This window comes from Pseudomonas sp. HY2-MNA-CIBAN-0224 (genome assembly GCF_040310285.1).
GTDB lineage: Bacteria > Pseudomonadota > Gammaproteobacteria > Pseudomonadales > Pseudomonadaceae > Aquipseudomonas > Aquipseudomonas helleri.
This window is the reverse complement of record NZ_JBEOPQ010000003.1, coordinates 1-115,343: the sequence shown is the minus strand read 5'-3', so window position 1 is coordinate 115,343 and position 115,343 is coordinate 1. Positions and strand designations below refer to the sequence as shown.

Genomic DNA, 115,343 nt, shown 5'->3' with positions numbered 1-115,343 from the left:
GCCGAAGGGCAATGGGTGTTGCTCGACTATTACGCCGACTGGTGCGTTTCGTGCAAAGTCATGGAAAAACAGGTGTTCGCCAAACCTGAGGTGCAATCGGCTTTGCAAGGTGTGCGGCTGTTGCGTCTTGATGTGACCGCCGATAATGTCGCCAGCCGCGAATTGCTCAGCCGTTACCAGGTGCCCGGCCCGCCCAGTTTTGTCTGGATAGGTCCCAATGGGGTTGAGCGTCGTGGGCAGCGGATCACCGGCGAAGTCAACGCCGAGACTTTTTTGAACAATTGGAACGCCACTCGGGAAACCCCATAAATGCTCACCCTGACCATCGGTTCGTTTGCCTTGGCAATTAACCACCTGCTGCTGATCCTGGCACTCGCCCTGGCGACCCTGGTCGGTTGGCGGGTGGCCAAACGTGGCGGCGAGAACCCTGAGTCAGTGTTGTTTGCCCTGTTTTTGCTGGGCTTGCTCGTGGCGCGTATCGGTTTTGTGCTCGCTTTCTGGCCGCACTTCCAGATCAGCCCGTTGAAAATGCTCGATTTGCGTGACGGCGGGTTTATGGTCTGGCCCGGCCTGGTGGCCGTGGTGGCGGGTGCGGTGCTCTGGGGTTGGCGCCGTGCGGGCTTGCGCCGCCCATTAGCTTGGGGGTTGAGTACTGGCCTGACCTTCTGGATTTTGGCCAGCCTGTCTTCCAGCCTCTATGAGCAGGGTTCGCGCCTGCCTGAATTGACCTTGCGCACAGCCAATGGCGAATCAGTGCAACTGAGCAGTTACCAGGGCGGCCCGCTGGTCATCAACTTGTGGGCCACGTGGTGCCCGCCGTGCCGCCGGGAAATGCCGGTGCTGCAGAACGCGCAAAAACAGCATCAAGACGTGACGTTTTTATTCGTCAATCAGGGCGAAAGCATGCAGAGCGTCAGTACGTTCCTCGAAACCCAGGGTCTGAGCCTGAGCAACATCTTGTTCGACAGCAGCGGGCAACTGGCCCAGAAAGTCGGCTCCATGGCGCTGCCGACTACGCTCTTCTACAGCGCTGACGGGCGTTTGCTGCGCAGCCACTTGGGAGAACTGTCCGATGCCAGCCTGGCGCAGGCCATGCAAGGCTTTACCAAAGAACATTCAAAGTCGGCCCAACAGGTCGACCCTGCAAGGAATACGCAAACATGCTTAACCGCAAACTGTTAACCCTTAGCCTGACCTCTCTGTTTGGCGCTGCCCTGCTGCAGTCGCCTGTGCTGCAAGCTGAAGAACTGCCTCCAGCCATCAAGAAAATCGAAGCCAAGGGCGCGAAAATCGTCGGCAGCTTTGATGCGCCCAGCGGTTTGAAAGGCTATGCCGCGCAGTACCAGAACCGTGGCATGGCCTTGTACCTGACCGCTGACGGCAATGTGCTGGTCGGTAACCTGTATGACGCCGACGGCAAAGACCTGAGCCTGGCGCCGCTGCAAAAGCTGGTATATGCGCCGATGGCCAAAGAGGTCTGGGCCAACATGGAGAAGAGCAACTGGATCCAGGATGGTAAAAAGGATGCGCCGCGCATCGTTTACCTGTTCAGCGACCCGAACTGCCCGTATTGCAACATGTTCTGGGAACAGGCCCGCCCGTGGGTTGACTCCGGGAAAGTGCAATTGCGCCACATCATGGTGGGCATTATCCGCGAAGACAGCCCGGGCAAGTCTGCCGCCCTGCTGTCCGCCAAAGACCCACAGCAAGCCCTGCAGGCACACGAAAAAGCCGGCAAGGCCAGCACCCTCAAGGCCTTGAGCAAAATCCCGGCTGACGTTCAGGCCAAGCTCGACGCCAACGCCCAGCTCATGAACGACCTGGAACTGTCGGCAACCCCGGCAATTTTCTACCTGGACGACCAAGGCAACCTGCAACAGCAGCAAGGTGCGCCGTCGCCAGACAAGCTGGTGCAGATTTTGGGGCCCAAGTAACTATCGCAGCCTCGTACCTCGGCAGCGACTACGGGGTTAATGGCGTCAAACACCGCCAACGTGGTCGGATATCCTCGAACGAGTGGTACAACGGCGCCAGCTCGGCGTCGTTATTGTCATCAAAACAGCCAATCAGCAATGCAATCGTTGGCTCATCATCGATTGCGCCAATCGAACTTCCGCACGTTGGGCAAAAGGCCCTGCTGGAGTAATCCGAGGTTCTGAAGACCGAAGGAGCACCCCCGGCCCCTACCCACTTGACCCCTTCTTGCGCAAACTCCACCCACACGACGGTCGGTGAGCCTGTATGCCGCTGGCAGGTTTTGCATGAGCAGGTATGAGCATTTTCTGCAGGGCCCAAGGCTTCATAACGGATCGAGCCACAAACGCATCCGCCACTGTAATGAGTGTGTTCCATGCACAATTCCGTTGGCTTGCTGTCGAGATGCCAAGCGTAGCGAGAAGCGAACAACTTGCAACGTGCAGTTCACCCTGGAGCTGCCGCAGGCTGCGATCTGTTGATGGTTAAGATCAACAGATCGCGAGGCAAGCTCGGCCCCTACAGGGGGTGCGGTTACAGCCCTTCGAGTTCGGCCATCAGGTCGCTCAGGCGATCGACTTTTTCCTCGTTTATTTCGCTGCTTTCCAGCCCTTCGATGTACACCGCCAACTCGGCCACGCAACTGCATTCAAACATCGCCCGTAACGGCACGTTGCGTTGCAGTACTTTCTGTACCCGCGAGGCGATTTGTGTCGCCAGCAAGGAGTGGCCCCCCAGCTCGAAGAAGTTGTCGTTGACCCCTACCCGCTCGACGCCCAGGACTTCACGCCAGATGCCCGCCAAGGTGTGTTCCAGCTCAGTGCGTGGCGCCAGGTAGTCCTCACGCTGCAACTGGCCGATGTCTACCGCCGGCAGCGCCTTGCGGTCGAGTTTGCCGTTGGCGTTGAGGGGCAGTCGCTCCATCCACAGCCAATGCAGCGGCACCATGTAGTCCGGCAGTTCAGCGCGCAGGCGCTGTTTGATCCGGTCCAGCCGCTCGCTCAGGCCGAGGGCTGCTTGAGCGGCCACCAGATAGCCGACCAGGTATTTGCCATTGGGCCCTTCCTGCACACTGACCGCCGCGTCACGCAGCTCAGGTTGCTCGTGCAGGCGCGCTTCGATTTCGCCCAGTTCGATCCGATAACCGCGAATTTTCACTTGATGGTCGATGCGCCCGACGTACTCCAGCACCCCGTCGCTGCGCCGCCGCGCTAGGTCGCCGGTGCGGTACAAACGCTCACCCGGAGCGCCGAACGGGTTCGGCACAAAGGCCAGCGCAGTGCGCAGCGGGTCGCTGACATAACCCCGGCCCACGCCAGTGCCTGCCACGCACAACTCACCCACCGCGCCGAGTGCGACCAGTTGCAGCGCGTCGTCGAGCAGGTACAGACGGTTGTTGTCGGTCGGCGTGCCAATCGGCAAGTAGCTGCCTTGAATCGCCCCATGATCAACGCGGAAGAACGCCACGTCATCCGAACATTCGGCCGGGCCATAAGCATTGACCAGGCCAATCTCGGGGTAACGCAACAGCCATTGCTGCGCCAGTTCTGGCGGCATGGCCTCGCCGGTGGGCAGCATCCAGCGCAAGCCGTTCAGTGCAACAGGGGCCTCGGCCAGCATGCCTTGAATCAGCGACGGCACGCTTTCCAGCACGCTGATGCCTTGGGCATTGACCTGCGCCAGCAAGGCTTGCGGGTCGTGGGCGATGGTGTTCGGCACAATCTCGACCCGCGCACCGAACAAGGGTGCTGCGAGGAACTGCCACACCGAAATATCGAAGCTTTGCGAGGCAGTCTGCGCGATCACATCATCCTCGTTCAGTTGCAGGTACGGCACTTTGCTCAACTGGTTGTTGAGCATGCCGCGTTGCTCGACCATCACGCCTTTGGGCAACCCGGTGGAACCCGAGGTGTAGATGACGTAGGCGAGGTTGTCCGGGCCGCTGTAGACCTGCGGGTTGTGATCCGCCCACGTCCCGGCTTGCACGTCTTCCCATACCAGTAACCGTGGACGCACGGCGCAACCTGACTCATCGAGCAAGGCTTGCGCCTGCTCGCGACAGGCCTGGGTGCAGACCAGCACAGGCGTGCGGCTCAATTCCAAAATGCGGCTCAGACGCGGCCCCGGCAGCGCCGGATCCAGCGGCAAATAGCCCGCCCCGGCCTTGAAGCTGCCAATGATCATGCCCAGCATATCCAGCCCGCGCTCCGCCAGCAGCGCCACCGCCTGATCCATACGCACACCGCCTGCGATCAAGGCATGGCCCAGGCGGTTACTGCGCTGGTTCAGCTCGTGGTAACTCCACTGCTGCTCCAGACAACCGGCCGCGATGCGCTGCGGATGCGCTGCCACCTGGGCTTCAAACAGTTCGGCATAGCTGTGCTGCAACGGGTACTCGCGCTGGCTTTGGTTGCAGCCTTCGATGAGGAACTGCTGCTCGGCCTCGCCCAGCAAGGGCACGTCGGCCATGTCGCCATTGACGCCGTCCATCAAAGCCAACAACAAGCGCTTGAACTCACTGAGCAGGCGCTCAACGCTGCTGCGCTCAAAAAAGCGCTGGTCGTAAGACAGGTGCAAGCCCAGGTCATCGCCGGGGTAGCACACGGCGGTGAGCGGGAAGTTGGTGTGGGTGCGGCCCGAATCTGAGGTGGCATTCAGGCTCTGGGCCCGGTCCAGCACCGACATATCGACCGGCGCGTTCTCGAACACAAACAGGCTGTCGAACAGCGGCTGGCCTTTGGGCAGTTCACTGCGCTCCTGAATCGTCACCAGCGGCAAGTACTCGTACTCGCGCAACTCCATATTGTGCTCCAGCAAGGCGCTCAACCATTGCCGAACGCTCAGCACCCGACCGTCTTCAGGCATCTGTACGCGCAGGGCCACACTGTTGATAAACAGCCCGACCGTCTGCTGCATCTGCGGCAGTTGCACCGGGCGCCCGGCCACGGTAACGCCAAACACCACGTCGCGCTCACCGCTAAAGCGCCGCAGCACCAACGCCCATGCCGCCTGGGCAAAGGTGTTGATGGTCAATTGGTGCTGCTGCGCCAGCTCACGCAACCGCACGCCATCTTTGACCTCAAGCCGGGTGTAACAATCGCCCACCAGCATGCCGCCGCTATCGCCCGCATGTTCGCGCAGCAAAGGCCGGTCGGTGGGGATGTAAGTGGTCCGTTCAAAGCCTTGCAGGTTGCGTTGCCACCAGGCATTGGCCTGCTGCAGGTCTTGCTGTTGTAGCCAGTTGATGTACTCGCGATAACGCGGCGGCGTGGCCAGTTGTGGGGCGCGACCTTCGCCCAGCGCGCTGTAAATTTCAAAAAAGTCGCTCATCAGCAGCGAGCGGCACCAGGCATCGATGAGGATGTGGTGATTGCTCATCATGAACCAGTAACGCGCCTCACCCACACGGATCAGGCGCAGGTGGAACGGCGCCTGATTGAGCAGATCAAAACCGGCTTCGCGCTCGCGCTTGAGCAGCGCCTGCAGACGCTCTTCATGGCTCTCTTGTGGCTCGCGGCTCCAGTCGAGGTAGTCGACTTCAGTGTTGCCGGGGCGATGGATGATTTGCAGCATGCCTTCGCCCGCGTTCCAACAGAACGACGCGCGCAAGGCCTCATGCCGCGCCACCACCGCCTGCCAGGCCTGGGCGAAACGTTGCGGGTCTAGGGCGCTGTCAATCCGGTAGCGGTCCTGCATGTAGTACAGCCCGGTGCCCGGTTCGAGCAAGGTGTGCAGCAACATGCCCTCTTGCATCGGGGTCATGGGGTACACATCTTCAATCAGGCCTGCCGCCACCGGCAAGCTGTCGAGTTGTGCCTGGGTGAGTTTGGCCAGCGGGAAGTCCGATGGCGTCAACCCGCCCGCATCGCTGCTCAGGCAGTGGGCAATCAGGCTTTCAAGCTCCGCGAGGTAGTCCCGGGCCAGCGTTTCAATGGCTAGGGGCTGATAGCGCTCGGCGCTGAAAGCCCAACGCAAAACCAACTCGCCGCCATACACCTGGCTGTCGATGCTCAACTCGTTGGGTAACGGCGCCTGCGGGTCGTGGGCTGCGCCGGTCGGCTCGTCCAGCGGGTGGAACAGCGCATCGCTGGCAAAACTCTGGTCAAACTGGCCAAGGTAGTTAAAGGTGATCGGCGCCTCGGGCAACGCGGCCAGGGCTTGCCCCCTGGCCGGGTCGCTCAGGTAGCGCAATACGCCGTAACCCAGGCCTTTGTGCGGTATGTGTCGCAATTGCTCCTTGATAGCCTTTATCGAAGCGCCCTGCCCCAGGTGGCTGCTCGGCGTCAGTCGCAGCGGATAAGCGCTGGTGAACCAGCCCACGGTGCGGCTCAAGTCGATGTCATCGAACAGGGTTTCGCGGCCGTGACCTTCAAGTTGCACCAGGGTCGATGGCTGGCCGGTCCAGCGGCAGATCACCCGCGCCAGCGCGGTCAGCAGCACATCGTTGATCTGCGTGCGATAGGCGCTGGGCACCTGTTGCAGCAGTTGCCGGGTGCGCGTCTCGTCGAGCCGCACACTGAGCGTTTGCCCGTGCAGATGTTGCCGCCCGCCATGGTGGTTAACGCCCGGTAGCTCCACCGCTGGCCCCTTGAGGTGCTCTTGCCACACACCCAGCTCTTCACGCAGCGAATCACTGCTGGCATAAGCGTGCAAACGATTGGTCCACGCCCTGAATGCGCTGGTTTTCGCGGGCAGTGGCTGCTGGCGATACAGCGCCTGCAAGTCTTCCAGCAAGACCCGCCAGGACACCCCGTCGACGGCCAGATGGTGGACCGCCAGCAACAGGCGTTGCTCCCCGTGCGGGCCATCGACGAGTACCGCGCGCAGCAGAGGCCCTGCGTGCAGATCGAGGCTGCGTTGCGCGTCGTTAAACAGCCCGGCGCAGTCTTGCAGGTCCGCCACGCTGGCTTGCCACAGCAACGGTTGCTGTGCAGCGCCCAGGTACTGCGCCTGCCATTGCCCGTTGCGCTGCTCAAAGCTCAGGCGCAAGGCGTCGTGATGCATCACCAGGGCCAGCAGCGCCCGCTCCAGCAAGGCGGGCTCAAGAGGTTCGGCAGGTTGCAACAGCACGCACTGGTTCCAGTGCCCGCGTTGCGGCATGTCGGTATCAAAGAACCACTGCTGAATCGGTGTCAGTGCCGATTCGCCAGTGACTACGCCCTGTTCAGCGGTCACTTGCTCGGTCTGGGTCGCAACGCTCGCCAGCGCTTGTACTGTTTGATGCTGGAACAGGTCACGGGGGCTGAAGTGAATCCCCAATTGCCGGGCGCGGCTGACCACTTGAATCGACAGGATCGAGTCGCCGCCCAGCTCGAAAAAGTTGTCATTAAGACCGACATGTTCAAGGTTCAGCACCTCGCCCCACACCTTGGCCAAACTGGCTTGCAGTGCATTGCGCGGGGCCACGTAGAGTTGGCGATTGAGCTCAACATCGGGCGCTGGCAAGGCGCGGCGGTCGAGCTTGCCGTTGGCGGTCAACGGCATGCTGTCCAGCAGCATCAAGTGCGCGGGCACCATGTAATCCGGCAGTTGCGCCTTGAGCCGGGCCTTGAGTGCTTCGCGCAACGCCCCCGCCTCAGCCTGTTCATCACACACCAGCCAGGCCGCCAGTTGCTTGCCACCTGGCATGTCCAGCGCCAGCACCACGGCTTCACGTACCGCCGGATGCCCGAGCAAGTGGCTTTCGATCTCGCCCAGTTCGATGCGGAAACCCCGGATTTTGACCTGATGATCGACCCGCCCCAGGTATTCCACCAGACCGTCAGTGCGTTGGCGCACCAAGTCGCCGGTGCGGTACAAGCGTCCGCCATTACTCGCAAACGGGTCTGCCACAAAGCGTTCGGCCGTCAGCCCCGAACGCTTATGATAACCCTGCGCCAGCCCGGCGCCGCCGATGTACAGTTCGCCGGTGGCGCCTTGGGGGACCAGCGCCAGATGGCTGTCGAGAATGTAGGCTACCCGCGCACCGATGACCTCACCGATTGGCACACTGGCGGCACCATCGGCCAGCTGTTCCGGTGCCAGGCTGGCCAGCGGCATGACCACGGTTTCGGTCGGGCCGTAGGCATTGAAAAACACGCTGGGCTGGAAGGCCGAACGGATGCGCTGCAAGTGCTCGCCGGTCAGTGCTTCGCCGCCGGTGATGCACATGCGCACCGGCAATGTCTGCCCGCGGCTGGCCAACCACTGGGCCAATTGGCTGCCGTAGCTGGGGGTGAAGCCCAGAATACTGACCTGTTGCTCACGGATCAGTTGGCAGATCGCTTCGGCGTCCCACTGCCCTTGCGCCCTCAGCACCAGCCGCGCACCACTGAGCAGCGGCACCAGTAAACGCTCGGTGGCAGCGTCGAAGTTAATCGAATAAAAGTGCAGTTCACAGTCATCCGCACGCATGCCAAACCGTTCAATCACCGCCTGACAATGCATGGCGATCTCGCCGTGGGACACCACCACGCCTTTGGGCTGGCCGGTGGAGCCCGAGGTATAGATTAAATACGCCTGATGCTGTGGCAAATTGATAAACGGCAGTGCGCTGGACGGGTACGCGGCCAGTTGCGGGCCGTCGTCTTCGAGACTCCAGCGCACGACGCTTGAGGGCAATTCACCCAGCGCGGCAAACAGGCTGCGATGGCTCAACAACACGCTGATGCCGCTATCCTCGATCATGTACTGCAAGCGTTCCAGCGGGTATTCCGGGTCGAGCGGCACGTAGGCGCCGCCCGCCTTGAGGATCGCCAGCAGGCCGACGACCATGTCCAGCGAACGTTCCAGTGCCAGCCCCACTCGCACCTGCGGGCCTACGCCCAGCTCGCGCAGCTTCCAGGCCAGTTGATTGGCGCGGCCTTCAAGTTCGGCGTAGCTCACGTGTTGGCCGGCGAAGGTCAAGGCGATGGCCTCAGGGCGCGTACTGGCTTGCTCCGCAAACAGAACATGCACGCAGTGATCGAGATGCTGCTCACCCACCATAGGTGCCAGCCCATCCAGCAAGCGCTGTTGTTCAGCGCCATCCAACAGCGGCAACTCGCTCAGCCGTTGTTGCGGATCGGCCAGTAGCGCGTGTAGCAGATTGCGCCAGTGCTCGGCCATGCTGGCGATGCGCGGCTCATCAAACAAATCAGTGCTGTAGGTCAGGCAGCAGCCCAAACGGTGGTCGAGGTCAGTGACTTCCAGGTTGAGGTCGAACTTGGTCGCCCGCGCATCGTTGGGCAAAAACTCCACTGTCATGCCTGCCAGTGTCCGGCTTTGCTGGAACTCCCAGCGCTGTACGTTGCACATCACTTGAAACAGCGGGTTGTAAGCGGCGCTGCGCGGGGGTTGCAGGGCTTCGACCAGATGATCGAAGGGCAAGTCCTGATGCGACTGGCCTTCGATAACGGTCTGGCGCACCTGCTCCAGCAGTTCAGCCACGCGCATGTGGCCATCCAGTTCGCAGCGCAGTACCTGGGTGTTAAGAAAAGCCCCGATCAGCCCTTCGCTTTCCGGGCGGATGCGGTTGGCCACCGGCGCGCCGATGCGCAGGTCGGTCTGGCCGCTGTAGCGGTAGAGCAGCAGCGCCAGGGTGGCGGTCATGGTCATGAACAGGGTCAGGCCGTGTTCGGCATTGAACCCTCGCAGTTTTGCGGCCAACTCATCGCTGAGGTCAAAGCGGTACAACCCGCCCTGATGGCTCTGCACCGCAGGCCGAGGCCGGTCGCCGGGCAGTTCAAGCAACGGATGCTCGGTGCCGAGTTTGGCGGTCCAGTAATCGAGTTGGCGCTGACGCTCGCCCGACTCCAGCCACTGGCGCTGCCACACGCTGTAGTCGAGGTATTGCACGGCCAGCGGCAGCAACGGCGAGGCGCGATCATCCACAAACGCTTCGTACAACTCGCCCAGTTCGCGGGCAAAAATATCCATCGCCCAGCCTTCAGTGACGATGTGATGCAAGGTCAGGACAAAGTAGTGCTCGCGGGCGGCGGCCTTGACCATATGGGCGCTCAGTAACGGCCCGCGCTCCAGATCAAACGGCTGATGCGCCTCGCTGTCGGCCAGGGCCTGCAAACGCTGCTCACGGGCAGCGCCGTCAAGGGCGCTCAGGTCCAGCCAGCCCAGGCTCAGGCGCGTGTCGCGATGCACCTGCTGGTAAGGCACGCCATTGACGCTGGGGAACGTGGTGCGCAGGGTTTCGTGGCGCAGCAGCAAAGCCTGCAATGCCGCCTCGAAGCGCTCGACGTCCAGCAACCCGGTCAAACGCGCCATGCCGCCGACGTTGTAGGCCGGGCTGTCGGGCTCCATATGCCAGAGAAACCACATGCGCTGCTGAGAGTACGACAGCGCCACCGGCTGGCTGCGATCCGCCAACTGAATCGGCCGTTGCGTGTTGCGCTGGCCGCAGGCCTGGATTTGCGCAACCTGCTCGACAAATGCGCCCAGCTCACTGGCTTCAAACAGGATTCGCAAGGCCAGTTCAACGTCACAAGCCTGACGCACCCGGGCAACGATTTGTGTAGCCAGCAGCGAGTGCCCGCCCAGGGCGAAGAAGTCGTCATTGAGGCCAATTCGGGCCTGCCCCAGCACTTCGCGCCAGATTGCGGCGATGCGTTGTTGCAGTTCAGTCTGAGGCTCGACGTGCTCGCGCACGTGCCACACCGGCTCCGGCAACGCCCGGCGATCCAGCTTGCCACTCGGGCTCAGGGGCATGAGCTCAAGGCGCAACAACTGCGCGGGGACCATATAATCCGGCAGCTCGGCGGCCAGTGCGGCTTTGAGTTGCGCGCTGTGCTCGGCCTCGGGCAGCGCCCCGTCGAGCGCCGTGTAGTAACCGATCAGTTGCGGCCCGGCCTGGGTGTCGCGAATCAATACCGCCGCCTGCGCCACCTCAGGCTGGGCCAGCAAGCGCGCTTCGATCTCTTGCGGCTCGACGCGAAAACCGCGCAGTTTGACTTGCTGATCCAGACGCCCGAGGTAGTCGAGGGCGCCATCGCGGTTCCAGCGCACCTGATCACCGGTGCGGTACAGCCGCGCCCCCGGCTCGCCCAGCGGGTCAGCAATGAAGCGCTCAGCCGTCAGCCCCGGACGCTCCAGATACCCCCGCGCCATACCAATGCCGCCGATGCACAATTCCCCCGGCACACCCACCGGCAGCGGGTTCAATTCGCTATCGAGCACCCGGCACACCACGTTGCCCAAGGGTCGGCCGATGGGCGAGCGCTCGCCGTCATCGTGAGCACACTGCCAGTGGGTGACATTGATCGCGGTCTCCGTCGGGCCGTAACGGTTATGCAGTTGCACGGCGGGTAATTGTTGCAGCACGTGATTGCGCAGTTCAGCGGGCAAGGCTTCGCCGCCACTGAAAAGCCGACGCAACGTGCGGCACTGCAAGGCCTGCGGTTCATCGACAAACAGACGCAACAACGGCGGCACAAAGTGCAACGTGGTCACCCCGAACTGCTGCACCAACTGCGCGATGCGCTGCGGGTCGCGGTGCTCTCCCGGCCCGGCCAGCACCAGACGGCAACCGGTAATCAACGGCCAGAAGCACTCCCACACTGACACATCAAAACTGATCGGGGCCTTTTGCATCAGCACATCGTCGGCGCCCAGGCTGTAGGTGGCTTGCATCCACTGCAAACGCTCACTGAGGGCTGCATGGGTGTTGCCGACGCCTTTGGGCTGGCCGGTCGAGCCCGAGGTGTAAATCACGTAGGCCAGGTTGTCGCCATGCAGGTGCAGCCCCGGCGCATGGGCGGACCAGCTGTCGAGATTGAGGCCGTCCATGGCGATCACACTGAGGGCCTCGACACTCGGCAAGCGCGGCAGCAGATGGCTTTGAGTCAGCAACAGTGCCGCACCGCAATCCTGCAGCATGTAGGCCAGACGCTCGGGCGGGTAGTCCGGGTCGAGCGGCACATAGGCGCCGCCCGCCTTGAGAATCGCCAGCAGGCCGATCAGCAGTTGCGGCGAACGTTCAGCGGCAATCGCCACCGGCACATCCGGGCCCACGCCCTTGTCACGCAAGTAGTTGGCCAGGCGGTTGGCGTGCCCATGCAGATGGGCGTAATCGAGGCTGCCGCCGTCCCACAACAGGGCGATGTGGTCCGGGGTGAGCTGCGCTTGCTGTTCAAGCTGCTGTGGCAGCCATTGCTGCGCGGGAGCACACGGCGCTTCGCTCCAGCACGCCTGTTCAAGCAACTGCTGCGGGCTGAGCAGGTGCAGGTCAGCCAGGGCCTTATGGCTGTCGGCGCAAACTTGGCGCAAAAGGCTGACAAAATGCTCGGCCAGTTGCGCAATGGTGCTGGCCTCAAATCGCTCATCGGCGTAGTCGAACGACAGTTTCAGGCGGCCCTGGCGGTCTTCTTCGCTGTGCAACTGCAAGTCGAATTTGGCTTCGCGGCTGTGCCATTCCAGCTCTTCGGCGAGCAAGCCCGGCAAACGCCGCAAAGCACTCAGGTCGCGTTGCTGATGATTGAACAACACCTGGAACAGGCCGTGTTCGCGGGCCTGCGGGAAGGCTTCCAGCAGTTGCTCAAAGGGCAGGTCCTGATGCGCTTGGGCATCCAGCGTGGCAAGACGGGTTTGCTGGAGCAATTGGGCAAACGGCAGGCGCCCGTCCAGTTGCGCACGCAGCACCAGGGTATTGATAAAAAAGCCGATCAGGCCATGGGTTTCCTGACGCGGGCGGTTAGCGCTTGGCACGCCAATGCGGATATCGCGCTGGCCGGTATAGCGATACAACAAGGTCTGGAACGTCGCCAACAGCAGCATAAATGGCGTGCTGTCATGGGCCTTTGCTGTCTCACGCAAGGCCTCGGCAAGCGGTGCGTCCAGGCGCACGCTGTGGCGCGACGCGCTGTGTTGCTGCGCGGCCGAACGCGGGTAATCGGTGGCCAGTTGCAAGGTCGGCTGCTCGTCGCCCAGCTGTTGTTTCCAGTAACGGAGCTGGCGCTCGGCTTCGCCCTGGGCCAGCCATTGGCGCTGCCAACTGCCGTAGTCGGCGTAGTGCAAAGCCAGCGGCGCCAGCGCTAACGGTTGCTCCAGGCAGGCCGCCGCATACAGGCGCGAGAACTCGTCGATGAGCAGGTTGAGCGACCAGCCGTCCGCGATGATGTGGTGCAAGGTCAGCAGCAGTTGGTGCTCTTCATCATCGAGCTTGACCAAGGTGACCCAGAACAGCGGGCCGTTGCTCAGGTCAAACTGGGTGCGGGCTTCGTCTTCGCGGATCTGCTGCGCACGCGCTTCTCGCTCGGCGGCGGGCAAGTCGCTGATGTCGATAACTTGCAGGTCAAAATCCGCGGCGGCCTCAACCCGCTGCCAGGCTTGGCCATCGCGCTCATAAAAGCGCGTGCGCAGGGCTTCGTGGCGTTCGACCAAGTGCGCGAAGCTGCTGCACAGCGCGGTTTCGTTCAGCTCGCCGCGCAAGCGCAAGGCGCCGGGAATGGTGTAGGCGCTGCTCTGCGGATCAAGTTGCCACATAAACCACAAACGGTTTTGCGCCAGCGATTGTGGCAGCGCCTCATCGCGGCTCAAGCCGACGATGCTGCCTTGGGCCAGACCGCCATCCTGCTGCAACGCCGCGACCCGAGCCGTGAATGCGCTCAAGGTCGGGGCCTCGAACAACAGGCGCAGGTTGAGTTCCAGTTTCAGTTCTTCACGCAGGCGGGCGATGGTTTGCGTGGCCAGAATTGAGTTACCGCCCAACAGGAAGAAATGATCATCAGCGGCCACTTGCTCGACCTGCAAATGCTCGCACCAGATCCACGCAATCAGCGCCTCCAACTGATGGGCTGGCTGCGCCGGGACATGGTTGACCGGCTGAGCGTCGTCACACGGGAACTGCGCGTAGCTGTCGAGGCTGCCGTCGGCCAGACGGCTGCGGCAGGCCGAGCGTTGCAGTTTGCCGCTGGAGGTTTTTGGCAGCGCCCCCGGATTGAGCAGCACGACCACGCTCGGTGCTTGTTGGCAGGCTTCGGCCACGGCCTGGCGAATGGCCGTGATCAGGGCGTTGGCGGGCATGATTTTTTGCACGCTGCGGCTGATTTCGGCGGCAATGCCGATCCCCTCCTCGCCTTTGACATTGACCGCGAACGCCGCCACACGGCCTTTGCGCACCACTTCGACTTCACGCTCGAGGGTGGCTTCGATGTCTTGCGGGTAGAGGTTATGGCCGCGCACGATCAGCAGGTCTTTCAAGCGTCCGGTGATGTACAGCTGGCCTTCATGGATAAAACCCAGGTCGCCGGTGCGCAGCCATGTGGCGCCCTGATGTGCAACAAACGTTTGAGCGCTGGCGTGCGGGTTGCGCCAGTAGCCGTGGGCGATGCTCGGCCCGCAGGCCCAGACTTCACCGACACGGTTATCCGCCAAGGGCTCGAACGAGTGCGGGTCGACGATTTGCACCACATGTTGCGGCTGCTGAGTGCCGCAGCTCATCACCGCGCTGCCGTCGCCCGGCACGATGCGGTTGTTGGCCAGCTCCACCTCATTCAGGTTCAGGCCCGGAATGCCCTGCCCGCGCTGCCCGCCTGCGACAAACAAGGTGGCTTCGGCCAGGCCATAGGAGGCGAAATAGCTGGCAGAGTCAAAACCGCACAGAGCAAATTTTTCGGCGAAACGTACCAGGGTGTCCTGGCGGATCGGCTCAGAGCCTGAATAGGCCACGCGCCAACGGCTTAAATCCAGCCCGGCCAAAGCGCTTTCGCTGACTCGCTCGCTGCACAGCCGATAGGCAAAATCCGGCCCGCCGCTGATGGTCCCGCCGTATTCGCTGATGGCTTCGAGCCAACGCAGCGGGCGGGTCAAAAAGTACGCGGGCGACATCAGGATGCACGGCACACCGCTGAAAATCGGTTGCAGCAGGCCGCCGATCAAGCCCATGTCGTGGTACAGCGGCAACCAGCTGACAATCACGTCGTCGGGGTTGAGGTCGATGCCAAATCCACGGCGAATCAGCAACTCGTTAGCCACCAGATTGCCGTGGGTGACTTGCACGCCCTTGGGCATGGCGGTGGAGCCTGAGGTGTATTGCAAAAAGGCGATGTCATCGGCCTGCAACGCCACCGGCTGCCAGCCTTGCGCCAGGCTCGGTTCTAGGCTGTCGACGCACAGCAACGCGGGCGCCTCGGCACGGCTGAGTTCGGGCAGGGCCAGCAAGGACTCGCGCAAATGGCTGCTGGTCAGCAGCACGCGCGGTTCGGCGTCGCTCAGGATCGACAGCAAACGCTCCTGATGATGGCGGCGCGACGACTCCGGCGGATACGCCGGAACGGCGATCACTCCGGCATACAGGCAGGCAAAAAATGCCGCGACGTAGTCCGGGCCGCTGGGCAACAGCAAGACCGCGCGATCACCCACCGCTGCATTGGCCTGCAAGGCTGCGGCAAAGGTCCGCGCACGTAAATCCAGGTCAGCATAGGTCAGCACCTGGCTGGCACTCTGGTCATCGCCCAAAAAGCGTAATGCCAGTCGATCCGGGGTCTGGGCTGCACGTTGTTGCAGGGCTTGGGCCAAGGTGCCAGGGAGTTCGAACGCGTCCATCATGGGATTTCCTGCCTGAAGTCGGCTTTGCATAAATTCGGTGTGTTTGAGAGACGAGAAAGCACGGCGCTGCTTTAGCCGGGCACCCGCCGAGCCTGTTGCTGACGCCAGCGCAGCAGGTGTTCTTCGGCGTAGCGGCGCAGGCAACGCAACAAGGCGGTTTCTTGCTGGTGCAGAAAAAAGTGATGGCCTTCAAACATGTCCAGGGAAAACGCGCGGCTGATGTCGGCCTGCCAATCGAGCAGTTGCTCGGCGCGCACACTGTCTTGCTTGCCGCCAAACACGTGAATGGGCAGCGACAACGGCGCCCGCCGGTCGTGTCTGAAACTGCCGCACAACAGGAAGTCGGCGCGCAGTATCGGCAGCATCAGGTGCATGAGTTCGGCATTGGCCAGCACCTCTTCGGGGGTGCCGTTGAGTTCGCGCAAGCGCTCGATCAGTTGCGTGTTGGTCTTGGCCAGCGCGTACTCGCTGACATCTCGGCGGGCCGGGCCGGCCGTGGCAGATGCAAACAAGGCCAGTGGCAGGGGCAGCCCGCGCTCACGCAGGGCGTGGGCCAGTTCAAAGGCCAACAGACCGCCCAGGCTGTGGCCGAACAACGCGTAAGGGCGGTCCAGTTCCGGGCTGATTTCGTCGGCCAACTGGCCGGCCAATGCGCGAATATCGCTCTGCAAGGGCTCGTCCATACGCATCCCGCGCCCCGGTAATTCCAGCGGGCGCACCTGCAGCCAAGTGGGCAGCAAGCGGCGCCAACGGCTGTAAGCCATGGCGCTGGCGCCGGAGTAAGGCAGACAAAACAAGCGCAGCTGGATGACTTCAGTCATGGTCTGAACCACCGCCGTAAAACGCCGCCCGTGCACATGCAAACGCCATATCACCCTCCTGTGTTAACCGTTCATCGCAGGTCTGCAACACAGACCTTCGCCCCTTGTGAACGGTTGACCCGAGCAAATAATTAGCCCTTCCGGTAGTGGCCATTTGTAGCGAACTGCACGGGATGTGAGGCTTTTCTCAATCTCTTGAAGGGATCGGTATTAATTACCTTTCTCAATTGACAATCATTATCATTAAGCCTAGTTTGTTTCGCACTGTGACGGCGCCAACCGAGCAATGGCCCGCACGTTTTCACTAGCCACAGGTGATCTCCATGACGGAACAAATGTCCACAAGCAGGTGTGACTCACCCTTACTTCAAGCCTTTGTCGACAACCGATTAATCCTGGTCAAAATTGCAGCGCGGATCACCGGCTGCCGATCTCGGGCCGAAGACGTGGTGCAGGACGCTTTCTTCCGTTTGCAGTCCGCGCCGCAGATCACCTCGTCATTCAAGGCGCAACTGAGCTATCTGTTCCAGATCGTGCGCAACCTGGCGATTGATCACTACCGCAAGCAGGCACTGGAGCAGAAATACTCGGGTACAGAAGAGGAAGGCTTGAATGTGGTGATCAATGGCGCCTCGCCAGAAACCTCGCATATCAATTTTTCGACCCTGGAAAACATCGCTGACGCGCTGACCGAGCTGCCAAGTCGCACCCGTTATGCGTTTGAGATGTACCGCTTGCACGGTGTGCAGCAAAAGGACATCGCCAAAGAGCTGGGGGTGTCGCCAACGCTGGTCAATTTCATGATCCGCGACGCGCTGATTCACTGCCGCAAGGTTTCGGGCAGCCAGCCAGATACCTTTAGCCGTCGCTGAAATCAGCTTCTTTGTGAGGGGGCTCGCGATCTTTGAAGATCAAAAGATCGCGAGGCGAGCTCGCTCCTACAAAATGAACGTCGCTTTAGCGTTGGTTTTCGATTGTCCTTTCCAGCACCATCAAGGCCGCCCGTTTGTGCGGGAAGTCGAATTCCTTGATCCGCTTATAGCCTTGTGACTGCATGTAACCAATCATTTTGGCGTTGTCGGCGCGGGGCTCGGCCACGATGCGCCGAGTGCGCGGGTCGTCCTGCAACAGGTAGTCGGTCAAGGCGGATAACCAACTGGCAACCTTATGCGGCCCGCGATGGGCCTGCTCCCCCACCAGCATATGAATGCCACGGTCGTAGTCGTCTGCGTCGTAAAAGGGGGCGATGCGATCTTCTTTGGCCCAATAGGCTTCGAAATAGGCAAACGGTTGGTCGTCAAAGCAACCGATCAAGGTCAGGGTGTGCGGGTCGTCGGCCAGTTTTTCGAGGTACTGGCGATGGTCCTCAAGGCTGCCCCCTTCATCCCAGAAGGCCAACACTCGCGGGGTGTTTTGCCAGCGGTTGAAGCGTTCGAGGTCAAGCTCGATGTCCAGCGTACGCAAGGAGATCCAGGCGCCAAGCTGGGGGTCGAAGCGCCGATAAACTTCGCCTTGGGGTTTGGCCGGGCGCTGCGGGTGCGAAACGGTAGCAGTCATTTTGGACTCACGATTTTCGTCAACAGTTAGGCTGTGTGACGTTGGCCGCGGGGCAAAATTTAGGACTCAGTCTCGACGAGTTCAATATTGTAAGGGGCAAAAATCGCTTTTAACTGGCCATTGTCCTTGAGCGTTTTGATCAGCTTGGTCACTTCTTCGGCTTTGATCGGGCCATGGGGCCGAATGAAGGCGTAGTGATGGTAGCGCTGGTCGGCACGGTCAGATATCAGCACGCGGGATTTGTACTGCGGATTGTGTCTGAGCATGTCATTGAGGTTGGATCGGGTCATCAAGGTCATGTCTACCCGCCCGCGCAAGACCATCTGCAGGTTGCTTTCGTGGGAGTAGGTCAAGGTCGCGTCAAAGTGATTGAGCAAGTAGCTGGGGGCAGGATTGAAGTCTGCAAAGGCGTAGTGATAACCGGAAAAAAGCGCCAGCCGTTTCCCCTTTAAATCATCAAAGTAGGACTGATCACGCCCCGGTTGTTGCTTGGCGATAAACACTTCCGAGTCGACAAGGCCAAGGTCGACAGCATCGTAATCGACCCCCTGCCAGCCCCAGTTGGAGCTTTCAAAAAGGATCAGGTCAACGCGGCCCTGATCAAAGTCACGCACCCTTCGCGCCAGCGAGGTAGGGACGGCGGTGAATTTATAATCAGTTTGTAACTCATTCATCGCACTTAGCAATTTTTGCAGCAAGCCCGTGTCGGAGCCGCGTTCCGGGCGCACGATATACGGCGGAAAATGCGCCGCACCGACGCGAATTTCCTGCGCGGCCCACACCGGCGACATCAAGGTGACACTCAGCGCCAGCAACACACTGCGGACCATCCACATTGGCAAACACTTAAACGCTGTGCACATCGGGGACGCCCGCAACTGGAACTTATTAATGGGTACAGGACCTGAGATCGAGTACGACCGTAATTTAAGCGCGCCTAGACTAGCAAGCAAACGTGGTGTGGCCCACTACAAATTAAGTGCCCCGTGGCTGCGCATTAGCTACGCTGCATCCTCAATGCCGATGTTGTTTAAGGAAAGCTGCACATGCCTCACTGGCTGGTAATTGACTTGGAAGCCACCACCGATGACGGCGGCTGGCCTCTGGAAGAAATGGAAGTCATCGAAATCGGTGCCAGCGTGGTCACGCGTGCCGGACGCGAAATAGACCACTTTCAGCGTTTTGTACGGCCGCAACGGCGCCCGCTGCTGACCGCTTTTTGCCGTCAATTAACCCATATCACCCAAGCCAATATTGATAACGCCAGCCCGACCGGACAGGTTTGGGAGCAGTTCGAGCGCTGGCTGGGCCAGCATCTGCCCAAACTGGAAGGTTGGGCCAGTTGGGGTGAGTACGACCGCAAGCAACTGGAACAGGAATGGCAACAAAAGCAGCTGGACAGCGCCCTGGCACGTTTGCCGCATATGAACCTCAAGCAACAATTTGCCCAGGTCCGCCAGCTAAAACAGCCCCTGGGCCTTAACAGTGCCTTGCAACTGGCCGGCATGCAGTTCAGCGGGCAGCAGCACCGCGCCCTGGAAGATGCGCGCAATACAGCCCGTTTATTGCCCTTGGTGCTGCGGGTTTAGTGCAGCGCCGAGCCTCTACAAAAGGGCGTGACGGGATAAAACGGCTTCTGCATACTGGCCAGCCTTTTTAACCCATTCCGAGGAATCGCCATGTTTAAAGTCAACGAATACTTCGACGGCACCGTCAAGTCGATTGCGTTCACACAAGCTGAAGGCAAAGCCACTATTGGCGTCATGGCCCCGGGTAAATACGAGTTCGGCACCGCCGAGCGTGAAATCATGCACGTCGTCTCGGGCGAGCTGAAGGTCAAGCTGCCGGGCAGCAGCGAGTTTGAAACGTTCAAGACAGGCAGCCAGTTCAACGTACCGGCCAACAGCAAGTTTCAGCTTGAGGTCGCAGTAGATACCGCTTACCTGTGCGAGTACCGCTGAGTTAGCCCCGCGTAGAAGCGAGCTTGTCTCGCGATCTTTTGATGTTTAAAAGATCGCGAGGCAAGCTCGCTCCTACAGGGTTAGTCCGCTGTATTGAACTGCAACGCTGCCAACCGCGCATACAGCGGGTTACTGGCTATCAATTGGGCATGTGTGCCCACCGCCACCAGCTTGCCCTGATCCATCACGGCAATGCGATCGGCATTCTGCACCGTTGCCAGTCGATGGGCGATCACCAACGTGGTACGGCCTTTCATCAGGCTGGGCAACGCTTCCTGGATCAAGTGTTCACTTTGCGCATCCAGCGCGCTGGTGGCTTCGTCCAACAGTAAAATCGGCGCATCTACCAGCAGTGCACGGGCAATCGCCAGGCGTTGCCGCTGCCCGCCCGACAACCCCTGACCGCCATCGCCCAAGTGGGTTTTATAGCCCTGGGGCATTTGCAGGATGAAGTCATGGGCATGAGCAATGCGCGCCGCCGCCTCGACCTGAGCGTCTGTGGCCTGCAGGTTGCCATAGCGGATGTTGTCTTCGACCGAGCCAAAGAACAGCGCCGGGGTCTGCGAGACCAGGGCAAAGCAACGTCGCAAGTCGTGCGGGTCAAGTTGTTGAACAGGTCGGCCTTCCAACAGAATTTGCCCTTGCTGGGGGTCATAGAAACGCAACAGCAAGTCGAACAAGGTCGATTTACCGGCCCCGGACGGCCCAACCAGGGCCAGGGTTTCGCCTGCATTGATGGTCAGGCTCAGGCCCGCAATCGCGAAGCTTTCGGGACGCGACGGGTAAGAAAAATACACATCTTCGAGGCGCACGTTGCCTTCAACCCGCTCTGGCAACACTTGCAACCCGCTGTCCGGCACAACGATCTGGCTCTTGGACTGCAGCAGTTCGCTGATCCGCTCTGCCGCGCCTGCCGCCTGTTGCAGTTCGCCAATCACTTCGCTCAGGGTGCCGACGGCACTGCCGACCACCAGGCTATAGAACACAAACGCGGCCAGTTCACCGCCCGTGATACGCCCGGCAATAACATCCATGCCGCCCACCCAGAGCATGACGCCGACCGCGCCCAGCACCAGCGAGATCACCAGGGTGATCAGCCAGGCCCGTTGCAAGATACGTTTGCGCGCCGTGGCAAAGGCGCCTTCGACGGTTTGCGCAAAGCGCTGCTGGTCTTGTTGCTGATGGTTGTAGGCCTGGACGGTTTTAATCTGGGTCAGGGCCTCGGCCACGTAACTGCCAACATCGGCGATGCGGTCCTGGCTTTGACGCGACAAGCTGCGCACGCGGCGGCCAAAGATCAAGATCGGTGACAGCACCAGGGGCAAGGCGACCACGACGATGCTGGTGAGCTTGGGGTTGGTGATAAACAGCAGCACCACGCCGCCGATCACCATCAGGCTGTTGCGCAAAAACAACGACAGCGAAGAACCGATCACCGATTGCAGCAATGTTGTGTCGGTGGTTAGCCGGGACTGGATTTCTGAACTGCGGTTGTTTTCGTAGAAACCGGGGTGCAAACCGATGAGATGGTTGAAGACTTGCCGGCGAATGTCAGCCACCACCCGCTCGCCAATCCACGACACCAGATAGAAACGCACAAATGTGCCCACCGCCAAGCCCAGCACCAGCAGCAAAAACAGGCCAATGGACTGATTAAGCATATGCGGTGATTGGGTCATAAAGCCTTTGTCGACGAGCAAACGAATGCCCTGCCCCATCGACAGCGTGATCCCCGCCGTGACGATCAGGGCCAGCAACGCGCCGACCGCATGCCAGCGGTAAGGGGCTACAAAATGAATGACCAGACGAATGGCGCGGCGCTGACGGGAAGAGAGCATGAGGGTGTTCCGCAAAGGGGGTCGAGTGTTGAAAGCCGCACACAGCCTACAACGAACCGGGGTAACACTTGGTAAACCTTTCTCAGTCGTTTTGAATATGACCGGGTGCCACAAGCCCTAGGCGTTAAAGTTCTAAAGTGAGGGTAGAAGTTTCGAAGTATTTCTGTTGGACTGGGTTCCGCGGCCAAGTGTGTAACAGCTTGGTCATTTAACGGATCTAAAGTAGCGCTACACCCTGATGAGGAGACAGGCCATGGAATCAATCAACACTCAAGCACTTCCGGTAATTCGCACCCACCAGCAACCGTCGTTGGGGTGTGCCTTTATCGACGCTGAAGGTAATGAAGTTCTCATCACTGAAGAGATGATTCAGAACGCCTGCCAAGAACTGGAACAGCGTTTGGTCAAGCCTGTAAACAAAGACTGAACCTCAAAATCCCTGTAGGAGCGAGCTTGCTCGCGAGCTTTTTGAAAGATCAAAAGATCGCGAGCAAGCTCGCTCCTACAGTGACCGTATACCTACATACCTACACTGGCACTGCGCCCAGAGCTTTAACCATCTTCGTCAAACCCTGCGACTCACCCTCTATACGTACCTGTAAGCCTTCGATTTCGCGGCGTACCGGGTAGTGTTTGCGCAAGGCGTCAAACGCCAGCTTTTGCTCCTGAACCGTGCCCACCAGGCTGCGACGAAAGTCCGCATCGTCACGACGCGGGTCGTAAACCCCACGGCATACCATCGCCAGCGCCCACGCAGGGTCACTGTCGGCGCTCAGTTCAACCTTGGCCAGCCAGGGCGCGGGCAGTAAGTCGGCAAGTTTGATAACCGCTTCCTGCCCCAGAAAATCGCAGAACGCCTGGTAAATCTGCGCCGTGCCCCGCTGCTTGCCGTCCAGGCTGTAACCCGCGATGTGCGGCGTTGCCAGTACGCACAGATCGGCCAGTTCGACATCAACCTGCGGCTCGGCTTCCCACACGTCCAGCACCGCTTGCAGGTCTTCGCGCTGGGTCAGCACCTCACGCAAGGCGTTGTTGTCGATCACCGGACCTCGGCTGGCGTTGATCAGCCAGGTGCCGTGTTTGAGCTGGTTCAAGCGCTGCTGGTCGAGCAAATGCCAGGTCGCGTTCTCTGCGGATTTATCCAGAGGCGTGTGCAGGCTGATGACATCGCAACGTTCGATGATCTGCTCAAGGCTGACGTAATCACCGCCCTCTGCCGCCTGACGCGGCGGGTCGCACACCAGCACGTTGAAGCCCAGGCCCTTGAGCACATTGACCAGACGCCCGCCCACTTCGCCAGCACCGACCACACCATAGGTGCGCTGATTGAGGTCGGCGCCTTCGATTTCGGCCAGTGTCAGCAAGCTGCCGAGCACGTAGTCCACCACACCGCGAGCATTGCAGCCCGGCGCACTGGACCACTGAATGCCCTCTTGATGAAAGTAATCGAGCGCCAGGTGATCGGTGCCGATGGTGCACGTGCCGACAAAACGCACGGCGCTGCCTTCAAGCAGATCGCGGTCGACTTTGGTCACCGAACGCACCAGCAAGACATCCGCATCATACACATCGGCCCGGGTGATCTGGCGCCCCGGCAAACGGCGTATTTCACCGAATTCAGCAAAGAACGCATCGACCAACGGAATATTTTCATCAGCAACAATCAGCATGGCAGGCTCCTTTCAAGGACTGGCAGTGTAGGCGTTGTCGGCACGTTTGGGCCGATCAATCCTGCTTTTTGCGGATCCAGTACAGGTACTTGCCCGCTTCTTCGGCCTGGCCGACCAGTTCGTGGTCCAAAAATACGCAGAACTTGGGAATGTCACGGCGGGTCGACGGATCGGTCGCGATCACTTTCAGCAATCCACCCGGCACCAGATCGCGAATGTGTTGGTGCAGCATCATCACCGGCTCAGGGCAGTTCAGGCCGCTGGCGTCCAGAGTGCCGTCAAGCGGCAGGTCAGCAAAACTCATGGGGTACTCCTGAATCAGCGGGATTTAGGCTTTTTCACGTCCAGTCGACGCAAATGGCAGGTCACTTCTTCACGGTCGTGGTACAGCTGCTTGCAGCCGATTTCAACCTGGATACCGCGCGCCTTGAAGCCGTCGGCAATGCGGTCCAACAGGCGACGCACTTCGGCGTAGCGTTGTTTCATCGGCAACTTGAGGTTGACCACCGCCTCACGGCAATGCCCTTCGCCAATCCACTCTTCAAGCATCGCCGCATTGCGCGCAGGCTTCTCGACGATGTCGCAGACCATCCAGTCCACCGGCTGCTTGGGCTTGAAGGTAAAGCCATCGGCCATCAAGTGTTGCACCAGTCCGGTGTCCATCAGGCTTTCAGCCATGGGGCCGTTGTCGATGGCGATTACCAGCATGCCGCGATTGACCAGTTGCCAGGTCCAGCCACCGGGGGCAGCGCCAAGGTCAACGCCGGTCATGTCACTGTGCAAACGGTCATCCCACTGATCACGCGGGATGAAGTGGTGCCAGGCTTCTTCCAGCTTGAGGGTCGAGCGGCTCGGGGCTTCACGCGGGAACTTGAGACGCGGAATGCCCATTGGCCACATGGCCGAGTTGTTGGACTCGGCCAGGCCGAGGAACACTTCGCGGCCACTTTTGAAGGTCAGCAGCAGGCGCGGTTTGTCGTCGGCGTTTTCGACCAGCTTGCCCGCCTTGAGCAGCGCCTTGCGCAAATGCCCTTCGAACTTCTTGCAGAAGTTGGACAGTTCTTTGCCGTCGTTGGTGTCGACCACTTCCAGCCACAGGCTGCCACACACCGGAAAATCGGCCATGTGTTCAAGGATGACGCTGATCCGGTCGGTTTCCGGCAGCTCGACAAAACTGCCGCGTGCCCATTGGCGCGGGAAAATCAGCTCGGCGAAGCGCAGGCGCTGCATCAGGCGCTCAGCACCGCCTGCTTCGGTGCAGACAAACTCGGCACAGGCCGCGCTTGGCTTGGCCTTGGCGTAGCCGGAGACATTAAGACGGGCGGCATGCTCGGCGATTTCCGAGCAGACTTCGCCTTCAAAACCGGGCCGGCAATGCATAAAAACGGTGTTCATTGATTTACTCCTGGGCAGCGGCAAGACATTAAACCGCTGCGCTACCTTGTCCTGGAACAAGGTCTGTCACGAAAAGGCGGGCATGATAACTGAGTTCGGAACCTTGAAGCCTTATAGACAGTCCAGTTATTAGCCAGATCACTGAATCAGGGCTAGGTTTGAAGCTCTGCTCACTGTTCTGTTCGTATCACACGATCCGTGCCGTGCGGATCAAAAGGAGTCATTTCATGTCCTCCCTCGATAGCCTGAAAACCCTTTCTACCTTAAAAGTCGACGATAAGACTTATCACTACTTCAGCCTGCCGCTCGCCGCCAAAACCCTGGGCGATTTGAGCAAGCTGCCGATGTCTCTTAAAGTGCTGCTGGAAAACCTGCTGCGCTGGGAAGACGGCAAAACCGTCACCGAACCCGACCTCAAGGCTCTCGCCGCCTGGCTCAAGGAACGCCGCAGCGACCGTGAAATCCAGTACCGCCCGGCACGGGTGTTGATGCAGGATTTTACCGGCGTACCGGCGGTGGTCGACCTGGCCGCCATGCGCGCCGCCATGGCCAAGGCCGGAGGCGACCCGCAGCGCATCAACCCGTTGTCGCCGGTTGACCTGGTGATTGACCACTCGGTGATGGTCGACAAGTTCGGCAGCACCAGCGCCTTTGAGCAAAACGTCGACATCGAAATGGAACGCAACGGCGAACGCTATGCGTTTTTGCGCTGGGGCCAGGATGCCTTCGATAATTTCAGCGTGGTACCGCCCGGCACCGGGATTTGTCACCAGGTGAACCTCGAATACCTGGGCCGCACGGTCTGGACCAAAGACGAAGACGGCCGCACCTATGCCTTCCCCGACACTCTGGTAGGCACCGATTCGCACACCACCATGATCAACGGCCTTGGCGTTTTGGGCTGGGGCGTGGGCGGGATTGAAGCCGAAGCCGCCATGCTCGGCCAGCCCGTGTCGATGCTGATCCCTGAAGTGGTGGGTTTCAAGCTCAGTGGCAAGCTCAAAGAAGGCATCACCGCCACTGACCTGGTACTGACGGTCACGCAAATGCTGCGCAGCAAGGGCGTGGTCGGCAAGTTCGTCGAGTTTTACGGCGATGGCCTGGCCGATTTGCCCTTGGCGGACCGTGCCACCATTGCCAACATGGCTCCGGAATACGGCGCTACGTGCGGGTTTTTCCCGGTGGATGAAATCACCCTCGATTACCTGCGTTTATCCGGTCGCCCGGACGCCACGGTCAAGCTGGTCGAGGCTTACTGCAAAGCCCAGGGCCTGTGGCGCGAAGCGGGCCAAGAGCCGATTTTCACCGACACTCTGGCGCTCGACATGGGCACCGTCGAGGCCAGCCTCGCCGGGCCGAAACGCCCGCAAGACCGGGTTGCCCTGCCCAACGTGGCGCAAGCATTCAGCGACTTCTTGAGCCTGCAGTTCAAACCGGCCAGTAAAGAAGAAGGCCGCCTTGAAAGTGAAGGCGGTGGCGGCGTGGCCGTGGGGAGCGCAGAGTCGGTTGGTGAAGCGGATTACAGCCTCGACGGCAAAACCTGGCGCCTGAAAAACGGCGCAGTGGTGATTGCCGCCATCACCTCGTGCACCAACACCTCCAACCCCAGCGTGATGATGGCTGCCGGGTTGGTGGCGAAAAAAGCCGTGGAAAAAGGCCTGAAAAGCCAGCCTTGGGTGAAAACCTCATTGGCCCCCGGCTCAAAAGTAGTTACCGACTACTACAAGGCCGCTGGCCTTACCCCGTACCTCGATCAGTTAGGTTTTGACCTGGTGGGTTATGGCTGTACCACTTGTATTGGCAACTCCGGGCCGCTGCCCGATCCCATTGAAAAAGCCATCACCCAAGCGGACCTGACCGTGGCATCTGTGCTGTCGGGCAACCGTAACTTTGAAGGCCGCGTACACCCGCTGGTCAAAACCAACTGGCTGGCCTCGCCGCCGCTGGTGGTGGCCTATGCATTGGCCGGTACGGTGCGTATCGATATCAGCAGCGAGCCACTAGGCGTGAGCAAAGGCGGCCAGCCTGTGTACCTGCGCGATATCTGGCCGAGCCAGAAAGAAATCGCCGACGCCGTGGCGCAAGTCAGCACCGGCATGTTCCACAAGGAATACGCCGAAGTGTTTGCCGGTGACGAGCAATGGCAAGCCATCGAAGTGCCGCAGGCGGCGACATATGTCTGGCAAGACAGCTCGACGTACATCCAGCATCCGCCGTTCTTTGATGACATTGACGGGCCATTGCCGGTCATCGAAGACGTCAAGGGCGCGAACATTCTGGCGCTGCTGGGGGATTCGGTGACCACCGACCACATCTCCCCTGCCGGCAATATCAAGGCCGACAGCCCGGCCGGGCGCTACCTGCGCGAGAAAGGCGTCGAGCCCAAGGACTTCAACTCCTACGGTTCGCGACGCGGTAACCATGAAGTGATGATGCGTGGCACCTTCGCCAACATCCGTATTCGCAACGAAATGCTCGGCGGTGAAGAAGGAGGCAACACCCTGTACATCCCGACCGGCGAAAAACTGGCGATCTACGACGCGGCCATGCGTTATCAGGCCTCGGGTACGCCGCTGGTGGTGATTGCCGGTCAGGAATACGGCACCGGTTCGAGCCGCGACTGGGCGGCAAAGGGCACTAATCTGCTGGGCGTCAAAGCGGTGATTGCCGAGAGTTTTGAGCGTATCCACCGCTCCAATTTGGTGGGTATGGGCGTGTTGCCCTTGCAGTTCAAGCTGGACCAGAACCGCAAGAGCCTGAAGCTCACCGGCAAAGAGACCCTGGACATCCTCGGGCTGACCGGCGCCGACATTCAACCGCGAATGAACCTGACCCTGGTGATCACCCGTGAAGACGGCCAGCAGGAAAAGGTCCAGGTCCTGTGCCGGATCGACACCCTCAATGAAGTGGAATACTTCAAGGCGGGCGGGATCTTGCACTACGTGCTGCGTCAATTGATTGCTTCGTAACAGCCAAACCTGTGGGAGCGGGCTTGCTCGCGATGGTATCGACGCGGTCTAACAGAAAAACCGCATTGCCTGCATCGCGAGCAAGCCCGCTCCCACACCTTCATGTTCACAACATTTGCTTCATGCCGAATCGTTATACTCGTGCGCCCTTCTCCCCCTAGGATTCGCATGATCGCCCTGCCCTGGCCTTATCTCGCCCTCTTGACCCTCGGCTACGGCATTGCCCTGAGCTATGGCCAATTAGGCGTTCAAGCTGTTATTGCCCTGGCCGCCCTGGTGGTGAGCGGGCTGGCTGCCCACCAAACCCAACGCTTGTGGCTGCGCTATGCCGGACACGCTGTGTTTGTGTTGCTGGCCTTGGCTTTGGCCCTGCATTGGCTCCCCGGTTTTAACAACGGCCGTGCCATCAGCCCCGAGCGGCTGACCCCGGATGCCGTGCCCTTTTCGATGTACCTTAATCTGGACAAACCCCTGATCGGCTTTTGGCTGCTACTGGTGTGCCCGTGGATAGCACCGCGCTTTAACTGGCGTGCGTCAGTGGGCGCCGCATTGATGGGGCTGGTGCTGGCCGCCATGGCCGCGCTGGGTGGCGCGCTGTTGCTCGGCATCGTGGCCTGGGCGCCGAAGTGGCCCAGCCAGGGCTGGATTTGGCTATTGAATAACCTGCTGCTGGTGACGCTGGTCGAAGAAGCGCTGTTTCGCGGCTATTTGCAGGGCGGATTGAGCCGCTGGTTCAAGCAACTGCCGTACGGGCAAACCCTGGCCTTGGTGATTGCCTCGCTGTTGTTCGGCCTGGCGCATGTCGGTGCCGGTTGGCAGTGGGTCCTTTTGGCGGGGATTGCCGGGCTTTGTTACGGCCTGGCCTACCGCTTTGGCGGGTTAAGTGCAGCGATTGCCACGCACTTTGGCTTGAACGTGCTGCACTTGGCGTTCTTCACCTATCCCATGCTGGCGCCTTGAGTTCGGCCGTTGGCTGCAACAGCGTGGATGCACGCTGTTGCAGCAGAAATATTAATTAAACAATTCGTTGCACGTGCCGAAAGCCTATCAAAGTCTTGCGGATTGAAACGACATGCGTAACAACCAGCCCATCACCCAGCGCGAACGCACATTCCCCGCGCAGCAACGGTTGATCTCCACTACCGATACCAAAGGCGTGATCACCTACTGCAACGACGACTTCGTCGACATCAGCGGGTTTTCCCGTGATGAGCTGGTGCGCGCACCGCATAACCTTGTGCGCCATCCGGATGTGCCTTCGGCAGTGTTCGAACATATGTGGAGCACCCTGAAAAAGGGCATGCCGTGGATGGGCATCGTCAAAAACCGCTGCAAGTCCGGCGATCACTACTGGGTGAATGCGTACGTGACCCCGGTGTTTGAAAACGAACGCGTAGTGGGTTACGAGTCGGTGCGGGTCAAGCCAACGGCCGAGCAGATCCGCCGCGCCGAAGCCTTGTACCAGCGTATTAATCGCGGCAAGCCCGCCGTACCGCGCCGCGACAAGTGGCTGCCGGTGCTGCAGGACTGGCTGCCGTTCATTCTGGTCAGCCAACTGAGTTTTGTTATTGGTGCGCTGTTCAACTCCAGCTGGGGTTTTGCCTTGGCCGCGCTGTTGTCGATTCCGTTGGGGCTGCTGGGCCTGACCTGGCAGCAACGCGGGATCAAGCGCTTGCTGCGCCTGGCCGAACAGACCACTTCTGACCCTCTGATTGCCCAGATGTACACCGACAGCCGTGGCCCGCAAGCGCGTCTGGAAATGTCCATCCTGAGCCAGGAAGCGCGTCTTAAAACCTGCCTGACCCGTCTGCAAGACACCGCCGAGCACCTCAGCGAGCAAGCCCGTCAATCAGACGTGTTGGCGCACAAGAGCTCCACCGGGCTGGAGCGCCAGCGGGTTGAAACCGAGCAGGTTGCTACCGCCGTTAACCAGATGGCCGCGACGACCCAAGAGGTCGCCAGCCATGTACAGCGCACCGCCGATGCAACGCAAGAAGCCAATCGCCTGACCAGCCGCGGCCGCGACATTGCCGGTGAAACCCGCGAAGCCATTGAGCGCCTGTCGGTGGTCGTCGGTGAAACCGGCGCGACGGTGACCCAACTGGCGAAAGACAGTGACGAGATCGGCGGCGTCGTCGACGTGATCAAGGGTATTGCCGACCAGACCAACCTGTTGGCCTTGAACGCAGCCATTGAGGCCGCGCGAGCCGGTGAAATGGGCCGGGGCTTTGCCGTAGTGGCCGATGAAGTGCGCCAACTGGCACAACGCACCAGCACCTCGACCGGCCAGATTCACGGTTTGATTGCCAAACTGCAACAAACCGCCGCCACAGCCGTACAGACCATGGACGCTGGCCACCGCCAGGCACAAGAAGGCGTGGCGCGGGTATTGGAAGCCGATGCGGCACTGATCGGGATCAGCGAAGCGGTGGCCAATATCACCGACATGACCACCCAGATTGCCGCCGCCACCGAAGAGCAAAGTGCCGTGGCTGAAGAAGTCAGCCGTAACATCAGCACCATTGCCGACCTTGCCGACCAAACCTCCGAGCAGGCGCAGCATTCGGCCCTGCTGAGTGAGGAGCTCGCCCAGACCGTGAATATTCAATATTCGCTGGTGGAGCGGTTTAACCGCTAATTAAGGTCCGGTGATTTCTGTGCAGGAGCGAGCTTTTAAAGAGTTAAAGATCGCTCCTGCAGCGGGACTATTTAAGCCAACTGGCTATTTTGTCCGCCGCCGCATCCAGATGTTGCTCATGGGTGAAGCCCGAGGCTTTAAGCGGCTTCAAATCGTGATCCCCTGAGATCAACCAGAACACTTCAATGCTCGGTGCCAACGCGTAGGCATGTACGGCCTCGCGATTACCCAGCGCGTCGCGCTCGCCCTGCACAATCAGCGTCGGTGTGTGCAGTTCAGCCAGATGCGCGACCCGAGTTTTTTCCGGCTTGCCCACGGCATAGAACGGGTAACCCAGGCACACCAGCCGATCAACGCCCAGCTCATCAGCCACCAGGCTGGCCATGCGCCCGCCCATGGACTTGCCACCGATGGCTAATGGCCCAGTGACATGCCGTCGCACCTCGCTGTAAACCTCGCGCCAGCTTTCCAGCAATTTAGCCTGAGGATTGGGCGGCCTTTTGCCGCCATCCAGGCGCCGTTGCGCCATGTACGGGAACTCGAAGCGGAGCACGTTGATCCCGCGTGCAGCAAGGCGTTCAGCCATGCAGGTCATCCAGTCACTGTCCATTGGCGCACCTGCGCCGTGGGCCAGGATCAAGGTTGACGATAACGGTGTTTTTGCAGCGTTCCATAGCCAGCCCCGCGCCTGCAGGCACTTCGCCCATTGATCCTCGTCAATACCCACTTTGGCGCCTACGCCCATGCTTGCCTCGCTTTTAGTCTGCCTATAACTCCAGGCGTGCGTTGAACTCGCCTGATCCGTGGATGGGGAACCATGAACACTTCTATCAGTACCGCCTACAACTATAAGGTGGTCCGCCAATTTTCCATTATGACGGTGGTTTGGGGCATCGTCGGCATGGGGCTCGGCGTCTTGCTCGCCGCGCAATTGGTCTGGCCCGAACTTAACTTCGATTTGCCCTGGACCAGCTTTGGGCGGTTGCGCCCGCTGCACACCAATGCGGTGATCTTCGCCTTTGGCGGTTGCGCCTTATTTGCGTCCTCGTTCTACTCGGTGCAACGCACCTGCCAAACCACGCTGTTCGCGCCCAAAATTGCTGCGTTTACCTTTTGGGGCTGGCAACTGGTGATTCTGCTGGCGGCCATCAGCTTGCCATTGGGTTACACCAGTTCCAAGGAATACGCTGAACTGGAATGGCCGATCGACATTTTGATCACCATCGTCTGGGTCGCCTACGCCATCGTGTTCTTCGGCACGATCATGAAGCGTAAGACCAAGCACATTTACGTGGGCAACTGGTTCTTCGGTGCGTTTATCGTGACCGTGGCGATTTTGCACATCGTTAACAACCTGGAAATCCCGGTCAGTTTCACCAAGTCTTACTCGCTGTACGGTGGCGCTACTGACGCCATGGTGCAGTGGTGGTACGGCCACAACGCCGTGGGCTTTTTCCTGACAGCGGGCTTTTTGGGGATGATGTATTACTTCGTGCCCAAGCAGGCCGAACGCCCGATCTATTCCTACCGCCTGTCCATCGTGCACTTCTGGGCGCTGATCACCCTGTACATCTGGGCCGGTCCGCACCACTTGCACTACACCGCATTGCCGGACTGGGCGCAGTCGCTGGGCATGGTGATGTCGCTGATTCTGCTGGCACCAAGCTGGGGCGGGATGATCAACGGCATGATGACGCTCTCGGGCGCCTGGCATAAGTTGCGCAGCGACCCGATCCTGCGCTTTTTGGTGGTGTCGCTGGCGTTCTACGGCATGTCGACCTTCGAAGGCCCGATGATGGCCATCAAGACCGTCAACGCCCTCTCCCACTACACCGACTGGACCATCGGCCACGTACACGCCGGGGCACTGGGCTGGGTGGCGATGATTTCCATCGGCGCGATGTACCACATGATTCCTAAAGTCTTCGGCCGCCCGCAGATGTACAGCATCGGCCTGATCAACGCGCACTTCTGGCTGGCGACCATCGGCACCGTGCTGTACATCGCTTCGATGTGGGTCAACGGCATCGCCCAGGGCCTGATGTGGCGCGCGGTCAACGCCGACGGCACGCTGACGTACTCCTTCGTCGAAACCCTGGTGGCCAGCCATCCGGGCTACGTCGTGCGGTTGATCGGCGGGGCGATTTTCCTGAGTGGCATGTTGCTGATGGCTTACAACACGTGGCGCACCGTGCGTAATGCCGAGCCCGCTGACGTTGTCGCCGCTGCGCAGATGGCCTGAGGAGTCCGCCATGAAACACGAAATCATTGAAAAAAATATCGGCCTGATGCTCTTGCTGATGATTCTGTGCGTGAGCGTCGGCGGTCTGACGCAGATCGTCCCGCTGTTTTTCGAAGACGTGACCAACACCCCGGTAGAGGGCATGAAGCCCTACACCGCGTTGCAACTCGAAGGCCGCGACGTGTACATCCGCGAAGGCTGCGTGGGCTGTCACTCGCAGATGATTCGCCCGTTCCGCGCCGAGACCGAGCGTTATGGCCACTATTCGGTGGCGGGTGAAAGCGTCTGGGATCACCCGTTCCTGTGGGGCTCCAAACGTACCGGGCCGGACCTGGCCCGAGTGGGCGGGCGTTACTCGGATGACTGGCACCGCGCGCACTTGTACAACCCGCGCAACGTTGTGCCTGAATCGAAAATGCCCGCCTACCCATGGCTGGTATCAACACCCGTAGACAGCAGCCATACCGAGAAAAAGCTCGAAGTGATGCGCACGCTGGGTGTGCCTTACACCGACGAAGACATCGCCAATGCCAAGCAGTCGGTCAAGGGTAAAACCGAAATGGACGCGCTGGTCGCCTACCTGCAAGTGCTCGGCACTGCCATCAAGAGCAAGAGGTGAGCCATGGTGTTTGACATGAGTAGTGGAATGATTCGCGGGCTGGGCACTGTGGTGGTTGCAGTGGCTTTTATCGGTCTGGCGCTGTGGGTGTTCAGCCCGCGGCGCAAGGCAGAGTTCGACGATGCGACCTTGCTGCCGTTCAAGGACGACCCCGAGGCCATCAAACACGTCGAGCAAGAGCAAGCGTCCAGGAGTAAAAAGAATGTCTGAGTTCTGGAGTATTTACGTCAGCGTGCTGACCATTGGCACGCTGATCGGTCTGACCTGGCTGTTGTTCGGTACGCGCAAGGGCGAGAAAAAAAGCGAAACCACCGAAACCATGGGCCACAGTTTCGATGGCATCGAAGAATACGACAACCCGCTGCCACGCTGGTGGTTCATGCTGTTCATCGGCACGCTGGTGTTCGGGGTCGGCTATTTGATCCTTTACCCTGGCCTGGGCAACTGGAAAGGCCTGCTGCCAGGTTACGAGGATGGCTGGACCGGCGTTCACGAGTGGGAAAAGGAGATGAACAAGGCCGATGCCAAATTCGGTCCTATTTTCGCCAAATACGCGGCCATGCCGGTGCAGCAAGTGGCGCAAGACCCGGCAGCCCTGAAAATGGGCGGCCGCCTGTTTGCCTCCAACTGCTCGGTGTGCCACGGCTCGGACGCCAAGGGCGCGTTTGGCTTTCCCAACCTGACGGACGCGTCCTGGCGCTGGGGCGGCGATGCCGACACCATCAAGGCGACGATCATGGGCGGACGCATCGGCATGATGCCGGCCTGGGGCGAGGTGCTGGGCGAGGAAGGCGTGAAAAACGTCTCGGCTTATGTTCGCCACGACTTGGCGGGGCTACCGCTACCAAAAGGCGCAGCGTTCAATCTGGAGGCCGGCCAGCAGGCGTACGCCACCACCTGCGTGGCGTGCCACGGGCCTGAAGGTAAAGGTAACCCGCTACTGGGCGCGCCCGACCTGACAGCACCGGCAGCCTTTATTTACGGCACCAGCCTGGCGCAATTGCAGCAAACCATTCGCCATGGTCGCCAAGGCCATATGCCCGCGCAAAACGAATTGCTGGGCAACGACAAAGTGCAATTGGTCGCAGCTTACGTCTACAGCTTGTCCCATGGCACGCCAGAGGAGAAAACCGCCGAGTAACCCCTCTTCTTTACAGGAGCGACGGCGAGTCGCTCCTGTAAAGATGTATACACTCCTGTGAACAATATCTGGACATTCCTCGCCGCCTCTTTTACTTTCTCCCCCAGAGTCGACTCGCCAAAGCCCTTTGCGACAGCCTTCCACAGGGCGTTTTTTAACGGCCATTTTGACCTTGCTTAGCCTGTGGAAAAGCCGGAAAACAAGCGCTGAAGGGCATTGACCGAGGGCTGGCTTCGTTGCAATAGCCCTATGCTTTATCCATACTTGCGACCGTTTTTGCCTCTAATAACTATAAAACCGTGGAACCTTGCGATGAGCACAGCAATCAATCCGACTGCTTATAACTATAAGGTCGTCCGCCAGTTCGCCATCATGACGGTGGTCTGGGGGATCCTTGGCATGGGACTCGGGGTTTTTATCGCGTCACAACTTGTGTGGCCCGAACTTAACCTGGGTCTTGAATGGACAACCTTTGGTCGTCTGCGCCCCCTGCACACCAACCTTGTGATCTTTGCCTTCGGTGGCTGCGCCTTGTTTGGTACGTCTTACTACGTGGTGCAACGTACCTGCCAGACACGGCTGATTTCCGACAGCCTGGCCTCGTTTACGTTCTGGGGCTGGCAAGCCGTCATCCTCGGCGCAATCATCACCCTGCCGCTGGGCTACACCACCACTAAGGAATACGCCGAACTGGAATGGCCGTTGGCTATCCTGCTGGCCATCGTCTGGGTGGTCTACGGCATTGTCTTTTTCGGCACCATTACCCGGCGTAAAACCAAACACATCTATGTGGGCAACTGGTTCTATGGTGCGTTTATCGTGGTTACGGCGATGCTGCACATCGTCAACCACGCGTCTCTGCCGGTGAGCTTTTTCAAGTCTTACTCGGCGTATGCGGGTGCGACCGACGCCATGATCCAGTGGTGGTACGGCCATAACGCGGTCGGGTTTTTCCTGACCACGGGCTTTTTGGGGATGATGTATTACTTCGTGCCCAAGCAAGCTGAACGCCCGATTTACTCCTATCGCCTGTCCATCGTGCACTTCTGGGCCTTAATTACCCTGTACATCTGGGCCGGCCCGCACCACTTGCACTACACCGCATTGCCGGACTGGGCACAGTCGCTGGGCATGGCCATGTCGATCATCCTGCTGGCACCGAGCTGGGGCGGCATGATCAACGGCATGATGACCCTCTCGGGCGCCTGGCATAAGTTGCGCACTGACCCGATCCTGCGCTTTTTAGTGGTGTCTTTGGCGTTCTATGGCATGTCGACCTTTGAAGGCCCGATGATGGCCATCAAGACCGTCAACGCCCTCTCCCACTACACCGACTGGACCATCGGCCACGTACACGCCGGGGCACTGGGTTGGGTAGCGATGATTTCCATCGGCTCGATGTACCACATGATCCCGCGCCTCTATGGCCAAAAGCAGATGTACAGCGTTGGCCTGATCAACGTCCACTTCTGGTTGGCGACCATCGGCACCGTGCTGTACATCGCCTCGATGTGGGTCAACGGCATCACCCAGGGCCTGATGTGGCGCGCCATCAATGACGACGGCACGCTGACCTATTCGTTCGTTGAATCGCTGCAAGCCAGCCACCCGGGCTTTATTGTCCGCGCCATCGGCGGGGCCATTTTCGCCAGCGGCATGCTGTTTATGGCCTACAACGTGTGGCGCACCATTCGCGCCTCGAACCCGGCAGAAGCTGAAGCCGCAAGCACGATTGCAGTCGCGGGGGCCCACTGATGATCAAGCACGACAGTATTGAAAAGAACATCGGCCTGATGGCCTTCTTCATGGTCATCGCTGTGAGCATCGGTGGCCTGACACAAATCGTTCCGCTGTTTTTCCAGGACGTGACCAACAACCCGGTCGAGGGCATGAAGCCGCGCAACGCGCTGGAACTTGAAGGCCGCGACGTCTACATCGCCAACGGCTGCGTGGGCTGCCACTCGCAGATGATCCGCCCGTTCCGCGCCGAAACCGAGCGTTATGGCCACTATTCGGTGGCCGGTGAAAGCGTGTGGGATCACCCCTTCCTGTGGGGCTCCAAACGCACCGGCCCGGACCTGGCCCGCGTGGGCGGGCGTTACTCGGATGACTGGCACCGCGCGCACTTGTACAACCCGCGCAACGTGGTGCCGGAGTCGATCATGCCGGCTTACCCCTTCCTGGTTGAGCGCAAGCTGGACGGCAAGGAAACCGCTAAAAAGATGGAAGTCTTGCGCACCCTGGGCGTGCCTTACACCGATGCAGACATTGCCGGTGCCAAGGATGCCGTGAAGGGCAAGACAGAAATGGACGCACTGGTGGCTTACCTCCAGGGCTTGGGCACACTCATCAAGAGCAAACGGTGATCTGAATGGATATCGGGATGATTCGTGGCCTGGGCACCTTGCTGGTGATGGTGGCTTTTATCGGTTTGGCCTTGTGGGTGTTCAGCCCCAAGCGCAAGTCCGAGTTTGACGACGCAACGATGTTGCCGTTCAAGGACGACCCCGAAGCCATCAAGCACGTTGAGCAAGAACAAGCGTCCAGGAGTAAAAATAAATGACCGAGTTCTGGAGTCTGTACGTTACCGTCCTCACCCTGGGAACCATCTTCGCCCTGACCTGGTTGCTGTTTGCCACACGCAAAGGCCAACGCAGCGAGCAGACCGACGAAAAAGTCGGCCACGCCTATGACGGCATCGAAGAGTACGACAACCCCCTGCCCCGCTGGTGGTTCATGCTGTTTGTCGGCACCATCATCTTTGCCTTAGGCTATTTGGTGCTGTACCCAGGTTTGGGTAACTGGCGAGGCCTGCTACCGGGCTATGAGTATCTGGACACCAAAGACAAGACCCCTTTTGCCAATGGCCAGACCGGCTGGACGGGCGTGCATGAGTGGGAAAAGGAAATGGCCAAATCGGATGCCCGCTTTGGGCCGATTTTCGCCAAGTTCGCCGCCATGCCCATCGAAGAAGTGGCCAAAGACCCGCAAGCACTGAAAATGGGCGGCCGCCTGTTTGCCTCCAACTGCTCGGTGTGCCACGGCTCTGATGCCAAGGGCGCTTATGGCTTTCCGAACCTGACCGATGCCGACTGGCGCTGGGGCGGCACGCCAACCGACATTAAGAACAGCATCATGGCGGGACGACATGCGGTGATGCCGGGTTGGGGCGAAATCATCGGCGAGCAAGGTGTCAGTGACGTGGCAGCGTACGTGCTGACCAGTCTTGACGGGCGCAAATTGCCGGACACGGCAAAGGCCGACCCACTCAAGGGCCAGGCCATCTACGCCACCAACTGCGCGGTCTGCCACGGCCCAGAAGGCAAAGGCAACCCGTTGATGGGCGCCCCCAACCTGACCCATCCCGGCGCGTTTATCTACGGCTCAAGCTTTGCCCAGTTGCAGCAAACCATCCGCTACGGCCGTCAGGGCCAGATGCCTGCCCAGGCCGAGCTGCAAGGTAACGACAAGGTCCACCTGCTGGCCGCCTACGTGTACAGCCTGTCGCACCCTGATGAGGTCAAGCCTGCGGAGTAAACCCGCTGCCTCGGCACGACACAAATTGGCCCCCGCCAGCGCAGGTTGGCGGCGGCGTTTTGTTTCATCGTATTTTTGAGATGGTTAGCTTGCGCTTTAAGTAGTAACGTTACTACATTCGTTTTTTGGGGAGGAACCACTCCATGACCATCACCACTATTTCAAGCCGCGAATTCAATCAAGACACAAGCGGTGCCAAAAAAGCGTCACAACAAGGGCCTGTTTACATCACCGACCGTGGCCGCCCCGCCCATGTACTGCTATGCATGGAGGAGTACCAAAGACTGACCGGCCAAAACACCAGCATCGTCGACCTGCTCGTCATGCCCGACACACCACCGGTTGAATTCGAACCCGAACGCGCAATCATCGCGCCGCGCCCAGTGGACCTCTAATGTTCCTGCTCGATACCAACGTGGTTTCAGAACTTCGCAAACCCCAGGCGCACCCTGCCGTGGTGGCTTGGGCCGGCAGCGTACCGGCTTACAAGCTGTATATTTCGGCCATTACCCTGCTTGAAATTGAGACCGGCATTCTGCGTCTGGAACGCCAGGATCCGAGGCAAGCCGCGCCGTTGCGCAACTGGCTTGAGGCCCACGTAGTGCCGGCATTTGCCGGGCGCGTCCTGTCCATTGACGGCACTGTTGCCAGGCGCTGCGCGCGCCTGCATGTACCTGATCGCAGCAATGAGTGCGATGCCCTGATCGCCGCGACAGCTCTGGTCCATGGCATGACCATCGTGACCCGCAATACCCAGGATTTTGCGTTGAGCGGAGCCCCTTTACTCAACCCATCGGAGCCCTGATTCACAGTTTTGACACCGTAGTCAGCGCCTTAAGTCAATTGATCCACGTCATGACTCAGCGCAACTCCTATACCAAGTTTCAGATTTTCGGAACGCGACCAAAGGTCGCACCCTTGCGCTAGAGTCTCAGGGGTATCATTGCGCCATTGCAACACCTTCTGACCGCGGTTGGCACGTACTGGCCGTGGCACTTCACTGCCGTGGTAAGCCCTTATGAGCGATAAGATCCCAGTCCAAAACGTCACACCGCCTGCCTCAAAAAACACTGAAAGCATCGACCTTTACGCGGCGCGAGAAAAAATCTACACCCGCGCTTTCCACGGGTTTTTCCGAAATGTGCGCATGGTCGGCGGCGCCCTGCTGTTCTTGCTGTATTTCGGCACCGTCTGGCTCAACTGGGGCGGGCATCAGGCGGTGTGGTGGAACCTGCCTGAACGTAAATTCTTTATTTTTGGCGCTACCTTCTGGCCACAGGATTTCATCCTGCTCTCGGGCCTGCTGATCGTTGCGGCCTTCGGCCTGTTTTTTATTACTGTGTACGCAGGCCGCGTATGGTGCGGCTACACCTGCCCGCAAAGCGTCTGGACCTGGGTGTTCATGTGGTGCGAAAAAATCACCGAAGGTGACCGCAACCAGCGCATCAAGCTCGACAAGGCCCCCATGAGCGCCAACAAGTTTGTGCGCAAATTCAGCAAGCACACGCTGTGGCTGCTGATTGGCTTTGTCACCGGCCTGACCTTTGTTGGCTACTTCGCCCCGATCCGCGAACTGGTGGTGGATTTCTTCACCGGCCAGGCCGATGGCTGGGCTTACTTCTGGGTAGGCTTTTTCACCCTCGCCACCTACGGCAACGCGGGTTGGCTGCGTGAGCAAGTGTGCATTTACATGTGCCCGTACGCGCGCTTCCAGAGCGTGATGTTCGACAAAGACACGCTGATTGTTTCGTACGATCCGCGTCGTGGCGAAGTGCGCGGCCCGCGCAAAAAAGACAGCGACTACAAGGCCCAGGGCCTCGGTGACTGTATCGACTGCACGATGTGCGTTCAGGTGTGCCCGACCGGCATCGACATTCGTGACGGCTTGCAGATTGAATGCATTGGCTGCGCAGCCTGTATCGATGCCTGCGACGACATCATGGACAAGATGCACTACCCGCGCGGCTTGATCAGCTACACCACTGAGCACAACCTGTCGGGCCAGAAAACCCACACCCTGCGCCCGCGCCTGATTGGCTATGCCCTGGTGCTGCTGACCATGATGGGCCTGCTGGCGGCTGCTTTCTTCACGCGCTCGCTGGTGGGCTTTGACGTCAGCAAAGACCGCGTGCTGTATCGCGAAAACGCCGAGGGCCGGATCGAAAACGTGTACAGCCTGAAGATCATGAACAAGGACCAGCGCGACCATACCTACGTGCTGCAAGCCAGCGGTTTGCCGGACTTGCAGCTGCAAGGCAAACGCGAAATCAGGGTCGCGGCAGGGGATATTGTCAGCCTGCCGGTCGAGTTGTCGGTCGACCCGGAACAACTGCCGTCCAGCACCAACGAGGTGTATTTCATCCTTCAAGATGCCGACAACAACGACATCACTGTTAAAGCCAAGAGCCGATTCATCGGCCCTCATATTCGTTAAGAGAAACTGTCCATGCCCGCAGCAAACGCCTACAGCCCTTGGTACAAACACATTTGGCCATGGATCATCATTGCCATTCTCACCTGCTCGGTGACGCTGACCCTGTCGATGGTGACCATTGCGGTGAAGAACCCGGACAACCTGGTTAACGATAATTACTACGAGGCGGGCAAGGGCATAAACCGCTCGCTGGACCGCGAACTGCTGGGGCAAGCCTTGCAACTGAAGGCCAAGCTGCGGCTGGACGAGTTGACCGGCGAAGTGGTGCTGCTGCTTGAGGGCAACAGCCAGCCGAAAACCCTGGAGCTGAATCTGATTTCGCCGACTCAACCTGAAAAGGACCGCGGCCTTATCCTGATCCAAAGCCCATCAGAGCTTGGGCGCTACACCGGCCAACTGGATGACAAGGTAGAAGGTCGGCGCTTTGTGGAGTTGTTGGGGGTGGAAGATGGCAAGACCTGGCGCCTGTTTGAAGAAGAGCTGGTTGACCATGACAAAGACCTGATGCTGGGCGACGAGCCGATTCCAGGCGCGGAAGATCGCAAGCAGTAAAAGGTATACCCCATGATCACTCCCACGCCTTGCTACCACTGCGCCCTGCCCGTTCCGCCCGGCAGCCGCTTTACCGCCGATGTTCTGGGCCAGAGCCGTGAATTCTGCTGCCCGGGCTGTCAGTCGGTGGCGCAGGCCATCGTGGCAGGTGGCCTGGACCACTACTATCAGCACCGCAGCGAAACCTCGGCCAACCCACAGGCGTTACCGGTGCAACTGGCCGAAGAGCTGGCCCTGTATGACCGCCCCGACGTGCAAAAACCGTTTGTTCGCCACGAGGGTGAGCAGGCTGAAACCACACTGCTGATCGAGGGCATCAGTTGCGCCGCCTGTGGCTGGCTGATCGAGAAACACCTGCTGCACCTGCCCGCCGTCAGTGAGGCGCGGCTGAACTTGTCCAACCATCGCTTGCACATCCGCTGGGCTGACAGCCAGTTGCCCTTGAGTGACGTGTTGAACGAGTTGCGCCATATCGGCTACGCCGCCCACCCGTATCAAGCCGATAAAGCGGCAGAGCAATTGGCCAGCGAAAACCGCCTGGCTTTACGCCAGCTTGGAGTGGCCGGTTTGCTGTGGTTTCAGGCGATGATGGCAACCATGGCCACCTGGCCAGAATTCAATATCGACCTCAGCCCCGAGATGCACACCATCCTGCGCTGGGTCGCGCTGTTTCTGACCACTCCCATCGTGTTTTACAGCTGCGCGCCGTTTTTCAAAGGCGCAATGCGTGACCTGCGCACTCGCCACCTGACCATGGATGTCTCGGTATCGCTGGCCATTGGCGGTGCCTATGTCGCCGGTATCTGGACCGCGATCACCGGCGATGGCGAGCTGTATTTCGATGCAGTCGGCATGTTCGCCCTGTTTTTGCTGGCCGGGCGCTACCTGGAACGCCGCGCCCGCGAACGCACGGCGGCGGCCACCGCGCAACTGGTCAACGTGTTACCCGCTTCATGCTTGCGCCTGGGCGAAGACGGTCAAAGCGAACGTATTTTGCTGAACGAGCTGAAAGTAGGTGACAAGGTGCTGGTTCACCCCGGCGCCGTGCTCCCGGCCGACGGCAAGATTCTCGACGGCCAATCCAGCATTGATGAGTCCTTGCTGACCGGCGAGTACCTGCCGCAGCCGCGCACCGTGGGCGATGCAGTGACCGCTGGGACCTTGAACGTCGAGGGCGCATTGACGGTGCAGGTGCTGGCTCTGGGCCAGGACACGCGCCTGTCGGCCATCGTACGTTTGCTGGAGCGCGCCCAAAGCGAAAAGCCGCGACTGGCCGAAATTGCCGACAAGGCTGCGCAATGGTTCCTGCTGTTCTCCTTGATTGCGGCAATAGCAATTGGCCTGCTGTGGTGGCAGCTCGATCCGTCGCGAGCGTTCTGGATCGTGCTGGCGATGTTGGTAGCGACCTGCCCATGCGCGTTGTCGCTGGCGACCCCGACCGCCTTGACCGCCGCCACCGGCACCTTGCACAAATTGGGCTTGCTGCTCACCCGTGGCCACGTGCTCGAAGGGCTGAATCAAATCGACACGGTGATCTTCGACAAGACCGGCACCCTGACCGAAGGCCGCCTGGCCTTGCGAGCCATTCGCCCGCTGCGCGACCTGGACCCTGACCAGTGCCTGGCCCTGGCTGCCGCGCTCGAAAACCGCTCTGAACACCCGATTGCCCGCGCCTTTGGCCGCGCCCCGCACGCCGCCGAAGATGTGCAGAGCACACCGGGTCTGGGCCTTGAGGGCGTGGTGGGCGTGCAACGCTTGCGCATCGGTCAGCCAGGCTTTGTTTGCGCGCTCAGCCACTGCGCAACTCCGGGCCTGCCGGATGAACCCGGCCAATGGTTGCTGCTGGGTGACAGCGAAGGCGCGCTGGCCTGGCTGGTACTCGACGACCGCCTGCGCACTGACGCTGCGGCGCTGGTCGCCGCGTGCAAGGCGCGCGGCTGGCGTACGCTGCTGTTGTCCGGTGACAGCTCGCCAATGGTTGCCAGTGTGGCCGCAGAGTTGAACATTGACGAGGCCAGGGGCGGCATGCGACCGGATGACAAACTGCGGGTGCTGCAAGACCTGCACGCCCAAGGGCGCACAGTGTTGATGCTGGGTGACGGGGTCAATGACGTGCCGGTGCTGGCGGCGGCCGACATCAGCGTGGCGATGGGCTCGGCCACCGATCTGGCCAAAACCAGCGCCGACGCGGTGCTTCTGTCCAATCGCCTGGACGCTCTGGTACAAGCCTTTAGTCTGGCCCGGCGAACCCGCCGGGTGATCATCGAAAACCTGCTGTGGGCCGGTTTGTACAATGGCCTTATGCTGCCTTTTGCGGCGCTGGGCTGGATCACACCGATCTGGGCCGCAATCGGCATGTCGATCAGTTCGCTGACCGTGGTGCTTAACGCCTTGCGTCTGACCCGCATGCCGCGTCAGACGCCTACCCAGCCCACGCCTGACCTTCGCCCGCTACCGGCCTGAGCCGGTTGCCTGGAGCTTTTATGCCAGCGCTTTACATCATGATTCCCGCGGCGTTGCTGATTGTTGGTATCGCCATTTTCATCTTCTTCTGGGCCGTGGACAGCGGCCAGTACGACGATCTGGACAGCCCTGCACACAGCATTCTGTTCGACGACCAGGACCCGCAGCACACCGCTGCCGTGGAAGAGGCCAAAGGCTCTCACGGGCACGCCGTAAGCAAATCCGATCAGCACGTGCCACCCCATGCTTGAGTTGGCGCCACTGTTGGTCTCGGCGCTCATATTGGGCGTGCTGGGCGGCGGGCATTGCCTGGGCATGTGCGGCGGTCTGATGGGCGCGCTGACATTCGCCATTCCCAAAGAGCAACGCAGCCGACGCTTCAAGCTGTTACTGGCCTACAACCTGGGGCGAATTCTCAGCTATGCCACGGCGGGTTTGCTGCTGGGATTGGCAGGCTGGGCGGTCGCCAACAGCCCGGTCGCCATGCTGATGCGGGTACTGGCCGGGGTGTTGCTGATCATGATGGGCGTGTACCTGGCAGGCTGGTGGAGCGGCTTGACCCGTATCGAAAGCTTGGGGCGCGGGCTGTGGCGGCATATCCAACCGCTGGCAAGTCGCCTGCTCCCCGTATCGAGCCTGCCCCGCGCCCTGCTGTTGGGCGCCCTGTGGGGCTGGTTGCCGTGCGGATTGGTTTACAGCACCTTGATCTGGTCAGCCAGCCAGGGCAGTGCCCTGAACAGCGCTTTGCTGATGCTGGCTTTCGGCCTGGGTACATGGCCCGTGTTACTGGCCACAGGCCTCGCAGCCGAGCGTATGAGCGCCGTGCTGCGCAAGCGCAGCGTACGCATGGCCGGTGGGTTACTGGTGATGCTGTTCGGCCTCTGGACCCTGCCCGGCCCGCATCAGCATTGGTTGATGGGCCATTGAACCGTTAGTGCCTGGCGAGGCTAACGCATGGGCTGAGCCAGAGCTGGCGTTGATGCAAATCAAGGTGCGACAAATTCGCAGCCCCTAGACTCCTGAGCATTGCCAGCCATCCCAGGGGAATGCCCGCATGCTCGACGCCATTCGTTGGGACTCCGATTTAATTCGTCGTTACGACCTCGCCGGACCGCGCTACACCTCGTACCCCACGGCGATGCAGTTTCATGATCAGATCAGTCCATTCGACTTTCTGCACGCCCTGCGCGACAGCCGCAAAGCCATGCGCCCGCTGTCGCTGTATGTGCACGTGCCGTTTTGCGCCAATATTTGCTACTACTGCGCCTGCAACAAAGTCATCACCAAAGACCGTGGCCGCGCCCAGCCGTATTTAAAACGCCTGGAACAGGAAATCAGCCAGGTCGCCTGCCACCTCGATCCCAAACAAAAAGTTGAGCAATTGCATTTTGGCGGCGGCACACCGACGTTTTTAAGCCACGACGAACTGCGCCAGCTAATGGGCCACCTGCGCGAGCACTTCAATCTGCTGGACGATGACTCCGGCGATTACGGCATCGAGATCGACCCCCGTGAAGCCGACTGGTCGACCATGGGCTTGTTGCGCGAACTGGGCTTTAACCGCGTGAGTATCGGCCTGCAAGACCTCGACCCCGCCGTGCAACGAGCGGTCAACCGCCTGCAAAGCCTGGAAGAGACCCGCGCGGTAATTGATGCGGCGCGTACCTTGCAGTTTCGTTCGATCAACATCGACCTGATCTACGGCTTGCCCAAGCAAACCCCGATGGCTTTCGCGCGTACCGTTGAGGAAGTGATCAGCCTGCAGCCGGATCGTTTATCAGTGTTTAACTACGCGCACCTGCCGGAGCGCTTCAAACCGCAACGACGGATTAACACCAGTGACTTGCCTTCGCCTGCCGACAAACTGCAGATGCTTGAGCACACCATCGAGCAACTGACCGCTGCGGGTTATCGCTATATCGGCATGGACCACTTCGCCTTGCCCGACGATGAGCTGGCGATTGCCCAGGAAGAGTCCACCTTGCAGCGCAATTTTCAGGGGTATACCACCCACGGTCATTGCGATCTGATCGGCCTGGGCGTGTCGGCCATCAGCCAGATCGGCGAACTGTATTGCCAGAACAACAGCGACATTGCCCTTTACCAGCACACGCTGGCCAGCGAGCAACTGGCGACCAGCCGTGGCTTGCTGTGCAATCAGGACGACCGGATTCGCCGTGAAGTCATCCAGCAGATCATCTGCAATTTGCACCTACCGTTCGCGCGCATCGAACAGGCCTTCAACATCGATTTCAGGGGCTATTTTTCTGCGCAATGGCCTGAACTGGAGGCGATGGCGGCCGATGGCCTGATTGCACTGAACAACGACCAACTGACGGTCCTGCCCGCAGGGCGGTTGCTGGTGCGCTCGGTGTGCATGGCGTTCGACGCGTATCTGGCACAGCAGCCCCGGCAACGCTTCTCGCGGGTGATCTAAACCCGCGTCATCACTTCATGGCCAGGGACGCGGCTTTGACGATGCTCTCACTGCTCGCCCCGGACTCTTGCAACGCCTTGTTCAAGCTGTTGTTGGCCGACGTCAATGATGCGTTCAAACCGGCCACTTCGGCCTGCAACGCCATCGACTGTGACCGGGCCTGTTCCGGGCTCAGGCTGCGGTTGGTCATGATTGCTTGCAGCTTGGCCATTTGCTCTGCGATCTTCTTTTTGATCGCGCGGATCATCTTCAGAATGCTCTGGATGGTCTCCGGCAAACCACTGTCATCAATATCGCTGTTTTCACTCTTGCTGGCGCTGGCCGCCTTCAGGGCAGCCCCGGAGATCGTCACTTTGATCCCTTCAGCCGGTGGCGGCGCCTCTTCTTTATCGGCCTTGGTCGCCTTGTTGGCTGCGGGCCCCTCTTGCGTGTTTTTGGCCGGTTCAACACTGGGCGGTATGCCACTTTGACCAAACGTCATTGCACCTATCGACGACATGAATTCGCTCACAATGGATATCAATTACCACGCTATCGACCGTGCGTTTTGCAACTTGAGGCCGATTCGCGGCCCGGTGCGCCCTAGCCTCACCCATCGTGCTGAGTTACCCTTGCATCTTATGTGTGTTTTCCCACAAGGATTGAAGAAATGTCCGAGCCAGTAAAACTGCGCGCTCATAACCAGGCTCACTGCAAGGATTGCAGTCTTGCCCCTCTTTGTTTGCCACTTTCGTTGAATTTGGAAGACATGGATGCGTTAGAGGAAATCGTCAAGCGCGGTCGGCCACTGAAGAAAGGCGAGTTTCTGTTTCGCCAGGGTGACACCTTTGGTTCGGTCTACGCCGTACGTTCCGGAGCACTCAAAACATTCAGCCTAAGTGACAGCGGCGAAGAACAAATTACCGGCTTTCACTTGCCAAGCGAGCTGGTCGGCCTGTCAGGCATGGACACCGAAACGTATCCGGTTTCTGCTCAGGCACTGGAAACCACACCCGTTTGCGAAATCCCTTTCGAGCGCCTGGACGAACTGTCTGTGCAACTGCCGCAATTGCGTCGTCAGTTGATGCGCATCATGAGCCGCGAGATTCGCGACGATCAGCAAATGATGTTGCTGCTGTCGAAAAAGACCGCCGATGAGCGTATCGCCACGTTCCTGGTCAACCTGTCTGCTCGCTTCCGTGCCCGCGGCTTCTCGGCCAACCAGTTCCGCCTGAGCATGTCGCGCAACGAGATCGGCAACTACTTGGGCCTGGCCGTTGAAACCGTCTCCCGGGTGTTTACCCGCCTGCAAGAAAACCGTTTGATCACTGCTGAAGGCAAAGAAGTGCACATTCTTGACCCGATCAAGCTGTGCGCGCTGGCCGGTGGCTCGCTGGAGGCCTGATCAGGCCACATGAGGGGTATACTGGCGGCTCCGAAGCCCGCCAGGACACTCACCCCCATGGTCAACGACTTCTGCCTCAAATCCTTGATCCGTCCGGTGCTTGATTTCCCCAAGCCCGGCGTGATCTTTCGCGACATCACCCCGCTTTACCAGTCGCCCCGCGCCATGCGCGTAATTGCTGACGCCTTTATCGAGCGTTACGTCGAGGTTGAATTCAGCCACATCGGCGCCATGGATGCCCGTGGCTTTCTGATCGGCTCAGTGCTTGCGCATCAACTCAACAAACCATTGATTCTGTTTCGCAAGCAAGGCAAGTTACCCGCTGACGTATTGGCTGAAGGCTACCAGACGGAATACGGCGAAGCGTTTCTGGAGGTGCATGCCGACAGTTTGTGCGAAGGCGATTCGCTGCTGCTGGTCGACGACTTGATCGCCACGGGCGGGACGCTGGTGGCGGCGGTGAACCTGGTACGCCGCATGGGCGCGCAGGTGTTTGAAGCGGCGTCGATTATTGACTTGCCCGAATTGGGCGGCTCAACGCGCTTGCAGGAAGTGGGTGTGCCGACGTTTTGCCTGACTGAGTTTTCATTGACTGAATAATCCGTAGGAGCTGTCGAGGTACGAAGGCTGCGATCTTTGCGCCCAGAATCAAAAGATCGCAGCCTTCGGCGGCTCCTACAGGGGATTTGTCATCACAAAGCGATCGGTTTACGCCCGGCAAACGAATGCGCCAGGGTGCCGCCGTCGACCAGTTCCAGCTCGCCACCCAGCGGGACGCCGTGGGCGATGCGTGACGCGATCAGGCCTTTGCTGCTCAGCAACTGGGCAATGTAATGCGCTGTGGCTTCACCTTCCACGGTCGGGTTGGTCGCCAGGATCACTTCCTTGAAAGTGCCCTGCTCGGCAATGCGCGTCATCAGCTGCGGAATCCCGATGGCCTCAGGCCCAAGGCCATCCAGGGGCGACAAATGCCCCTTGAGCACAAAGTACCGCCCGCGATAGCCGGTCTGTTCGATGGCGTAGACATCCATCGGCCCTTCCACCACGCAGAGCAAGGTGTCGTCGCGGCGCACGTCGGCGCACTGCGGGCACAAGTCATCTTCGGTCAGGGTTCTGCACTGGCGGCAATGGCCCACACCGTCCATCGCCTGACTCAAGGCCAGCGCCAAACGCGAACCGCCACTGCGATCACGCTCGAGCAGTTGCAGGGCCATGCGCTGTGCAGTCTTTTGGCCGACACCGGGCAACGTGCGCAAGGCATCGATCAGTTGGCGAATAAGGGGGCTGAAGCTCATAGAGAAAGGTCCGACAAAACAACGAGAGGCGGTTTATACCCGTGGTCCGGGCCAGCGTCAAATGCCAACCGGCAGGCAAAAAAATGCCGGGCGCTGGGCCCGGCATTATCAAGCGCCTTAGAACGGCAGCTTCATGCCCGGTGGCAGTTGCATGCCAGCGGTTACGCCGGACATTTTGTCCTGGCTGTTGGCTTCGATCTTGCGCACAGCGTCGTTGACTGCAGCGGCGAACAAGTCTTCCAGCACTTCGCGGTCATCTTCGCTCACGCCTTCAAGCAGGCTTGGGTCAATGTTCACACGCTTGAGGTCGTGACGACCGGTCATGACCACCGTCACCATGTCGCCACCGGCCTTACCGGTGACTTCAGCGTTGGCCAGTTCTTCCTGCATCTTGGCCATTTTTTCCTGCATCTGCTGCGCCTGCTTCATCAGGCCGGCCATGCCACCTTTCATCATGGGAATCACCTCAAACGTTATTTGCACAATGCACCCACAGTCACAATGACTGCGGGCTGTCAGTATCTACCCGGCGTTACGAAGCTTGCGCCTCAATAACGTCGACAGGTTGAATCGTATCGTCACGCACGGCTGCGCCGAACTGTTCAATCATTTGCTGGACCAGCGGGTCTGCGTAGATTGACTCTTCAGCCAGGCGCTGACGCTCTGCACGCAAGCGCGAAGCGGCCTGGGCCGGGGTTTCCTGCTCTGGCTTGACCAGCTCAATGGTCACTTTGAGTGTGCGCTGATGAAACTGGTTCAACGCATCATTCAGGCGACGCTGCTGGGTCGAGTTAAACAGGGCGCTATGGGCCGGGTCCAGGTGCAACAGCCAGTCATCGCCATCAACCGCAATCAAGGTGCAGTTGGCGCCAATACTGGCTGTCATTCCTGATACCGGTAATTGGGGGAACATGTTCAGCCATTCAAGGGCCAGGCCCGTGGCAGGCATGGCTGCCGGTAATGGTTCGGGCTCGGGTTGCGGCTCGACGGCATGCTCGCTGGCCAACTCGTCCAGGTAACTATAGGCCGCAGAATCCATGTCCGGCTCTATGTAGTCTTCGTCCAGCGGCGGTTCGTCGTCGCGATCCATACCGGACAGCGCGGTGTCGACCTGCTCGGGCGTTGGCTCGTGAACCGGTGCGGCAACCCACTCCGGCGCGTCCGGCACCACGCTGTCCGGGGTCGGTAGCGGCATGGGCGGTAAATCCGGCTGCTCACTGACAGTCTCGAGTACAGGCTCTGGCGTGATCTGGTCTTCGATGACCGGCGCCGGGCGCTCATTCCAGGGCAAGTCGATTTCCGCTGCTGGCGGCGCTTCAGGAACCACCACAGGGGCCACCACTTCAGGTGCAGGAGCCACGACTTCAACCACCGGCGCAGCCACTGCCACCGCAGCGGGTTCTGCGCGCGGCGCAACAGCCGTCGAGCCCGCCACGGTGTTGGCGGAATCAACTGTGGCCTGGCTGATCCCCACTGGCTTTAGCGGCTGACTCGGCGCATCGCCGGTGTCCGCCGGGCGGAAGGCCAGCATTCGCAGCAAGACCATTTCAAAGCCACCACGCGGGTCTGGCGCCAACGGCAGATCGCGTCGGCCGATCAGGCCCATCTGGTAATAAAACTGTACGTCTTCGGCAGGCATCGCTTGCGCCAGCGACAGTACCCGGTCGCGGTCGCCGTGACCGTTGTCGACGCCTTCAGGCAACGCCTGGGCAATCGCCACGCGGTGGAAAACGTTAAGAATCTCCGAGAGCACACCATTCCAATCCGGGCCCTGCTCGGCCAAGTGCCGCACGGCCTCCAGCAGTGCCCGTGCATCGCCCTGGATCAAAGCGTGCAACAGATCAAATACCTGGCCGTGATCCAGCGTGCCGAGCATCGCCCGCACATCCGTCGCCAGCACTTTGCCTTCACCGAAGGCAATCGCTTGGTCGGTCAGGCTCATGGCGTCACGCATCGAGCCATCCGCGGCACGGCCCAGCAGCCACAGCGCATCGTCTTCGAACGGCACGTTCTCGACACTCAACACATGGGTCAAATGCTCGACAACACGCTCAGGGGTCATGTTTTTAAGCGAGAACTGCAGGCAGCGAGACAGGATGGTCGCCGGCAGCTTTTGCGGATCGGTGGTCGCCAAAATGAATTTGACGTAGGGCGGCGGCTCTTCAAGGGTTTTCAACAGCGCATTGAAGGAATGGCTGGAAAGCATGTGCACTTCGTCGATCAAGTAGACCTTGAAGCGCCCACGGCTTGGCGCGTACTGCACGTTGTCGAGCAGCTCACGCGTGTCCTCAACCTTGGTCCGGCTCGCGGCGTCGATCTCGATCAGGTCGACAAAACGCCCCTCATCGATCTCGCGGCACACCGAACACGTCCCGCACGGCGTCGAGGTGATACCTGTTTCACAGTTCAGGCATTTGGCGATGATCCGCGCAATGGTGGTCTTGCCGACGCCGCGCGTACCGGTAAACAGATAGGCGTGGTGCAGGCGCTGACTGTCCAGAGCGTTGATCAGAGCCTTGAGCACATGGGTCTGGCCGACCATTTCGCGGAACGAGCGCGGACGCCATTTACGTGCAAGAACCTGATAACTCATTGATAACCGTCGCGTCTGAAAAGCGGAAGGGGCTAATGCTAGCGGAGCAGGGGCAAAATTGCATCCGGTGCGCGCTTTTAACTGCTAAGGCACTCATGGCCAAGCATTTCAGGCAAACGTGAAAATACGTCGACCGGGCATTCAGCCGTCGAGATTTATAAAGGAGAAGATTTTTTCTGGACTAAGAACCCTGCGAATTGAGGATTCTTAAAATGGAGGCAACCCCACCAGCCACACCCCGGCACACAATGTTCCCGCTGTGGCTGCTGCCTTCCGGCTCTGACCAGGTTCACGGGTAATCGTTGCGGAGGGACCGATAGGGTCACCATAACAACATCCGCCTAGCAGCGAACGGCGCCATTGTACCTATCTGACGAAAACTTACAACCGCTGCTTCAAGAATAAAAAAATGAATGGGTTCAAGTACTTGGATTCGGGCATGTATTTGGCTCCGTAGTCGCTGCCGAAGGCTGCGATGAAGCTCGCGCAGGCTACGAGGCAACGGATTGCTTCGCAACCCTTCGCAGCCTGCGGCAGCGACTACAGATTTTGCAGCTGTTACAGGCTAATACCCTGCTCTTTGAGGAACGCTACAAACGCTTCTTCATCCAGCACCTTGAGACCCAGTTCATTGGCCTTGGTCAATTTGGACCCCGCCCCCGGCCCGGCCACGACGCAATGGGTTTTCCCGGACACCGAGCCCGAGACTTTGGCGCCTAGGTTTTCCAGCTTTTCTTTGGCGATATCGCGGCTCATCAATTCCAGCGAGCCAGTCAACACCCAGGTCTGCCCGGCCAGCGGCAAGCCTTCTACGGTTTTTTTCTCGCTCTGCCAGTGCATGCCGAAGTCACGCAGTTGCGCTTCGACTTCCAGCGCCAGTCGCGCATTGTCCGGGTTGTCGAAGAACTCGCGCACGGCCTTGGCTTGCTTTTCAGGCAAGGCCTGACGCATGTCCAGCCAATCGGCGTTGATCACGCGCTCAAGGGTGTCGAATTTGTCGGCCAGCTTCTGCGCACCGCCCGGCCCAACAGACGGAATGTGCAGCTTGTCGATCAACCCGCCCAAGGTTGCGCTGGCGGCAAATTCAGCGCCCAGCTCACCTTGATCCTGTAATTCCAGACCGCGCTCCAGCAATTGACCAATCACTTGGCGGTTGTGGTCATCGCTGAAGAAGCTGTGGATCTCGTGAGCCACTTCCAGGCCCACGTCCGGCAAGTACGTGAGCACTTGCGGCAACGCACGCTGCACGCGCTCCAGAGAGCCCAATGAGCGCGCCAAAACCTTGGCTGTCTCCTCACCTACATCTGGAATACCCAATGCGTAGATAAATCGCGCCAGTGTCGGACGCTTGCTGTCGGCAATGGCCGCCAACAAGTTGTTGCTCGACAGTTCGGCAAAGCCTTCCAGGTCAACGATTTGCTCAAATGACAGGGTGTACAGGTCGGCAGGCGAACTCACCAGACCTTCATCGACCAACTGCTCAACGCTCTTTTCACCCAGGCCTTCAATGTCCATGGCCCGTCGCGAGACAAAATGGATGATCGCCTGCTTCAATTGCGCACCGCAGGCCAGCCGCCCGACACAGCGGTACACCGCACCTTCGCTGACGGTTTCGCGGCCCTTGCTGCGCTTGATCAATTGCGTGCGCTCGACGTGGGAGCCGCACACCGGGCAGTTTTGCGGGATGTGCACCGGACGCGCGTTGTCAGGGCGCCGGTCGAGCACCACTTGCACCACCTGCGGGATCACATCTCCGGCACGGCGAATGATCACGGTGTCGTGAATCATCAGACCCAAGCGTGCCACTTCGTCCATGTTGTGCAACGTGGCATTAGACACGGTCACGCCCGCCACCTTGACTGGCTTCAGGCGTGCAACCGGAGTGACCGCCCCCGTACGCCCGACCTGGAACTCAACATCCAGCAGCTCAGTCAGCTCTTCCATTGCCGGGAATTTATGGGCGATTGCCCAGCGCGGTTCACGTGCGCGAAAGCCCAATTCGCGTTGCGAGGCCAGGCTGTTGACCTTGAACACCACGCCGTCGATTTCATACGCCAACGAGGCACGACGCTCACCAATGTCACGGTAGTAGTCCAGGCACTCGGCAATGCCTTTGGCCAGTTTCAACTCGTGACTGATGGGCATGCCCCACTGCTGCAACTGTTTGAGATTGCCAATGTGCGTATCGGCAAACTCTTCAGAAACTTGCCCCAGCCCATAGCAGCAAAACTCCAGCGGACGGCTGGCGGTGATTTTCGAATCCAGTTGGCGCAGACTGCCAGCCGCTGCGTTACGCGGGTTGGCAAAGGTTTTGCCACCCGCCGCAAGCTGGGCTTCATTGAGGCGGTCAAAACCCGCCTTGGACATAAACACTTCACCGCGCACTTCAAGCACCGCAGGCCAGCCGCTGCCCTGCAACTTAAGCGGGATGTTGCGCACAGTGCGCACGTTGACGCTGATGTCTTCACCGGTGGTGCCATCACCTCGAGTCGCGCCGCGCACCAGAACGCCATCCTGATACAGCAAGCTGACCGCCAGACCATCTAGCTTGGGTTCGCAGCTGTATTCAACTTCTGCACCGCCGCCGAACAGGTCGCCCGCCGGTAAATCCAGCCCCTCGCTGACACGCCGATCAAATTCGCGCATGTCGGTTTCATCAAACGCGTTACCCAGGCTCAGCATGGGCACTTCGTGGCGCACTTGAGTAAAGGCCGACAACGCCGCACTGCCCACGCGCTGGGTCGGCGAATCTGCCGTCACCAGTTCCGGGTGTTCCGCTTCCAGGGCTTTAAGCTCACGAAACAGCCGGTCGTACTCGGCGTCCGGGATGCTCGGCTCGTCGAGTACGTGGTAGCGGTAGTTATGCTGATCCAGTTCAGCGCGCAGCTCTAGAATGCGGGTGTTGGCGGCGGTCATGGGGTTTTCTCTCACAAAGCAAATGAGCAGCCGAGGCTGCTCATGTGTTAATTCATAGTTCACTCAGCGGGAGCGATCACACAGCCCCCACGGCTTTAGCGTTTTTGAGTCAGGGCACGACGCTCGAATTCGACGATGCGCTGGCGGTAATGCTCAATAGTCTGAGCCGTCAACACGCTGCGCTGGTCGTCTTTGAGTTCGCCGTTGAGTTCCTGGGACAACTTGCGCGCTGCTGCCACCATCACATCAAACGCCTGCTTGGGATGACGCGGGCCTGGCAAGCCGAGGAAGAAGCTCACCGCTGGCGTGCTGAACAGATCGATGTCGTCCAGATCGAACACGCCCGGTTTCACGGCGTTGGCCATGGAGAACAGGACTTCGCCGTTGCCGGCCATGCTTTCGTGACGGTGGAAAATATCCATTTCACCGAAACGCAAGCCGCTCTCAAGAATGTTTTGCAGAAGCGCCGGGCCTTTGAAGCCTGCAGGGTCACGGCTGATAACGCTGATGACCAGCACTTCTTCGGTTGCCGGTGCGGGCTCTTTGCTTTCTGCCGCAGCCACTGCTGGCGTCTGACGCCCGCGTGGCTTGGTTTCAACAGGAGCATCATCGTCACGCGCACTGAAGCTTGGACCGTCATCATCAAGATCGAGGTTGAGGTTCAAGTCACCCTGGCTTGGCTCACTGGCACGTTTACCGCGCTTGGAGGACTTCTCACGGGGCGGCATGCTTACCGATGGCAGGTCATGCTCATCGAGCTGCGGCTCTTTGTGATCCGGCGTATCCAGAACCCGTGACGGGCCTAACAGCTCGGCGCTGTTTTCCTCGTCGGGCACATTGGAAAAACTGCGGTCAAGACGAAACTTGAGCTTCCCTTTACCGCCACGCATACGACGCCAGCCGTCAAAAAGAATACCGGCGATGACCACTATGCCGATGACTATCAGCCACTCGCGCAGACCGATTTCCATGTAATCCCGTGCCCCTAAAAAAATGATTCTATGAAGAAGAGCCTAAAGCCCTTTAAAACGTGGCGCCAACTCTATGTTCTGAATGACGTTTTTCCACGTGCAAAAAAATTAGACGCTAAATTAACACGACCAAAGATAACTTTACACCGTCTGTCACCTTGAGTTAGGCCCATGTAGCCGATGACCTACACGTCTCATCAGCCAAATCTGTAGGGATTTTCTTACATGAAGAAAATTTTACCCCTACTTGCTTATAGCTCATGCATCGACCATTGCCATTGCTTCCTCAACATCAACCGCAACAAGACGTGAACAACCTGGCTCATGCATCGTCACCCCCATCAACTGATCAGCCATTTCCATGGCGATTTTGTTGTGGGTGATGTAGATGAATTGCACGGTCTGGGACATCTCTTTAACCAACCGCGCATAGCGCCCCACGTTCGCGTCATCAAGTGGTGCATCAACTTCGTCGAGCATGCAGAACGGCGCCGGATTGAGTTTAAAAATGGCAAAAACCAATGCCAGAGCCGTCAATGCCTTCTCACCACCGGACAGCAAATGAATCGTGCTGTTCTTTTTGCCCGGCGGCCTCGCCATGATCGTTACCCCTGTATCGAGTAAATCTTCGCCCGTCAGTTCCAAATAAGCGCTGCCGCCACCGAAAACTTTTGGGAAAAGTGCCTGTAATCCACCATTTATCTGATCAAAGGTGTCTTTGAAGCGACTGCGGGTTTCTTTATCAATCTTGCGAATAACGTTTTCCAGGGTGTCCAGTGCTTCGACCAGATCGGCATCCTGGGCATCCAGATAACGCTTACGCTCGGACTGCTGCTGGTATTCATCAATGGCCGCGAGGTTAATCGCACCCAAACGCTGAATGCGCGCAGCAATCCGCTCAAGTTCCTCTTCGGCCTGCTGCTCATTGAGTTCGTTACTCAATGTTGCCAGCACCCCGTGCAAGTCATAACCGTCTGCCAGCAACTGATCTTGCAAGGCCGTGCGCCGAACTGTCAGCGCCTGCCATTCCATACGCTGCTGCTCAAGCTGGCCACGAATCAGTTGAGACTGTTGCTCGGCCTGGTTGCGGCGCTTTTCAGCGTCGCGCAATTCACGGTCCGCATCTTCAAGAGCCAATTGCGCAACTTTAAGTTCCTCGTCAACGCTCAGGCGTTTATCCAGCAACTCTTCAAGTTTAAGGCGCAGCTCTTCAAGAGGGGCTTCGCCCTCCTCCAGATTGAGGGTGAGCTGCTCACGCTTTTCAGCGAGCCGCTCAGATTGCAGCTCCAGCCGCTCCAGCGCCTGACGGGTCGAATCGTGCTGCGCCCTGAGTGAGCCCAGGCGTACGGCCAATTGGTGGGCGTGATCCTTGTGCTGACGGGCTTCTTGACGCACCCGATCAAGGCGTTCGCGCAAGCTGTCGCGTTGAGCCAGTAGCAGTTCGCGCTGCTCGGTGTCAGTGGCCATCGCATCCAGCGCTTGCTGCAAGTTCAGGCGCGCCTCACCAACGTGCTCATGCTCCAGCGCACGTTGCTCGCTGAGCTCGGCCAGCTCTTCGTCAAGCCGCCGACGGCGCAAGGTCAACTGCTCGACCTTGGCTTTACTGGCAGACAGCTTGGCTTTGATCTCGCCTTGTTGGCGGGCTTCGTCCTGCAAGCGGCGACGAACTTGCTCACGCGCGTCTTCTTGAGCGACTTGCTGCTTACGCAAGCGTTGCAACTGATCCTCAAGGGTCGCCAAAGTCGCTTCACGCTCTTCGCGCTCAATCCCCAGACGCTGGATTTCCTGGCCGCGGGCCAACACGCCGCTTTCGGCTTCACTGGCGCGGCGCACACGCAAAAAGTTGCGCCCGACCCAATAACCGTCACGGCTGATCAGGCTTTGGCCGTCGGCCAGTTGCCCACGCGCTGCCAGTGCCTGCTCAAGGGTTTCAACCGGTTTGACCTGCCCCAGCCAAGGCGCCAAGTCAAAATCGGCTTCGACTTTGTCCAGCAAACTGCCCGCGATGCGGCTCGCGGTGGCGTCGGCGCTGAACAGGCGTAAATCACCTTGGGCAAAGCCCGCCAGATCCACTTGGGAAAAATCATCCACCAACACGGCCTGGAGGTCGGCACCCAGCACCGTTTCGACCGCAAGCTCCCATCCGGCTACAACCCGCAGGCCTTCCGCCAGACGTGGACGCTCAGCCAATTGCTGCTCACGCAGCCATTCGCCTGCACCGGCGCCAGGGTCCAGCGCGGCCTGCTGCAGTGCCTCAAGGGAAGCCAGACGACCGTTAAGCCGCTGCAACTCGCCCTGGGCCTGCTGCTGATTTTGCGTGGCTTGCTGCAAGTCGTGACGCACTTGCTCAAGGCGCTCGATCACCTGTTCTTCGCTGGCTTGCAGCTCTTCTTGGGTGAGTTCGCTGGTCGCCAGCAACTCACTCAGTTCAAGAATCGCTGCATCTTCCGGGTCTGCTGCGAGCAAGGCACGCTCTTCGGCCAAGCGACGCTGGCGTTCAGCCACGCGTTCCATACTGGTTTCCAGTTGCTGGATACGCGCTTGCAGGACTTCGGATTGGCGTTGCGGCTCAGCCGAGCGCAGGTTGAAGGCATCCCACTGCTCTTGCCAGGCATGCATGGTGACTTCGGACTCTTCGAGCGCGGCCGCCGACTCTTCAGCGGCGGCGCTGGTCAGTTCCTGTTCGGGCACCAACATTTCGAGCTCTTCACCCAGCGTCGCCAGCATTGTGCGGTCATGCCCCAGGTGCGACTCGGTTTCAAGGCGCGAGCGCTCGGCTTCGCGCAAGTCGTCTTGCAACTGACGCAAACGTTGCTGCCCGTGCTGGATGCTTTGTTCGACGCGGGCGATGTCGCCACCCACCGAATAGAAGCGCCCTTGCACCAAATTAAAGCGTTCTGACAGGTCGTGATGCCCGTCACGCAGGCGTTCGATGCTGGCATCGGCATTGCGCTGCTCAGCGACCAACGCTTCAAAGCTGACTTCCTGATCGCCAATGATCGTTTCGCGCTGGCCCACCTGCTCGTTCAGGGCTTGCCAGCGCAACGCGGACAACTGCGCCTTGAGCTGACGCTCTTCGGCTTTGTATTCCTGGTACTTCTCGGCGGCCTGGGCCTGACGGTGCAGACGCTCAAGCTGGCGACCCAGCTCTTCACGCAAGTCGGTCAGGCGCGCGAGGTTCTCGTGGGTGCGACGAATCCTGTTTTCGGTCTCGCGGCGTCGCTCCTTGTACTTGGAGATGCCGGCCGCTTCTTCGATAAAGTTGCGCAGGTCTTCGGGCTTGGACTCGATCAGCTTGGAGATCATGCCCTGCTCGATGATCGAGTAGCTGCGTGGCCCCAGGCCAGTGCCGAGGAAAATATCGGTGATGTCACGACGACGGCACTTGGTGCCGTTGAGGTAATAGGTGGTCTGGCTGTCGCGGGTCACTTTACGGCGGATGGAGATCTCGGCGTAGGCCGCATATTCGCCCAGCAGTGTGCCGTCGGAGTTATCAAACACCAGTTCAATGCTGGCCTGGCTCACGGGTTTACGGCTGGTGGAGCCGTTGAAGATGACGTCGGTCATCGACTCGCCGCGCAGGTTTTTGGCCGAGCTTTCGCCCATTACCCAGCGTACGGCGTCGATAATGTTCGACTTGCCGCAACCGTTGGGGCCAACCACGGCCGCCATATTGCTCGGAAAGTTAACCGTTGTCGGGTCAACGAAGGATTTGAAGCCCGCCAGTTTGATGCACTTGAGACGCACGCTTAGGCAACCGTCAAGGCAGACAACACCAGGTCACAACTGCGCTGAGCATATCGGCTCAGTACGACACGAATTTGCGATAAATCACGCGCTAGAACCGCCTCAAGCAACTCCGCGAACAGCGCCAGAAACTCGCTCATCTCGGCCTTGCGTTGTTCCAGTGCCAGGTAATAGGCACGGCTCATGGCCGGGTGCAGATTTTCGACGGTTTCTTGCAGGTACGGGTTATCGGCAAACGGGTAGGCAGCGCGCATCACGTTGAAGCTGTCTTCAACAAAGGCGCTGATGTCCTGGCGCTCGTAGCTGTCGACCAGACGCTGCTGGATTTGCAGGAAAGGCCCCAGGTCAGACGGCGCTGTCCAGCGCTGCGCAACGGCATTGCCGAGCAAAATGTACATCTCGCTCATCAACGTACACAGGCTTTGGACCTTGTGCGCAGTGAGCTCGGTGACATGTGCCCCACGCCGTGGAAGGATCGCGATCAAGTGTCGACGCTCCAGGATCAACAACGCTTCGCGCACAGAGCCGCGGCTGACATTGAGCGCCAGCGTTACCTTCTGTTCTTGAATGCGTTCTCCAGGCTTGAGCTCGCCACGAATAATCCGCTCAGCGAGGTGGTGAGCTATTTGCTCGGCGAGGCTATCCGGCGCCTTGAACGTCATGTTGTACCTTCAAAATCTTCGATCAGTGCAGGCGGCGGAGTGTAACGCACTTGCGCGGTGCAAGCAGAGTGTCTCGGGCGCCGAATGTGGCACGAAATAAGCAAATAAATCGTGTCGCGATCAATCACCGGGATGACTCACTGGCATTTCTTGACCCTGAAGTCAGCAATGACTAGATTCAATTCATCCCGCCCGATAAAAATAGTGCAGTGCGAGGCCGCCCGTGATCCAGTTTTTAGTTAATCAGACGCTACGCACTGAACATGCACTGGACCCCAACCTCACCGTACTTAATTACCTGCGTCAGCACCTGCACAAACCCGGCACCAAGGAAGGTTGTGCCAGCGGTGATTGCGGCGCCTGCACAGTGGTTATTGGTGAGTTGCATACCGACGAGCAAGGCACTGAAGGCCTGCGCTATCGCAGCCTGAATGCCTGCCTGACCTTCGTTTCGGCCTTGCATGGCAAGCAGTTAATCAGCGTCGAAGACCTCAAGCACCAGGGCCAGCTCCACAGCGTGCAGCAGGCGCTGGTCGACTGCCACGGCTCGCAATGCGGCTTTTGCACACCCGGCTTTGTCATGTCGTTGTTTGCCCTGCAAAAAAACAGCCCTGAGGCCAACCACCAGCAGGCCCACGAAGCACTGGCCGGCAACCTCTGCCGCTGCACCGGCTATCGACCGATTCTGGCCGCCGCGGCGCAAGCCTGCCACTCAGTGCCTGCGGACCAATTTGATGCACAACACGGCGCGACCTTGGCCAAGCTCAAGGCCATCCGCCCCGTCGGCGCCAGCGAACTGAATAACGGCGACAACCGTTGCCTGCTGCCGCTTACGCTTGACGAGCTGGCCCGCGCCTATGCAGCGCATCCCCAGGCGCGCCTGCTGGCGGGCGGGACCGACCTGGCGCTGGAGGTCACGCAACTTCACCGCAGCCTGCCGGTGATGATTGCTCTCGGGCAGATTGCCGAGCTAAAGCGCATCGAACGCTTTGCCGATCGCCTCGAAATCGGCGCTGCAGTGACGCTCGCGGATGTTTACCACACGCTCAACGCCGAATACCCGGACTTCGGTGAGCTGTTACAGCGTTTTGCTTCGCTGCAAATTCGCAACCAGGGCACCTTGGGCGGCAACATCGGCAACGCTTCGCCCATTGGTGATTCGCCACCTCTGCTGATTGCCCTCGGCTCACAACTGGTCTTACGCAAAGGGGCTACACGTCGCACGCTGGCGCTGGAAGATTACTTTATGGACTACCGGGTGATCGCCCAAGCTGAAGGCGAATTCATCGAGAAAATCGTCATCCCGCGCGCCAAGGCCAGCCATTTTTTTCGCGCCTATAAAATCTCCAAGCGTCTTGATGACGACATCAGCGCCGTGTGCGCTGCGTTCAATCTGCACATCGAAAACGGCGTGGTGATCGACGCCCGCATAGCCTTCGGCGGCATGGCAGGCACGCCCAAACGCGCCAGCGCCTGCGAGGCGGTCTTGCACAACGCGCCCTGGAACAGCGCAACGGTGGAGCGAGCCTGCAACGCCTTGTCGCAGGATTTCAGCCCGCTCTCGGACTTTCGCGCCAGCAAGGAATACCGCTTGCTGTGCGCGCAAAACCTGTTGCGCAAATACTTTATCGAACAGCAAACCCCGGACCTTCAAACGCGGGTAACGGCTTATGTCTAACTCTCACGCGATCGAAATGTCCCAGGCTGAACTGAGCGCCCTGTTTGCCCAGGATTTGAAAACCGGTGTGGGCCGCAGCGTCAAACATGACAGCGCAGATAAACATGTGTCGGGCGAGGCACAGTACATCGATGACCGGCTGGAATTCCCCAACCAGTTGCACGTGTACGCGCGTTTGTCTGACCGCGCCCACGCACGCATCATCCGCATCGTTACCGCGCCCTGCTATGCCTTTGCCGGTGTGCGACGGGTGATCACCCACGAGGACATCCCCGGCCTCAAAGACATCGGCCCGCTGTTGCCGGGCGATCCGTTATTGGCCATCGATACCGTGGAGTTTGTCGGGCAGCCGGTACTAGCGGTGGCCGCCAGCGACCTGGACACCGCCCGCAAGGCAGCAATGGCGGCCGTGATCGAGTACGAAGACCTTGAGCCAGTACTTGATGTCGTAGAAGCACTGCGCAAAAAACACTTTGTGCTCGACAGCCATACTCACCAACGTGGCGACGCCAGCACCGCGCTGAGACAGGCCACCCATCGGCTGCAAGGTCAACTGCACATCGGTGGGCAAGAGCATTTTTACCTTGAAACACAGATCTCTTCAGTCATGCCCACTGAAGACGGCGGCATGATCGTGTATTGCTCAACCCAGCACCCGACCGAGATCCAGAAGCTGGTGTCCGAAGTGCTGGGCGTACCGATGAATAAAGTCGCGGTAGACATGCGCCGCATGGGCGGCGGCTTTGGTGGCAAAGAGACCCAGGCGGCCAGCCCCGCGTGCTTGTGTGCGGTGGTTGCGCACCTGACCGGGCAACCAACCAAGATGCGCCTGCCACGAAGCGAAGACATGCAGATGACCGGCAAGCGTCACCCTTTTTATATCGAGTACGACGTCGGGTTCGATGACAACGGGCGGCTGCAAGGTATCCAACTAGACCTGGCGGCCAACTGCGGCTACTCGCCCGACTTGTCAGGGTCCATTGTTGACCGCGCCATGTTTCACGCCGACAACGCGTATTACTTGGGCGATGCCACAATCCATGGGCACCGCTGCAAAACCAACACGGCCTCCAATACGGCGTATCGCGGCTTCGGCGGCCCGCAAGGCATGGTCGCCATTGAGGAGGTCATGGACCGGATTGCCCGGCATTTGCACCTGGACCCGCTGGCGGTGCGCAAGGTCAATTATTACGGCAAAACCGAGCGCAACGTGACTCACTATTACCAACCCGTGGAGCACAACTTGCTCCATGAAATGACCGCCGATCTCGAAGCCAGCAGCCAATACGCGGAGCGTCGCGCGGCGATCAAGGCCTTCAATGCCAGCAGCCCGATCCTGAAAAAAGGCCTGGCCCTCACCCCGGTCAAATTCGGCATTTCGTTCACTGCCAGCTTTCTCAACCAGGCCGGAGCGCTGATACACATTTACACCGATGGCAGCATTCACTTGAACCACGGCGGCACAGAAATGGGCCAGGGCCTGAATATCAAGGTCGCGCAAGTGGTGGCCGAGGTGTTTCAGGTGGAAGTCGACCGCGTGCACATCACCGCCACTCATACCGAGAAAGTGCCCAACACCTCACCCACGGCGGCCTCCAGCGGGGCAGACCTGAATGGCAAGGCAGCGCAAAATGCGGCTCAAACCATCAAGCAGCGATTGATTGAGTTTGCCGCAGAAAAGTACCAGGTCAGCGCCCAGGACGTGGTGTTCCATAACGGATTGGTGCGCATCGGTGAACAGATTCTGAGTTTTGCAGCACTGATCCAGCAGGCCTACTTCGGCCAAGTCTCGCTCTCCAGTACCGGCTATTACAAAACCCCGAAGATTTTTTACGACCGCAGCCAGGCCCGTGGCCGGCCGTTTTACTACTACGCTTTTGGGGTTGCCTGCGCAGAGGTGATCGTCGACACCCTGACCGGGGAATACAAAATGTTGCGTACCGACATCCTGCATGACGTGGGCGCCTCGCTGAACCCGGCCATTGATGTGGGCCAGGTTGAAGGCGGCTATGTGCAGGGCGTGGGCTGGCTGACCAGCGAAGAACTGGTATGGAACGCCAAGGGCAAGCTGCTGACCAGCGGCCCGGCCAGCTACAAGATCCCGGCGGTGGCCGACATGCCATTGGATCTGCGGGTGAAATTGGTCGAAAACCGCAAAAACCCGGAAGACACGGTGTTCCATTCCAAAGCCGTGGGCGAGCCGCCCTTTATGCTCGGTATTGCCGCGTGGTGCGCGATAAAAGACGCGGTCGCTAGCCTCGCCGATTATCGCGTGCAACCCGATATTGATACGCCTGCTACGCCGGAACGGGTGTTGTGGGGCTGTGAGCAGATGCGTAAGGCTGTAGCCGCTGCCGAAGGCTGCGATGGGTTGCGTAGCAGCCCTGAAAAACCGAAGGTCCTGCGACCCTTATCGCAGCCTGCGGCAGCGGCTACAAATAAGCGAGGACCAAACCATGAATGAGTGGATCCGCGCACTGGCCGATTTGCAGCAACAGGGTGAACCGAGCGTACTGGTCACGCTTATCGAAGAACAAGGCTCAACACCGCGAAATGCGGGGGCAAAGATGCTGATCAGCGCCAGCCAGGTCTACGACACCATCGGTGGTGGCCATCTGGAATTTAAAGCCATGCACATCGCCCGCGAGATGCTCGCTGCCCACTCACAAGGGCCGCACCTGCAGCGCTTCAGCCTCGGCGCCAGTCTTGGTCAATGCTGTGGCGGCGTGGCCGTGCTGCTGTTTGAACCCATGGGTCAGGTGCAAGCACACATAGCGGTGTTCGGCGCCGGGCATGTCGCCCGCGCACTGGTGCCCCTGCTGGCCAGCCTGCCCTGCCGCGTGCGCTGGATTGATTCGCGGGAGCAAGAATTCCCGGCATTGATACCGGCCGGAGTACGCAAAATAGTCTGCGAAGACCCGGTAGATGAAATCAATACGCTGCCTGCGGGTTGCTACTGCATCGTCATGACGCATAATCACGCCCTGGACCTGGAACTCAGCGCCGCCCTGCTCAAACGCAACGACTTTGCCTACTTCGGCTTGATTGGCTCAAAAACCAAGCGCATGAAGTTTGAACATCGCCTGCGTGAGCGCGGCATCAGCGCCGACCCTCTGCAGCGTATGCGCTGCCCGATGGGCTTAAATGAGGTGAAGGGCAAGTTACCGATTGAAATCGCGATCTCCATCGCCGGCGAAATTATCGCCACTTATAACGCCCACTTCGGCCAGCACACTGCCTGCGCCGAACCGATTGGCGCTGAACCCCTTACACAATTGGTGGCGTCTTCGCGACGCAGCCATGCCACGCACTGAGAGTTGTTATGACCTGTAAAGCCTACCGCGCCGCCATTCTGCACAGCATCGCCGACCCTGCCGAAGTCGGGATAGAGGCCTCCTACGAGTATTTTGAAGATGGCCTGCTGGTGGTCGAGGACGGCAAAATCACCGCGCTGGGCAATGCCCTGGACCTGCTCGAGACGTTACCTGCCGACACTGACATTACCTTCTACAGCGATGCGCTGATCACCCCGGGCTTTATCGACACCCATATCCATTTCCCACAGACCGGAATGATTGGCGCCTACGGCGAGCAGCTGCTCGACTGGCTGAACACCTACACGTTCCCGTGCGAAAACCAGTTCGCCGACAAGGCACATTCCGAGAAAGTCGCGGATATTTTCCTGAAAGAGCTACTACGCAACGGCACAACCACAGCCCTGGTCTTCGGCAGTGTGCACCCGCAATCGGTAGATGCCCTGTTCGAAGCCGCACAACGTCTGGACCTGCGCCTGATCGCAGGCAAAGTCATGATGGACCGCAATGCACCGGACTACCTGACAGACACTGCCGAATCAGGCTACAACGACAGCAAGGCGCTGATCGAACGCTGGCATGGTCAAGGCCGCTTGCACTACGCCGTGACCCCGCGTTTCGCGCCGACCAGCACACCAGAACAATTAACCCTGGCGGGCAAGTTGTTGAGCGAATACCCGGACGTGTATTTGCACACCCATATCAGCGAAAACCTTCAGGAAATCGAGTGGGTAAAATCGCTGTTCCCCGAGCGCAAGGGCTATCTGGACGTGTACGACCATTACCAACTCTTGGGCGAACGTTCGGTCTTTGCCCACGGCGTACACCTGTGCGACGAAGAATGCGCACGCCTGGCTGAAACCGGCTCCGCCGTGGCCTTCTGCCCGACGTCCAACCTGTTTCTGGGCAGTGGCCTGTTCAACTTGCCGATGGCCGAAAAGCACAAGCTCAATGTTGGCCTGGGCACCGACGTAGGCGCCGGGACAAGCTTCTCGCTGCTTAACACCCTGAACGAAGCCTACAAGGTCATGCAATTGCAAGGCGCACGCCTCAACCCGTTCAAGTCGCTGTATTTGGCTACCCTGGGTGGGGCGCGGGCGCTGCGCCTGGAAGACAAGATCGGCACCCTGAAACCGGGTACCGACGCAGACTTTGTGGTACTGGACTACAACGCTACGCCGCTGATGAGCTATCGCCTGCAACAATCCAAAGACATCGCCGACACGTTGTTTGTGTTGATGACCTTGGGGGATGACCGCACGGTTGAGCAGACGTACGCGGCAGGGAACCTGGTGCATCAGCGTTAAGGGACTGGCCAGAACACGTGTAGTCGCTGACGAGGGACGAGGCTGCGATGCGGGCCGCAGGATCGCCTTATGGGGCCGCTTCGCACCCCATCGCAGCCTCGTGCCTCGTCAGCGACTACAGGTTAGCGATGGCTTTTGCCTTTGGTTTGCAGCAGGTGCGAGAACACCGCATGCAAATCGTCCGAGGCGCCTTCTTCGTCGAGGTTGAGCTTGCTGTCGATGTGGTCCATGTGATGCATCATCAGGTCCACTGCCAGTGCACCGTCACGGGCTTCGATGGCATCGATCAGTTGCATGTGCTCGTCGTAGGAGCAGTGTGAGCGGTTGCCGCTTTCGTACTGGGCAATAATCAACGACGTTTGCGACACCAGGCTGCGCTGAAAGCTAATCAGCGGCGCGTTCTTGGCGGCTTCAGCCAGCTTCAAGTGAAACTCGCCCGACAACCGAATGCCTGCACCACGATCGCCCCGCGAGAAACTGTCGCGCTCGTCCTGGACCATTTTGCGCAACTCAGCCAGATCATCCGCCGTAGCATGAACCACGGCCAATTCCGTAATGGCTTTTTCCACCAGACGGCGAGCAAGAAAGACTTGGCGCGCTTCTTCAACACTCGGGCTAGCTACCACTGCGCCACGATTGGGGCGCAGCAATACAACCCCTTCATGGGCCAGACGCGAGAGTGCGCGGCGGATAATGGTCCGACTTACGCCAAAGATTTCGCCCAGCGCCTCTTCGCTCAACTTTGTGCCCGGCGCCAGACGCTGTTCGAGAATGGCCTCGAAGATATGCGCGTAGACAATATCGTCCTGGGTTCCGCTGCGACCGGCCTTGCCGGCGCGGGTGGGTTTCTTGAGAGGCTGCAACTGTTCGTTCATGGGCACTCGAATGGGAAAAGCGGCGGCAAATTGAGCGTTACGTTTATACGTAAACGGGCCTCGCTGACAATGAATTAATGCAAGAAAACTGGCCGCATTGTACACAACCCCGAGTGTATGCACGACTGTATGGCCGTTTGATATCCCGGCTGTATTGCAATGAAATGTTACTTTTGCGTTTAGGCTTGCGCACTGTTCACTGTCTTATCAAGAACAGCTTTTGCAGAGCACTCTGCCCAGTACAAGGAATTGCGTTTTATGACCGACGCCACTCAGCCACGCTTGCACCCGTTGGCCGACACCTCACCTTCTGCGGTGGTCGCGGGTTTCATTGCAATGATGACCGGCTATACCAGCTCATTGGTGCTGATGTTTCAAGCAGGCCAGGCAGCAGGTTTGACCAGCGGACAAATCTCTTCATGGATTTGGGCGCTGTCCATTGGTATGGCCATTTGCAGCATAGGCTTATCCCTGCGTTATCGCACCCCCATTACCATCGCCTGGTCAACGCCCGGCGCGGCCTTGCTGATCACAAGTTTAGGTGGCGTCAGTTACCACGAGGCCATCGGTGCGTACATCACATGTGCCGTGCTGGTGATTATCTGTGGGGTAACCGGGAGTTTTGAGCGCCTGGTAAAACGCATTCCGGCGTCCCTGGCTGCGGCATTGCTGGCCGGTATCTTGTTCAAGATCGGTAGCGAGATATTTGTCGCTGCGCAGCATCAGACCGGCCTGGTGATCGGCATGTTTTTTACCTACCTGATCGTCAAACGCCTGTCGCCGCGCTACGCGGTATTGGCCGCGCTGGTGATTGGCATCGTGATTTCGGGGTTGCTCGGGCTGCTGGATTTCAATGGTTTCGCCCTGGAAGTGGCCGTGCCGGTGTGGACCACGCCTTCCTTTTCGCTGGCAGCCACCATCAGCATCGGCATCCCGCTGTTTGTTGTCGCCATGACCTCGCAGAACATGCCGGGCATCGCCGTGTTACGCGCCGACGGTTATACCGTGCCCGCTTCGCCGCTGATTACCACCACGGGGGTAGCCTCGCTGCTGCTCGCCCCTTTTGGTTCACACGGGATCAACCTGGCGGCCATCAGCGCGGCCATCTGCACCGGGCCACATGCCCATAAAGACCCCAAAAAGCGTTACACCGCGGCCATGTGGTGCGGGATTTTCTATGGCATTGCAGGCATTTTTGGCGCCACATTGGCCGCCTTGTTTGCCGCCTTCCCTAAAGAACTGGTGCTGTCGATTGCGGCCTTGGCACTGTTTGGTTCGATCATCAACGGCCTGACTGTTGCCATGACGGAGTCCAAAGAGCGAGAAGCTGCGCTGGTGACGTTTATGGTCACCGCATCAGGCATGAGCCTGTTCTCGGTCGGCTCTGCGTTCTGGGGCATCGTAGCAGGCGTGTTGACGCTGATGATTTTGAACTGGAAAACCCGCTGAGTCATGGCTCAACGTGGGCTGCGATCTTTTTCAACATCAAAAGATCGCAGCCTTCAGCGGTTTCATTAAATCGCTAAAGCCCCGCCATCAATTGCCAAGGCATGACCCGTGGTAAATGCTGCACCGTCCGAACACAGGTACAGCACAGCACTCGCTACCTCCTCTACCGTGCCCACTCGCCCGACCGGGTGCATCGCCGCAGCGAACTCCGCCTTTCTCGGTTCTGCCTCGTACGCGCGGCGGAACATATCTGTGTCAATCACGCCCGGGCACACCGCATTCACGCGGATCTTTTTCTTTGCGTATTCAATGGCCGCCGACTTTGTCAGACCAATCACCGCGTGCTTTGACGCCGAGTAGATACTCATCTTCGGCGCGGCGCCAAGGCCTGCCACGGACGCAGTATTGACGATCGCTCCACCGCCCTGGCTGAGCATCAGAGGCAACTGATATTTCATGCACAACCACACACCTTTGACGTTCACGCCCATGATTGCGTCGAATTCATCCTCGGTGCCGTCCGCCAAGCGGCCGTGCTCGATTTCGATGCCAGCATTGTTGAAGGCGTAATCCAGACGGCCATAAGTGCTGAGGGTCTGCTCCATCAAATGTCTGACGTCCGCCTTGAGGGCGACATTGCAACGTACAAATGCTGCGCTGCCACCGGCGGCCTTGATCAGCTCGACAGTGCCCTCCCCGCTCGCGGCATCCAGATCGGCCACAACGACCTTCAAGCCCTCGGCCGCAAAGGCCAGTGCCGTGGCCCGCCCGATACCGGCACCGGCCCCGGTCACCACAGTCACTCGCCCGGAAAACGTCATGCTCATTATTCTTATCCTCAAAGGGGAAAATCTGTTTTCAGTGTAGGCACACCCAAACAACTTATTTATCGAAGTGATATAAGTCCGCCTACCAACATCATCCCAATTGATGAAAAAGCATTCGTAAGATCATGTTCGCTTGCCGACACGGCCCAGAACGTCTATCAACCTCCTTTGCCTTAATGATGAGTGCCTACGATGACCGCCGAGACTAACCGCCAATTCCTTCTCGCCAAACGCCCCGTCGGCGCAGTAACCCGCGACATTTTCACCTATCAACAGGTGCCTGTGGCTGAGCCCGGCGACGGGCAAGTCGTGGTTAAAAATGAATACCTGTCCCTCGACCCCGCAATGCGCGGCTGGATGAATGAAGGCAAGTCCTACATTCCCCCGGTGGCTCTCGGCGACGTGATGCGCGCTCTGGGCGTCGGCAAAGTCGTTGCCTCGAATCATCCCGACTTTAGCGTCGGTGATTACGTTAACGGCGCGCTGGGCGTACAGGACTACTTTGTTGGGGAACCCCGCGGTTTCTACAAAGTTGATCCCAAACTGGTGCCTTTGCCGGTGTACTTGTCAGCGCTGGGCATGACCGGCATGACCGCCTACTTCGCGTTGCTCGACGTGGGAGCACCTAAAGCCGGAGACACCGTAGTGATTTCTGGCGCTGCGGGCGCCGTCGGCAGCATTGCCGGGCAAATCGCCAAGCTCAAGGGCTGTCATGTGGTCGGTATCGCAGGCGGCAAAGACAAATGCGCTTACCTGATTAATGAGCTGGGCTTTGACGGCGTGATTGACTACAAGAACGAAGACGTTCTCGCGGGCCTGAAACGTGAATGCCCTAAAGGGGTCGACGTGTATTTCGACAACGTGGGCGGCGATATTCTGGATGCTGTGCTCAGTCGCTTGCGTTTCAAGGCGCGCGTAATCATCTGCGGCGCGATCAGCCAGTACAACAACAAGGAAGCTGTCAAAGGGCCAGCGAACTATCTGTCACTGCTCGTCAATCGTGCGCGTATGGAAGGGTTTGTAGTGATGGACTATGCCGACCGTTACGCAGCGGCCGCACAAGAAATGGCTGCTTGGCTGGCCAAAGGCCAACTTAAAAGCAAGGAAGACATTGTTGAAGGGCTGGAGACTTTCCCCGAAACCCTGCTCAAGCTGTTCAGCGGAGAAAACTTCGGCAAGTTGGTACTGAAGGTTTAAAACATAGGTCGCCGCAGCCCAGGCTGCGGCGACTTCACTCGCGCTTAAGCTATTTCGGCAACAACGGCAGCCAATGCTTTGGCCGGATCAGCCGCTTGGCTGATCGGGCGACCAATAACCAGGTAATCAGAACCCGCATCCAACGCCTGACGCGGAGTCAAAATGCGACGCTGATCATCCTGAGCACTGCCAGCAGGACGAATCCCCGGCGTTACCAATTGCAGCGACGGGTGTGCGGCCTTCAGCGCTTGCGCTTCCAGAGCCGAGCACACCAGCCCATCCATCCCGGCCTTCTGTGCCAAAGCAGCCAAACGCAGCACTTGCTCTTGTGGCTCGATGTCCAGGCCGATGGCAGCGAGGTCTTCGCGCTCCATGCTGGTCAATACCGTGACACCGATCAACAACGGTTGCGGCCCGGTGCGCTTGTCCAGCTCTTCACGGCAGGCAGCCATCATGCGCAAGCCGCCCGAACAGTGAACGTTAACCATCCACACGCCCATCTCGGCAGCAGCCTTTACGGCCATCGCGGTGGTGTTGGGGATGTCATGGAATTTTAGGTCCAGGAAGACCTCAAAGCCTTTGTCACGCAACGTACCCACAATCTCAGCAGCGCAACTGGTGAACAACTCTTTGCCCACTTTTACGCGGCACAGTTTCGGGTCCAACTGATCAGCCAATTTCAGTGCGGCGTCACGCGTAGGGTAATCCAGGGCGACGATGATAGGAGTCTGGCAGTCGGACATTAGCGGGTTCTCAGGCTGGTCGAAATCGGCGCGCATTGTAGCGGAAGCCGCCGCCTACCGGCACCCGATGATCGTATTTTCATAACTTTAATCATCTTGAGGTGATCACACGCGCACGAAAAAATAACCGGCCTACAATGAAATCACTGATAACTCACACACTTAACGGGATAGACAGCACTACGCTTCGCAAATTATTTGCTCAGCTACGTGCCCTTCAAGGAGAACACAATGCCCTGGTATGGTTGGATAATTCTCATCGTAGTCATCGGCGCTATAGTTGGCGGCCTGATGACCCTGCGTGACACCGCCGACAAAGTGGAACTGACCGATGAGCAGCGCAAACGCGTTGCTGAACGCAATGCCGAAATGGACGCAAAAGAATCAAAGGACCGGTAAAACGTGGGCAGTCCTCAGCGCTCGTTCAAGGATGAGCCCTGAGGACAAATACCTATACACAAATGCACGAAGTGTCTGTGCAATGGCTCGAAACTCAGGGCTATGATGCGTCATTGCATAAAGAGGCTGCAGCCATGCGTTACTCACCCGACCACAAAGCCCTGACGCATCAACGCATTATTAAAGAAGCCGCCTGCCTATTTCGACGTGACGGGATTGGAGCAACCGGCCTGCAGCCCCTGATGAAATCTCTGGGCCTGACCCACGGTGGCTTTTACGCTCACTTCGCCTCAAAAAACGAACTGGTTGAAAAAGCCCTGCAACAGGCAGCATATGAAGTCGATGGCCTGTGTGCCGATATATTCAGCCAGCCGCAGCCGCTACATGTGTTTGTTGATGCCTACCTGTCGCAATGGCACGTGACCTCGCCCCATGAAGGCTGCCCATTGCCAACCATGTCTGCAGAAATGGCACAGCAAGGACATGCCAGCCCGACGACCGACAGCGTTATCAACGCAAGGCTCAAACAAATCGAAAGCACGCTGCCGGGCACTGAGGCTGAAGACCAGAGCATCATGATATTCGCCAGCTTGGTGGGCGCATTGGTGCTTGCCCGAAGCGTTGAGAGTGACGCGTTAAGAGAAAAAATTCTGGATGTAACACGTAAAACACTGAAGCAATCAGTCGAGTAAAAGCGGCTGCAAACAAAAAAGGCCAGTCACTGACTGGCCTTTTGCATTCCCACGCTTTACTTAGTTAACGGCAACCCGATCCCGGTTCTTGTCAAAAATGGCTTTGCCTATGCCTTTGACTTCCAGCAACTCATCGGCCGAAGCAAAAGCCCCATTTGCCTCACGGTAAGCAACGATTGCTTTAGCCTTGGCGGCACCAACACCGGAAAGCTCGCGCTGAAGTGTCGCCTCATCCGCCGTATTGAGGTTGATTGTCATCACTTGCACATCAGGTGAAGCCGTCGCAGCCACGACCGGTGCACTCGCTTCTGCCACAGGAGCAGCATGAGCCACGTTGGAAATACCAACCATCAAAGCCAAAAACATCGAAGAGAGCAAGGCAATACGCATAAGTGACACTCCAATACATCGTTAAGTGGAAACAGCTTTCCTGAGCTGTACTCCAAACTTAGGCGATGGTTGGAGGGTGTCAAAAATGTGTCAGTTGCAGGGTGTGTACTTACCACCAACAGAACCAAAATTAATACTTCACATGTAGAGAAAAGGCGAAAAAAAAAAAAAAAAAAATGATGCTATTACGCACAATCCAAAATAGAGCCATCCCACCTCTCCGAAATTTCTTGCACAGAGAAGAGCACGATTATTACAGGTCTAGACTGGTAGCTTTGGGCCAAACCATCGATTATTCTTCCCGCAGGTTAATGAGGTTCCATCCGAACTGAAGACCTAGATCTTCAGGGTTCCCCCTGAAATAATTAACGAGGTGGCCATGGCTGAACCTACAAGCCATACCACTAGCGACAGGCCCTCACAACCGAATGAATACCGAATACACTCTCGAGTCACTGGTAATATCGCTTTCAATAGTCGCGATATTTTTGCTCTTCTCGACACTATTTAAAGAGAAAATCGAAAAAGCGGAAATAAAGCATGATTACAAATTTATTAATGGCCTTAGAGGGTTAGCGGCTGTATTTGTATTCATCAATCATGCCCCCTTTATTCTGACAAGCTTGGGCATAACAAATAGCACATTTTCGACATGGGGCTGGATATATGTGAACCTAGGTTCATTTGGCGTTCAAATATTTTTCTGTATTACTGGTTTTTTATTTTTCGACAAAATTATAAAAACACCAACAATGCAATGGGATAATTTCTTTGAAGGCCGAGTACGAAGAATTGCCCCGCTCTATTACTTTTCATCGCTCATAGTGGTATTGATTGCCTGTTTTTATTCAAACTTCGAAATTTTTGATAAAAATACGCTGCTTACGCTTGCGAGCATGCTGACGTTCAACTTTATCGACGGCCCTTCCAAAATAGGTGAGGTCGCTTTAACCCCGCTGAACTCAGTGACCTGGACATTAGTGCATGAATGGCGATTTTATGCCGTTTTACCCCTGATCGCTCTGGCTTACAAGTCAAAATATAACAAATTAATACTGGCAACAGCGGTTTTGTTAACAGCAATCGATCTGAGTGTCAGCGCTATCGTTTGCTGGTCATACTTTTTGACGGGAATTATAGCTGCTGTTCTTCATAAAAAAATCCAATGCTCAAAGTTAAACGCCGGAATTCTATCCATTCTGGCGTTGGGCATTTTTATTTACACATGCGGTACCAAAGCAGAGCAAGGGTATGGCGCATTAAGATTTGTACTAACATCCTGCTTCTTTCTATGCATTACATTGGGCAACCCAAAACTCCTTCATGCTCAGTGCCTAAACCGATTGAGCGATATCAGCTACAGCATATACCTTATGCATTTGCCCATCTTGTATTTGACATTTAAGACCGCATCATTATTTGTGGACTTATCCACAATTTCCAAAACAACTTTCTGGTCGATCAACATGATTGCTATCCCATTCGTAACCATAATCTCAACACTTACATTTATCCATATAGAAAAACGGTATATGAAAAGAAAAACGTCTGCATTATGACACCCTGTATTTCAGAACTTGATTTCAAGACAAAAAAAGCCAGTCAAGGACTGGCTTTTTTATGGCATTTAACATTACGCAATCAGAGTAATTAATACAACTCTCTATATTTCAGTACGACGCTGCTGATGAACCCAGTCAACAATTTCACCCTCAGGCGAATAACCACTGACGGTATTGCTCAATATCTGCCTGACTAACACATAGTCATCTTGGCGAACGGCATCCATCAATTGTGTCAATCGGTCTTTCAGCTCATCCCAAGTCAACATGTCTTCGTTCGCACGCATAATCATTGGGTGCTGTGTAGCCGCAACGTTGTCACCAATAAGCAGTTCCTCATAAAGCTTTTCACCAGGCCGTAGGCCGCTGAACTCGATGGTAATATCACCATGTACATTCTTTTCTGAGCGCACACTTAAACCTGAAAGGTGAATCATTTTTTCAGCCAGTTCAACAATGCGTACCGGTTCCCCCATATCGAGGACAAAAACATCTCCCCCCTGCCCCATTGAGCCGGCCTGAATAACCAGTTGCGCAGCTTCAGGGATTGTCATGAAATAACGAGTAATTTTGGGGTGAGTGACGGTCAGTGGCCCACCGGCCTTGATCTGTTTATGAAAAAGAGGAATCACTGAACCTGATGAACCCAGCACATTGCCAAAACGCACCATGGTGAATCGGGTTTTGTTCACGCGTGACACTTTGGCCGAGTCACCAAACAAGACAGGGGCTATTTCCTGACTCAACGCCTGCAGAGTCATTTCTGCCAGACGCTTGGTGCTACCCATGACATTGGTCGGGCGCACCGCCTTGTCAGTCGAAATCAAAACAAAGTTCGCAACACCCGATTGCAATGCTGCTTGGGCGGTATAGAGCGTTCCCATAACATTGTTCTGCACACCTTCAGCCACATTGTGCTCAACCATAGGCACATGTTTATACGCTGCGGCGTGATAAACAGTGTCAACGTGCCAGGTCTTCATGACATCCAGCAGTTTTTGCGGGTTGCGAACTGAGCCCAAAATCGGCAGTACACGCACCATCAACGACTCACAATTAACTCTCTGTTCCAGTTCGCTAAGAATGCTGTAAAGATTAAATTCCCCATGCTCGTACAACAGCAGCGTGGTGGGTTTCAGGCTCAGGATCTGTCGACACAGTTCAGACCCGATGGAGCCTCCTGCTCCCGTGACCAAAACGCATTTGCCCTGGATGCAGTGCTCCAACAATTCAGCTTGTGCTGGAACTGCATCACGGCCTAGCAAATCAGCAATATCCACTTCCTGGATGTCGTCAACCTTAACCCTGCCGCTGGCCAAATCCATAAAACCAGGCACGCTGCGCACGTGCAGCGGAAAACCTTCCAGCAAACCCAATATTTCGCGCCTACGTGCACGCGAGGATGAAGGGATAGCCAAAAGAAGTTCTTGAGCGCCGGTTCGATCGATCATCTTCTGGATATTGTCGGCTTTGAAAACCTGCAGCCCGGAAATGATTCGATCAGCAATGCTGTCGTCGTCATCGATGAAAGCCACAGGGCGCATAAGCCGGCCCATCCGTAATGCGGCAACCAATTGGTTACCCGCAGCACCGGCACCATAAATAGCAACACGCGGCAATCCATCATCACGACTGGTAAAAGGAACGTGTTGAGCGGCGGCGAACCAGTCCCCCAAAAAGTATTGACGCATAGCCAGGCGCAATCCGCCAAGCATGATCAAGCTCAACCACCAATAGTTGAAAATGATCGAACGTGGCACAACGTTATCGTGGTTGCTGTACCAGTACACCACTACCGCTAGAATCAGGGCAGACAAGCTAACCGCTTTGATGATCGCGATAAGAGCATCATTGCCGAAATAGCGCATCACTGCTCGGTACATGCCAAAACGGATGAACAGAGGAATGGCTAACAAAGGTGCTGCAGCAAATAACCAGACATGGGCAGTGACCGGGTTGATCATATCGTCGATCCCCAACCGGACAACGAAAGCCAACCATAAGGCAAGCCAAACGAGCGCAGTGTCAGTGATTACTTGAATCGCCCGCTTTTGCCGTCGAGACATATTGAGTAAATATGATCGAATTATATCCATGGTGTCTTCGGCCTCTTATTTAACATCGCATCGCACATCAATGTGACACATGCTTAACTCTATAAATTCCTACGTACTACAAATTTTTTACTGCTTTTCCAAACCACCGGCGTTGAATTTCAACGCCAAAAAAACAAGTGGTAGATAGGCCAAAATCAAAGCGATAAGACCATCCACCCCCAAAACAGCTACAGCCAGCGCCCATGGCAACAGCCAGCCAATATTTATAGCAGCAACTGTCAAAGTAACCATTCGATGTGAGCCAAAATGACGAGAGGCAAACTGGTAGGCATGGCTTCTATGAGCTTCATAGACTTTATCGCCCCGTACTAATCGTCTCAACAGCGTCACTGTCGCATCGACAATGAATACGCCAAGGAGAATCAACCAAATGTAGAGAAAAGTTGAGTTAGCCCACGAGGCCTGCAACGAAAGGATTCCAAGAGTAATTCCTAAAAAACCACTGCCGGCATCTCCCATAAAAATACGCGCCGGAGGGAAGTTCCAGTACAAGAAGCCCATTACTGTTGCAGCCAACAACAAGGGGGCCCATACCAATTCATGAAAACCCGACAGCCAGGCAGCAAGCGCAGCACCACAGCAAACACATATCGCCTCAATGCTGGCCAGACCATCAATGCCATCCATAAAGTTATAAAGATTTAGCATCCAGACCAGATACAGGACTGCAAACAGACTACCGAGCCACATCAAATCTAGAGAGAAACCAAAGGCAACTATGGGTGGAAGTCCTCCTAACAAAAATACAGCAAATACAGCTGCTGAGAAGTGCCCCAACAAACGCCAGCGAGCGGCTATGTGCCCGTGATCATCAAGGAAGCCTAATATTGCAACTCCGCCGCCAGAAACAATAAACACCCACGCCGAGTGCCAGTCGATGGCGCCGATGACTGCCAGATAGAGAGCTGTCAATAAGAACACACCGACAATGGCCACTCCTCCGCCCCGTGGAGTAGGGATAGAATGTGAACTACGTGCATTCGGCACATCCATCAGGTTGCTCGCCAAAGCATATTTTCTAAGACAAGCGGTGAAGAACAGGCAAGAAATGCACACTAAAGGTAAAAACAACCACAGAGCCATATGAAAACTCACGAATAAATAAAAGATTGCACTATGGAGTGACCATTAAGGCATTTGGTTTTTTCTGAAGTCACGGCCTGCTTTTTCCAAAGCATCTTTGACATCGACAGGTGGAACCCATGACAGCAAGGTTCTTGATTTTTTGGAATCTATTTCCAGGGAGCCGCACAGTTGCTGATAAACGGAATATTTACCCAGCATCTTAGCGCCACCAAGCAAAAACACATCAGATACTGCAAATAATGGCGAACGAGATTGCATGCCCGATGCCAACGCTTTAATTATTTGCGGGGTAGACACTGACTGTGCATCCGATACTAAAAATGTCTCATTGGCAGCCAAGGGATGAGTCACACAGGTTTTGATAAAATCTACCAGGTTTTCTAACGCGACCATCGTCCGTGTGTTTTTTAATCCCGCCAGTGGCAATGGCATACCCGACGAAACTAATTTCAATAAACGTTTAAAATTACCCGGTGCATTGGCGCCATAAACCAAGGGAGGTCTTATGATCACCAAATCCATTGATTTGTTCGCACAAAGACTTTCTAGCCCTTGCTCTGCTTCCCACTTTGATACAGCATACATCGCCTGCGGAGCAGGCAAGCTAGATTCATCAAAAGCTTGTTCTAAAGTACAACTACCATTAACACCAATGGAGCTAAGAAAAATAAATCTTTTAACGCCAGCATTAATCGCTTGTTCAGCCAACATTAATGTCCCTTCAACATTAACCTTTCTAAACTCGACCAAAGGATCGCTACTGATTTCAGATAAAACATGTGCGCGGGCAGCTAAATGAATGACAACATCGACGCCTTCAAGAATATTGCGCCACTCTCCAGCAGTAGAAGTATCGGTTACCTTGGAAAATACGAAATTCGTAGCCACGAGCTCTATTGAACTTCGACCCGAGCCAACAACACTAACATCAGGTAGAGTTATCAGTGCCTTGCACAAAGACACTCCTATGAAACCAGTTGCACCCGTTACTAGTATTTTCATGTTCTTTCTTCTAACACTAACTGATAAACATCAAGGGTCTTACGCAACATTAAATCAAACGTGAATTCTTGCTCAAATTTCTCGCGTGCTTTATTACCCATCGATTCTCTCTCTCCTTGAGACTGTAACATTTGTACGAATGCATTTCGTAAAGCCACCGTGTAATCACGGGGAACCAGTATGCCTGTAACGCCGTCATCAATAGACTCTGCTACCCCACCTACGTCTGAAGCTATAACTGGCAAGCTTGATCGCATGGCTTCCAGAATAGTCAGCGGAAGACCTTCCCAATCAGAAATTAAAACAAATATATCTGAGTTACCCAGACGCACAGCAACATCCGAGCACGCACCTGAAAATGTAACTTTCTTTGCAATATGTAATTGTTCAGCAAGCAATACACATTTAGCGAGTTCAGGACCGTCACCTACTAATTCCAATTGCCAGTTTTTAATCTCAATATCCGCTAAGGCTTGTATAACAGCAGTCTGATTTTTAGGCTTTTCAAAACGAGCAACCATGATGATATTTACAGTAGCGTCGTCAGAGCGTTTAGTCGTTGCTGGAGTGATTTCAGGGACACCATTGTGTATCGTGACTAGCATTTCCTCAGTTGCAACATTCTGAGAGACAGCTAACTGTCGATCATATTCAGAGACGGTTATTATTTTATTAGAAATTTTAGAAAGTTGAGTTTCGATCCATCGATAGAACGTTTGCCTCTTGACGGATACACCTTCAGTAAATGCCCATCCGTGTGCTGTAAAAACGACGGGAATAGAAAGACTTTTAGCTGCTAACCTACCGATAACACCTGCTTTTGACGAGTGAACATGAACAACATCAGGTTTGGTCAACTTAAAAAATTTACGCAACTCAAAAAAACAAAGAAGGTCTTTTACAACACTTATTTCCCTTACAAGATTTCGCAGGCCATGGCACTTAAGCCCCATGGATGCAGCTCGATCAAATAAAACACCGGTTTCCGATTCTGCCCCGACACCAATAACGACATCATGACCTTTCGCTTGAGCCCCTGCCGCCAAGTCAAGCAAGTGTACGCTGGCGCCACCCAATACATCTGAGCGCGTAATTACATATACTATTTTCAATCGACCACCTTTTAAAAAATCCTGCTCTTCAATGACTAAACACGGGTCAATGCTAGCAAACTATATAATCACGCCCTGTATATATCCAACCAAACACCAACAATTTTGTCGATCGAATAGTTATCAACGATTCGTTTTCGTGCTAAACGCCCCATATTTTCAGCTTCGAAATGTGAAATATTCAAAGCATTAGTAATGGCATTCTTAAGTGCTAATGAATTTTGAGCGGGGACTAAATAACCACACTCACCCACAACCTCCTTAACACCTCCACAATCCGTTACAACAACAACACGCTCTGACGCCATGGCTTCGGCAACGACTAAACCAAAGCCTTCCCACGCAGACGACAGTACGTACAGATCGGCAGCATTATAAATATTCGCTACATCTGATCGAACACCGAGGAACGTTATTTTGTGCGATAGATTCAACTGAATCACGAGATCAGTTAATTTCTGTCTTTCACTTCCTTCACCTACAATCCATAGCTTGGTATCAGTAAAGTCATCAGATAATTGCGCAAAAGCGTTGATTAGATTTTCATAATCTTTTGCAGCCTCAAGCCTCCCAACAGCCACTATTAACTTATCTTTATCAGCGATACCGTTAACGTCTCTTAATCGCTGCCCTGATACCTTGTCGGGTCTATAGAGTGTCGTATCAATACCATTTGAAACTTCAAAAATCCCACCTGGAGGGGCGGCTTTTTTTTGTTCAAATACCTTTGCTGCTTCCAATGTCACATTGGTCATGGCATCGGTTAGCGAGTGGGTGAGACGATATGCCAACATCCGAAGTTTTCCGCCCTCATTCGTGTTATGGGCAGTATTGATCAATTTCTTTATTGGGCAAACCAATCTAACAACACGTGACAGCAGGTTTGCATGAACCATATGAGCATGAACCACATCGGGGTCATAAGCCCTGATAACTGACCGAAGTTTCAACACGCCCTTTATAAAACCAGAGATTGTCTTCTCCAACTCTAATCCGATCAACTCGATCTCTTCGTGTTTGGGCCGCAGCAACACAGGCCCAGTCAAGTAGCAGATTTTAACAGTATGCCCTTGCTCGTAGAATCTATCGGCCAGATCGAGCACTTGGCGCTCAGCACCACCGACGCCAAGCCCAGTGATTAAGTAAAGTATTTTCATTTTAAGAAACGCGCTCTTTGGTCATGCTGAAAACTAGACATTGGACATACCTGATAAGACATTTTGTTTTTCTGACAACACTTTTTTCACGCAGTATTTGATGCTTGTAATACACACCAAACCCGAGTGGGTTACGGCGTAACATGCTTGAAAAATTAGCGGAGTAACCGTCTTCCAAATACTCACACAAATAGAGAACCTTATTACCAAAAAACTTAATAACTCCCTCATCTGAAACTCTGTTCCAAATCAACAACTCTGGGACAAACTTCTCCCCCGCAAACACTGGAAACGGATGTTTTATTAATGCCGTACGTTTGAATATATAAGCCAGATCACCTGCGTAATAATTTCCAGCCGCGGTGGGATTCATCACCGTCAGCTCTTCAGTTGATCCGTCGGGGAGACGACCTACAATGTTTCCTGAAAAAGCTTGTTTCCTGTAACAATAGCCAACCGTTGTTTTATGCTTATCGCTCGTCGCTGCAGACGTGAATACCTCGACTGCATCCACCGTCAGGGCATCATCGCTATCAACAAAATAGACCCATGCACCGCTGCTGGCCTGAACCCCTGAATTGATCGCAACATGTTTACCCGCATTTTTCTGCTTGATCACTCTCATGGAAAACGTAGCTTGCGCCTGAAAATCCTTTAGCAGACTCTCGGTTTCGTCAGTGCTGCCGTCATCTACCACCACCCATTCAAAGTCCAAGCGGGTTTGCTGAAGCAAACTGTCAAACAATCGTGGAAGTGTGTGAGCTCTGTTATAAGTAGCCGTAACAACTGTCAACATGCGCAACTCTCTACCCGTTTGATATTGATCGCAAACACTGCTAACGATATTGAAAAAACAATTTCCGACACTACAAATCCGTAAACAATACCTTTCAACTCAAACGTATAGGACAGTAATGCTGCCAAGATCAAAGAAAAGACAGAGAAGAACATCAACAGAAAGCTTAAAATCCGATCTTTGCCGAGAGGCATAAATATTGTCAGCCCCATCGCCTGATTCATCATTCTGAATGGAATGATAAATACAAAAATTCGTAATATAACAATCGCTTCTTCAAAGCCTGGACCCAGCATCAAACGAATTAAATAATCCCCTAACACATAGATTATGGCTGCGCCTATCACGCCGGCAAAAAATAGGCCTGCCACAATAAAACTGGAAAATTTCAAATTGAGCGTTGTGGATTGCAATAATTTTCTGCTCAAATAAGGATACAAGCCAATCAATACAGGCCCCACCAGCCCCACAGACGCTTTGATTATTTTTTCAGCCGGGGCAAACTTTGCCACTGCAGCCTGCCCACACATAACGCCGACCAGCGCAGGACCGGCACTCATCATAATATTGTTTGAACTCTTGTATAAGAAACTGTGAAAACCATCTTTTATCTGTGCTAGGCCGCCTCTAAATTTAAACGAATAACCGCCAACTACTTTATACACCAGGTAAAAACCAACCACCGTGTTAAGCAAGGCAAATGACGACATGATCATAAGCGCTTTGATTGCATCTTCAGGCTGAGAGATAAAAATAAACAGTACCAGCAACCCAACAAATCTCAAGCAGACTTCAAAAATAACGGGAAATGTTATTTTTTCCAAACCCTGAAACAACCAAATACTGCTGAACCCAAATGCGAAGAAATACAGATATCCCCACACTGCCGCTTGCGGTTTGACATCGGCGTTAGTAACAAAAATAACAAGGACTGAGGCGATCACCATGCCGGTGGTTAAAATCACTTTTGCCGAGGTGATCTCATTATATATATTGGACAATAATTTTTTATCATCGCCGCACAATGCAACTTGCCGAGCACCGCTCAACGAATAGCCATACTCCACGACAAGAGAGCATAACAATGCTGTTGTTTGTATCAGCAATATATGCCCATACTCATCTACCCCGAGCGCCCTAGCCAAGATAGGGATTTCTAGAATGGGAATCAGATAGCTGACCAACTGAGCTACAAACAACAAGCTTACATTTTTTAACTGCAAAATCATGTCATGCCTCTACCTGGGTATCATCAGTCGCCAGCATGCGCCCAGAAAAGGTAGATAACAGAGAGACCATCAACGCCCATATCCCCCACTCAGAAAGCTCTGTACTGAAGGGATGAAGCATCATTAAAAAGGCATAACCCAATACTCCACCAAAGGCTGCAATCGAATACGCAAGATTTGCAACCGACGTGACACCTTGTAATCGATAGGTAATTAATTTCCCAAGGAAGAAAAATACGGGAGAGAACATGAGTATCGCCATCCCTATGAACCCCAATACCCCAATATCACCTAACGAAGAGAGATAAGCATTATGCACAACCATGTTTTCACCATCGACCAGCGTAGTGGCTGTACCGAATCCGCATCCGAAGGGAAAACATTCCTGAACATGTAAAATCCCGTCTGACAGCATTTTTGTTCTTATTGGATCTCCTGCAGCAAGCCTGTTTAATACCAGCGGTTCTTCAGCATTGCTGAAAAATACGAACCCACCACTGTACAGTATCAACAAACCTATGCCACACACGCCTAGCACCAATGAGCACAGAACGGCCGCTTTAGGTTTCAAGTATGCGCAGAGCATAACAAATAACAGCGCCATCACCGCAAGAATCAAAAATCCGGTTCGACTTGAGTCAGACTTCAACAAGAACAAACCGCCTAGCATGGCCAGCAGAGAAAGCATTTTGTTCCCTGCCCCGAAAATCATTCCAGCAACCACAAAACCGACAAAAAATACGGGCGTTTTCCAAAGGACCCCTGGATAGGCAAATTGGCTGCCTTGACGCCCATCTCCCAACTCCACATAGAACTCGCGCAGGTAAAATTTAGATATCAAGAACATAAACAAGCCAATAGCAATACAGAACAGACTTATTTTATAGATATCCGCTCCGGCTAAATCACGGGCATTGATATAAATACAACAAAATGCCAATGCGATAAAAAAAACTTTTACGCCCTGATAAATTGTATATTCATCCTGATTGATGATACCGCTCAGGAAAAACGACACTAGAATCAGAAATAAACCTGTCATGTATACAAATAATTCAGCACTGATCGTTCGACCAAACTGACGCGATGAACAAAAGAACCCTACAAATATCACCGCACACCAAGCGACCCAATAACCGGCCGAACCAATGACAAATCGTACATCCCCCAACACGACCAACAGGCACGCTAACAAAATCACAAATACCGAAACTTTATCACTCTTCAACTTTGCCTCTCCGAATCAAAACACACAAAACACTTCATACCCAGCGTGCCCAGACTCCAGAAGATCTCTTATACGGGAAGTTTTACAAAAGCCGGTGCAGATTTGTCTTTGTCACTCAAATAATATTCAGCTAAGGTTGGCCATTGAATACCCAGATTAGCGTCGTCCCACACCACACTCTGCTCCGAATCCTTATTGTAATATTTGTCAACTTTATAGCTGACGCACGTGTCTTCTTCCAGAGATAAAAACCCATGGGCAAACCCTGCAGGTATCCATACCATCTTTTTATTTACAGCACTCAATTCCAGTGCAAACCATTCGCCGTAACTTATTGAGTCAGGCCGCAGATCGACTGCCACATCAAAGACTGCACCATGTAGAACGCTCACGAGTTTGCCTTGGGCATAGGGCTCGTGCTGATAATGCAATCCTCTTACCACACCCTTTTTCGAGCTAGACACATTATCCTGGACAAAATAGTCAGGACTATTTAAACCGAGTGCCAGTAAGCCAGACTTAAAAGTCTGCAGATTAAATATTTCCAAAAACCAGCCACGGTCATCTCTGAAAATATCAGGCTCAATAACCACTAACCCTTTAATAGATGTCGTCGTAAATTTCATGTGGCACGCTTTTCCGTTAGCAAACGCAGGAGGTATTGCCCATAACCGGTTTTTTGAAACTTCACAGCCTGTCGTGCCAACTGCTCGGAGTCAATCCAACCAAAATTGAAAGCAATTTCTTCAAGGCAGGCCACTTTTAAACCCTGCCGTTGCTCAATGGTTCGAACAAAACAACTCGCATCCAACAACGATTCATGGGTACCCGTATCTAACCATGCGAAGCCGCGCCCCAATATTTCAACCGTTAAACTACCCTGTTCTAAATAAAAACTGTTGATATCGGTGATTTCGAGCTCACCGCGTGATGAAGGTTTGATTTTCTTGGCAATATCCACAACTTGGTTATCATAGAAATACAGACCCGCCACGACATAGTTAGACTTCGGTTTCTCTGGCTTTTCCTCAATGCTGACGACTCGTCCAGCGTTATCGAATTCAACCACACCAAAGCGTTCAGGGTCAGAAACGTGATACCCAAATACCGTGGCCCCAGAAGGTTTTGACGTCGCTGCTTTCAGATTTTCTGAGAAGTAGTGCCCATAAAAAATATTGTCACCAAGAATCATGCAGACAGGATGATTGCCAATAAACGTTTCCCCAATGATGAAGGCTTGCGCCAACCCTCCTGGCGTAGGCTGTTGTTCATAACTCAACTCAATGCCGTATTGGCTGCCATCCCCCAGCAGTTTTCTGAAACAAAGCACGTCTTCAGGGGTTGTAATAATCAATATTTCACGGATACCCGCCAGCATGAGGACAGACAGCGGATAGAAAATCATGGGTTTGTCATAAATGGGCAACATTTGTTTGGACACCCCAAGTGTCAAGGGATGCAAACGTGTACCTGCACCGCCAGCGAGGATGATGCCTTTACGTTGGAGGTTGGTCATGTCGCGAGTACTTCCTTAATTTTTTCTGCGTACTCTTCCGGCCCCCTCAGGCACAGGAAAAGTCCTGCCTTCAAGCACGCTACCGCCCCAGGATTTATCGTTAATTTCCTGAGAACGGTTTTCCTTGGTCATGGCTAAGCTCCAGCCCTGATTTGCCTACCGAGTGGAAATACTCGTGACAGGCAAACTGATCTGCTGCTGACGATTCATTAAGTTGATGAGCAGAATGACCCGCTCCTCGCCGTCCATAGACATGAATATGGACTCAATACCCGCGAAGCCTTGGTCAAGAATGGTGACTTTGTCGCCAGCATTAAATTTGGAGATGACGTGCGTGTCTGCACGTGATTGTAGTTGAAGGATCAACTCGTGACTGACGGCCAAAGGTCGCCCGCCAAATGCAACAACCCGCGCGACTCCGCGGGTTGAGCGTAGGGGTGCCCAGTTGGCGCCTTCCGGCATGTTGATAAACAGATAGCCAGGGAACAAAGACTCTTTAACGCAGCTCAGCTGACCACGTAGCAACTTTTCACGTCGGCAAACCGGGCGTGAACATTCGTAGCCTTGGCGCTGGAGATTTTCCTCTGCACGTTCGTCTTGTTTAGGCTTGCATTGCACCAGGTACCAGTCATCAGATTTCGGGGTGCTGGGATCAGGCGGTACTGGAGTGTTTGTTATTTGCATGGGGACTTCATTAATGGGTTCATCCGTGTTTACCATTTTGCTCTGCATCTGCGCATGGTAAGCCACTGGGTTCTTATCATGACTGCAATCAGCTTCGCACAAGCGGCTCAGCGCCTGTTGGGACAAGGACATCGACAACTCTGTTTTGAGCGCGATACAGGCTCAACAGTTCCCTTGCCAATGCTTTCCTTGCCGACACCTCACCGTGTACCAAACGTATCTCTTCAGGCCAATCAGACATGCCTGATACAAAGTTGAGCAAGTCTTTCTGGTCGGCATGGGCGGAATACCCACCCAATGTGCTGACGCCAGCATGGATCATACAGCGCTCACCTTCCAATTCAACAAAACCGCCTGACGAAGCGTATTTTTGTATCACCGCTCCAGGAGTTCCCTTCGCCTGATAGCCTGTAAAGAGGACATTATGCCGTTGGTCAGCCAACATCCTTTTCAGGTAATTGACTATGCGACCGCTGGAACACATCCCTCCTCCGGCGATGACGATTGCCGGACGCCCCGTGCTGGCCAGATAGTTAACGGTCTGCAAGTGCCGGGCATGGCTGTCGATAGTGATCAATTGCTCAAAATGCAAAGGTTTGCGTCCATGTCCCAGACGCACTTGCGCCTCTTCATCCCAATAGTCCTGCAGTTCACGATAGACCTTGGTTAGACGACTTGCTAACGGGGAATCAAGAATAACCGGCACTTGTGGCCAAGTAATGGGAAGAAATTGAGCGTCATCACATACTGCTTGCGCCGGACCAAGCAACGCTTTGCGATGCAATATATCTTCGATTTCGTAGAGTAGCTCTTGAGTACGGCCCATGCTGAACGCTGGAATCAATAACGTTCCATGATCAGCCAAAGCCCTGTCGATAGCGACTTCTAAACGTTCCTGGCGGTTCAGACGATTTTCGTGTAAACGGTCGCCGTATGTGCTCTCAAGAATTAACACATTTGCCTTCTCGGGCGACACTGGCGCAGGCAGAAATGGCGAATGCGGAGCGCCCAAATCACCCGAAAAGACGATGCGTCGCGTCAACGCTCCCTGAGGATAATCTAGATCGCACTCCACATAGGCTGATCCCAGTATGTGACCTGCTCTCTGCAGCCGGATTTGAGCGCGCAGATTATCTGTTTGCTCAATGTTGAACCAATGGCCAAAAGGCAGCGCTATCACTTGCTGATGCACGCGCTGTAAATATCGTTCGATAGTCTTCGGCTCACGACTCACCTCAAGCTTGAATGCATCTTCAAGTATCAGTGGCAGCAATTTTGCTGATGGTTCACTGCACAGGATCGGCCCCTTGAATCCTGCAGCCAGCAAATAAGGAAGACGCCCCACATGATCGGCATGGATATGGGTGATGACCAAGGCGTTTATGCCTTCAAGCGGAAAGTCGATCTGCGGATACTGTGAGTTCCTGTCTAATGCAATGCGTTCGTCACTGCCTTGAAAAAGCCCGCAGTCGATCAGAATGCTGCTCTGGCGTGTCATCTGCAATTCATGACACGAGCCTGTGACGCCGCTAATGGCACCGTGATGTTTAACAATCGGATATGCCATGTACTGCTCTCACCAATCAGACGTAGGGGCAATCGGCATGCGGACTTTAGACTCTGCGCGTAGCCAACGAATCTCGCATCAACACAATCAAGGCCCCTGCCGCACAACCAAAAGCCACACCCAGAACTACGAACAAGATTTTCCTGGGTTTGATTGGACTCAGAGGTTCCAGTGCTTTACGGTCAATTGCCACTAACTGAAAACCGCTGAAATCAAGATTGCCAGCCTTACTCAAGCGTGCAATTTCAGCTCGAAAGGGCTGTACCCCACTCAGAAAAAGCTCCTCATTTTCACGCTGCTTAAGCACTTCAACTTCACGATTATTTTGCAGCATCCACATTTCACGCGCGATGTGAGCAATACGCACCTCTGTGAAGTCATCACTGTTACGCTTCAACAATGCAGAGCGTTCCGCTTCGAGGATCTCGACCCCCATAAAATAAAGTGGGATCTGCTGATTGTTGATCTCGGTGTACATGGTAGGCCCTTCACCCGCGCGAGAACTCTCAGCTAAACCCGAAGGCGTCGTTGGCTTTTGAATCCCCAGCGATTGAGCAATATCGATGGCTTCCTTTAATTGAGCTATTCGATCCCTTCGCTCAACCTTGAGCTGCTTACGCAGCGCGACAAGTTCGTCCTGCAATTGCGAACGCTGCACGCCATCGGCCTCCAGCAATGTTGCAATGCGGGCTTGCTTGTTCACGTCATATTCATCGCGAGCCGCGTCGATGCTGCCCTCAAGCTCCACAAGACGGTTCTCGATGATGATTTTGAGGTCAGCTTCTATCCGTTTACGCTCCACTTCAATTGCATATTCAACGAAGCCATTGAGAATTTGTGCACCGTCAACGCCTTCGGGATAGTTCAGCTCCAGGCGAATAAGTGCATTTCTCGACCCGTCCTTGCTAATAGAGGGCGTGATCACCTTCAACGAAGCTCTATTGAAGGACTCAAAGCTCTGCTCAAGCGTAACGCCTGGCCGCTGCAAATAACTGAACAGTGCCTGATTCGCTCTAAAAAAACCTAAGCGCACTTCATATGACTCAAGAGCTGAGCCCACTCTTGTCAGTGCCTCATCGGGAGGAAGTGTGTAGACACCTGAACGGTTAAGTGCATCCAGCGCATTAAGCGCAACCGGACGAAGCACGCTGGCAACCTGATACTCAGATGTGACGAGCCTGGTATAGGTATAAGCAGACAAACCAAAGAGTGTGCCCAGTAGCAGAATCAGACGCCTGCCCTGCCAAATCAGTTTGTAAATGCCAAAAATATCGATGTTATGCCTTGAGACGGCACTGGAAACAGAGGAAGTATTGCTCACCAACAAAGCCTGCTTTCAATGAAACATGGCGGGCTCGGTTGCAGGGATATTCATTGCTGGACAGCAGGTGTGTAAATCAGAGCACCTGATTAAGCAGGGAAATAGCTGGCAATCGAGGATTGGCCGTATTCTGCATGCATTACCAAGGCGTACATAGAATACGAAGCCTGACTTTCTGTAGGATTTTTCCTATGAAAAGCGACTACTACCAACCAAGGAGGCGCTCCTTGCCCCGATGCATCAAGCTCTTTGTTTTTAAGGCTGCAACACGCTGCGCTTCAATCTGGCAGCCTTTCGCTTGTATGCAATAAAGCCCATTGCAGGCCCAATCAGCATGCCGAGCAGCAATGCGCCGATAAAAAACAGTGAAGCTGGCAGCTCAGGTGTACGCCACCCTAGAAAAACCAAAGACGTGGGCTGCTGGTTTTCGAGAATGAAAATCATCGTCCCGAAAATAACCACCAGCGCAAAAGCCACCAGAACTGCACGCTTAACGCTACTCATCTGTAACTCCCATGTCCTTAAGGATTAAATATCGTCTTCCTCATCTTCGTTCACTCGATCCCGTAGCTCTTTGCCCGGCTTGAAATGAGGAACAAATTTACCGTCGAGACTTACAGACTGGCCGGTCTTTGGGTTACGGCCGACCCGTGGTGCACGGTAATGCAGCGAAAAACTACCAAAGCCACGGATTTCAATTCGATCTCCGGTCGCCAGGCACTGTGACATTTGTTCAAGCATGGTCTTGATAGCCAGCTCTACATCTTTGGATGAGAGTAGCCCTTGATGGGTGACAATTCGTTCGATCAACTCCGACTTCGTCATATTTTTCCCTTCTTTTTCAAGCAGCTAGATCAGCGCTTCAAAGGTTTTAGCATGATCAATCGAATTTGAACAGCCCAGATCTTGACTTATCTTTGCAGACCTCTGCGCATTTGCTCAGGTATGCCTGTCATACCTGTCAACCATCACTTCAGATGCAGCGCACCATCAACCTGCCCAACATGCGCGCAGAGAGTTCCTGACCGGTAATTGAGACAGATACCGTGTACAGGAGCCGAGCACCACAAAAACCTCCAGAATCGCGTCGTACTGGCTCTGTATGCTTTATGCCTAAGAAAACAATACTCAAATCGCAGGCACAAAAAAGGGCGACCTAAGTCGCCCTTTTTCTATGGTCAATCAGAACTTAGTTCTGTTTTTCCATTTGTGCACGCAGCAGGTCGCCCAGAGTGGTCGGACCAGCAGCGATCTCAGAGGTGGCTGGCTTGTCGCGCAGGCTCTGGATTGCTTCCTTCTCGTCTTCAACGTCTTTCGACTTGATGGACAGTTGGATTACGCGGCTCTTGCGATCAACGCTGATGATCTTGGCTTCTACTTCTTCGCCTTCTTTCAGAACGTTACGCGCGTCTTCGATGCGGTCACGGCTGATTTCGGAGGCTTTCAGAGTTGCTTCGATATCGTTGGCCAGAGTGATGATGGCGCCTTTAGCGTCAACTTCTTTCACGATGCCCTTAACGATTGCGCCTTTGTCGTTCTCTTGTACGTACTCGGAGAACGGATCGCTTTCCAGCTGCTTGATGCCCAGGGAGATACGCTCACGCTCTGGATCAACAGACAGGATAACGGTGTCAAGCTCGTCGCCCTTCTTGAAACGACGTACAGCTTCTTCGCCCACTTCGTTCCAGGAGATGTCGGACAGGTGAACCAAGCCGTCGATGCCGCCGTCCAGACCAATGAAGATACCGAAATCGGTGATCGACTTGATGGTGCCGGAGATTTTATCGCCCTTGTTGAACTGGCCAGAGAAATCTTCCCATGGGTTAGATTTGCACTGCTTGATGCCCAAGGAGATGCGACGACGCTCTTCGTCGATGTCCAGAACCATAACTTCCACTTCGTCGCCGACTTGTACGACTTTCGAAGGGTGGATGTTTTTGTTGGTCCAGTCCATTTCAGAAACGTGTACCAGACCTTCAACGCCTTCTTCCAGCTCAGCGAAGCAGCCGTAGTCGGTCAGGTTGGTTACACGAGCGGTAACGCGAGTGCTTTCTGGGTAACGGGCTTTGATAGCAACCCATGGATCTTCGCCCAGTTGCTTCAGGCCCAGGGAAACACGATTGCGTTCGCGATCGTACTTCAAAACCTTGACATCGATCTCGTCGCCAACGTTGACGATTTCGGAAGGATGCTTGATGCGCTTCCAGGCCATGTCAGTGATGTGCAGCAGGCCATCAACGCCACCCAGGTCGACGAATGCGCCGTAGTCGGTGAGGTTTTTGACGATACCTTTAACTTGCTGACCTTCTTGCAGGGATTCCAGCAGAGCTTCACGCTCAGCCGAGTTCTCTGCTTCAAGTACGCTGCGACGCGAAACAACAACGTTGTTGCGCTTCTGGTCAAGCTTGATGACCTTGAATTCCAGCTCTTTGCCTTCCAGGTGCGTGGTATCGCGCACTGGACGAACGTCAACCAGAGAACCTGGCAGGAACGCACGGATGCCGTTAACGTCGACAGTGAAGCCACCTTTAACCTTACCGTTGATAACGCCCTTGACCACTTCTTCAGCTGCGAAGGCTGCTTCCAGAACGATCCAGCATTCAGCGCGCTTGGCTTTTTCACGGGACAGCTTGGTTTCGCCAAAGCCGTCTTCGACCGCGTCCAGCGCAACGTGAACTTCATCACCGATGTTGATGTTCAGTTCGCCAGCGTCGTTGTGGAACTGCTCCAGCGGGATGAGGCCTTCAGACTTCAAACCAGCGTGAACGGTAACCCAACCAGCTTGGTAATCGATATCAACGATGATAGCGGTGATGATCGAGCCAGCCTGAAGATTCAGGGTTTTTAGGCTTTCTTCAAACAGTTCTGCAAAGCTTTCGCTCATTTTAATTCCTGTTGATCAAGGGCGAAGGAATACGCCCATCTGCCACATTCCAGACAATGTGGGTTACGTTCATATAAAAGAAGGCATGCAGGACTATTTCTGGTCTCCTGCACGCGTTCTTGGTCATCCGGCGAGATCGCGAAGGGCGATTTCACTCTTGATGCGTTCTAACACCTGCTCGATGGATAACTCCGTGGAGTCAAGCTGTATGGCATCAGCCGCCGGCTTTAGCGGGGCTATTGCACGCTGCGTGTCACGCTCATCACGGGCACGTATCTCATCCAACAGACGCGGGAGACTAACATCATCCCCCTTGGCCTTCAACTGCAAGTAACGGCGACGGGCCCTCTCCTCGGCGCTGGCCGTCAGGAAAATCTTCAGCGGCGCCTCAGGAAAAACCACTGTTCCCATGTCGCGACCGTCGGCAACCAGCCCCGGAAACTCCCTGAATGCACGCTGACGCTGCAGCAAAGCCTCGCGAACAGCGGGTAACGCCGCCACTTGCGATGCACCCTTAGCAACCGTCTCATTACGAATAGCCAGCGTGACGTCTTCACCCTCGAGGATGATACGCGCCGATTTACCTTCCGTCGCCCCGACGAACTGCACGTCAAGGTGAGCCGCCAACTGACTTAACAACGCTTCGTTATCGAACGCGACACCATGATTGACAGCAGCAAACGCCAGCAAACGGTATAAGGCGCCAGAATCCAGCAATGCCCAGCCCAAATGCTCGGCCAGGCGACCTGCAACGGTGCCCTTGCCCGAACCGCTAGGTCCGTCGATGGTGATGACTGGCGCCACCGAGATCACGACTGCGCCTCTTGCGCCACACGAATACCGACCTGTTTGCACAGCGCCAGGAAGTTCGGGAAAGACGTCGCGACGTTAGCGCAATCGTGAATACGGATTGGCGCCGTAGCGCGCAGCGAAGCAATGCTGAATGCCATCGCAATACGGTGGTCGCCATGACCATGAACCTCACCGCCACCGATGGAACCGCCATCAATAATGATGCCGTCAGGGGTCGGTTCGCATTTGACGCCCAAGGTCAGCAAGCCGTCAGCCATCACCTGGATACGGTCCGACTCCTTGACCCGCAGCTCTTCGGCGCCGCGCAGAACAGTACGACCTTCAGCCACCGCCGCAGCCACGAACAGCACCGGGAATTCATCGATGGCCAATGGCACCAGCGCTTCCGGAATGTCGATACCTTTAAGCTTGGCAGCCCGAACACGCAGGTCCGCCACTGGCTCGCCGCCCACTTCGCGCTGATTTTCGAGGGTGATGTCAGCACCCATCAAGCGCAAAATGTCGATCACGCCTGTGCGAGTAGGGTTGATGCCTACGTGCTCCAGCAACAGGTCCGACCCTTCAGCGATGGAAGCCGCAACCAGGAAGAACGCCGACGACGAGATATCGCCCGGCACTTCGATATGCGTCGCCGTGAGCTTGTGGCCCGACTCGACCGACGCCGTAGGTCCATTGACACTGACCGGGTAACCAAAACCACGCAACATGCGCTCGGTGTGATCGCGGGTTGGCGCTGGCTCAGTGACAGAGGTCGTGCCTTCGGCATACAAACCCGCCAGCAACAGGCAGGACTTCACTTGGGCACTGGCCATTGGCAATGTGTAATTCACGCCTTTGAGCGCGTGACCGCCACGAATGGTCATGGGCGGGCGACCCTCAGCCGCCGTTTCGATCACAGCGCCCATTTCACGCAGCGGGTTGGCCACACGGTTCATTGGGCGCTTGGTCAGCGATGCATCACCGGTCAGCGTCGTGTCAAAGCTCTGTGCGGCCAAAAGACCCGACAACAAGCGCATCGACGTACCTGAGTTACCCAGATATATGGGCCCAGGCGGCGCTTTCAAGCCATGCAGGCCAACGCCGTGAATGGTCACGCGACCCTGGTGCGGTCCTTCAATGACAACGCCCATGTCACGGAACGCTTGCAACGTTGCCAGAGCGTCTTCGCCCTCAAGAAAACCTTCAACCTGCGTCGTGCCCTCAGCCAACGAGCCGAGCATGATCGAGCGGTGAGAAATGGACTTGTCGCCTGGCACACGGATTTGGCCAGTTACAGTGCCACCTGGTTCAGCCAGGAAAATCAGATCATTTGAATTCATAGGGTCCACATATGCCCGGCGGGCCAGGATTTTACTGAAATGCTCTCGAGCAACCCGGGCGCGGGTAAAAACGCCCAGCAATTGATGCCCGTCCCCTGCATCGACCGCGTCGCGCAAGGCGTCGAGGTCGCTACGAAATGTATCCAATGTGCGCAGCACCGCCTCGCGGTTAGCGAGGAAGATGTCATGCCACATTACCGGGTCGCTCCCGGCGATTCTTGTGAAATCGCGGAAGCCCCCTGCAGCGTACCGAAAGATCTCCAGATTCTCATTGCGCTTGGCAAGAGAATCGACCAACCCAAACGCCAGCAGGTGCGGCAGATGACTGGTTGCAGCGAGGACTTCGTCGTGGCGTTCGACCTGCATATGTTCAACATCTGCACCCAGTGCGCGCCACAAGGTATCGACCAGGGCCAGCGCAGCAGGATCGGTTTCGGCCACAGGCGTCAAAATAACCTTGTGCCGCTCGAACAGACTGGCATTTGAAGCCTCGACACCGCTTTGCTCAGACCCGGCAATTGGATGCCCCGGCACGAAACGCGGTGGCATGGCACCAAACGCCTGAGCTGCAGCGCGCACCACGTTACCCTTGGCACTGCCGACATCGGTCAATACCGCATGGCCCAGATCAATGCCCGCCAATAAGCCGAGCATTTTCTCCATCGCCAGAATTGGCACGGCCAACTGAATAACGTCGGCGCCACGGCAAGCCACCGCCAGATCCGTTTCACAGCGATCAACCACACCCAGCTCGACTGCCAGGGCTCGCGACTTCGGGTTCAGATCAACACCGACCACCTCGGCGCACAAGCCACTTTCACGCATACCTTTAGCGAAAGAGCCACCAATCAGGCCCAATCCCATAACCACCAGCCGGCCTACAATAGGCGCAACAGGTTTCAGCGATATAACATCAACCACGAGCAAGAACCTTGGCCAGCGCCTCAAGCAAGCGGGTGTTTTCCGCTGGCAGACCAATGGTGATACGCAAGTGATTCGGCATGCCGTAGTTGGCCACCGGGCGCACAATGACGCCTTCACGCAGCAAGCCTTGATAAACCGGCGCTGCGACCTGCCCCAGATCCACCGCAATAAAATTGCCTTTGGATGGAATCCACTGCAAGTCCAACTCACGGAAGCCGTCTTGCAACTGCTCCATGCCCGCCTCGTTGAGGCGGCGGCTTTCGGCCAGATAGTCGGCATCTTGTAGCGCAGCGCAGGCCGCGGCCAGCGCCAGGCTATTGACATTGAATGGCTGGCGAACGCGGTTTAACACATCGGCCACCACAGCGCTCGACAACCCGTACCCTACCCGCAAGGCCGCCAGGCCATAAGCCTTGGAGAAGGTTCGCGAGACCAGCAAGTTCGGGTAAGCCGACAAGAACTCCACGCCATCCGGCAATTCACTGCCTTCTGCGTACTCGATATACGCCTCGTCCAGAACCACCAGCACACGCTCAGGCACATCTTGCAAAAACTCGTTGAGCGCCTCGGCGCTGAACCAGGTGCCGGTCGGGTTGTTCGGGTTGGCGAGGAACACCACACGGGTGTTCTCGTCTATAGCCCCCAGCATGGCCGGCAAGTCATGCCCCCAATCTTTGGCCGGGACAACATGCGCCGTCGCACCAATGGCCTGGGTCACGATCGGGTACACCGCGAACGCATGCTCGCTGAACACGGCATTCAAGCCTGGCGCCAGGTACGCACGCGCAACCAGCTCCAGAATGTCGTTAGAACCATTGCCCAGCGTCACTTGATTCAGTTGCACGCCAGTTTGCTCGACCAGCAAGGTTTTCAGGGCGAAACCGTTGCCGTCTGGATAACGCGTCAACTCAGCCAGTTCTTCACGAATGGCCGCCAGCGCCTTGGGGCTTGCACCCAAAGGGTTTTCGTTGCTGGCCAGTTTGACGATGGTCGCCGGATCAATATCCAGCTCACGCGCCAGCTCGTCCACAGGCTTGCCCGGGACGTATGGCGAAAGTTGCTGCACGCCCGGCTGTGCCAGGGCGAGGAAATCACCGCTCATGTAAACCGCCTCAGAGAACCGCTTTCGGATAGGAGCCGAGCACTTTGAGCGCTACGGCTTCCTGACTGATCTGCTCCAGCACACTTTTGACCAACGGGTCGCGGTGGTGGCCTGCAAAATCAATGAAGAACACATAGGTCCACTTGCCGCTGCGCGAAGGACGCGTCTCAATGCGCGTGAGGTCGATGCCGTTTTCATGGAATGGCACCAACAACTCATGCAGCGCACCCGGACGGTTGCTCATCGACACGATAATCGAGGTTTTGTCGTCCCCGGTCGGCGGCACTTCCTGGTTGCCAATCATCAAGAAACGCGTGGAGTTATCCGGGCGATCTTCGATTTTTTCAGCCAGACGGGTCAGACCGTACAGGCCTGCTGCCATGTCGCCAGCAATCGCTGCGGAGTTCCACTCGCCTTTAACCCGCTTGGCCGCTTCGGCATTGCTCGACACGGCAATCCGCTCAACGTTCGGGTAGTGCGCGTCCAGCCACTTGCGGCACTGGGCCAACGACTGGGCATGCGAGTAGATACGGCTGATGCTGTCAGTCTTGGTGTTTTCGCCCACCAGCAAATGGTGGTGGATACGCAGCTCAACTTCGCCGCAGATCACCATGTCGTGCTCAAGAAAGCTGTCCAGCGTGTGGTTAACAGCGCCTTCGGTAGAGTTCTCTACCGGCACCACACCAAAGTTCACCGCACCGGCCGCCACTTCACGGAACACTTCATCAATCGCAGCCATCGGCTTGCTGATGACCGCGTGGCCAAAGTGTTTCATGGCCGCAGCTTGGGTAAAGGTGCCTTCAGGGCCTAGATAAGCCACTTTCAGCGGCTGCTCCAGCGCCAGGCAAGAAGACATGATTTCGCGGAACAACCGCGCCATCTCTTCGTTGCCTAGCGGCCCCTTGTTGCGCTCCATCACACGCTTAAGCACCTGAGCTTCACGCTCAGGCCGGTAAAAGACCGGCACTTCGCCTTCAGCCAGCGACGCCATCTTGACCCGCGCCACTTCCTGAGCGCAGCGGGCACGCTCACTGATCAGCTCCAGAACCTTTTCGTCCAGGCTGTCGATACGCAGGCGCAAGGCCTTGAGTTCTTGCTCGGACATTAGCCGTGTTCCTTCTCGAACTCTGCCATGTAAGCCACCAGCGCATTCACTGCGTGGATGTCCACGGCGTTATAGATCGACGCGCGCATGCCGCCTACCGAGCGGTGGCCTTTGAGGTTCAACAGGCCGCGAGCCTCAGCACCCGCCAGGAATGGCTTGTCGAGACGGTCGTCAGCCAGACGGAACGGCACGTTCATCCACGAGCGGTCAGTCTTGTTGATCGGGTTGCTGTACAAGCCGCTGGCATCGATGAAGTCATACAAGGTGCGCTTTTTAACTTCATTGAGCTTGCCGATGGCTTCAACGCCACCCTGCTCTTTCAGCCACTCAAACACCAGGCCAGACAAGTACCAGGCCAGCGTTGGCGGGGTGTTGTACATCGAGCCATTGTCGGCGGCGACCTTGTAATCGAGCATGGTCGGGCAGAACGAGCGTGCACGCCCCAGCAGGTCTTCGCGGATGATGTTCACCACGATACCGCTTGGGCCAATGTTCTTCTGTGCGCCAGCGTAGATCATGCCGAAACGGGAAACGTCGACTGGGCGCGACAGGATGTCCGAGGACATATCGGCAACCAGCGGAACGTCGCCGGTTTGCGGAATCCAGTCAAACTCCAGGCCGCCGATGGTTTCGTTCGGCGCATAGTGAACATAGGCCGCGTCTTTGGAGAGGTTCCACTCGTTCTGGCCAGGAATCGCAAAGTAATCGTAGTTCTTGGCGCTGGCAGCCACGTTGATGTGGCCATAGCGTGCAGCTTCTTCGATGGCTTTTTGCGACCAGATGCCGGTGTCGATGTAATCCGCCGAGCCATTTTCAGGCAGCAGATTCAACGGGATCTGGGCAAATTGCTGGCTTGCGCCGCCTTGCAGAAACAGGACTTTATAGTTCGAGGGAATAGACAGCAGGTCGCGCAGATCCTGCTCAGCCTTGGTTGCAATGGACACGAACTCATCGCTGCGATGGCTCATTTCCATAACCGAGAGGCCCTTGCCATGCCAGTCGAGCAGCTCAGACTGGGCACGCAACAGGACGGCTTCAGGAAGCGCAGCAGGACCTGCGCAGAAGTTATAGGCTCGTTTGCTCACATCCACTCTCGCTCTGATTTGGTGGGTCATGCAATAAATCAACAAGAGCTGCACCGCATGGCAAAGCGCCAATCTGTTCTGTGCACACCGGCCTGGCGGCTCAAAAAAATCAGTGCTTCGCTACACGTTGCAGCCCCAACACATACAACAAGGGGGCGAATCTTCATCCGCCCCCTGTGTGTCCGCTTATTCCTGCGGTTCTTCTTCGTCAGCGCCAGCCTCTAGCGGCTGCTCGTCGTCAACGCCATCCTGGATGGCCTCGCCCTCGAGTTCAACGTCATCGTCGAGTTCTTCGCCTTCCACTTCCGAAGGCTCCTGTACCCGCTCAAGCCCGACCAGCGTTTCATCGCTGGCCAGTTTGATCAAGGTCACGCCCTGAGTGTTACGACCCAGGCTCGACACTTCGTCAACACGCGTACGCACCAACGTACCCTGGTCAGAAATCAGCATGATTTCTTCGCCATCCTGAACCTGGACAGCGCCAACCAGACGACCGTTACGCTCGTTGCTGACCATGGCAATTACGCCCTGACCGCCACGCTTGTACTCAGGGAACTCGCTGATCGCCGTACGCTTGCCGTAGCCACGCTCGGACGCCGTAAGGATCTGGCTGCCTTCTTCCGGGATCAGCATCGAGATCAGCTTTTGACCTTCTGGCAGACGCATGCCGCGAACACCACGGGCCGTACGGCCCATCGCACGTACGTCGGACTCTTTAAAGCGAGTCACTTTGCCACCGTCGGAGAACAGCATGACTTCGCGCTCGCCATCAGTGATAGCAGCGCTGATCAGTACGTCGCCTTCGTCCAGCTCCAGGGCGATCAGCCCCACGCTGCGTTGACGGCTGAAAGATTCCAGCGGGGTCTTCTTCACGGTGCCGTTAGCGGTAGCCATGAAGATGAAATGACCTTCGGTGTATTCCTCGACCGGCAACATGGTGGTGATGTATTCACCCTCATCCAGCGGCAGCAGGTTGACCAGCGGACGACCGCGCGCGGCACGGGACGCTTCTGGAATTTCGTAAGTCTTGAGCCAGTACACCTTGCCCTTGCTGGAGAACAGCAACAGCGTGGTGTGGCTGTTGGCTACCAGCAGGTGAGCAATGTAGTCCTCATCTTTCACGCCAGTGGCCGACTTGCCTTTACCGCCACGACGCTGAGCCTGGTACGCAGCCAACGGCTGGGTCTTGGCATAGCCACCGTGGGAGATGGTCACAACGCGCTCTTCTTCCGGAATCATGTCGCCCAGTGTCAGGTCGAGACGATGATCCAGAATTTCGGTACGGCGCACGTCGCCGTATTCCGCACGAATGACTTCCAGCTCTTCGCGGATCACTTCCATCAAGCGCACAGCGCTGTTGAGGATGCGGATCAGCTCGCCGATCTGGTTCAGAATCTCTTGGTACTCAGCCAGCAGCTTCTCGTGCTCAAGACCGGTCAAGCGGTGCAGGCGCAATTCAAGAATGGCCTGAGCCTGTTCTGGCGACAGGAAGTACTTGCCGTCGCGCAGACCATATTGCGGGTCAAGGTTTTCAGGGCGGCACGAATCGGCACCGGCACGTTCAACCATCGCCACTACCGCCGTCGACTCCCAAGGGGTGCTGATCAGCGCTTCCTTGGCTTCAGATGGCGTAGGAGACGCTTTGATCAGCGCAATCACCGGATCGATGTTAGACAGGGCAACGGCCTGACCTTCAAGAATATGGCCACGTTCACGGGCTTTACGCAGCTCGAAGACGGTACGACGGGTCACCACTTCACGGCGGTGACGCACGAACGCTTCAAGCAGGTCCTTGAGGTTCAGGATGCGCGGACGACCGTCGATCAGGGCAACAATGTTGATCCCGAACACGCTTTGCAGCTGGGTCTGTGCATAGAGGTTATTGAGAATAACCTCCGGCACTTCACCGCGACGCAGTTCGATCACAACACGCATGCCGTCTTTGTCGGACTCATCACGCAGCTCGGTGATGCCTTCGAGTTTCTTCTCTTTAACCAGCTCAGCGATCTTCTCGATCAGACGCGCCTTGTTCAACTGGTAAGGCAGCTCGGTGATCACGATCTGCTGGCGGCCGCCGACCTTGTCGATGTCTTCGATAACCGAACGGGCACGCATGTAAATGCGGCCACGGCCAGTGCGATAGGCTTCGATGATGCCGGCACGGCCGTTGATGATGGCCGCCGTTGGAAAATCCGGGCCCGGGATGAACTGCATCAGTTCGTCGACGCTCAACTCCGGGTTATCGATCAAGGCCAGGCAGCCATCAATGACTTCGCCCAGGTTGTGCGGCGGGATGTTGGTGGCCATGCCCACAGCAATACCGCTGGAGCCGTTGACCAACAAGTTGGGAATACGCGTTGGCATGACCGCCGGGATCAGTTCCGTACCGTCATAGTTCGGCACCCAATCCACGGTTTCTTTGTGCAAGTCGGCCAGCAGTTCGTGAGCCAACTTGGTCATGCGCACTTCGGTGTATCGCATGGCAGCAGCGTTGTCGCCGTCAACCGAACCGAAGTTACCCTGACCATCTACCAGCAGGTAGCGCAGGGAGAATGGCTGAGCCATTCGAACGATGGTGTCGTAAACGGCCGTATCACCATGCGGGTGATACTTACCGATAACGTCACCGACCACACGGGCAGATTTCTTGTACGGCTTGTTCCAGTCGTTACTCAGTTCGCTCATCGCAAACAGCACACGCCGGTGCACGGGCTTCAAGCCATCGCGCGCATCAGGCAGTGCCCGGCCGACAATTACGCTCATTGCGTAGTCGAGGTAGGACTGTTTCAGCTCGTCTTCGATATTGACCGGGAGGATTTCTTTGGCCAGTTCGCCCATGAGAAGCCTGATTCCTTTTTCGGGTGAAACTTCGCCACATCCATTCGGGACGAACGAAGCTCGCCGCCGCTGGCCACGTGCCACGCAACGACTTACGACAAATCAACGAGTTAACCTACGGATTTGCGCAGTAAGGGCAACCCTTGCAGGGCACCCCGGAAACCGCCGGATGTTATCACAATCGCCGCCACGCACCTATCCCCCAGATGCGCATGGAGCATAGTAATTGGACCGATTGCAGGCTTGAGCGTGTCCAGAGGGACTCTGAGCCCACTTGAGGCGCCCTGCCACCCAGGTTTTTAGCGAGTACCGAAGGCTGCGACACGCGCCGCAAGCCTTCGCTTGTATCATCTGGCAACAAGGGATGGAGCCCGCGTCAGCGCATCAATGCAACCGCTTGCGGCACATCAATTGCGCCATTTTGGCAGCGTCCGGGCGCTCAACAATACCCTTCTCGGTCACGATCACGTCAATCAGGTCTGCCGGGGTTACGTCAAACACCGGATTGAACGCCTGAACGTCCGCGCCGACACGCTTGCCGCCCACTTCCAGCAATTCACTGCCGTTACGCTCTTCAATCGGGATGTCTTCGCCGCTGGCCAAGTCCATGTCGATGGTTGAACTCGGCGCAACCACCATAAAGCGCACACCGTGGTGCATGGCGTTGACCGCCAACTGATAGGTGCCAATCTTGTTTGCCACGTCACCATTGGCGGTAATACGGTCAGCGCCGACAATCACCCAGGTCACGCCCTTGGTTTTCATGATGTGGGCTGCGGCCGAGTCCACGTTCAAAATCACCGGGATCCCTTCGTTGGCCAGTTCCCAGGCAGTCAGGCGCGAGCCTTGCAGCCACGGCCGGGTTTCATCGGCATACACCTGCTCGATCATGCCCTCGATCCATGCGCCGCGAATCACCCCCAGTGCCGTGCCAAAGCCGCCGGTTGCCAGCGCTCCGGTGTTGCAATGGGTCAATACGGTCTGAGCATTGCCCTGATGGCGACGAATCACATCGACACCCAACTGCGCCATTGTCAGATTGGCCTCGCGGTCGCTCTCATGGATCGCGACGGCTTCGTCTTCCAGCGCCTGCAGCGCATCGGGGTTGTCTTTGCAGCGCTCCAGACGGTCGCGCATGCGATTAAGCGCCCAAAACAGGTTCACTGCGGTCGGTCGCGAGTTCGCCAGCAGGGAAAAATCCTGCTCCAGCGCCGCTACCCAGTCACCGCCTGCCGCCTTGCGATCACGCGCCGCCAGCACCACGCCATAAGCCGCCGCAATACCAATCGCCGGGGCGCCACGCACCACCATGTCACGAATGGCCTGGGCAACCCCGTCAGCGTCGGTATAGGCCAGCCAGTTCTCTTCAAAAGGCAAAATGCGCTGATCCAGCAGATGCAGGGCTTCACCCTGCCAATCAATGGCCTTTACCTTTTCAGCGGCCAACAGTCGATCGCGCATGACTTCCCCTATCACCCTGATACAAAACCGCCGATTATAGCGAGCCCGCCCCCAAGACGCTCGGGTATACTTCGCGTCCTTTTTATAATGCACCGGAAGTCGTTTTTGATGCCAACCCAGCCCTTGACCTTCGACTTATTGCTGCTCCCCACCTGGCTCGTACCTGTTGAACCCGCCGGGGTCGTACTCAAGGACCACGCTGTGGGCATCCAGGACGGACGCATTATATTCATGGGGCCACGCCACCTCGCCGAAAAACACACCGCCATTGAAACCCGCGAACTCCCCGAAATGCTGCTCAGCCCGGGGTTGATCAACGCTCACGGTCATGCAGCAATGACGTTGTTCCGCGGCATGGCCGATGACCTGCCCCTGATGACCTGGCTGGAAAACCATATCTGGCCGGCCGAAGCCAAGTGGGTCGATGAGGCGTTCGTTCGCGACGGCACCGACCTGGCCATAGCCGAGCAGATCAAAGGCGGCATTACCTGCTTCAGTGACATGTATTTCTTCCCCAAGGTGGCCAGCGAGCGCGTGCACAACAGCGGTATCCGCGCACAAATTGCCTTCCCCATTCTGGACTTCCCGATTCCGGGCGCCAGCACCGCAGACGAATCCCTGCGCCAGGCGGTAGAACTGTTTGGCGACCTGAAATACCACCCGCGCATCAAAATCGCGTTCGGCCCGCACGCGCCGTATACCGTCGGTGACGAAAACCTCGAGAAAGTCCGGGTAATTGCCGACGAACTCGATGCTGCCGTACAGATGCACGTGCATGAGACCGCCTTCGAAGTGCACCAGGCCGTCGAGCACAATGCCGAACGCCCGATGGCCCGCCTTGCCCGCCTGGGCTTGCTGGGCCCGCGCTTTCAGGCCGTGCACATGACTCAAATCAACGATGAAGACCTCAGCCTTCTGGTAGAAAGCAACTCCAGCGTGATCCATTGCCCTGAATCCAACCTCAAATTGGCCAGCGGTTTCTGCCCGGTTGAGCGCTTGTGGCAAGCCGGCGTCAATGTCGCGGTTGGCACCGACGGGGCTGCCAGCAATAATGACCTCGATTTGCTCGGTGAAACCCGCACAGCTGCCCTGCTGGCCAAAGCCGTATCAGGCTTGGCCACGGCACTGGACGCTCACCGCGCACTGCGTATGGCAACGCTCAACGGCGCTCGCGCCTTGGGCCAGGAGAGCGAAATCGGCTCGATCGAAGTCGGCAAAGCGGCTGATCTGGTGGCATTCGATCTGAGCGGCCTTGCCCAGCAGCCGGTCTATGACCCCGTCTCGCAGCTGATCTACGCCACTGGGCGCGATTGCGTGAAACATGTATGGGTCGCCGGCAAGCAACTGCTGGATAACGGCCAACTGACGCGCCTGGACGAGCAACAACTGTGCGCCACTGCCAAAGCCTGGGGCGAGCGTATAAACAGCCATACTCATTGATTCCAAGCCTCAGGGCCACGGCCCTGAGTTTTACCCGGTTTTTTAGCTTTAGAGGATTTACCCATGAGCAACGTCGACCACGCCGAGATCGCCAAATTCGAGGCGCTTGCCCATCGCTGGTGGGACCGCGAAAGCGAGTTCAAGCCGCTGCACGACATCAACCCGCTGCGGGTCAACTGGATTGACGAGCGCGTTCACCTGGCCGGCAAAAAGGTCCTCGATGTAGGCTGCGGCGGCGGCATCCTCAGCGAGTCCATGGCTCAGCGCGGGGCGACTGTCACCGGTATCGACATGGGCGAAGCCCCCCTCGCTGTCGCGCAACTGCACCAGCTCGAGTCCGGCGTCAACGTTGAGTACCGTCAAATCACTGCCGAAGAACTGGCGCTCGAAATGCCGGGCCAGTTCGACGTCGTCACCTGCCTAGAAATGCTCGAGCACGTGCCAGATCCAGCGTCAGTCATCCGCGCCTGCTACCAGATGGTCAAACCGGGCGGCCAAGTGTTCTTCTCGACCATCAACCGCAACCCCAAGTCCTACCTGTTCGCGATTATCGGCGCCGAATATGTGCTCAAGCTGATGCCACGCGGGACCCACGACTTCAAGAAGTTCATTCGCCCTTCCGAGCTGGGCGCCTGGAGCCGCCAGGCAGGCCTGAGCGTCAAGGACATCATCGGCCTGACCTACAACCCGCTGACCAAGCACTACAAACTGGCCAACGATGTAGACGTCAACTACATGATCCAGACCCTTCGCGAGGAGTAATACATGCGTTTAAGAGCAGTTCTTTTTGACATGGACGGCACCCTGCTCGACACCGCGCCGGACTTTATCGCCATCTGCCAGGCCATGCGCGCAGACCGTGACCTGCCGCCCGTGGCCGACAAACTGATTCGCGATGAAATTTCCGGCGGTGCCAAGGCGATGGTTGCCGCGACGTTCGGCATCAGCCCTGAAGCAGACAACTTCGAGGCCCTGCGCCTTGAGTTCCTTGAGCGCTATCAACGTGACTGTGCGGTCCACAGCAAGCTGTTTGACGGCATGGCCGAACTGTTGGCCGACATCGAAAAGGCTCATTTGGTATGGGGCGTTGTCACCAACAAGCCCGTACGCTTCGCCGAGCCAATCATGCAACAGCTTGGGCTGGCCGAGCGTTCCGCCCTGCTGATCTGCCCCGATCACGTCACCCGCAGCAAGCCCGACCCTGAGCCGCTTATCCTGGCCTGCAAGATGCTCGACCTGGACCCGGCCAGCGTACTGTTTGTCGGCGACGACCTGCGTGACATCGAGTCTGGCCGCGATGCCGGGACCAAAACAGCCGCCGTGCGTTATGGCTATATCCACCCCAACGACAACCCTGACCATTGGGGCGCTGACGTGGTGGTCGACCATCCGGCCGAATTGCGCAAAGTTCTGGATAACGCGATGTGCAGTTGCTAACACCCAGGCGCTGCACATGCTTCCTGCTTTTTGTTGAGGTGCTTTATGTTTGATTACACCGCCCGCCCCGACCTGCTTCAGGGCCGCATCATCCTGGTCACGGGGGCCGGTCGTGGTATTGGCGCAGCCGCCGCCAAAACCTATGCGGCCCACGGAGCGACCGTGTTGCTGCTCGGCAAGACAGAAGCCAACCTGAGCCAGGTCTACGACGACATTGAAGCCGCCGGACACGCCAAACCGGCAGTTATCCCGTTCAACCTCGAAACCGCCCTGCCGCATCAGTACGACGAACTGGCGGCCATGATTGAAAGCGAGTTCGGGCGCCTGGACGGGCTCCTGCACAACGCCTCGATCATCGGCCCGCGCACGCCGCTGGAGCAACTGAGTGGCGAGAACTTCATGCGCGTGATGCACATCAACGTAAACGCCATGTTTATGCTGACCAGCACACTGCTTCCGTTGCTCAAACTGTCACAAGACGCCTCGGTGATCTTCACCTCCAGCAGCGTTGGCCGTAAAGGCCGCGCCTACTGGGGCGCTTATGGCGTGTCCAAGTTCGCCACCGAAGGCCTGATGCAAACCCTCGCCGACGAAGTTGAAAACGTCTCGACGGTGCGCTCCAACAGCATCAACCCGGGTGCAACCCGCACCAGCATGCGTGCGCAGGCCTACCCCGCAGAAAACCCGCAGAACAACCCTGAGCCGCAAGCCATCATGCCGGTTTACCTGTACCTGATGGGCCCGGACAGCACCGGGGTCAATGGGCAGGCGTTCAACGCACAGTAAAAACCCATAAAAAAACCGGAGCCTGCCCATGCAGCCTCCGGTTTTTTTAACCCTTCAGGTCGTCATCTCCCGACAATCAGGACTCGACCAGCTCGCGCCGCGCACGCACTACCGGCGCCCCCTCAAACTGCAAGCAGCTCTGCAAAAACAGATACTTGTAGTCATAGCTCTTGCAAATCGCTTTACGCAACTCGGTTTTCAGCTCTTCTGAAGGGTTCAACCCCGCCAGCGTGCAAATGATCTCCAGCGCTTCCCAAGGGTGCTCATCGTCATACTGCGCGTGCATCTTCAGCCATTTCATGGAGCGCTTGCGCCCCTCTTGTGGAAACGACTCTTCATAGATGCTTTTTGAGCACACCACAGCTGCCCATTCACCGACTGCGCCCTCGATGGCGTAGTTGGTGGCGGCCATCGCCACGGCCAACGAGTCGGTTGCACAGCTGTGCCAGCACCAGTCGTTGAGCGCCTGAAACTCTGCCGGTATGTCCTGCGCGTTCATGTCTTCAAGGCTTACACCGTGTGCACGCGCCCAATGCACCCAATAGTCGGCATGGTTAAGCTCGACACGAATGTTGCGGATAAGCCAGCGCCGCGCCATGTCCTCACCCGGATGGCGCCCATAACGGGTTTTGCCCAGGTTATGACCCATGTACAACGAAAACTGCTCGACAACCGGCCAGCCGCCGATCAGGAAAATACGCATGGTCTTTTCGCTGAGGGTGTTGTCGCGCATGCGTCGGTAAATTTCGTGTTCAACAACCCGGCGTTTGCTCTCGCTGCAGTCGCGGATCAATTGCTGAGCCCACTCGGGGTAGCTGGTCGCCTCCATTAGAGGGCCAGTTCGGTTATAGGTCTCGGTCACTATCAGGCTCCTTATGACACGCTGGTTTTGCAAATCCGGAAATGCTTAACGCAACGTGCCAGGCGACTTCAAGGCCAACGGCGCGGGACGTTTGGGCCGGCACCACAAACTGTCACACGTCAGCACGTGAGGACGTTCAACTGCATATCCCTGCGCATAATCGACACCGATCTCGACCAAAGCCTGCTCAATGTGCGAAGACTCAACGAACTCTGCAATCGTACGCTTACCCATTACGTGCCCAATGTGATTAATCACTTCTACCATAGCCCGATTAATCGGATCATCCAGCATGTCTCTGACGAAACTGCCATCAATCTTCAAAAAGTCCACCGGCAGGTGCTTTAGATAAGCAAACGAAGACATTCCCGCGCAGAAGTCATCCAGCGAGAAACGGCACCCCAGCGCCTTCAGGTCATTGATAAAGCGAATGGCGCTGCCCAGATTGGCGATGGCGCTGGTTTCAGTGATCTCAAAGCAGATTTGCCCGGGCGAAACGCCATAGCATTCAAACTGTTCGTGCAAGAACGCCAGAAACTCATCATCACCAATGGTTGTGCCCGACAAGTTAATCGCACACATTTCCATTGGTCGCCCGGGGTGCTGAGCCGTGCATTCGGAAATGATCTTGAACACATTCTCGACCACCCAGCGGTCAATCGATGGCATCAAGCCATAACGTTCGGCGGCCGGGATGAAATGGTCAGGCATGATCACTCGTTCATTTTCATCCTGCAGACGCAAAAGAATCTCAATGTGACCGCTGTGCTCCTCCACATGCCCCAACGGAACGATTGCCTGGGAGTAGAGGCAAAAGCGGTTTTCTTCCAGCGCCACATGCAGGCGCTGCACCCAGTTCATTTCACCGAAGCGCATGGACAGTTCGGAGTCGTCCTCGTGATACACCTGCACCCGGTTCCGGCCTTTCTCCTTGGCCATGTAACAGGCCATGTCGGCAGCTCGCATACAGCCTTCCAGCGTGATCGGGAGTTCGTGAATATGCACCAGGCCAATACTGATGGTGTTGAGGAACGGACGCCCCTTCCAGGCGAAGTGCAGACTCTGCACTGCATGGCGCAACCCCTCGGCAATTTTCTCAGCCACATCGGCCGGGCAGTTTTCCAGCAAGATGCCGAATTCATCTCCGCCCAGCCGCGCCAGGGTATCGCCCTCACGTAAACCGGATTGCAGCAGCGCACAAATATGGCGCAGAAGCTCGTCACCCGCCGCGTGACCGCAGGTGTCATTCACCAGCTTGAATTGGTCGAGATCCAAAAACATCAGCGCATGCCGACCTTGTTGCCGCGCCAGGTTTTGCAGCACCAGTTCCAGGCGGTATTCAAACTCACGGCGGTTGGCCAGCCCGGTGAGCGCATCATGGGTGGCCTGCCAGGACAGATTGGCGATGTACTGCCGCTCCTGGGTCATGTCATGCAGCACCAACACCGCGCCGCTGAGTTTGCCCGCATGCAAGATCGGCGCGCCGGACAGGGTGACCGCCACGGTACTGCCATCCATACGCTGGATAAACCTGGAGTTCTCATTGTTGCTGCCTAACTGACCGCTGAGCACATGATCAATCAGCTTGAAGCCTTCATCCGGCCTGTTGTCATCCAGGATTTTGAACAGCGCCCCCAGAGGTACGCCCCGGGCCTGTTCAGACTGCCAGTGAGTCAAGCGCTCGGCAGCCGGGTTCATGTACGTGATGGCGCCATCAACATCGGTACTGATGACGCCATCACCAATGGATTCCAGAGTGATTTGCGCCCGCTCTTTCTCAAGCTGTAGCGCTTGAGCAAAGACACGGCTCTGAACCAGAATTTTGTGGGTACGCATCAAGGCGAGGCAAATCAGCCCTAGCGCTACCGCCAGGTTGACCGCCACCAGCAACTTCAAAATAAACCGCGAGGCCTCACCCAACGCATCGCTGAACGCCTTGGCTGCGGGGGTCACCGCGTCGTTGATGGCATAAATCTGCGCGCGCCATTGCGCGACATCGGCCTCTGACACCTGATTCGTGCTGACCTGGCGGTGTATCTCTTGCGCCAGATTATCGAGCTTGTCCAGATACTCATCGCCCACGCTCCATTTCGCGATGGCTTTTTCCAGGTAGCTGAAATGTCGGAAGTTTTGATAAAGCCAGATCAGCCCGTAGACGTCTTCGGGGCGATTGCCGCCTTGCAGAATGCCTTCGCGTGCGGCCTGCATATCCGGCTCAGGCTGGTCCAGGGCCACCCGCAGTTTATGGCCGCCCTGAGGCACGCGAATGGCTTGCTGATACTGCGCATACGTCGCGGGGTCGCGATTGTCCGCGTACAAGCTCAAGAAATAGATGGCGTCTTTCTGACCCTTGGACCACAAGCTCTCGCCTGCGACATAGCCCCTTACGGCCGAAAGCATGTAGAGACTCATGCAGCCCAATAAAACCTGAAACAGTACAACCGCAATAAAGGGCCAGACAATCCCGAGCAGGTGGGGCGTCCCGAGCGTACGTTTTGGCTTCATGAGTTCCCTTTGCATCACGCAGTCAGATGAAAACCAGAGGAAAAGCCTCAAAGAACTGAGACTAGGCCAACAACCGACATTTGGGATACCTCAGAGTGCTAACTAGCCCTCAAAAAACACATTAAGGGCAAATACGCTGCGCCCTCAACTTTGCTGCAAGTGGCCATACAACTGCGCGTAAAGGCCGCCCTCGGCGATCAACTGGTGATGCTCGCCGTCTTCGGCAATGCTGCCACCGTCAAACACCAGCACCCGGTCTGCCTGTTTAACCGCAGACAGCCTGTGCGCGATGATCAGCGTCGTGCGCCCGCTCAAAAAGGCGCCTAGCGCGTGGTGCAAGTTGTATTCAGTGGCCGCGTCCAGTGCGCTGGTGGCCTCGTCGAGAATCACCACACGGGGCTCGGCCAGGACCATGCGCGCTATCGCCAGGCGCTGGCGCTGACCACCCGACAAACGCACCCCGGAACGCCCAACGATACTGTCCAGACCTTGCGGCAAGGTCATGATGGTGCCATCCAACTGAGCGATTTCCAGTGCGCGCCAGCAGGCTTCGTCCGTGCGCTCACGGCCCATGGTCAGGTTGGCGCGCACCGTGTCGTTGAACAGCGCCGGATGCTGCAACACCACCGCCACATGCTCGCGAATAGCCTCCAGGCCAATATCCGACTGGCGCACACCGCCAAACGAAATGCTTCCGGACTGTGGCGTGTACAGCCCCAGCAGCAATTGCACCAAGGTGCTTTTACCGCCGCCGCTGGTGCCAACAATCGCCACTTTCTCGCCAGGAGCGATGCTCAGGTTAAGCGTGTCCAGTACCCGTTCTTCGCCGTAGCTGAAGCTCAGGTCGCGGATATCGATGCCAACTGTTTCACGCCCGGCAAACGGATCAACGCCGCCCGGATAGTGAGGTTCATCCTCACGCGCCAGCAGCTGGTTGATGCGTGTCACCGCGCCGTCCGCCGCGTAAAAAGCGTATTGCAGGTTCAGCAACTGTTCGACCGGGCCGATCATGAACCAGAGGTAACTGAATACCGCCAGCATTTGCCCGATCGACAGGTCAGAGAACAGCACCGTCAACATGGCGGCCGCGCGAAAAATATCGATGCCGAACTGGAATAACAACCCGCTGGCCCGGTTCGAGGCGTCGGTTTTCCACTGCGAGTTCGCAGCAAAATCCCTGACTTCACGGGCACGCTGCTGTAAGCGACCGAGGAAAAAGCCCTGACGGTTGCCCGCTCGCACTTCCTGGATTGAATCCAGGGTTTCGGTCAGCGCCTGGGTGAAACGCCCGGTACTGTCATTTTCGAGCTTTTTCAAATGTTTGACGCGTTTGCCCAGTTGCACCGTGGCGTAGATCACCAACGGGTTAAACAACAGGATCAACAGCGCCAACTGCCAGTTCATCCACAGCAGAATCGCCGAGGTGCCGATCAGGGTGAGCATGGCCACCAAAAACCGGCTGAGGGTTTCGCCGACAAACTTGTCGAGGGTATCGAGGTCGGTGACTAAATGCGTGGTCACCGTGCCGCTGCCCAGGCTCTCGTACTCCGCCAGCGAGATGCGCTTCAAGCGCTCAATCAAGCGCACCCGGATACGGAACACGATGTCTTTGGCCAGCCGTGAAAACAGCCGCGATTGCAGGACGTTAAACAGCAATGCGCCAACGCGCAGCAGCAACGTCACCACCAGCATCAGGCCGATGTAGCCCACCGAACTCTGCCAGGCGACTGGCAGCCAGTGGTTCATGACTTTCAGGGCCGCGTCGCCATGCCCCAGCAGCACTTCGTCCACCAACAGCGGCAGCAGCAACGGAATCGGCACACTGCACAGCGTGGCCAGCACAGCCACACCGTTGGCAATCCACAGGGCTTTTTTATGCCGCAGGGCCAGACGGCGAATGTCAGCCCAGCCCAGCCGGTCTGGCGTGCGGGCAGTAGACGGTTTAGCGCTGGGATCAAGCACTCGCTGCACGACCCAGCCAACGGCCCAGCAAATCAGACAACGGTTCAAGCGGTTGATAGCCATTTGTTAACAAGGCCAATTGGCCATTACGCTCGGCCAGCAACGTCGGGAACCCGGCGATGCCCAAGTCCTGTACCCACGTAAAGTCCGCAGCCGTCGCGGCCTGTTGCTCGACGCTGTCGAAGGCCGCCGCAAACTCAGCCCTTGGCAACCCGGCCTGCTCGGCCAACTCAACCAAAACACTGCTTTGCGTGACATCCCGGCCTTCAGCGTAAAACGCGTGCTGGATAAGCTTGAGCAAGGCCCAGGCACACGCCGGTGCCAGGCCGCGTGCTGCCACTATCGCCCGGCAAGCGGGCTCGCAGTCGTAGACAAAACCCTCGGGCAAGGCCCCCGTAAAGTTGAAAGGCTGCCCGGTGGCGTCAGCCACGGCCTGCCAATGCTCAAGGATGTAGCGCCGGGTAGAAGGCTCAAGCGCCGCACTGTTGCCGGTGCGCAAACCGCCTACCACCAGGTGCAGTTCCACACCTGCAGCTTGCGCCTGCTCGATCAGGGCTTGCGCAACGGGCGCAAAACCCCAGCACCATGAACACATCGGGTCCATCACATAGAGCAGGCGCGCAGACATATCAGGCCTCGGCAGATTTACGATAGTTATGACCAATCGGGTGCGGCTGATTGCGGGCCTTGGCCAATTCAATCTGCTTTTGACGATCAATCGCGCTGCGACGGGTTTTCTCGCTCAGCTTGTCCCAGCAATGCGGGCAGCTGATACCCGGCTGGTAGTGCTCGGACTCACGATCTGCAGCGTTGATCGGCGTGCGACAGGCGTGGCACTGATCGTACTCACCTTCGCTCAGATCGTGACGCACGGTCACGCGGTTATCAAACACAAAGCAGTCACCTTCCCACTTGGACTCTTCCTGCGGCACCTCTTCGAGGTACTTCAGAATGCCGCCCTTGAGGTGATACACCTCATCAAACCCTTGACTGAGCATGTAGCTCGACGCTTTTTCACAGCGAATGCCGCCGGTGCAGAACATCGCGACTTTTTTGTGCACAGCCGGGTCGAAGTTGGCTTTGATGTAGTCAGGGAACTCACGAAAGCTCGTGGTTTTAGGGTCGATGGCGCCTTCAAAGGTGCCAATCGAGACTTCGTAATCGTTACGGGTGTCAATCAGCAACACCTCTGGGTCGCTGATCAAGGCGTTCCAGTTTTCGGGGTCGACATAGGTACCGACTTTTTTATTCGGGTCTACGCCTTCAACGCCGAGGGTGACGATCTCTTTTTTCAGCTTGACCTTGGTCCGGTAGAACGGCTGGTCATCGCAGTAGGATTCTTTGTGGTCAATATCGACCATACGCGGGTCGTTTTTGAGCCATGCCAGCAGGCCGTCAATGCCTTCACGGCTACCGGAAACGGTGCCATTGATGCCTTCTTCGGCAATCAGCAAAGTGCCTTTGATGCCGTTATCCACCATTGCCTTGAGCAACGGTTCACGCAGTTCAACGTAGTCTTGCAGGGTGACGAATTTATACAGTGCAGCAACAACAATTGGCGCGGTCATCTTGAAACTCTCCAGGTGGCTACCCTCGCAAAGGGTGAACCGGATGCAAAAAAAACGCGCCGACTAAGCGGCGCGTTGCGGATTCTAGCAAAAACGTGTGTTAGTGCCCACCGCCAGCGCAGGTCGGCGAGGCCGGGGCTGCGTCGATTTTCGCCCACTCTTCAGGCGTGTACGTGTGCAATGCCAACGCATGGAACTCACCCATCAGGTCACCCAGGGTGGCGTAAACCTTTTGGTGACGCTTGACACGGTTGAGCCCGTCGAACTGCTCGCTGACCACCACCGCCTTGAAGTGAGTCTGCAACCCACGGCTGTGCATGTGGCTCTCATCCAGCACGCTCAAATGCTCGGGTTGCAACGCGCTCAGCGTCGTTTCAATACGTTGTTGCATGCTCATTCAGACTCCGCTTACTTCTTTTTGGCCGGGGCCGGTGCAGCCGGTACCAGTTGGGCAGTCATGTCTTCCAACAGCTTGTTGACCACAGGCACGGCGCTTTCCAGCTTGGCTTGAGTCATCTGGGCAGACTGTTGAGTCAGTTGCGGCATTTTTTCCAGCACTTTCTTGCCCAATGGCGACTGGTAGAACTTCACCAGGTCATTAAGCTCGGACTCACTGAAGTTGGTGGTGTACAGCTTGACCATGTCCGGCTTCAGCTTGTCCCAGCCAATGGCTTGGTCCAAGGCAGTGTTGGCTTTGGCCTGGTAGGTTTCCAGCAAGGCCTTTTTCGAGGCTGGCGCTTTGGTTTGTTCAAAGCGTTGAGCAAACATTTGCTGCACTTGCATGTACACCGGCGTCCCCAGTTTGTCGGCGTGTGCCAGCTTGAGGAACGTTTCAGCACTGGCAGCGTGGCTGGCAGCATCGGCGAATACCTGGCCGCTGGCGCATACCAGAGCAACTGCAGTACAGATGGCGCGAAGACGAGTCATCGAGTTTCCTTTATCTAGCAAGCGAGGTCGTACCCCAGGGGCCACCATTCTGCGCCTAACAAAGTGTGTCACTCAACCCCGAGACTGATAGCGGTTCTCAACAATCCGACAAAAACCACTAAAACTAAAGTTTGAACTCCTGCAGGCGATTGAGCGCCTAAGCTCACTGATCAACCTTTAGGAGAAACGACCTGATGAGCCGCATCGAAACCGACAGCCTGGGTGAAGTGAACGTACCGGATGAGGCCTATTGGGGCGCTCAGACTCAGCGCTCGCTGATCAACTTTGCCATCGGCAACGAAAAAATGCCGCTGGCCATGCTGCATGCCCTGGTGCTGATCAAAAAAGCCGCGGCCCGCGTCAACGACCGCAATGGCGACTTGCCAGCCGACATCGCGCGCCTGATCGAACAGGCGGCCGACGAAGTGCTGGGCGGCCAGCTTGATGATCAATTCCCCTTGGTAGTCTGGCAAACCGGCAGCGGCACCCAAAGCAACATGAACGCCAACGAAGTGATTGCCGGGCGCGCCAACGAACTGGCCGGCAAAGGCCGCGGCGGCAAGTCGCCGGTGCACCCCAACGACCACGTCAATCGCTCGCAAAGCTCCAACGACTGCTTCCCGACGGCCATGCACATTGCGGCGGCCAAGGCGGTGCATGAGCACCTGCTGCCGGCGATCAGTGAACTGTCTGGCGGGCTGGCGGAGTTGTCGGCCCGCCACATGAAACTGGTTAAAACCGGTCGCACCCACATGATGGACGCGACCCCCATTACATTCGGCCAAGAGCTGTCGGCTTACATCGCGCAACTCGATTACGCAGAAAAAGCCATTCGCTCAGCCCTGCCGGCTGTTTGCGAACTGGCGCAGGGCGGCACCGCCGTGGGCACCGGGCTGAATGCTCCACACGGTTTTGCCGAAGCTATTGCCGCCGAACTTGCCGCCCTGTCGGGCCTGCCGTTTGTCACCGCCCCCAATAAATTTGCCGCGTTGGCCGGGCATGAGCCACTGACCACCTTGTCGGGTGCCCTGAAAACCCTGGCCGTAACCTTGATGAAACTGGCCAATGACTTCCGCCTGCTGGGTTCCGGCCCACGCGCAGGGCTGGCCGAAATCAAACTGCCCGCCAACGAACCGGGCAGCTCGATCATGCCGGGCAAGGTCAACCCGACCCAATGCGAAGCGTTGTCGATGCTCGCCTGTCAGGTGCTGGGCAATGACGTGGCGATTGGCTTTGCCGCCAGCCAGGGGCATTTGCAGCTCAACGTGTACAAGCCGGTGATCATTCACAACCTGTTGCAGTCGATCAAACTGCTGGCCGACGGTTGCAGCAACTTCAATGAACACTGCGTGACCGGGCTTGAACCGGACGCGGGCAAAATGGCCGAACACCTGGAGCGCGGCCTGATGCTGGTGACTGCACTCAACCCCCATATCGGCTACGACAAATCGGCGCAAATCGCCAAAAAAGCCTATGCCGAAGGGTTGACCTTGCGCGAAGCGGCGCTGGAGTTGGGTTATCTGACTGACGAAGAATTCAACGAGTGGGTACGCCCGGAAAACATGCTCAGCCCCGGCAAGCATTAAAACCAAACGCTATAACCCCGTAGGAGCTGCCGCAGGCTGCGATCTTTTGATGTTAAAGGTCAAAAGATCGCAGCCTGCGGCAGCTCTTATCAAACATAAAATAACCCATTGTTTTTATTCAAAAAAACTACCCAGCTTTTTCAAGCCTCCATCCCAGCTT

At 56.9% G+C, this 115,343-nt stretch carries 93 protein-coding genes, 1 other RNA gene and 1 pseudogene (1 of these 95 running past the window's edge); 42 read left to right on the top strand and 53 right to left on the bottom strand.

Going from position 1 to position 115,343, the window contains the following annotated elements:
• The 3 genes in view from dsbD to dsbG are tightly spaced (each overlapping or abutting the next) and all read left to right on the top strand, a layout consistent with a single transcriptional unit that may run on beyond the window.
• Positions 1-309, top strand: partial view of a protein-disulfide reductase DsbD gene (gene dsbD, locus AAEZ03_RS03625; protein WP_278937984.1) — the final stretch only. 1,434 nt of this gene lie to the left of the window's left edge; 309 of the gene's 1,743 nt are visible here — the last part of the coding sequence; its start codon lies off the left edge, out of view; the stop codon is at positions 307-309.
• Positions 310-1,182 carry a TlpA family protein disulfide reductase gene (locus AAEZ03_RS03620; RefSeq protein ID WP_350576112.1) on the top strand — a complete coding sequence of 291 codons (873 nt, stop codon included), beginning with the start codon at positions 310-312 and terminating at the stop codon, positions 1,180-1,182.
• Positions 1,161-1,934 (top strand): thiol:disulfide interchange protein DsbG, encoded by a 774-nt coding sequence (gene dsbG, locus AAEZ03_RS03615; RefSeq protein ID WP_350576109.1) that lies wholly within the window; start codon positions 1,161-1,163, stop codon positions 1,932-1,934. Before AAEZ03_RS03620 ends, dsbG begins: the two co-directional genes overlap by 22 nt.
• 28 nt (positions 1,935-1,962) lie before the next feature.
• Here the strand turns inward: dsbG and AAEZ03_RS03610 are convergent, their stop codons facing one another.
• The 3 genes from AAEZ03_RS03610 to AAEZ03_RS03600 form a co-directional block, all read right to left on the bottom strand.
• The gene (locus AAEZ03_RS03610; protein WP_350576106.1) at positions 1,963-2,352 is read right to left on the bottom strand and encodes a GFA family protein; all 390 of its coding nucleotides are present in this window, start codon (positions 2,350-2,352) and stop codon (positions 1,963-1,965) included.
• A gap of 156 nt (positions 2,353-2,508) precedes the next feature.
• Positions 2,509-15,489, bottom strand: coding sequence for a non-ribosomal peptide synthetase (locus AAEZ03_RS03605; protein WP_350576103.1), 12,981 nt, complete (start codon positions 15,487-15,489; stop codon positions 2,509-2,511).
• A gap of 71 nt (positions 15,490-15,560) precedes the next feature.
• Complete coding sequence (locus tag AAEZ03_RS03600; RefSeq protein ID WP_350576100.1) at positions 15,561-16,310, bottom strand: thioesterase II family protein; 750 nt, start codon at positions 16,308-16,310, stop codon at positions 15,561-15,563.
• A 323-nt stretch (positions 16,311-16,633) separates the two neighbouring features.
• Between AAEZ03_RS03600 and AAEZ03_RS03595 the strand changes: the two genes are divergently transcribed.
• Complete coding sequence (locus tag AAEZ03_RS03595) at positions 16,634-17,182, top strand: RNA polymerase factor sigma-70 (protein ID WP_048368846.1); 549 nt, start codon at positions 16,634-16,636, stop codon at positions 17,180-17,182.
• Positions 17,183-17,267: 85 nt separating this feature from the next.
• Here the strand turns inward: AAEZ03_RS03595 and AAEZ03_RS03590 are convergent.
• Positions 17,268-17,849 (bottom strand): annotated as a pseudogene (locus AAEZ03_RS03590) (GNAT family N-acetyltransferase); the annotation flags it as partial.
• Between the two features lie 77 nt (positions 17,850-17,926).
• On the bottom strand, positions 17,927-18,703 hold the full coding sequence (locus AAEZ03_RS03585; protein WP_350576096.1) for a substrate-binding periplasmic protein: 777 nt from the start codon (positions 18,701-18,703) through the stop codon (positions 17,927-17,929).
• A gap of 210 nt (positions 18,704-18,913) precedes the next feature.
• On the opposite strand from AAEZ03_RS03585, the gene AAEZ03_RS03580 reads away from it, so the two are divergent.
• Both AAEZ03_RS03580 and ppnP read left to right on the top strand, forming a co-directional pair.
• On the top strand, positions 18,914-19,456 hold the full coding sequence (locus AAEZ03_RS03580; protein ID WP_048368844.1) for a 3'-5' exonuclease: 543 nt from the start codon (positions 18,914-18,916) through the stop codon (positions 19,454-19,456).
• 90 nt (positions 19,457-19,546) lie between these two features.
• Positions 19,547-19,828 carry a pyrimidine/purine nucleoside phosphorylase gene (gene ppnP / locus AAEZ03_RS03575; protein ID WP_048368843.1) on the top strand — a complete coding sequence of 94 codons (282 nt, stop codon included), beginning with the start codon at positions 19,547-19,549 and terminating at the stop codon, positions 19,826-19,828.
• An 80-nt stretch (positions 19,829-19,908) separates the two neighbouring features.
• On the opposite strand, the gene AAEZ03_RS03570 is transcribed toward ppnP, so the two are convergent.
• Positions 19,909-21,666 carry an ABC transporter transmembrane domain-containing protein gene (locus tag AAEZ03_RS03570; RefSeq protein ID WP_350576093.1) on the bottom strand — a complete coding sequence of 586 codons (1,758 nt, stop codon included), beginning with the start codon at positions 21,664-21,666 and terminating at the stop codon, positions 19,909-19,911.
• Between the two features lie 253 nt (positions 21,667-21,919).
• Between AAEZ03_RS03570 and AAEZ03_RS03565 the strand changes: the two genes are divergently transcribed.
• Positions 21,920-22,093: a PA1571 family protein gene (locus AAEZ03_RS03565; RefSeq protein WP_048368841.1), complete on the top strand. Its 174-nt coding sequence runs from the start codon at positions 21,920-21,922 to the stop codon at positions 22,091-22,093.
• Positions 22,094-22,193: 100 nt separating this feature from the next.
• Here the strand turns inward: AAEZ03_RS03565 and pdxB are convergent, their stop codons facing one another.
• From pdxB to rlmM, 3 genes are read right to left on the bottom strand one after another with little or no spacing between them, the layout of a single operon-like run.
• Positions 22,194-23,336: a 4-phosphoerythronate dehydrogenase PdxB gene (gene pdxB, locus AAEZ03_RS03560; RefSeq protein ID WP_350576090.1), complete on the bottom strand. Its 1,143-nt coding sequence runs from the start codon at positions 23,334-23,336 to the stop codon at positions 22,194-22,196.
• 55 nt (positions 23,337-23,391) lie between these two features.
• Complete coding sequence (tusA, locus tag AAEZ03_RS03555) at positions 23,392-23,640, bottom strand: sulfurtransferase TusA (RefSeq protein WP_123750479.1); 249 nt, start codon at positions 23,638-23,640, stop codon at positions 23,392-23,394.
• Positions 23,641-23,654: 14 nt separating this feature from the next.
• Positions 23,655-24,731, bottom strand: coding sequence for a 23S rRNA (cytidine(2498)-2'-O)-methyltransferase RlmM (gene rlmM, locus AAEZ03_RS03550; protein WP_153326648.1), 1,077 nt, complete (start codon positions 24,729-24,731; stop codon positions 23,655-23,657).
• A 227-nt stretch (positions 24,732-24,958) separates the two neighbouring features.
• Between rlmM and acnA the strand changes: the two genes are divergently transcribed.
• From acnA to AAEZ03_RS03535, 3 genes are all read left to right on the top strand, one after another.
• Entirely contained in the window at positions 24,959-27,700 is a 2,742-nt protein-coding gene (gene acnA, locus AAEZ03_RS03545; RefSeq protein ID WP_350576086.1) for an aconitate hydratase AcnA, read from the top strand.
• A 168-nt stretch (positions 27,701-27,868) separates the two neighbouring features.
• The gene (locus AAEZ03_RS03540) at positions 27,869-28,660 is read left to right on the top strand and encodes a CPBP family intramembrane glutamic endopeptidase (RefSeq protein ID WP_350576083.1); all 792 of its coding nucleotides are present in this window, start codon (positions 27,869-27,871) and stop codon (positions 28,658-28,660) included.
• A gap of 112 nt (positions 28,661-28,772) precedes the next feature.
• Complete coding sequence (locus AAEZ03_RS03535; protein ID WP_048368835.1) at positions 28,773-30,338, top strand: methyl-accepting chemotaxis protein; 1,566 nt, start codon at positions 28,773-28,775, stop codon at positions 30,336-30,338.
• A gap of 67 nt (positions 30,339-30,405) precedes the next feature.
• On the opposite strand, the gene AAEZ03_RS03530 is transcribed toward AAEZ03_RS03535, so the two are convergent.
• The gene (locus AAEZ03_RS03530; protein WP_350576079.1) at positions 30,406-31,083 is read right to left on the bottom strand and encodes an alpha/beta family hydrolase; all 678 of its coding nucleotides are present in this window, start codon (positions 31,081-31,083) and stop codon (positions 30,406-30,408) included.
• Positions 31,084-31,155: 72 nt separating this feature from the next.
• Here AAEZ03_RS03530 and ccoN (AAEZ03_RS03525) point away from each other — a divergent pair, with 72 nt between their 5' ends.
• The 16 genes from ccoN (AAEZ03_RS03525) (at position 31,156) to hemN (ending at position 45,763) form a co-directional block, all read left to right on the top strand.
• On the top strand, positions 31,156-32,580 hold the full coding sequence (gene ccoN / locus AAEZ03_RS03525; RefSeq protein WP_123750473.1) for a cytochrome-c oxidase, cbb3-type subunit I: 1,425 nt from the start codon (positions 31,156-31,158) through the stop codon (positions 32,578-32,580).
• Between the two features lie 10 nt (positions 32,581-32,590).
• The gene (gene ccoO, locus AAEZ03_RS03520; RefSeq protein WP_048368832.1) at positions 32,591-33,199 is read left to right on the top strand and encodes a cytochrome-c oxidase, cbb3-type subunit II; all 609 of its coding nucleotides are present in this window, start codon (positions 32,591-32,593) and stop codon (positions 33,197-33,199) included.
• A 15-nt stretch (positions 33,200-33,214) separates the two neighbouring features.
• Positions 33,215-33,409 carry a CcoQ/FixQ family Cbb3-type cytochrome c oxidase assembly chaperone gene (locus AAEZ03_RS03515; RefSeq protein WP_048369081.1) on the top strand — a complete coding sequence of 65 codons (195 nt, stop codon included), beginning with the start codon at positions 33,215-33,217 and terminating at the stop codon, positions 33,407-33,409.
• Positions 33,402-34,340 carry a cytochrome-c oxidase, cbb3-type subunit III gene (ccoP, locus tag AAEZ03_RS03510; protein ID WP_350576073.1) on the top strand — a complete coding sequence of 313 codons (939 nt, stop codon included), beginning with the start codon at positions 33,402-33,404 and terminating at the stop codon, positions 34,338-34,340. Before AAEZ03_RS03515 ends, ccoP (AAEZ03_RS03510) begins: the two co-directional genes overlap by 8 nt.
• Before the next feature lie 312 nt (positions 34,341-34,652).
• A complete protein-coding gene (gene ccoN, locus AAEZ03_RS03505; RefSeq protein WP_048368830.1) occupies positions 34,653-36,095 on the top strand; it encodes a cytochrome-c oxidase, cbb3-type subunit I in 1,443 nt (480 codons plus the stop codon).
• A 2-nt stretch (positions 36,096-36,097) separates the two neighbouring features.
• A complete protein-coding gene (ccoO, locus tag AAEZ03_RS03500; protein WP_048369080.1) occupies positions 36,098-36,706 on the top strand; it encodes a cytochrome-c oxidase, cbb3-type subunit II in 609 nt (202 codons plus the stop codon).
• Between the two features lie 5 nt (positions 36,707-36,711).
• Complete coding sequence (locus tag AAEZ03_RS03495; protein WP_123750469.1) at positions 36,712-36,903, top strand: cbb3-type cytochrome oxidase subunit 3; 192 nt, start codon at positions 36,712-36,714, stop codon at positions 36,901-36,903.
• Positions 36,900-37,877 carry a cytochrome-c oxidase, cbb3-type subunit III gene (gene ccoP, locus AAEZ03_RS03490; protein WP_350576068.1) on the top strand — a complete coding sequence of 326 codons (978 nt, stop codon included), beginning with the start codon at positions 36,900-36,902 and terminating at the stop codon, positions 37,875-37,877. The genes AAEZ03_RS03495 and ccoP (AAEZ03_RS03490) overlap by 4 nt, the downstream gene beginning before the upstream one ends.
• Positions 37,878-38,020: 143 nt before the next feature.
• A complete protein-coding gene (locus AAEZ03_RS03485) occupies positions 38,021-38,272 on the top strand; it encodes a type II toxin-antitoxin system prevent-host-death family antitoxin (RefSeq protein ID WP_048368827.1) in 252 nt (83 codons plus the stop codon).
• A complete protein-coding gene (locus tag AAEZ03_RS03480; RefSeq protein WP_350576065.1) occupies positions 38,272-38,682 on the top strand; it encodes a type II toxin-antitoxin system VapC family toxin in 411 nt (136 codons plus the stop codon). Before AAEZ03_RS03485 ends, AAEZ03_RS03480 begins: the two co-directional genes overlap by 1 nt.
• 213 nt (positions 38,683-38,895) lie before the next feature.
• Positions 38,896-40,311, top strand: coding sequence for a cytochrome c oxidase accessory protein CcoG (gene ccoG / locus AAEZ03_RS03475; RefSeq protein ID WP_350576062.1), 1,416 nt, complete (start codon positions 38,896-38,898; stop codon positions 40,309-40,311).
• 12 nt (positions 40,312-40,323) lie between these two features.
• Positions 40,324-40,863, top strand: a complete 540-nt coding sequence (locus tag AAEZ03_RS03470) for a FixH family protein (protein ID WP_350576060.1) — start codon at positions 40,324-40,326, stop codon at positions 40,861-40,863.
• Positions 40,864-40,875: 12 nt separating this feature from the next.
• The gene (locus tag AAEZ03_RS03465; RefSeq protein ID WP_350576057.1) at positions 40,876-43,326 is read left to right on the top strand and encodes a heavy metal translocating P-type ATPase; all 2,451 of its coding nucleotides are present in this window, start codon (positions 40,876-40,878) and stop codon (positions 43,324-43,326) included.
• Positions 43,327-43,346: 20 nt separating this feature from the next.
• On the top strand, positions 43,347-43,577 hold the full coding sequence (gene ccoS / locus AAEZ03_RS03460) for a cbb3-type cytochrome oxidase assembly protein CcoS (RefSeq protein WP_350576054.1): 231 nt from the start codon (positions 43,347-43,349) through the stop codon (positions 43,575-43,577).
• Positions 43,570-44,253 (top strand): sulfite exporter TauE/SafE family protein, encoded by a 684-nt coding sequence (locus AAEZ03_RS03455; protein ID WP_350576051.1) that lies wholly within the window; start codon positions 43,570-43,572, stop codon positions 44,251-44,253. Before ccoS ends, AAEZ03_RS03455 begins: the two co-directional genes overlap by 8 nt.
• Before the next feature lie 127 nt (positions 44,254-44,380).
• The gene (hemN, locus tag AAEZ03_RS03450; protein WP_350576048.1) at positions 44,381-45,763 is read left to right on the top strand and encodes an oxygen-independent coproporphyrinogen III oxidase; all 1,383 of its coding nucleotides are present in this window, start codon (positions 44,381-44,383) and stop codon (positions 45,761-45,763) included.
• A gap of 10 nt (positions 45,764-45,773) precedes the next feature.
• Here hemN and AAEZ03_RS03445 read toward each other — a convergent pair whose 3' ends face one another.
• Positions 45,774-46,244, bottom strand: coding sequence for a hypothetical protein (locus AAEZ03_RS03445; RefSeq protein WP_350576045.1), 471 nt, complete (start codon positions 46,242-46,244; stop codon positions 45,774-45,776).
• Between the two features lie 168 nt (positions 46,245-46,412).
• On the opposite strand from AAEZ03_RS03445, the gene fnr reads away from it, so the two are divergent.
• The gene (fnr, locus tag AAEZ03_RS03440) at positions 46,413-47,147 is read left to right on the top strand and encodes a fumarate/nitrate reduction transcriptional regulator Fnr (protein WP_350576043.1); all 735 of its coding nucleotides are present in this window, start codon (positions 46,413-46,415) and stop codon (positions 47,145-47,147) included.
• A 57-nt stretch (positions 47,148-47,204) separates the two neighbouring features.
• Positions 47,205-47,747 carry an adenine phosphoribosyltransferase gene (locus tag AAEZ03_RS03435; protein WP_153390163.1) on the top strand — a complete coding sequence of 181 codons (543 nt, stop codon included), beginning with the start codon at positions 47,205-47,207 and terminating at the stop codon, positions 47,745-47,747.
• Between the two features lie 92 nt (positions 47,748-47,839).
• On the opposite strand, the gene recR is transcribed toward AAEZ03_RS03435, so the two are convergent.
• From recR to AAEZ03_RS03395, 8 genes are all read right to left on the bottom strand, one after another.
• Positions 47,840-48,442, bottom strand: a complete 603-nt coding sequence (gene recR / locus AAEZ03_RS03430) for a recombination mediator RecR (RefSeq protein WP_048368817.1) — start codon at positions 48,440-48,442, stop codon at positions 47,840-47,842.
• Positions 48,443-48,559: 117 nt separating this feature from the next.
• Positions 48,560-48,898 (bottom strand): YbaB/EbfC family nucleoid-associated protein, encoded by a 339-nt coding sequence (locus AAEZ03_RS03425; RefSeq protein WP_048368816.1) that lies wholly within the window; start codon positions 48,896-48,898, stop codon positions 48,560-48,562.
• Between the two features lie 76 nt (positions 48,899-48,974).
• Entirely contained in the window at positions 48,975-51,035 is a 2,061-nt protein-coding gene (gene dnaX, locus AAEZ03_RS03420; protein WP_350576039.1) for a DNA polymerase III subunit gamma/tau, read from the bottom strand.
• A 222-nt stretch (positions 51,036-51,257) separates the two neighbouring features.
• An RNA gene (gene ffs, locus AAEZ03_RS03415) (signal recognition particle sRNA small type) lies at positions 51,258-51,354 on the bottom strand.
• 239 nt (positions 51,355-51,593) lie between these two features.
• Entirely contained in the window at positions 51,594-53,951 is a 2,358-nt protein-coding gene (gene ligA, locus AAEZ03_RS03410) for an NAD-dependent DNA ligase LigA (RefSeq protein ID WP_350576036.1), read from the bottom strand.
• Positions 53,952-54,046: 95 nt separating this feature from the next.
• Positions 54,047-54,922: a cell division protein ZipA gene (zipA, locus tag AAEZ03_RS03405; RefSeq protein ID WP_153375204.1), complete on the bottom strand. Its 876-nt coding sequence runs from the start codon at positions 54,920-54,922 to the stop codon at positions 54,047-54,049.
• A gap of 258 nt (positions 54,923-55,180) precedes the next feature.
• Positions 55,181-58,669 (bottom strand): chromosome segregation protein SMC, encoded by a 3,489-nt coding sequence (smc, locus tag AAEZ03_RS03400; protein WP_350576033.1) that lies wholly within the window; start codon positions 58,667-58,669, stop codon positions 55,181-55,183.
• A 2-nt stretch (positions 58,670-58,671) separates the two neighbouring features.
• A complete protein-coding gene (locus AAEZ03_RS03395) occupies positions 58,672-59,331 on the bottom strand; it encodes a GntR family transcriptional regulator (RefSeq protein ID WP_282364203.1) in 660 nt (219 codons plus the stop codon).
• Between the two features lie 223 nt (positions 59,332-59,554).
• On the opposite strand from AAEZ03_RS03395, the gene xdhA reads away from it, so the two are divergent.
• From xdhA to guaD, 4 genes are read left to right on the top strand one after another with little or no spacing between them, the layout of a single operon-like run.
• Positions 59,555-61,009: a xanthine dehydrogenase small subunit gene (xdhA, locus tag AAEZ03_RS03390; protein WP_350576031.1), complete on the top strand. Its 1,455-nt coding sequence runs from the start codon at positions 59,555-59,557 to the stop codon at positions 61,007-61,009.
• Entirely contained in the window at positions 61,002-63,473 is a 2,472-nt protein-coding gene (gene xdhB, locus AAEZ03_RS03385; RefSeq protein ID WP_350576029.1) for a xanthine dehydrogenase molybdopterin binding subunit, read from the top strand. Before xdhA ends, xdhB begins: the two co-directional genes overlap by 8 nt.
• Entirely contained in the window at positions 63,466-64,323 is an 858-nt protein-coding gene (gene xdhC / locus AAEZ03_RS03380; RefSeq protein ID WP_350576027.1) for a xanthine dehydrogenase accessory protein XdhC, read from the top strand. Before xdhB ends, xdhC begins: the two co-directional genes overlap by 8 nt.
• A gap of 8 nt (positions 64,324-64,331) precedes the next feature.
• Positions 64,332-65,630, top strand: a complete 1,299-nt coding sequence (gene guaD, locus AAEZ03_RS03375; protein WP_350576024.1) for a guanine deaminase — start codon at positions 64,332-64,334, stop codon at positions 65,628-65,630.
• 122 nt (positions 65,631-65,752) lie between these two features.
• On the opposite strand, the gene AAEZ03_RS03370 is transcribed toward guaD, so the two are convergent.
• A complete protein-coding gene (locus tag AAEZ03_RS03370) occupies positions 65,753-66,505 on the bottom strand; it encodes a GntR family transcriptional regulator (protein ID WP_048389959.1) in 753 nt (250 codons plus the stop codon).
• A 258-nt stretch (positions 66,506-66,763) separates the two neighbouring features.
• Here AAEZ03_RS03370 and AAEZ03_RS03365 point away from each other — a divergent pair, with 258 nt between their 5' ends.
• The gene (locus tag AAEZ03_RS03365) at positions 66,764-67,954 is read left to right on the top strand and encodes a benzoate/H(+) symporter BenE family transporter (RefSeq protein WP_350576021.1); all 1,191 of its coding nucleotides are present in this window, start codon (positions 66,764-66,766) and stop codon (positions 67,952-67,954) included.
• 65 nt (positions 67,955-68,019) lie between these two features.
• Here AAEZ03_RS03365 and AAEZ03_RS03360 read toward each other — a convergent pair whose 3' ends face one another.
• Positions 68,020-68,781 carry an SDR family oxidoreductase gene (locus tag AAEZ03_RS03360; RefSeq protein WP_350576020.1) on the bottom strand — a complete coding sequence of 254 codons (762 nt, stop codon included), beginning with the start codon at positions 68,779-68,781 and terminating at the stop codon, positions 68,020-68,022.
• Positions 68,782-68,973: 192 nt separating this feature from the next.
• Between AAEZ03_RS03360 and AAEZ03_RS03355 the strand changes: the two genes are divergently transcribed.
• Positions 68,974-69,978: an NADP-dependent oxidoreductase gene (locus AAEZ03_RS03355; RefSeq protein ID WP_350576018.1), complete on the top strand. Its 1,005-nt coding sequence runs from the start codon at positions 68,974-68,976 to the stop codon at positions 69,976-69,978.
• Positions 69,979-70,022: 44 nt separating this feature from the next.
• On the opposite strand, the gene pyrF is transcribed toward AAEZ03_RS03355, so the two are convergent.
• Complete coding sequence (gene pyrF, locus AAEZ03_RS03350) at positions 70,023-70,721, bottom strand: orotidine-5'-phosphate decarboxylase (protein ID WP_162208464.1); 699 nt, start codon at positions 70,719-70,721, stop codon at positions 70,023-70,025.
• A 231-nt stretch (positions 70,722-70,952) separates the two neighbouring features.
• On the opposite strand from pyrF, the gene AAEZ03_RS03345 reads away from it, so the two are divergent.
• Both AAEZ03_RS03345 and AAEZ03_RS03340 read left to right on the top strand, forming a co-directional pair.
• A complete protein-coding gene (locus AAEZ03_RS03345; RefSeq protein ID WP_082148642.1) occupies positions 70,953-71,120 on the top strand; it encodes a DUF2897 family protein in 168 nt (55 codons plus the stop codon).
• A gap of 134 nt (positions 71,121-71,254) precedes the next feature.
• A complete protein-coding gene (locus AAEZ03_RS03340; protein WP_350576014.1) occupies positions 71,255-71,812 on the top strand; it encodes a TetR/AcrR family transcriptional regulator in 558 nt (185 codons plus the stop codon).
• A 60-nt stretch (positions 71,813-71,872) separates the two neighbouring features.
• Here the strand turns inward: AAEZ03_RS03340 and AAEZ03_RS03335 are convergent, their stop codons facing one another.
• Positions 71,873-72,202: a ComEA family DNA-binding protein gene (locus AAEZ03_RS03335; RefSeq protein ID WP_278939503.1), complete on the bottom strand. Its 330-nt coding sequence runs from the start codon at positions 72,200-72,202 to the stop codon at positions 71,873-71,875.
• Positions 72,203-72,630: 428 nt separating this feature from the next.
• On the opposite strand from AAEZ03_RS03335, the gene AAEZ03_RS03330 reads away from it, so the two are divergent.
• The gene (locus AAEZ03_RS03330; protein ID WP_350576011.1) at positions 72,631-73,761 is read left to right on the top strand and encodes an acyltransferase family protein; all 1,131 of its coding nucleotides are present in this window, start codon (positions 72,631-72,633) and stop codon (positions 73,759-73,761) included.
• Between the two features lie 104 nt (positions 73,762-73,865).
• Here the strand turns inward: AAEZ03_RS03330 and AAEZ03_RS03325 are convergent, their stop codons facing one another.
• The 23 genes from AAEZ03_RS03325 to mtnA all read right to left on the bottom strand — a co-directional run bounded on the left by AAEZ03_RS03325 (position 73,866) and on the right by mtnA (position 102,110).
• Positions 73,866-75,860, bottom strand: a complete 1,995-nt coding sequence (locus AAEZ03_RS03325) for a polysaccharide biosynthesis protein (RefSeq protein ID WP_350576008.1) — start codon at positions 75,858-75,860, stop codon at positions 73,866-73,868.
• Between the two features lie 87 nt (positions 75,861-75,947).
• Complete coding sequence (locus tag AAEZ03_RS03320) at positions 75,948-76,964, bottom strand: MraY family glycosyltransferase (protein ID WP_278939505.1); 1,017 nt, start codon at positions 76,962-76,964, stop codon at positions 75,948-75,950.
• 45 nt (positions 76,965-77,009) lie between these two features.
• On the bottom strand, positions 77,010-77,969 hold the full coding sequence (locus AAEZ03_RS03315) for an NAD-dependent epimerase/dehydratase family protein (protein ID WP_350576005.1): 960 nt from the start codon (positions 77,967-77,969) through the stop codon (positions 77,010-77,012).
• Positions 77,966-79,081 carry a glycosyltransferase family 4 protein gene (locus AAEZ03_RS03310; RefSeq protein ID WP_350576002.1) on the bottom strand — a complete coding sequence of 372 codons (1,116 nt, stop codon included), beginning with the start codon at positions 79,079-79,081 and terminating at the stop codon, positions 77,966-77,968. The genes AAEZ03_RS03315 and AAEZ03_RS03310 overlap by 4 nt, the downstream gene beginning before the upstream one ends.
• 68 nt (positions 79,082-79,149) lie before the next feature.
• Positions 79,150-80,238, bottom strand: a complete 1,089-nt coding sequence (locus AAEZ03_RS03305; protein WP_278939508.1) for a glycosyltransferase — start codon at positions 80,236-80,238, stop codon at positions 79,150-79,152.
• Between the two features lies 1 nt (position 80,239).
• On the bottom strand, positions 80,240-81,034 hold the full coding sequence (locus tag AAEZ03_RS03300) for a glycosyltransferase family A protein (RefSeq protein ID WP_350575999.1): 795 nt from the start codon (positions 81,032-81,034) through the stop codon (positions 80,240-80,242).
• Complete coding sequence (locus AAEZ03_RS03295; protein ID WP_350575996.1) at positions 81,028-82,263, bottom strand: oligosaccharide flippase family protein; 1,236 nt, start codon at positions 82,261-82,263, stop codon at positions 81,028-81,030. Before AAEZ03_RS03295 ends, AAEZ03_RS03300 begins: the two co-directional genes overlap by 7 nt.
• Before the next feature lies 1 nt (position 82,264).
• The gene (locus AAEZ03_RS03290; protein ID WP_350575993.1) at positions 82,265-83,491 is read right to left on the bottom strand and encodes an O-antigen ligase family protein; all 1,227 of its coding nucleotides are present in this window, start codon (positions 83,489-83,491) and stop codon (positions 82,265-82,267) included.
• A 68-nt stretch (positions 83,492-83,559) separates the two neighbouring features.
• Complete coding sequence (rfbC, locus tag AAEZ03_RS03285) at positions 83,560-84,117, bottom strand: dTDP-4-dehydrorhamnose 3,5-epimerase (protein ID WP_273218911.1); 558 nt, start codon at positions 84,115-84,117, stop codon at positions 83,560-83,562.
• Complete coding sequence (rfbA, locus tag AAEZ03_RS03280; protein ID WP_123750440.1) at positions 84,114-85,007, bottom strand: glucose-1-phosphate thymidylyltransferase RfbA; 894 nt, start codon at positions 85,005-85,007, stop codon at positions 84,114-84,116. The genes rfbC and rfbA overlap by 4 nt, the downstream gene beginning before the upstream one ends.
• Before the next feature lie 156 nt (positions 85,008-85,163).
• Positions 85,164-85,691: a transcription/translation regulatory transformer protein RfaH gene (rfaH, locus tag AAEZ03_RS03275; protein WP_082158170.1), complete on the bottom strand. Its 528-nt coding sequence runs from the start codon at positions 85,689-85,691 to the stop codon at positions 85,164-85,166.
• A gap of 88 nt (positions 85,692-85,779) precedes the next feature.
• Positions 85,780-87,258, bottom strand: coding sequence for an MBL fold metallo-hydrolase (locus AAEZ03_RS03270; RefSeq protein WP_278939512.1), 1,479 nt, complete (start codon positions 87,256-87,258; stop codon positions 85,780-85,782).
• Between the two features lie 46 nt (positions 87,259-87,304).
• Complete coding sequence (locus tag AAEZ03_RS03265) at positions 87,305-88,579, bottom strand: Wzz/FepE/Etk N-terminal domain-containing protein (protein WP_350575989.1); 1,275 nt, start codon at positions 88,577-88,579, stop codon at positions 87,305-87,307.
• Between the two features lie 255 nt (positions 88,580-88,834).
• Positions 88,835-89,083 carry a lipopolysaccharide assembly protein LapA domain-containing protein gene (locus tag AAEZ03_RS03260; protein WP_123750438.1) on the bottom strand — a complete coding sequence of 83 codons (249 nt, stop codon included), beginning with the start codon at positions 89,081-89,083 and terminating at the stop codon, positions 88,835-88,837.
• A 24-nt stretch (positions 89,084-89,107) separates the two neighbouring features.
• Positions 89,108-89,404, bottom strand: coding sequence for an integration host factor subunit beta (gene ihfB / locus AAEZ03_RS03255; RefSeq protein ID WP_003447108.1), 297 nt, complete (start codon positions 89,402-89,404; stop codon positions 89,108-89,110).
• 364 nt (positions 89,405-89,768) lie between these two features.
• Entirely contained in the window at positions 89,769-91,463 is a 1,695-nt protein-coding gene (gene rpsA, locus AAEZ03_RS03250; protein WP_019826775.1) for a 30S ribosomal protein S1, read from the bottom strand.
• A gap of 123 nt (positions 91,464-91,586) precedes the next feature.
• Positions 91,587-92,276: a (d)CMP kinase gene (cmk, locus tag AAEZ03_RS03245; RefSeq protein ID WP_123750437.1), complete on the bottom strand. Its 690-nt coding sequence runs from the start codon at positions 92,274-92,276 to the stop codon at positions 91,587-91,589.
• The gene (locus AAEZ03_RS03240) at positions 92,273-94,480 is read right to left on the bottom strand and encodes a bifunctional prephenate dehydrogenase/3-phosphoshikimate 1-carboxyvinyltransferase (RefSeq protein WP_350576203.1); all 2,208 of its coding nucleotides are present in this window, start codon (positions 94,478-94,480) and stop codon (positions 92,273-92,275) included. The genes cmk and AAEZ03_RS03240 overlap by 4 nt, the downstream gene beginning before the upstream one ends.
• 28 nt (positions 94,481-94,508) lie before the next feature.
• Positions 94,509-95,621: a histidinol-phosphate transaminase gene (gene hisC / locus AAEZ03_RS03235; RefSeq protein WP_278941534.1), complete on the bottom strand. Its 1,113-nt coding sequence runs from the start codon at positions 95,619-95,621 to the stop codon at positions 94,509-94,511.
• A gap of 10 nt (positions 95,622-95,631) precedes the next feature.
• The gene (pheA, locus tag AAEZ03_RS03230; protein ID WP_048368510.1) at positions 95,632-96,726 is read right to left on the bottom strand and encodes a prephenate dehydratase; all 1,095 of its coding nucleotides are present in this window, start codon (positions 96,724-96,726) and stop codon (positions 95,632-95,634) included.
• Positions 96,726-97,811, bottom strand: a complete 1,086-nt coding sequence (gene serC, locus AAEZ03_RS03225; RefSeq protein WP_278941532.1) for a 3-phosphoserine/phosphohydroxythreonine transaminase — start codon at positions 97,809-97,811, stop codon at positions 96,726-96,728. The genes pheA and serC overlap by 1 nt, the downstream gene beginning before the upstream one ends.
• 186 nt (positions 97,812-97,997) lie before the next feature.
• Positions 97,998-100,649, bottom strand: a complete 2,652-nt coding sequence (gene gyrA, locus AAEZ03_RS03220; RefSeq protein ID WP_123750435.1) for a DNA gyrase subunit A — start codon at positions 100,647-100,649, stop codon at positions 97,998-98,000.
• Positions 100,650-101,033: 384 nt separating this feature from the next.
• A complete protein-coding gene (gene mtnA / locus AAEZ03_RS03215) occupies positions 101,034-102,110 on the bottom strand; it encodes an S-methyl-5-thioribose-1-phosphate isomerase (RefSeq protein WP_153334755.1) in 1,077 nt (358 codons plus the stop codon).
• Between the two features lie 108 nt (positions 102,111-102,218).
• On the opposite strand from mtnA, the gene AAEZ03_RS03210 reads away from it, so the two are divergent.
• The 4 genes from AAEZ03_RS03210 (at position 102,219) to AAEZ03_RS03195 (ending at position 105,773) form a co-directional block, all read left to right on the top strand.
• Positions 102,219-103,550 carry a TRZ/ATZ family hydrolase gene (locus tag AAEZ03_RS03210; RefSeq protein ID WP_350575984.1) on the top strand — a complete coding sequence of 444 codons (1,332 nt, stop codon included), beginning with the start codon at positions 102,219-102,221 and terminating at the stop codon, positions 103,548-103,550.
• Between the two features lie 63 nt (positions 103,551-103,613).
• Positions 103,614-104,312 (top strand): bifunctional 2-polyprenyl-6-hydroxyphenol methylase/3-demethylubiquinol 3-O-methyltransferase UbiG, encoded by a 699-nt coding sequence (ubiG, locus tag AAEZ03_RS03205; protein WP_048368514.1) that lies wholly within the window; start codon positions 103,614-103,616, stop codon positions 104,310-104,312.
• 3 nt (positions 104,313-104,315) lie between these two features.
• Positions 104,316-104,987, top strand: coding sequence for an N-acetylmuramic acid 6-phosphate phosphatase MupP (mupP, locus tag AAEZ03_RS03200; protein ID WP_153334753.1), 672 nt, complete (start codon positions 104,316-104,318; stop codon positions 104,985-104,987).
• Positions 104,988-105,032: 45 nt separating this feature from the next.
• Positions 105,033-105,773 (top strand): YciK family oxidoreductase, encoded by a 741-nt coding sequence (locus AAEZ03_RS03195; protein WP_123750431.1) that lies wholly within the window; start codon positions 105,033-105,035, stop codon positions 105,771-105,773.
• 76 nt (positions 105,774-105,849) lie between these two features.
• On the opposite strand, the gene AAEZ03_RS03190 is transcribed toward AAEZ03_RS03195, so the two are convergent.
• From AAEZ03_RS03190 to AAEZ03_RS03160, 7 genes are all read right to left on the bottom strand, one after another.
• Positions 105,850-106,635 carry an iron-containing redox enzyme family protein gene (locus tag AAEZ03_RS03190; RefSeq protein WP_262123908.1) on the bottom strand — a complete coding sequence of 262 codons (786 nt, stop codon included), beginning with the start codon at positions 106,633-106,635 and terminating at the stop codon, positions 105,850-105,852.
• A 45-nt stretch (positions 106,636-106,680) separates the two neighbouring features.
• The gene (locus AAEZ03_RS03185) at positions 106,681-109,140 is read right to left on the bottom strand and encodes an EAL domain-containing protein (protein ID WP_350575979.1); all 2,460 of its coding nucleotides are present in this window, start codon (positions 109,138-109,140) and stop codon (positions 106,681-106,683) included.
• A gap of 144 nt (positions 109,141-109,284) precedes the next feature.
• Complete coding sequence (locus AAEZ03_RS03180; RefSeq protein WP_278941649.1) at positions 109,285-111,102, bottom strand: ABC transporter ATP-binding protein; 1,818 nt, start codon at positions 111,100-111,102, stop codon at positions 109,285-109,287.
• Complete coding sequence (locus AAEZ03_RS03175) at positions 111,095-111,730, bottom strand: DsbA family protein (protein ID WP_350575976.1); 636 nt, start codon at positions 111,728-111,730, stop codon at positions 111,095-111,097. The genes AAEZ03_RS03180 and AAEZ03_RS03175 overlap by 8 nt, the downstream gene beginning before the upstream one ends.
• 1 nt (position 111,731) lies before the next feature.
• Positions 111,732-112,670, bottom strand: coding sequence for an oxygen-dependent tRNA uridine(34) hydroxylase TrhO (trhO, locus tag AAEZ03_RS03170; RefSeq protein ID WP_153330396.1), 939 nt, complete (start codon positions 112,668-112,670; stop codon positions 111,732-111,734).
• Between the two features lie 100 nt (positions 112,671-112,770).
• Positions 112,771-113,067, bottom strand: coding sequence for a BolA family protein (locus tag AAEZ03_RS03165; RefSeq protein WP_048368522.1), 297 nt, complete (start codon positions 113,065-113,067; stop codon positions 112,771-112,773).
• Between the two features lie 11 nt (positions 113,068-113,078).
• Entirely contained in the window at positions 113,079-113,597 is a 519-nt protein-coding gene (locus tag AAEZ03_RS03160) for a DUF2059 domain-containing protein (RefSeq protein WP_123750426.1), read from the bottom strand.
• A gap of 194 nt (positions 113,598-113,791) precedes the next feature.
• Between AAEZ03_RS03160 and AAEZ03_RS03155 the strand changes: the two genes are divergently transcribed.
• Positions 113,792-115,183 carry a class II fumarate hydratase gene (locus AAEZ03_RS03155; protein ID WP_350575972.1) on the top strand — a complete coding sequence of 464 codons (1,392 nt, stop codon included), beginning with the start codon at positions 113,792-113,794 and terminating at the stop codon, positions 115,181-115,183.
• Positions 115,184-115,343: the final 160 nt, after the last annotated feature.

Bases quoted from the DNA above. Each gene is read 5' to 3' on its own strand.
- AAEZ03_RS03620 (WP_350576112.1), top strand. From the start codon at position 310: ATGCTCACCCTGACCATCGGTTCGTTTGCCTTGGCAATTAACCACCTG.
- dsbG (WP_350576109.1), top strand. From the start codon at position 1,161: ATGCTTAACCGCAAACTGTTAACCCTTAGCCTGACCTCTCTGTTTGGC.
- AAEZ03_RS03610 (WP_350576106.1), bottom strand. From the start codon at position 2,352: ATGGAACACACTCATTACAGTGGCGGATGCGTTTGTGGCTCGATCCGT.
- AAEZ03_RS03605 (WP_350576103.1), bottom strand. From the start codon at position 15,489: ATGATGGACGCGTTCGAACTCCCTGGCACCTTGGCCCAAGCCCTGCAA.
- AAEZ03_RS03600 (WP_350576100.1), bottom strand. From the start codon at position 16,310: ATGACTGAAGTCATCCAGCTGCGCTTGTTTTGTCTGCCTTACTCCGGC.
- AAEZ03_RS03595 (WP_048368846.1), top strand. From the start codon at position 16,634: ATGACGGAACAAATGTCCACAAGCAGGTGTGACTCACCCTTACTTCAA.
- AAEZ03_RS03585 (WP_350576096.1), bottom strand. From the start codon at position 18,703: ATGTGGATGGTCCGCAGTGTGTTGCTGGCGCTGAGTGTCACCTTGATG.
- AAEZ03_RS03580 (WP_048368844.1), top strand. From the start codon at position 18,914: ATGCCTCACTGGCTGGTAATTGACTTGGAAGCCACCACCGATGACGGC.
- ppnP (WP_048368843.1), top strand. From the start codon at position 19,547: ATGTTTAAAGTCAACGAATACTTCGACGGCACCGTCAAGTCGATTGCG.
- AAEZ03_RS03570 (WP_350576093.1), bottom strand. From the start codon at position 21,666: ATGCTCTCTTCCCGTCAGCGCCGCGCCATTCGTCTGGTCATTCATTTT.
- AAEZ03_RS03565 (WP_048368841.1), top strand. From the start codon at position 21,920: ATGGAATCAATCAACACTCAAGCACTTCCGGTAATTCGCACCCACCAG.
- pdxB (WP_350576090.1), bottom strand. From the start codon at position 23,336: ATGCTGATTGTTGCTGATGAAAATATTCCGTTGGTCGATGCGTTCTTT.
- tusA (WP_123750479.1), bottom strand. From the start codon at position 23,640: ATGAGTTTTGCTGACCTGCCGCTTGACGGCACTCTGGACGCCAGCGGC.
- rlmM (WP_153326648.1), bottom strand. From the start codon at position 24,731: ATGAACACCGTTTTTATGCATTGCCGGCCCGGTTTTGAAGGCGAAGTC.
- acnA (WP_350576086.1), top strand. From the start codon at position 24,959: ATGTCCTCCCTCGATAGCCTGAAAACCCTTTCTACCTTAAAAGTCGAC.
- AAEZ03_RS03540 (WP_350576083.1), top strand. From the start codon at position 27,869: ATGATCGCCCTGCCCTGGCCTTATCTCGCCCTCTTGACCCTCGGCTAC.
- AAEZ03_RS03535 (WP_048368835.1), top strand. From the start codon at position 28,773: ATGCGTAACAACCAGCCCATCACCCAGCGCGAACGCACATTCCCCGCG.
- AAEZ03_RS03530 (WP_350576079.1), bottom strand. From the start codon at position 31,083: ATGGGCGTAGGCGCCAAAGTGGGTATTGACGAGGATCAATGGGCGAAG.
- ccoN (WP_123750473.1), top strand. From the start codon at position 31,156: ATGAACACTTCTATCAGTACCGCCTACAACTATAAGGTGGTCCGCCAA.
- ccoO (WP_048368832.1), top strand. From the start codon at position 32,591: ATGAAACACGAAATCATTGAAAAAAATATCGGCCTGATGCTCTTGCTG.
- AAEZ03_RS03515 (WP_048369081.1), top strand. From the start codon at position 33,215: ATGAGTAGTGGAATGATTCGCGGGCTGGGCACTGTGGTGGTTGCAGTG.
- ccoP (WP_350576073.1), top strand. From the start codon at position 33,402: ATGTCTGAGTTCTGGAGTATTTACGTCAGCGTGCTGACCATTGGCACG.
- ccoN (WP_048368830.1), top strand. From the start codon at position 34,653: ATGAGCACAGCAATCAATCCGACTGCTTATAACTATAAGGTCGTCCGC.
- AAEZ03_RS03495 (WP_123750469.1), top strand. From the start codon at position 36,712: ATGGATATCGGGATGATTCGTGGCCTGGGCACCTTGCTGGTGATGGTG.
- ccoP (WP_350576068.1), top strand. From the start codon at position 36,900: ATGACCGAGTTCTGGAGTCTGTACGTTACCGTCCTCACCCTGGGAACC.
- AAEZ03_RS03485 (WP_048368827.1), top strand. From the start codon at position 38,021: ATGACCATCACCACTATTTCAAGCCGCGAATTCAATCAAGACACAAGC.
- AAEZ03_RS03480 (WP_350576065.1), top strand. From the start codon at position 38,272: ATGTTCCTGCTCGATACCAACGTGGTTTCAGAACTTCGCAAACCCCAG.
- ccoG (WP_350576062.1), top strand. From the start codon at position 38,896: ATGAGCGATAAGATCCCAGTCCAAAACGTCACACCGCCTGCCTCAAAA.
- AAEZ03_RS03470 (WP_350576060.1), top strand. From the start codon at position 40,324: ATGCCCGCAGCAAACGCCTACAGCCCTTGGTACAAACACATTTGGCCA.
- AAEZ03_RS03465 (WP_350576057.1), top strand. From the start codon at position 40,876: ATGATCACTCCCACGCCTTGCTACCACTGCGCCCTGCCCGTTCCGCCC.
- ccoS (WP_350576054.1), top strand. From the start codon at position 43,347: ATGCCAGCGCTTTACATCATGATTCCCGCGGCGTTGCTGATTGTTGGT.
- AAEZ03_RS03455 (WP_350576051.1), top strand. From the start codon at position 43,570: ATGCTTGAGTTGGCGCCACTGTTGGTCTCGGCGCTCATATTGGGCGTG.
- hemN (WP_350576048.1), top strand. From the start codon at position 44,381: ATGCTCGACGCCATTCGTTGGGACTCCGATTTAATTCGTCGTTACGAC.
- AAEZ03_RS03445 (WP_350576045.1), bottom strand. From the start codon at position 46,244: ATGACGTTTGGTCAAAGTGGCATACCGCCCAGTGTTGAACCGGCCAAA.
- fnr (WP_350576043.1), top strand. From the start codon at position 46,413: ATGTCCGAGCCAGTAAAACTGCGCGCTCATAACCAGGCTCACTGCAAG.
- AAEZ03_RS03435 (WP_153390163.1), top strand. From the start codon at position 47,205: ATGGTCAACGACTTCTGCCTCAAATCCTTGATCCGTCCGGTGCTTGAT.
- recR (WP_048368817.1), bottom strand. From the start codon at position 48,442: ATGAGCTTCAGCCCCCTTATTCGCCAACTGATCGATGCCTTGCGCACG.
- AAEZ03_RS03425 (WP_048368816.1), bottom strand. From the start codon at position 48,898: ATGATGAAAGGTGGCATGGCCGGCCTGATGAAGCAGGCGCAGCAGATG.
- dnaX (WP_350576039.1), bottom strand. From the start codon at position 51,035: ATGAGTTATCAGGTTCTTGCACGTAAATGGCGTCCGCGCTCGTTCCGC.
- ligA (WP_350576036.1), bottom strand. From the start codon at position 53,951: ATGACCGCCGCCAACACCCGCATTCTAGAGCTGCGCGCTGAACTGGAT.
- zipA (WP_153375204.1), bottom strand. From the start codon at position 54,922: ATGGAAATCGGTCTGCGCGAGTGGCTGATAGTCATCGGCATAGTGGTC.
- AAEZ03_RS03395 (WP_282364203.1), bottom strand. From the start codon at position 59,331: ATGACGTTCAAGGCGCCGGATAGCCTCGCCGAGCAAATAGCTCACCAC.
- xdhB (WP_350576029.1), top strand. From the start codon at position 61,002: ATGTCTAACTCTCACGCGATCGAAATGTCCCAGGCTGAACTGAGCGCC.
- xdhC (WP_350576027.1), top strand. From the start codon at position 63,466: ATGAATGAGTGGATCCGCGCACTGGCCGATTTGCAGCAACAGGGTGAA.
- guaD (WP_350576024.1), top strand. From the start codon at position 64,332: ATGACCTGTAAAGCCTACCGCGCCGCCATTCTGCACAGCATCGCCGAC.
- AAEZ03_RS03370 (WP_048389959.1), bottom strand. From the start codon at position 66,505: ATGAACGAACAGTTGCAGCCTCTCAAGAAACCCACCCGCGCCGGCAAG.
- AAEZ03_RS03365 (WP_350576021.1), top strand. From the start codon at position 66,764: ATGACCGACGCCACTCAGCCACGCTTGCACCCGTTGGCCGACACCTCA.
- AAEZ03_RS03360 (WP_350576020.1), bottom strand. From the start codon at position 68,781: ATGAGCATGACGTTTTCCGGGCGAGTGACTGTGGTGACCGGGGCCGGT.
- AAEZ03_RS03355 (WP_350576018.1), top strand. From the start codon at position 68,974: ATGACCGCCGAGACTAACCGCCAATTCCTTCTCGCCAAACGCCCCGTC.
- pyrF (WP_162208464.1), bottom strand. From the start codon at position 70,721: ATGTCCGACTGCCAGACTCCTATCATCGTCGCCCTGGATTACCCTACG.
- AAEZ03_RS03345 (WP_082148642.1), top strand. From the start codon at position 70,953: ATGCCCTGGTATGGTTGGATAATTCTCATCGTAGTCATCGGCGCTATA.
- AAEZ03_RS03340 (WP_350576014.1), top strand. From the start codon at position 71,255: ATGCGTTACTCACCCGACCACAAAGCCCTGACGCATCAACGCATTATT.
- AAEZ03_RS03335 (WP_278939503.1), bottom strand. From the start codon at position 72,202: ATGCGTATTGCCTTGCTCTCTTCGATGTTTTTGGCTTTGATGGTTGGT.
- AAEZ03_RS03330 (WP_350576011.1), top strand. From the start codon at position 72,631: ATGAATACCGAATACACTCTCGAGTCACTGGTAATATCGCTTTCAATA.
- AAEZ03_RS03325 (WP_350576008.1), bottom strand. From the start codon at position 75,860: ATGGATATAATTCGATCATATTTACTCAATATGTCTCGACGGCAAAAG.
- AAEZ03_RS03320 (WP_278939505.1), bottom strand. From the start codon at position 76,964: ATGGCTCTGTGGTTGTTTTTACCTTTAGTGTGCATTTCTTGCCTGTTC.
- AAEZ03_RS03315 (WP_350576005.1), bottom strand. From the start codon at position 77,969: ATGAAAATACTAGTAACGGGTGCAACTGGTTTCATAGGAGTGTCTTTG.
- AAEZ03_RS03305 (WP_278939508.1), bottom strand. From the start codon at position 80,238: ATGAAAATACTTTACTTAATCACTGGGCTTGGCGTCGGTGGTGCTGAG.
- AAEZ03_RS03300 (WP_350575999.1), bottom strand. From the start codon at position 81,034: ATGTTGACAGTTGTTACGGCTACTTATAACAGAGCTCACACACTTCCA.
- AAEZ03_RS03295 (WP_350575996.1), bottom strand. From the start codon at position 82,263: ATGATTTTGCAGTTAAAAAATGTAAGCTTGTTGTTTGTAGCTCAGTTG.
- rfbC (WP_273218911.1), bottom strand. From the start codon at position 84,117: ATGAAATTTACGACGACATCTATTAAAGGGTTAGTGGTTATTGAGCCT.
- rfbA (WP_123750440.1), bottom strand. From the start codon at position 85,007: ATGACCAACCTCCAACGTAAAGGCATCATCCTCGCTGGCGGTGCAGGT.
- rfaH (WP_082158170.1), bottom strand. From the start codon at position 85,691: ATGCAAATAACAAACACTCCAGTACCGCCTGATCCCAGCACCCCGAAA.
- AAEZ03_RS03270 (WP_278939512.1), bottom strand. From the start codon at position 87,258: ATGGCATATCCGATTGTTAAACATCACGGTGCCATTAGCGGCGTCACA.
- AAEZ03_RS03260 (WP_123750438.1), bottom strand. From the start codon at position 89,083: ATGAGTAGCGTTAAGCGTGCAGTTCTGGTGGCTTTTGCGCTGGTGGTT.
- ihfB (WP_003447108.1), bottom strand. From the start codon at position 89,404: ATGACGAAGTCGGAGTTGATCGAACGAATTGTCACCCATCAAGGGCTA.
- rpsA (WP_019826775.1), bottom strand. From the start codon at position 91,463: ATGAGCGAAAGCTTTGCAGAACTGTTTGAAGAAAGCCTAAAAACCCTG.
- hisC (WP_278941534.1), bottom strand. From the start codon at position 95,621: ATGAGCGGTGATTTCCTCGCCCTGGCACAGCCGGGCGTGCAGCAACTT.
- pheA (WP_048368510.1), bottom strand. From the start codon at position 96,726: ATGTCCGAGCAAGAACTCAAGGCCTTGCGCCTGCGTATCGACAGCCTG.
- gyrA (WP_123750435.1), bottom strand. From the start codon at position 100,649: ATGGGCGAACTGGCCAAAGAAATCCTCCCGGTCAATATCGAAGACGAG.
- mtnA (WP_153334755.1), bottom strand. From the start codon at position 102,110: ATGCGCGATCGACTGTTGGCCGCTGAAAAGGTAAAGGCCATTGATTGG.
- AAEZ03_RS03210 (WP_350575984.1), top strand. From the start codon at position 102,219: ATGCCAACCCAGCCCTTGACCTTCGACTTATTGCTGCTCCCCACCTGG.
- ubiG (WP_048368514.1), top strand. From the start codon at position 103,614: ATGAGCAACGTCGACCACGCCGAGATCGCCAAATTCGAGGCGCTTGCC.
- mupP (WP_153334753.1), top strand. From the start codon at position 104,316: ATGCGTTTAAGAGCAGTTCTTTTTGACATGGACGGCACCCTGCTCGAC.
- AAEZ03_RS03195 (WP_123750431.1), top strand. From the start codon at position 105,033: ATGTTTGATTACACCGCCCGCCCCGACCTGCTTCAGGGCCGCATCATC.
- AAEZ03_RS03185 (WP_350575979.1), bottom strand. From the start codon at position 109,140: ATGAAGCCAAAACGTACGCTCGGGACGCCCCACCTGCTCGGGATTGTC.
- AAEZ03_RS03175 (WP_350575976.1), bottom strand. From the start codon at position 111,730: ATGTCTGCGCGCCTGCTCTATGTGATGGACCCGATGTGTTCATGGTGC.
- trhO (WP_153330396.1), bottom strand. From the start codon at position 112,670: ATGACCGCGCCAATTGTTGTTGCTGCACTGTATAAATTCGTCACCCTG.
- AAEZ03_RS03165 (WP_048368522.1), bottom strand. From the start codon at position 113,067: ATGAGCATGCAACAACGTATTGAAACGACGCTGAGCGCGTTGCAACCC.
- AAEZ03_RS03160 (WP_123750426.1), bottom strand. From the start codon at position 113,597: ATGACTCGTCTTCGCGCCATCTGTACTGCAGTTGCTCTGGTATGCGCC.
- AAEZ03_RS03155 (WP_350575972.1), top strand. From the start codon at position 113,792: ATGAGCCGCATCGAAACCGACAGCCTGGGTGAAGTGAACGTACCGGAT.